The organism is Devosia lacusdianchii (assembly GCF_022429625.1).
In the GTDB taxonomy this organism is placed as follows: Bacteria; Pseudomonadota; Alphaproteobacteria; order Rhizobiales; family Devosiaceae; genus Devosia; species Devosia lacusdianchii.
In genome coordinates this window covers 4,156,867-4,265,804 of record NZ_CP092483.1, presented here as the reverse complement: position 1 = coordinate 4,265,804, position 108,938 = coordinate 4,156,867, and the positions used below count along the sequence as shown (strand labels likewise).

Genomic DNA, 108,938 nt, shown 5'->3' with positions numbered 1-108,938 from the left:
GACTACCAGGCACGCTTCGGGGGCCAGCCGCATGCGCTGGCCACCATTGCCTACACGGCGACGGTGCTTGCCAATGTGAATGCCCTGTCCATGGCCAACCCGCCCTACAATGCGGGGCTGCTGACGGCAGCAACGGGGTTCAACGGGCGCGATGGCGTGTTCCGGTTCCTCGGCAATGGCCGCAGCGAATACGCGCTGGCGATCAAGAAGATCGGGCAGGGTGGGGCGGTGCAGATCGAGGGTGCGAAGCTCTAGCTTTCTTACCTCTCCCTTTGGGGGAGAGGTAAAGAAGCCTTAAGCCGCCAGGTCGGCGACCACGGCGTCCAGCACCGGGAAGCCCTTGTCGGTTACGCGCAGATTGCCGTTGGGCAGGCTTTCGACGAAGCCATAGCCCTTGAGCGCTTCGATCTGGGTCTTGCTGATCTGCCGCCCGGAAATCGAGGTGAAGCGTGCCGGCGAAATGCCTTCCTTGAGGCGCAGGCCCATGACGAGGAACTCGTCGCCCTGCTCCTCCCAGGTCAACACATCGTCGACCACCATGCCGTGGCCTTTGGTCTTCACCAGCTTTTGCCAGTCGAAGGGCAGTTTTTCGGCGGCGGTGGCATGGCGCTGGTTGTTGATCATCAAGCGGCCATGGGCGCCCGGGCCGATGCCGGCATATTCGCCATAGCGCCAGTAGAGCATGTTGTGGGTGCTCTCCTGGCCGGGGCGGGCGTGGTTGGAAATCTCATAGGCCGGCAGCCCGGCCGACGCCGTCAGCTCCTGGGTCAGCTCATAGAAATCGGCCGCCAGGTCTTCGTTGGGCATGGCCAGTTTGCCAGCCTTATGCAGGTCGAAATAGCGCGTGCCCTGCTCGATGGTCAGCTGGTAGAGGCTGATATGGCCCCGCGCCATCCACAAAGCTTCCTTGAGCTCGTCTTCCCAATCCTCGAGTGTCTGCTTGGGGCGGGCGTAGATGAGATCGAAGCTGCTGCGATCGAAAACGCTCTGCGCGATGCGCACAGCGGCGATCGCCTCATCCACCGTATGGCGGCGGCCGAGTTCGGCCAGCGGCCCTTCGCGCAGGGATTGCACGCCCAGCGACACGCGGTTCACCCCGGCACTGCGGTAACCCTTGAAGCGATCGACCTCGACGCTGGTCGGGTTGGCCTCGAGCGTGATTTCGGCGTTCTTCTCTACCGTCCAGTGCTTGGCGATCGCATCGATGATACGGCCCGTCGATTGCGGGTTCATCAGCGAGGGCGTACCGCCGCCAAAGAAGATGGATTGCACCACGCGGCCCGGCGCCAATTGCGCGGCCGTGGCGATTTCGCGCTCATAGGCGGCGACATAGTCGATCTCGTCGAACGGGCCGCGATGGACATGGGAGTTGAAATCGCAATAGGGGCACTTGGCCGCGCAGAAGGGCCAGTGCACGTAAACCCCGAACATGTCGTTGGGGTTACTGCTCAATCTGGTTCTCCACGAACAGCGCAAAGGCGCGGGCGCGGTGGCTCAGTCCCTGTTCGCCGGGCGACCAGGAATGCTTCATCTCAGCCGGCATCTGGCCGAATGTGATGTCATAGCCATCGGGCATGAAGACCGGATCATAGCCATGGCCGCGATCGCCGCGCGGCGGCCAGACCAGCGTGCCATTACACTTGCCGGCATAGATCACGTCGCGCCCATCGGGATGGGCGAGGCAGAGCGTGGCGTTGAACGAGCCCTTGCGCTGGCCGGGCGAGGTCGCATTGGCAGCCTGCAGCGCATCTTCGAGGCGCTTCATGGCGTGGTTGAAATCGCGCGGCACCCCCGCCCAGTCGGCGGTGTAAACACCGGGCTCGCCATTAAGCGCGTCGACGCAGAGGCCGGAATCATCGCTCAGAGCCAGCATGCCGGAGCCCTGTGCCGCGGCATGCGCTTTGAGGCGGGCGTTTTCGGCAAAGGTAGTACCGGTCTCTTCGGGCTCGGGCAGGCCGAGTTCGCCAGCCGAAACCAGTTCGAGGCCAAACGGCTCGAACAGTTCCTGAAATTCCTTCAGCTTGCCCGCATTATGCGTGGCCAGCACCAGGCGATCGCCTTCGCGGAGCCGAGGGATGCTCATCGGGCCACGCCCTTGCTCTTGGTGCGCGCGGCAGCGCGGGACGATTGATCGAGGGCGCGCGCGACGTCATGCCAGAGGGCGCAGTTTTCGCCCGGGACCGAGCGCACGGGCTCTGCCGGCTTGGCGGCAGGCTGACGCGCGACTTTCTTGAGGAGCCAACCGATCATGCTTGCAGCGCCACCTGTTGCATCAGGGTCAATTCGCCAACGCCCTGTTCGGCCAATTCCATCAGCGCATTGAGCTCGTCGCGGCTGAACGGCGCCTGTTCGGCAGTGCCCTGGATTTCGACGAACTTGCCTGACCCGGTCATGACGAAGTTGGCGTCGGTATGGGCTTCGACGTCTTCGAGATAGTCGAGATCGAGCACCGGCGCCCCGCGATAGATGCCGCAGGATACGGCGGCGACCGAATCGCGCAGGGCCTTGCCCTTGGTCAGCTTGCGCTCATCCATCCAGGCGATCGCGTCGGCCAGCGCCACATAGGCGCCGGTGATTGAAGCGGTGCGGGTGCCGCCATCGGCTTCGAGCACGTCGCAATCGATGGTCACCTGGTTTTCGCCAAGCAGCTGCATATCGACCACGGCGCGGAGCGAGCGGCCGATGAGACGCTGGATTTCCTGGGTGCGTCCGGACTGCTTGCCTGCCGTGGCTTCACGACGGGTGCGCGAGCCGGTGGCGCGGGGCAGCATGCCATATTCGGCGGTGACCCAGCCCTGGCCCTTGCCGCGCAGCCAGCCCGGCAGGCTGGTTTCGACCGATGCGGTGACCAACACCTTGGTATTTCCGAACGAGACGAGGCAGGAGCCTTCGGCCTTCTGGGCCACGTTGCGCTCGATGGTCACTGATCGCATCTGGTTGGGTTCACGTCCGGAAGGGCGCATCAAGAATCCGCTTGGAAATTTCTATTAACCGCCTCTTAACCCTCCTCAGCCCCGCTCACAAGCGGCGGTGGCTTGGCGTAGGGGCGCAATGCGCTTAAATGAGACGCCAGGGTTAAAGTGGACGATTTTATCGAAACGGCATGAGCAAGCCTCCCGAAGATTTTTTGAGCGTGCTCAATGCCCGCAGCCAGGACATCTTTCGGCGGCTGGTGGAACGCTATCTCGATACCGGCACGCCGGTGGGCTCGCGCGACCTCAGCCGCATGCTGCAGACGGGGCTGTCGCCGGCTTCGGTGCGCAATGTCATGGCCGATCTCGAAGATCTGGGGCTCATCGCGGCACCGCATACTTCGGCGGGCCGGGCGCCGACGCAGGAGGGCTTGCGGTTTTTTGTCGACGCCATGCTGGAGGTCGGCGCGGTCAACGAAAGCGAACGCAGCCAGATCGCCAAATCGATCGAGGGCCAGCGCCAGGGGCAAGTCGAGGATGTGCTGACCGAGGCCAGCCAATTGCTCAGCGGCCTGAGCCAGGGCGCTGGCGTGGTGATCGCCACCAAGGCCGACATGATCCTGCGCCACATCGAATTCGTGCGGCTCGATTCGACCCGCGCCATGGCGATCATGGTCGGGCAGGACGGGCAGGTGGAAAACCGCATCATGGATACGCCGCCGGGACTAACGGCGAGTGCGCTGGCTCAGGCGGGCAATTACCTGGCCCATCATGTGGTGGGGCGCACCATAGCCGAAGCGCGCAAGGTGCTGGCCGAACAGCGCGCCGAGCAACGGGCCGAGCTCGACGAGCTGACGCAGAAGCTGGTGGATGCTGGGATCGCGACCCTCAGCCAGGCCTCGGCAACCAGCGCGCCGACAGTGATCGTGCGCGGCCGCGCCAACCTCATCAACGACACGATGGCATCGGACGAATTGCTGCGCATGCGGCAATTGTTCGACGAGCTCGAAAGCAAGGATGGCCTGCTGGAGCTGCTGGGCGATGCCGAGAAGGCGCAAGGCGTGCGCATCTTCATCGGTTCGGAGAACAAGCTGTTCTCGCTTTCGGGCTCCTCGGTCATCCTCTCGCCCTACAAGGATGCCAATGACAAGGTGGTGGGCGTGCTGGGCGTGATCGGGCCGACCCGACTCAATTACGCCCGCATCGTGCCGGTGGTGGACTATACCGCCAATGTGATCACGGCGATGATGGCGCGGAAGCGATGATGGCGCGGAAGCGATGATTTTGACCTTTGGCGCCGGTGGAGCAATGGCCTCGGCGTCACGGTGAGCGTTGCCGGTCCGGTGCACTATGACTTGAAAAGGACACTGGTTTGGCCGATATGCGGGGCAAATTCTTTGGTTTTTGCGGAATAGAACAATGATGAGCGACGAGAACGCCGCCTCGGGCGAGACGCCTGAAGTCGAAATCACCAGTGAGCAGCCGGCGGTTGACCCGGTCGAGGCGCTGCGCGTTGAGAATGCTGAGCTCAAGGACCGCGTGCTGCGGACCATTGCCGAGATGGAAAACTTGCGCAAGCGGACCGAGCGCGACGTCGCCGATACGCGCAGCTACGCCATTGCCGGCTTTGCCCGCGACATGCTCTCGGCCACCGACGCGCTGAGCCGCGCCCTGATGGTGCTGCCGGCGGAAGCGCGCGAAAATGGCGATGCGACCACCAAGAGCCTGATCGAAGGCATCGAGATGACCGAGCGCGAAATGCAGCGCCTCTTGGCCAAGCACGGCGTCAAGCCGATCGAGGCCGAGGGCCAGAAATTCGATCCGCACAAGCACCAGGCCATGTTCGAAGTCCCCGATCCGAGCCGGCCGGAAGGTACGGTGGTGCAGGTGGTGCAGGCCGGTTTCGCTATCGGCGACAGGGTTTTGCGCCCCGCCATGGTCGGCGTCGCCAAGGGCGGCCCGAGCCACGCTCCGGCGGACGAGGCAATCGACAAGAGCGTCTGAGACGCGACGAAGCGTTTCACGTGAATCCCCGCGCAAGCGGGGATTTTCGTTTGGGCTTGAGTTGCACGCCGTACACACTCGATCGTCACCCTCGGGTCAAGCCGAGGATGACGTGCAGTGGGCGGGGGAGGGGTGCCCGCCTACCCCAGAATTTGCTTGCTCATCACCCGCTCCACCCCAGCCTCGGCCATATCGGCCCAGGCCTTGGCGAGACTTCCCGCATTGTCGATGGCCCGCGTCGCATCCTCGATCACGGTCACGTCGAACCCGGCGGCCGCCGCATCGATGGCGGTCCAGCCGACGCAGAAATCGGTGGCGAGGCCCACCACATAGAGCCGACCGAGATCGCGCTCGTTGAGATAACCAGCCAGGCCGGTCAGCGTTTCGCGATCGGCTTCCTGGAAGCCGGAATAGGAATCGATCAACCGGTTGTACCCCTTACGGATAATGAGTTGCCCGTGGGGAATGTCGAGATCGGCTGACAGTGCCGCGCCTTGCGTGTTCCACACGCAGTGGTCGGGCCACAGCACCTGCGTGCCATAGGGCAGTTCCACGGTCTCGAACGGCGCCTTGCCGGGATGCTGGCTGGCAAAGGAAATGTGGTCGGCCGGATGCCAGTCCTGGGTGAACACGACATTGGTAAAATGGCGCGCCAGCGTGTTGATCAGCGGCACGATCTCATCGCCGCCGGCTACCGCAAGGTTGCCGCCGGGCAGGAAGTCGTACTGCATGTCGACGACGACCAGCACGTCCCGCGGGGTGATTTCGATCGTCATCGGCTTGTCTCCTAGGTCTTGATCCACTCGGCGCGCATCAGGCCGCGCACCGAATTGCCCAGCCAGATTGCCTCGGCGGTTTCGAGATCGGCAAGGGTCAAACGCTGCTCGACAGCCTTGCCGGTAGCGATGAGCTCGGCCCGCAGCGTGCCGGGCAGCAGACCGGCGGACAAAGGCGGGGTAAGCAGCATGCCGTCGCGTTCGACAAAGAGGTTGGTGATCGAACCTTCGGTGAGTTCGCCCCGCTCATTGCGGAACACCACCTCATCGACGCCAAGCTCGGCATGGGCGCGCTGGCGCGGCTCGTCGTAGAAGGCGCGATTGGTCGTCTTGTGCGCCAGCCAGCGGCTTTGCGAATCGAGCGGTTCGGCGGCGATGGCGAAGCGGAACACCGCCGGATTGGCCGGCAGCGGCACGGCGGAGACGGCGGGGCCGGATGCGTCAAGAGTCAGCCGCACGCGCATGCGATCGGCCGTCATGGTGACGCCGCGAAGCGTTGCGGTGATGGCTTCCCGGTCGCAGGGCAATTCGAAATAGCGCGCGGACAGCTCCAGCCGTGCCATGTGCCGGTCAAGCAGCCAATAGCCCTTGTCCCGTTCCCAGAGCAGGGTTTCGATCAGCGTGACCGGAGCAGCCGGTTCGGTGAAGAACGCCATCTTGAGCAGCGCCTCGCGATACTCGTCCTCGGCGACACTGTCGGCCACGATACCGCCGCCGATACCAATCTGGCCGTGACCATCGCTGTCGATAACCGCAGTGCGAATGGCGACGTTGAGGGCCAGGTCGCCATTGGGGGCAAAATAGCCGATCGAGCCGGTATAAAGCCCGCGCGGCCCGGTCTCGACTTCGTCGATGATTTCCATGGCGCGCAGTTTCGGGGCGCCGGTGATTGAACCACAGGGGAAGAGATTGGCAAGCAGGCCGGTCGTGGTCACCCCCGGGCGGCGTTGGGCTGTTATGCCCGAGGTCATGGTGTGGAGCGTCTTGTAGGTCTCGACGGTGAAGAGGTCTGTGACCTTGACCGAGCCGATTTCGGAGATGCGACCCAGATCGTTGCGCAGCAGGTCGACGATCATCAGGTTTTCGGCGCGGTTCTTTTCGTCCGCCGCCAGGGCGGCACGGCCGGCTTCGTCCTCGGCCAGCGTCCGCCCGCGCGGGGCCGTGCCCTTCATCGGCCGGGCCGACAGCGTACCGGCGTCATTGCTGACGAACAGCTCGGGCGAGCGCGATAGCACCCAATGCTCGCCGGTATTGATCAGCGCGCCATAGGCCACGGGCTGCTTGCGCACCAGCTCGCGGTAGAGCGCCACCGGATCGCCTTCGAGACGAAAGCGCGCCTTGAAGGTGAGGTTGACCTGATAGGTATCGCCAGCGGCGATCAGCGCTTTGACCTGGTCAAAGGCAGTGCCATAGCTGGCGAAGTCGCGGCTCGGCACGATATCGACGGCGCGGCCTTCCAAGCCCGCGGCTGCGGCTGTCAGGCGGTGATCGACCTCGGCAGTGTCCAGCCGCTCGGGGGCGTCGTAAAGGCCGAGCCAGAGCAGGGGCGTTGCGCCGGGCGCGGGCAGCCGGGACAGCAGCCGCTCCTCGAATACGAAGCCCAGCTCGTAGGCCAGATATCCGGCCGCCCACAGGCCGCGCTCGGCCGCCGTTTCCAGCCGGGACAGTGCAGCAGTTGCCTCGGCGGCATTATGGGCGACCAGGATTTCGCGCGGGCCAGTGAACAGCAGGTTCTGCCCCCCGGGGTCGAGGGTATCGTGAAGCAGCACTGTGCCGGGGGCGAACATGGCAGCTTTCTAGGGCGGCGGCGCGACAAAGGAAAGTCGCAACCTAGCTGAGATTGATCGCGACCACTGGCCGTCGCTGCCGGCCAGAATTCCCCGATGTACCGGTATCTCGAAACCCCGTGAAGCGGGGTCGGATACGTTCTATGTCGGAAAGCCGCAATCCCGCAGGCGCGGGGCCATCGGCATCGGGACCCAAGAGCAATGAACATCATTATCAAAAGCGGTATTGCCGTCCTGGCAGTGGCGGGCACGACGCTGCCCACCATGGCTGAAGACATCTATTTTACCCTGATCAACTCGGCGTCTCGCTCGTTGCAGTATTTTTACGTCGCGCCAGTCAATGACCGTTATTGGAGCCACGACCTGCTCGGGTCCGACCAGACCCTGGCGCCGGGCTATCAGAGCACGGTGATCATCGCCGACGGCTCGACCGCGTGCCTCTATGACTTCAAGATGATAATGACCGGCGGCACTGAGATCGTGGTCAGCAACATCAACATCTGCGACCTCAACAGCTACACGCTGTACTAGCTCGAATCTCGATCCCTGCCATTTCGCATACGGCGCCATTGCAACAGTGGCGCCGCTATCACTTTTGGCTTTCGTCAGCTGAATGACCCAAACCCGCGGCAAATGTGCCTTTTGCGCGCTTGAAGCCTTAGGGCCACCCCCCTATATACGCCGCAGGCCCAGCGATGGGCACATTTGAGTTGCAAGGAACCCGGCCCGTGTCAGGCCACGGGGCTGCCTCGCGAGAGGGGTCTCATCATGGGTTTGCTGAAAGAGAGGCTAGTATAATGGCAAAAGTCATCGGTATCGACCTGGGCACCACCAATAGCTGCGTTGCAGTCATGGACGGTGCGAATCCGAAGGTCATCGAAAACGCGGAAGGGGCGCGTACCACCCCCTCGATGGTCGCTTTCTCCAAGGATGGCGAACGTCTCGTCGGCCAGCCGGCCAAGCGCCAGGCGGTCACCAATCCCGAAAATACCCTGTTTGCCGTCAAGCGCCTGATCGGGCGCCGGTTTGATGATGCCGTCGTCGCCAAGGACAAGAACCTGGTGCCGTTCAAGATCGTCAAGGCCGACAATGGCGATGCATGGGTGGAAGCCTCGGGCGACAAGTATTCACCCTCGCAGGTTTCGGCCATGATCCTGCAGAAGATGAAGGAAACCGCCGAGTCCTATCTCGGCGAAACCGTCACGCAGGCCGTCATCACGGTTCCCGCCTATTTCAACGACAGCCAGCGCCAGGCCACCAAGGATGCGGGCAAGATTGCCGGCCTTGAAGTGCTGCGCATCATCAACGAGCCGACCGCTGCGGCGCTCGCCTACGGCCTCGACAAGAAGGCCGCCGGTACGATCGCGGTCTATGACCTTGGCGGCGGCACCTTCGACGTGTCGATCCTGGAGATCGGCGATGGCGTGTTCGAAGTGAAGTCCACCAATGGCGACACGTTCCTGGGTGGCGAAGACTTCGACATGCGCCTGGTCGACTACCTGGCCGACGAGTTCAAGAAGGAACAGGGCATCGACCTGCGCGGCGACAAGCTCGCCTTGCAGCGCCTCAAGGAAGCGGCCGAAAAGGCCAAGATCGAACTGTCGAGCTCGACCCAGACCGAAATCAACCTGCCCTTCATCACCGCCGATGCCTCGGGCCCGAAGCACCTGACGCTCAAGCTCAGCCGCTCCAAGCTCGAAACTCTGGTCGACGACCTGATCCAGAAGACCATCGAGCCGTGCAAGCTGGCGATGAAGGATGCCGGCGTGACCGCAGCCCAGATCGACGAAGTCGTGCTGGTGGGCGGCATGAGCCGCATGCCCAAGGTGCAGGAAGTCGTCAAGCAGCTGTTCGGCAAGGAGCCGCACAAGGGCGTCAATCCGGACGAAGTCGTGGCGCTTGGCGCTGCGATCCAGGCCGGCGTGTTGCAGGGTGACGTCAAGGACGTGCTGCTGCTCGACGTGACCCCGCTTAGCCTGGGTATCGAAACCCTGGGTGGCGTGTTCACCCGCCTGATCGACCGCAACACCACGATCCCGACCAAAAAGAGCCAGACCTTCTCGACCGCCGAGGACAGCCAGAGCGCCGTGACCATCCGCGTGTTCCAGGGTGAACGCGAAATGGCCGCCAACAACAAGCTCTTGGGCAATTTCGACCTGACCGGCATTCCGCCCGCACCGCGCGGCGTGCCGCAGATCGAAGTGACCTTCGATATCGACGCCAACGGCATCGTGCAGGTTTCGGCCAAGGACAAGGGCACGGGCAAGGAGCAGCAGATCCGCATCCAGGCCTCGGGTGGTCTTTCGGACGCCGACATCGAGAAGATGGTCAAGGAAGCCGAGCAGAATGCCGAGGCCGACAAGGCCAAGCGCGAGGCCGTGGAAGCCAAGAACCAGGGCGAGAGCCTGATCCACTCGACCGAGAAATCGCTCAAGGAATATGGCGACAAGGTCACGGCGGAGGACAAGACCGCCATCGAAACCGCGATTGCCGACCTCAAGGCGGTGATCGAAGGCGACGACGGCGAGCTGATCAAGGAAAAGACCGGCGCCCTCGCCGAAGCTTCGATGAAGCTGGGCGAAGCCATGTACAAGGCCAGCCAGGCGGAAGCCGAGGCCAAGGCCAACGGCACCGCCGATGAGGATGAAGACGACGTCGTCGACGCCGACTTCGAAGAGGTCAAGGACGACGACGACAAGAAGTCGGCCTAAGTTTCGACCGAATGGAATTGAACGGGGTCCGGCGCGAGCCGGGCCCTTTTTGTTTGGTGCTTCTCCTCTCTCCCCTTGATGGAGAGGGACGACCTGACGCGCTCAGCGACAGGTCAGGGTGAGGGGTGCTGCGTTCGCCCATGCCAGACGCCAGGAAAAGACCCTCGTTCGCCCTTCGGGCACCTTCTCTCACGAGAGGAGCAGGGGACCACTACGAACGCCATCGCCAGCCACTCGCGCATAGCGCTCATGGCCTTCTCGCCTCAAATCGCTCCACTGGAGCGATTTGCCCTGCGGGGCGGCTCGAAGCATTCGCTATTTCCCGCCATATGGCCTATGGTGACGAATGAACATCCCAGACCCCCAGACCTTCACCGACCCCGAAAAGCTGCGCAAGCTCATGGCCAATGCCGTGCGCCTGGGCTATGACGACCTTGCTTTTGGGTGCCAGATGCGCATTGCCGAGATTGCCGGATCGACCCATGAGGCGGGCGTCGAACGCCTGTTTTGGACCGGCCTCGTTGCCGCCGAAGAATTCCGCACGGCCGACAATGGCCGGGCGACCAAGCTGATCAAGATCCGTTCCAAGCACAAGCGCGTCGGCGCCATCAAGGTGCTGTCCGACCAGATGATGGAAGCCGATATCAGCGACGGCTTTGCCAAGCTGGTGGCCCATGGCCGTACCGACCTGACCGGCGAAGCGATCGTGTTGAACCACGAAGACGAGTTCAGCGTCGACGTCGTCAACGCTGCCCGCAAGAAGCTGATGGAGCACGGCGTCTCGATGACCGAGGCGGCGTAAGCCGGCTCGAAGTTTCACGTGAATCCCTGTTTGCGGCCCTGGAGCGATCCGGGGCCTTTCCTTTGCCTGCCCCAAAATGCCCATGATTGAGCCAAACTGCCGGCCGGTTTTCGCGATCCAACGGGATCACGGAAAAGCGAGGGCCACTCCATGACCGATACCAGCAGCGACGCACAGCCGAACCCGGCGCAGATCGATTCGATCGGTCGTTTGGGTGAACTGATCTCTGGTAATCCAATGGCCCGGATCGACGCCGACATGAAGCATGTGCTCGATACGCTGGGCGAGCTGGGCGCCCGCCCGCTAGAGCATTGCTCGCCGCAGGCGGCCCGCCGTCAGCCCAAGGCCAGCGACGCCATAGTCGCGATCCTGGCGCGGCAGAACCGGCCGACCGGCGATGACGGCGTCGAGGTCGAGGACATCACCATCGCCAATGGTGACAACGAAGCGCTGCCGGCGCGGGTCTATCGACCGATGGGCCTGCTGAGCCGGCTCAATCCGCTGGCACTCTACTTCCATGGCGGCGGTTTCGTCACCGGCGACCTCGGTAGCCATGACGCTTCCGCCCGCGCCATTGCCCGGCGAAGCGGCGCTATCGTCGTGTCGGTCGCCTACCGGCTGGCGCCCGAGCATCGCTTTCCGGCGGCCCATGACGATGCCTGGACGGCATGGAAATGGCTGGCCGAGCGGATCGGCGAGTTCGGTGGCGATCCGCGCCGGCTGGTCGTTGCCGGCGAGGATGCCGGGGCCAATCTCGCCGCGCATGTGGCGCTGCGGGCTCGCGATGAGCACGTGACCCGCCCGGTTCACCAATTGCTGATCCACCCGATCGCGGGCAGCGATCTGGCGACGCCGTCCTACGGCGAAACGTTGCGGGCCAGGCCGATCGGATTGCCAGCCATGCGCTGGCGCTTTCGGCAATTGCTGGAAGACGAGGCCGCGATTAGCGATCCCCGCATCGATCTTGTGTCGCGCCACGATCTGGCCGGCGCTGCCCCGGCGACCATAATTCTTGCCGGCATCGACCCGCTGCGTTCCGAGGGCGAAGCCCTGGCGGAGGCTTTCGAGCAGGCTGGCGTTCCGGTCAATTGCTGGACCTATCAAGGTGTGACGCAAGGCTTTTTCGGGCTTGGGGTGATCGTCACCAAGGCCCTGTTCGCGCAGAGCGACGCCGCCGATGCCTTGGCCAAGGCCTTTGCGCCGGGACGGCAGAGCTAGACGGCGGCGGCACTTGCCGATCAGCAATATTGAAGCACGTGCCCGCTCTTGCTACATGAGCGGGCAATTGGTTTGCCTTGTCGGCCCCAGACCCCTTGCGGGGCGTGGGGTCGATTGCCATTTAGAACTGGCTCGGGGCTTGGAATTTGCGGGGCGCGCGCGACGCGACCGGCAGCGCATGGAGACTTAGTTTTTGGCCAAACGGGATTTCTACGAGGTGCTCGGCGTACAAAAGGGCGCCGACGATGCGGCGCTCAAGGGCGCCTATCGCAAGCTCGCCATGGTGCATCACCCCGACCGTAACCCGGGCAATGCCGAGGCGGAGGCCAAGTTCAAGGAAATCAACGAAGCCTACGATACGCTCAAGGACGGCCAGAAGCGCGCCGCCTATGACCGGTTTGGCCATGCCGCCTTCGAAAATGGCGGCGGCCGCGGACCGGGCGGTGGCTTTGGTCCCGAATTCACCTCGTCCATGTCCGATATCTTCGACGACATTTTTGGCGACTTCATGGGTGGACGCCGGGGCGGCGGTGGCGGCGGGGCCGCCAAGCTGCGCGGTTCGGACCTGCGCTACAATCTGGAGATCAGTCTCGAGGAGAGTTTTGAGGGTCGCACGGTCGAGATCGACGTGCCGACCCTGGTGGGCTGCACCACCTGTGATGGCTCCGGCGCCAAGCCGGGCACCGGTACTCATACCTGCCGGCAGTGCAATGGCCATGGCAAGGTGCGTGCCGCACAGGGCTTCTTCACCATCGAACGCACCTGCCCGGTCTGCCAGGGCCGGGGCCAGATGATGGACCAGCCCTGCACCGATTGCGGTGGCCAGGGTCGCCGGCAGGAAAACCGCAAGCTCTCCGTCGATATCCCCAAGGGCATTGAAGACGGCACCCGCATCCGCCTCGCCAATGAGGGTGAGGCCGGCCTTCGCGGCGGACCACCGGGCGATCTCTACATCTTCATTTCCATCCGCCCGCATGATCTGTTCCAGCGCGACGGTGCCGATCTTTATGCGCGCGTGCCGATCGCCATGACCACCGCCGCTCTGGGCGGCGAGTTCGAAGTGCCGACGCTCGACAGCGCCCGCGCCAAGGTCAAGGTGGCGGCTGGTACCCAGCCCGGCCAGCGCGTCCGCCTCAAGGGCAAGGGCATGCCAGTGCTGCGCAGCAAGGATGTCGGCGACCTCTATGTGCAGCTCGACATCGAGACGCCGCAGGCCCTGAGCCGCCGGCAGCGCGAATTGCTCGAAGAGTTCGCCAAGCTCGAAACCGAGGAAACCAACCCAACCTCAGGCGGCTTCTTCGCCAAGATCAAGAAGATGTTCGAGGCTTAAGGCGGAAAAGAAGTCGCTCCGGTGGAGCGATTTCCCGCCGAAAAGCCATGAGAGCTACGCTCGAATGGCGCGAACGCTCGGTGCCCAATTCCTTGCGCGGTGTCACCCCGGCGCAGGACTTCGCGATTGACGCAACAGGCCAACGCTCCGGGGCAAAACAAAGATCGCCAGTCCCTTGCGCCGCCGCAGCGTCACGGGCACAGTCGCCTGATCCAAAACGGACTTTTCTCATGACCACCGCGCTCACTCTTTCCGGTTCCATTCGCAAGGGATCGTATAACCGGATGCTGCAGGCGCATGTTGGCCGCAAGCTCGAAGCGGCCGGCGTCACGGTCAATGCCATCGACCTCAGCGATTTCGAGATGCCGATCTTCAACGAGGACCTGGAGCCGGACAACGTGCCCGAGGCCGCGGGACGCCTGGCCGAGCTGTGGCGGACGCACGACATCGTCTTCATCGCCACGCCCGAATATAATGGTGGACTGCCACCGCTGCTGGTCAATGTCCTTGCCTGGCTCAGCCGGCAGAAGCCGAGCCCGTTCCGCCAGGCGGTATTCGGCATTGGCGGCGTGAGCTCGGGCAAGTACGGCACCATCTGGGCGCTGAGCCACCTGCGCGACAGCCTCAGCAAAGTGGGGGGCCTGGTGGCGCCGGGCCTGCTTGGCATCGGCCCCGATAGCGAGGTGTTCGACGCCAATGGCGATTTCGTCGAGCCGGCCATCATCCGCAAGGTCGATAGCCTCGTGCACGACCTCACCCACATGAGCCGGGGATAGCCGCCGATGCGCGCCCTCTATGTGACGCATCCGCAGGTGCAGATCGATGCCAATGTGCCCGTGCCGCTCTGGGGGTTGAGCCAGGATGGGCGGCTGCGGGCCGAAGCATTTGCCGCGCGCTGCGTGGTGCCTGATGGCGCCATGATCTTTTCCAGCAGCGAGACCAAGGCGATGCAGCTCGCAACTATCCTGGCCGAGCCAATCGGGGCCACAGTGGTGAGCACGCATACGATGGGCGAGAACGACCGCAGCGCGACCGGCTTTTTGCCCCCGACGCAATTCGAGGAGATGGCGGATCGGTTCTTCGCCCGGCCCGAAGTCAGCGCTCAGGGTTGGGAGCGGGCCATCGACGCCCAGGCCCGCATCGTTGCCGCGGTCCAGGCGGCGCTCGAAACCGTGCCGGCGGGTGTTCCGGCCGTATTCTGCGGTCACGGCGCCGTTGGCACCTTGCTCAAATGCCATGTCGGCCGCCGGGCCATTGCCCGTAGCGAGGACCAGAGCCGTCACGCCCATCGCGGCGGCGGCAATTGCTTCGCCTTCGATCTCGACGCCATGAAACTGGGCGGCGAGTGGGCAGCGATGGAAGATTTCGCTCCGGGCTGGTTCCGCTAGGCCGGGTTGCGGCGCGACCCGTTTTGGTCTAGGTCCACCAGAACATCGACATCGGAGGAAGACTCATGGCTGGCCAATTGATCGTGGGCCTCGACGTTTCGTCACGCGCACGCGCGGAAGAACTGGTGTCCCTGCTCGGCGATAGCGTCGAGTTCTACAAGATCGGCTACCAGTGTTTCTACGGCGCCGACGGTTTCGCGCTGGGCAAGGAGATGCTCAAAGCGGGCAAGAAGGTGTTCTTCGATCTCAAGCTGCTCGATATCGACAACACGGTCGAAAAGGGCGTCGCCGCCATCGCCGAAACCGGCGCGACCATGCTGACCGTGCATGCCTATCCCCAGTGCATGCGCGCCGCGGTGCGAGGTGCTGCCGGGTCAGACCTCTGCGTACTGGGCGTGTCTGTGTTGACGTCGATGGACGACGCCGACGTTGCCGAGGCTGGCTTTGCCCGCGACACCGCCGGCCTCGTGGCCCTACGCGCGCAGCAGGCGCGTGACGCTGGCATTGGCGGGGTCGTCGCTTCACCCCATGAAGCCGAAATGGTCCGCACCATTGTGGGCCCGAAGATGGCGATCGTGACGCCCGGCATCCGCCCCGCCGGCAGTGCGCTGGGCGACCAGAAGCGCGTCATGGGTCCGCGCGAGGCGCTATCCGCCGGCGCCAGCCATCTCGTCGTCGGCCGCCCGATTATCGACGCGGCCAATCCGGCGGCGGCGGCGCGCGCCATCCTGGCCGAAATGAACGCCGGATTGCGGGTCGCCTGATGCGCTACTCCGCCTGTGTCGACATGCTTTTCGTCCGCGAGACTATGGACGTGGCGCGGCGCATCCGGCTGGCCAAGGCGGCAGGCCTGGATGCGGTGGAGTTCTGGCTGTGGTCCAACAAGGACCTCGGCGCCATCGAGGATGCGCTGAACGAAACCGGCCTCACCCTGGCCGGCATCGTCGCCGAACCCTTCGCCGAACTGACCCGCAGCAGCGATCACGACCGCTTTCTCGACGGCCTCGCCAAAAGCCTCGAGGTCGCGCAGCGGCTGGGCACAAAAGTGATGATTGCGCAGGCCGGGCCGGAGCTGGCGGGCATTTCACGCCAACGGCAGCACGATGCCCTGGTCGAGGCCATGGCGCGGTCGGCCGATGTGCTCAGGGGTTCCGGCGTCCGGCTGGCGCTCGAACCGCTCAATACGCTGGTCGATCACCAGGGCTACTTCTTGCCATCGACAGCGGAAGGCCTCGACATCATCGACGCCGTCAACCGCCCGGAAATCGCCGTTCTCTACGACCTCTACCATTCCATGGTGATGGGCGAGGACACCGCCACCGTGCTAGCTGATCGCGTCGACCGCATCGCCCACATCCACGTCGCCGATCACCCCGGACGCAACCAGCCCGGCACCGGCCACTTGCCGCTCAAGACAAGCCTCGAATGGCTCTTCGCCAATGGCTATGATGGCTTCGTGGGCCTGGAGTTCAAGCCAACCGACGAAACAGCTCTGGCACTGGTCGAAACGCGGGCGGGGCTGGGGTAACCCAGTTGCACTGGGAGCGCCGTTGGTTCCCAAAGATGTTCGATGCCAAGCTCGCCCACCCGATCCTGCTCCCAGGTTCGCAGCAGGGCGCCGTCGGCCTTGCCCGATCAGGGGATCGCCATCCACATTTTTGATGGCGCATATCTGCTGCTGGAGACGCATTCCCCCGAATGCGCCTTGCTGATGGCTGACTTCGTCCGCAACGTCACTGTTGGTACCGGCGCCGGGTCCTAGCCGGCAAGACCATGCTGGCGGCTGAGGTCTTCGAGATCGAGCTGTGGGCGCGCGCCGATGTGGCTGATGACTTCGCTGGCCGCAAGACAGCCGGTCTTGAGCGCCGATTCCAGCGTCTGGCCACGGGCCATGCCGAGCAGGAAGCCCGAGGCGAACAGGTCGCCGGCGCCGGTGGCGTCGACCACCTTGTCGATCGGGAAGGCGGGCACTGAGGTCACTTCGCCATTGTATACGGCCATGGCGCCCTCGGCGCCCATGGTGATGGCGGCGAGTTCGGCATCCTTGGCGATTTCGCGCACGGCTTCGCCCAGATCATCGGTCTGGTAGAGCGACTTGAGCTCATGCACATTGGCGAAGACGTAGTCGATGGTCTTGCTGCGGATCAGGTCGAGGAATTCGGCGCGATAGCGATCGACGCAGAATGGGTCGCTGAGGGTGAACGCCGCCGCGCGCTCGTTCTTGTGGGCATAGTGGGCGGCCAGCACGAAGGCCTTCTTGGCCTCGACCGGGTCCCACAGGAAGCCTTCCATATAGGTGATGGCGGCGGCGCCGATCTCGTCGGGCTTGATATCCTGTTCGGTCAGCTGGTGGCAGGCGCCGAGATAGGTATTCATCGTCCGCTCGCCGTCCTCGCTGAGGAAGATCATCGAGCGGGCGGTGAGGGCGCCATTCTTGAGGCGGCTGGTGGCGTAGTGCACGCCGATGGCGTCGAGATCGGCCTCGAACACGTCGCCCAATGGATCATCGGCGACCTTGCCGACAAAGGCGGCGCGGCCGCCAAGCGAGGCAACGCCCGCAGCAGTATTGGCGGCGCTGCCGCCGGAAATCTGCTGCCGGCTGAGCGGCATCTTGCCATAGAGGTCCTCGGCCCGATCGGTATCGATCAGGTGCATGATGCCCTCGCTCATGCCTTCGCGCTCGATAAAGCCCGCCTCCACCGGTGCGATGATATCGACAATGGCGTTGCCGATGGTGAGGACGTCGAAGCGAGTATGGGTCATGGATGGGTCCGGCAGAGGAAAAAGCCGTGAGTCGGTTTAGAGGAATGGCTGGATCAGCGCAACCAAGGGCTAGTGTTTGCCGATGATCTCACTGATCAGCGCCTCGATATCCTCACCCGCCTGCACGGCGATCTGGCCATCGAGCAGCAACACCGCCAGCCCGTGCACCCGGGCCCAGGCGGCCAGCGCGGCCACGCGACCGGCCTTGGTATTGCCGCCGCTGACCTGGCGCAGCGTATCGAAGGCGGCATCGGCCGCCATGCGCAGGCCGGGCCGGTTGTCGCGCTTGACTTGCGGGGAAAACATCAGCCGGAACAGGCCCTTATTGTTGAGCGCAAACAGCACGTAGGTCTTGCCCATGGCCGCCAGCATGTCGGGCGGATTGGCGGCTGCCACATCCTCCATGGCCGTGGTGAAGCGCTGGAAGCCGGTCACCGCCAACGCCTCGAGCAGCGCAGCGCGGCTGTCGAAATGCCGGTAGGGCGCACCGGCCGAGACGCCGACGGCACGCGCCAGGTCGCGCAATTGCAGCCCGGCCTCGCCGTCGCGTTCCAGAATGAGCAGGGCCGCTTCGAGCAAAGCCCGCCGCAGATCGCCGTGATGGTAGGGAGAATTCGTCGATGTTGACATTGCTTACTTTAGATCAGATATATGTAAGCGTTGATAACATGGAGCGTTGAGGGCTCGCAAATGGATATCGATCTGCTTTTGGCCATTGCCCACCACTTGGCGGTGTTTACTCTGGTCGGCATCCTGGCTGCCGAGTTCGCGCTGTTGCGGCCCGGTTTGGCCGGCGGGCGCATCACCCAGTTGGCACGCATCGATGCCGCCTATGGTGGCGTCGCGACGCTGGTCATTCTTGTCGGCGTGCTGCGGGTCATATTTGGCGCCAGCGGCTGGGAGTACTACGTCGCCAATTATGCCTTCTGGGCCAAGATGGTGGCTTTCCTCGTCATGGGCCTGCTGACCATTCAGCCGACTATCGCGATCCGGCGGTGGGCCAAGGCCGGCAGGGGCGAAGCAGGCTATGCACCGCCCGCGGGGGAAATCGCGGCAAGCCGCCGGTTCATCCACCTGCAGGCCGGCATTCTAGTGCTGATCCCGATCTTCGCAGCGGCGATGGCACGCGGCTATGGCGTCAGCTAGGGCTAAATCCACGGTACAGGACGAGTATCTATCGATCGTCATTGCCCGGCCTGTCCGGGCAATCCATCTCCCACACGCACTAAACATGGATCACCCGGACAAGCCGGGTGATGACGGTAGAGTGGAGGTCGGTTCGGTCCCGATAACGGGTCCTGACCCTAGCTGCCCTTGGGCAGTGGTGTCTTCGGTTCGAAGCGACACCATTCGCGGATAGCGCAGCGCCAGCATTCCGGCTTGCGGGCCTTGCAGACATAGCGCCCGTGCAGGATCAGCCAGTGGTGTGCGTGCAGCATATATTGCGCGGGGATGATCTTGAGCAGCTTTTGCTCCACCGCCAGCGGCGTTGCGGCGACGGCCATGCCGGTGCGGTTGCCGACGCGGAACAGATGCGTATCGACCGCGATGGTGGGCTGCTTGAACCAGATATTGAGCACCACATTGGCGGTCTTGCGGCCAACGCCGGGCAGGGCTTCCAGCGCCTCGCGGTCGTTGGGCACGTCGCCGCCATGCTTGTCGAGCAATTGCTGGCTGAGCAGGAAGACGTTCTTGGCCTTATTGCGATAGAGGCCGATAGTCTTGATCTGGTTTTCGATTTCGGCCTGGCCCAGCGCCACCATGGCGGTGGGGGAGGGCGCCAGCTCGAACAGGCGCTTGGTCGCCTTGTTGACCCCGGCATCGGTCGCCTGGGCCGACAGCACCACGGCAACCAGCAGCGTGAAGACGTTGACGTAATCAAGCTCGCCTTTGGGCTCGGGTTCGATCTCATGGAAGCGGGCGAAAATGGATTCCACGTCCGCCGGCGGCAGCCCCTTCACTTTTTTCGTCGCGGCCATTCTCTCGCCTCTGATTCTGCGCCTATAGTGTCGGGGAGTTCACCATGCCCATGCAAGCCACAACCACCACGCCGTTGTTCGCGGCGGAACTGACACCAAACCGCTCGCTCGGTTCGCGGGGCGTCTGGGTGGTGGTTGGCCTCTGCGCGCTGTTCGCTGCGCTGCCGACCCTGATCTTCCTGTCGCTGGGCGCCTGGCCGATTGTCGGCTTCATGGCCCTCGACGTCGTCGCCATTGCGGTCGCGCTCTATGTGTCGCTGCGCCGAGGCAAAAGGCGCGAGCACGTGACCGTATGGGCCGACCAGCTCGAATGGGCCGCCATCGATGCCAAGGGCGGCAAGACGCTGCGCCGGTTCAATCCGAAGACCGTGCGACTGGTGCTGGATCGCGACGCCGACGAGAAGACCGTGGCCCTGCGCCTGCGTCACGGCAAGGACGAGCTCGAGGTGGGGAGCTTCCTTAATCCCGACGACAAGTCGAGCTTTGCCAAGGCCCTCGGCACGGCACTCCGCAAGGCCCGGCTAGCCTGAAGATTCCTCGTCAAAACCGGGTCGCATCCGCGTCTCGTCACGCCTAGATAAACATCCAAGACATGACGAACGAAATGGGTGTTCCGATGAACCAGATGATCCAGATGACCCCGGCCACCGATTACGACACTATCCAGGCCGCGATCCGCTATCTCAGCGAGAACGGTCCTGACGTCGCCGACCTGCCGCGCTTTGCGCGTGCCATCGGGCTTACCGAGCGGCAGTTGACCGACCTGTTCCGGCGCTGGTGCGGGCTCAGCCCCAAGAGTTTCGCGCAGGCGGTGGCGCTTGACCACGCAAAGTCGCTGCTCCGCGCCAAGGAAAGCGTACTCGATACCACCTACGAGGTGGGCCTCAGCTCGACCTCGCGCCTGCACGACTTGTTCGTGGCCTATGAAGCCATGCCGCCCGGCATTTTCCGCGCTGGCGGGGAGGGGCTCGACATGGTCTGGGGCGCTGCACCCTCGCCCTTCGGTACCGCCGTGGTCACGGCCACCGAATACGGCATGTCCGGCCTTGGCTTTGCCGACGAGAACACCACCATCGAGGAAGCCTTCCAGGACTTGGCCAACCGGTGGCCCAATGCCCGGTTCACGCGCGACGACGCCAAAGTGGCGCCGATGATCGCGCAGGCTTTCGATCCGGCCCGCTGGTCACCCGAGCACCCGGTTCGCGTCGTGCTGATCGGCACCGATTTCGAGGTCAAGGTGTGGGAGACGCTGCTCAAGATTCCCTGCGGCAAGGCCACGACCTACCAGACCGTCGCCAATCACATCGGCCGGCCGACGGCGTCACGCGCGGTCGGCGCGGCAGTGGGGAAAAACCCGATCTCGTTCGTCGTCCCCTGCCACCGCGTCGTCGGCAGCAGCGGCGCCCTGACCGGCTACCACTGGGGCGTGCCGCGCAAGCGGGCGATTTTGGGCTGGGAGGCCGGAGTGATTTCTGCGGCGCATTAGCCATTCGAGCGTAGCCCTCATGGCCTTCTCACCTAAAATCGCTCCACCGGAGCGATTTTGCCTGTGGCACGACTCGAAGTTTCACGTGAATCGGTCGGAAGCGAAGGCGCTCACGCCGCCACATCCTCCGCACGCCATCCTCGGGCTTGACCCGAGGGTTCTTTACTTACTGCGATCTCGAAAAGTGTAGGGCCCTCGGGTCAAGACCGAGGGTGACGATAGACCGCGGGACGGATGCGGAGTCTACCACCCCTAAATCTCCACCCGCTCCACCAACTTCCCATCGGTCCCAATCTTGTAGACCGTCGGCTGGCCCGTCGCGATTTCGCGCTTCAGAATCTGTTCCGGGGTTAGTCCTTCGATGGCCATGACCATGGCGCGCAGCGAATTGCCATGGGCGGCGACCAGCACCGTCTTGCCTGCCTTGAGCAGCGGTACGATCTCGGCATCGTAATAGGGCAGGGTGCGGGCGGCCGTGTCCTTCAGCGACTCCCCGCCCGGCGGCGGCACGTCGAAACTGCGGCGCCAGATCAGCACCTGTTCCTCGCCCCACTTGGCGCGCGCGTCATCCTTGTTGAGACCGCTGAGGTCGCCATAGTCGCGTTCGTTGAGCGCGATGTTCCTGGTGATGGTCACATTGAGAATGCCCATCTCTTCAAGCATCAGGTCCAGCGTGTGCTGGGCGCGGCGCAGGGCCGAGGTGTAATAGAGATCGGGCACGATGCCCTTGGCCTTGAGCGCCTTGCCGGTGGCGCGGGCCTCGCCGATACCCTTCTCGGTCAGGTCCGGATTGCGCCAGCCGGTGAAGAGGTTCTTGAGGTTCCACTCGCTTTCGCCATGGCGCACGAGGATCAGGGTGCCGGTCATCACTAGTCTCCGAGATTGAATTGCGGGCCGACACCCATGGCGTCGGCAATGCGGGAAAAGTCCGCGGCGCTGGTCTTGAACAGCGACTTGCGGAAATACATGCCCCAATGGGCCGGGTCAGTCACAAAATCGAACTGCGGCAGCAGGAGGTAAATGTCGGCCTCCTGCACATCCAGATAAGTTGCGCGCCGCATCCAGGCTTCGATCGTGCCGCCCATCATCTGCGTCGGCTCGGGTTCGCCCGGATCGATGGTGCCGATACCGACAAAGCGGCGGACGGTATCCTTGCCGCCTAGCGTCTCGGTCGGTGCGTAATAGGCAAACCAGTCCCCGGGCCGGAGTTGCTTGACCGCACTATGCTTGCCATGGGCGAACATGACGAAACCGTCGGCTTTGCCCACCATGACATGGGCACGGGCGGCAACGCCGATCCAGCAGGTCGGCGCGGTCATGGTCAGAGCCCCAAAACGTCGTTCATGGAATAAAGGCCCGGCTTCTGGCCGCTGGCCCACAGCGCGGCGCGTGCGGCGCCATTGGCGAAAATGCCACGATCCTCGGCGCGATGGTTGAGCTCGATCCGCTCGGACGGCCCGGCCATGATCACCGAGTGATCGCCGACCACCGTGCCGCCGCGCAGCGTGGCAAAGCCGATCGTGCCGGCTTCGCGCGGCCCGGTATGGCCATCGCGGACACGGACCGAATGCTCCCGAAGGGCAATGTCGCGACCAGCAGCCGCGGCCTGCCCGAGCAGCAGCGCGGTACCCGAGGGTGCGTCGACCTTCTTGTTGTGGTGCATTTCGAGGATTTCGATGTCGTAGTCGGCAAGGATGGCGGCGGCCTTCTTGACCAGGCTCGCCAGCACCACGACGCCCATGGAGAAATTGCCCGACTTGACCACGCGGGCGCCGTCCTTGCCCGCCTGGGCAATCGCCGCGTCGTCAGCTTCCGAACAGCCGGTCGTGCCGATAATGTGGACCAATCCGAGGGCGGCTGCTTTCTTGGCCAAGGCCACGCTGGCGCCGGGCGCGGTGAAGTCGATGATGGCGTCTGCGCCGACCAACGCCGCGTCCATGTCGTCAGTGATGACGACGCCCAGCGCCGCAATGCCGGCAAAAAGACCGGCATCCTGGCCGATGGCTGTGGTGCCTGGCCGATCGACTGCCGCATGCAGCTTCATGCCGGCGGCGTTGGCCACTGCGCCATGCAGGCTCAGCCCCGAAAGGGCGGCGACGGCCCGAATATTGGCGGCGCCCATGCGTCCGCCGGCCCCCGCCACCACGACCTTGAGTTCGCTCATGCGCTGCTCCCGAATTCGTTCCGCCTATAGCAGCGCCATGACGAAACGCCAACAGCCGTGCCCCAATGCGGTCACCATGCTAGGGTCTTGCTTGGTGTTCACAAGGGACTGCTGATTTGACTATCACCAACGCGCTGGCGGGGATCGCGGTGGACGATCTGGGCGAAGCGCTCGATTTCTACGAGAGGCTATTCGGTCGCAAGGCCGATGCGCGTCCGATGGGTGAGGTCGCCGAATGGAAGCTGCCGGGTGGTGGCTGGGTGCAGGTCTTCACCGATGCCGACCGCGCCGGCGCATCCTCGCTGACGCTGATTGTTGATGACCTCGGCGAGGAGCTGGGCCGGCTCAGCCTCTATGGCCTGATGCCGGTGTCCAAGGCGATGGGCGACTTCTTCAAGACCGCCAAATTCCGCGACGGCGACGGCAACCAGATCACCTTCAGCCAGCCACAGCCGGGGACGTATTGAGGTTTTTCTCTCCCTTTGGGGGAGAGGTCGATGCGAAGCAGCGGGTGAAGGGGGCCTTACTGGGATCAGGCGAACGGCAGGCCCCCTCGCCCGAAAAGGGAGAGGTGAAGACCTAAACCCGCCTGAGCTGCACCGTCTCGATCAGATGGCTCTTACCCTTTTTGAGGATCAGATCTGCCCGGCCGCGCGTTGGCAGCACGTTCTCGAGCAGGTTGGGCAAGTTGATGGTGCGCCAGACCATCTTGCCGTATTCGCCGGCCTCTTCCTGGCTCATTTCGGCGAAGCGGCGAAAGAACGAGGTCGGATCCTTGAACGCCGTCTCGCGCAGGCGGAAGAAGCGCTCCATGAACCAGCCTTCGAGATCGTCGGTGTCGGCGTCGATATAGACCGAGAAATCGAGGAAATCGGAGGCGAACAGGATAGGCTTGCCCGTCTTGGGCAGTTCGCCCGGCTGCAGGATGTTGAGCCCTTCGACGATGAGAATATCGGGGCGATCGATGATGACGTCGCCACCGGCAACCACGTCATAGACCAGGTGCGAATAGACCGGCACCTGCACCTTGCCCTTGCCCGATTTGATATCGGCCAGGAACTGCACGAAGCGCGGCCGGTCGTAGCTTTCGGGAAAACCCTTGCGCTGCATGATGCCGCGTTCCTGCAGCACGGCATTGGGATGGAGAAAGCCGTCCGTGGTCACCAGATCGACCTTGGGGCTCGATGGCCAGCGCTGCAGCAGCGCCTGCAGGATGCGCGCCGTGGTCGACTTGCCCACCGCCACCGAACCGGCGACGCCGATGATGAAGGGCACCTTCTGGTCGGGCGTTTCGAGGAAGCGGGTCGAGACGTTGTGCAGGCCCTGGATGGCCTCGACATAGAAAGACAACAGGCGCGTCAGCGGCAGGTAGATTTCCTCTGCCTCTTCGAGCGAGATCGGATCGCTCAGCGTGCGCAGCCGGGAGATGTCCTCGCGCGTCAGCGTCATCGGCTCGTCGGCGCGCAAGGCACTCCATTGCGCCTTGGTGAAATGGTGGTAGGGCGCGAGAACGGGTGGACGCTTGGCCATTAGTTTTGCTCCGTCCGCGAGGCCTTTTCCGCCAGGCCTGATTGCGCCGTACGGCTGTCGAGCTCGGCCATCACGTCAGCCAGCGATACATCGGCAGCGCGCAGCACCACCAGCAGGTGATAGAGCACGTCGGCTGATTCCTTGACCAGTTCCGGCTTGTTGCCCGTCACCGCAGCGATGACAGCCTCGGTGGCTTCCTCACCCAGCTTCTGCGCACATTTTTCTATGCCGCGGGCGATGAGCTTGGCGGTGTAGCTCTCGTCAGGCGAGGCGACGGCGCGCAAGGCAATGCGCGCATTGAGGTCTTCGAGGGTCATGGGCATGCAAGGTCCTTCCGCACCCGCGATGTCATTCCGGCAAAGCCGGAATCCTTTTGAGATCTCAGGATGGACCCCGGCCTGCGCCGGGGTGACATCGCTATTTGGGGCAGGCTTAGAGCAGAAAACCCGGGCTGGGTCACTACGACCTAGGCTGCACGGTCCATGCGAACCGGCACGCCATGGTCGCGCAGGTACTGCTTGGCCTGCGGGATGGTGAAGGTGCCGAAGTGGAAGATCGAGGCGGCCAGCACGGCGCTGGCGTGACCCTCGGTGACGCCGTCGACCAGGTCCTGCAGCTTGCCGACGCCGCCCGAGGCAATGACAGGGACTTCCACTTCATCGGCGATGGCACGGGTCAACTTGAGATCGAAGCCCGACTTGGTACCGTCGCGATCCATCGAGGTCACCAGCAGTTCGCCCGCGCCACGCTCGACCATCCGCGCGGCGAACTCCACCGCGTCGAGCCCGGAGGGCTTGCGGCCGCCATGGGTGAAGATTTCCCACTCGCTGCGGTTGTCGCCACCGACGCGCCGATCGAGCCGCTGCTTGGCATCGACCGAAACCACGATGCATTGATTGCCGAACTTGTCGGCGGCCCGCGAGATAAAATCGGGGTCGTTTACCGCCGCCGAATTGATGGCCACCTTGTCGGCCCCGGCCAGCAGGAGCTTCCTGATATCCTCGATAGTCCGGACACCGCCACCCACCGTCACCGGCATGAAGCAGTGTTCCGCGGTGCGCGCCACGACGTCGAAAATGGTGTCGCGGCCCTCGTGGCTGGCGGTGATATCGAGGAAGGTCAGCTCGTCGGCGCCAGCAGCGTCATAGGCGATGGCCGCCTCCACCGGATCACCGGCATCGCGCAGGTCGACGAATTGCACGCCCTTGACCACACGGCCGCCCATGACGTCGAGGCAAGGAATAAGACGAGTTTTCAGCGTCATTGACGGGGCTCCTTGGCCTTGCGCGTCAGCACCGCAAAAGCGGTGAACAGCAGCGAGAACAGCCACATGAAAAAGGCGAAGACGGCGACAAGCAGCGCCCAGGACGGCAGGGCATTGACCAGCGCGCCATAGCCAACCAGCAAGATGGGGAGGATGGGGGCGAGATACCACCACCAGTTGACCTTGCGGATCATGATGTGGCGCGGCGTGGCCATCAGGCGGCGGCTCTCAGCAAAGCCAGTGCTTCACGTGAATCAATCCGTCCGTCGTAAAGCGCACGGCCGGAAATCGCGCCCTCGAGCACGGCGGCATCAGGCTGGGTGAGCCGCTCGATGTCGGCCATCGAAGCCAGGCCGCCGGAAGCGATGACCGGGATCGCGGTCGAGCGGGCCAGCTCCAGCGTCGAGGTCCAGTTGATGCCGGCCAGAATGCCGTCGCGGTCTATGTCGGTATAGATGATCGCCGCGACGCCAGCGCCCTCGAAGCGCTTGGCCAGCTCGATGATCGACAGCTGCGAGGTCTCGGCCCAACCCTCCACCGCCACCATGCCGCCCTTGGCATCGGTGCCGACGGCGACCCGGCCGGGCCATTTTTTCGCGGCTTCCTTGACCAGTTCCGGATCGCGCACAGCCACGGTGCCGAGAATGACGCGGGCTAGGCCCTTGTCGAGCCAGCTTTCGATATGGGCCAGCGTGCGGATGCCGCCGCCGAGCTGCACGGGGAACTTCACCGTCTTGAGGATGGCCTCCACCGCCGCGCCATTGACGCTCTCGCCGGCAAAGGCGCCGTTGAGGTCGACGACATGCAGGTATTCGAAGCCCTGGTCCTCAAACGACTTGGCCTGCGCGGCCGGGTCGTCGTTGAACACGGTGGCCTGATCCATGTCGCCGAGTTTGAGGCGCACGCATTGACCATCCTTGAGGTCGATGGCGGGGAAAAGGATCACGGGGTCCACCTCAGGAAATTCTCGATCAGCTTCAGTCCCAGCGCCTGGCTTTTTTCCGGGTGGAACTGCGTGCCGAACATGTTATCGCGACCGACACAGGCGGTGACCTGCCCACCATAATCGGTGGTGGCCAGCAACGTGTCGGCGCTCTCGGTCACCAGGTGATAGGAGTGCACGAAATAGGCGTGCAGCCCATCGGGACCATCGGAAATGCCGGCGAAGAGCGGATGCGGCTTTGTCACCGAGATGGTGTTCCAGCCCATATGCGGAATCTTCAGTGCCGGATCGGCCGGCCTGATCTTTTCGACCGCGCCGGGGATCCAGCCGAGACCCGGCGTCACCACCTTCTCACGGCCCTCGGACGCCATCAACTGCATACCGACGCAAACGCCGAGAAAGGGCACACCGCCACGGATGACGCGCTCTTCAAGCACATCCACCATGCCCTCGACAGCATCGAGTCCCGCCTTGCAATCGGCGAAGGCGCCGACGCCGGGCAGCATGATGCGATCGGCGCGGCGCACCAGACCGGGGTCGGCGGTCACGACGATGTCGATGCCGCTGCCCGCGGCCACCCGGCGAAAGGCGTTGGCCGCCGAGGCCAGATTGCCAGCGCCGTAATCGATGATGGTGACGAGGCTCACTGCAGCGCCCCCAATTGTGCGAGGTCCGGGGTCGCGGCGACGCGTTCGCCGCGATGGGTCCAGCCGCGCCAGGCCAGTGCGTGACGGCGCAGGCCGGACGCGGCAAAGCCGAGCCAGATCGCCGCCAGCAGGTAGAGAGCGAAGGCCGCATCACCGCCGATAAATGCCGCGAGAACGATCAGCGCCACCACCTTCAGCAGCCACGCGACCAGCTCCAGCCAGAGCCCATGCGCCATCAGGAAGAATGGCGGCAGCAGCGCCGCGAACCAGGAGAATTTTTCCGGAATCGCAGCCGGCAGGTCGGGCCTGCCCGGCCTGGGGTCGAAAATGGCGTAGAGGGTCACCGGACGCTCCAAAAATACGCGATGTCATTCCGGCGCAGGCCGGAATCCATCTTGAGATCTCGGGATGGACCCCTGCTTGCGCCGGGGTGACACCGTGTCTGTGGCTGAATTAGTGCAAAAGGCCGGAAAACAAAAGCCTACAGCGTGCCCTTGGTACTCGGCACCCGGTCACCCACGCGCGGATCGATCTCCACCGCCACCCGCAAAGCCCGCGCGACAGCCTTGAATATCGACTCGGCCAGATGGTGGTTGTTGTCGGTGTAGAAGTTTTCGATGTGCAGCGTGATGCCGGCATTCATGGCGAAGGCCTGGAAGAATTCGCGGAACAGCTCGGTGTCCATCTCGCCGACCTTGTCGCGCGAGAACTCGGCCCGGAACACCAGGAACGGCCGGCCGGACACGTCCAGCGCCGCGCGGGTCAGCGTGCCATCCATGGGCAGGTCAGCCGAGCCATAGCGGCGGATGCCGCGTTTATCGCCAAGGGCCTTCGAAATGGCCTGGCCCAGCGCGATGCCGACGTCTTCGGCCGTGTGGTGGAAGTCGATGTGCAAGTCGCCCTTGCAGCTCACGTCCATATCGATGAGCGAGTGGCGGCTGAGCTGGTCGAGCATGTGATCGAGAAAGCCGATGCCGGTCGCCATGGCATGCGCACCCGACCCGTCGAGGTTTACCGAGACATTGATCTCGGTCTCGTTGGTCTTGCGGGCGATGGTGGCGGTGCGCATGGCGGTCTCCAGAATAGAGCGGCTCAGTAGCAGATAGGCACAACCTCGTGAAGATTGGGTTGAGGCGGACAAAACCCGCACGCATTGCATTCCTGGGCCGGTCTCCTAAATATCAGCCAACAGTTCGGAGTACCTTCCCAAAATGAGTGACAACAATTTCCCCGGCTGGCACGGGACGACGATCGTTTCCGTGCGCAAGGGCAATAAGGTCGTGGTGGCTGGCGATGGCCAGGTGTCCATGGGCCAGACGGTGATGAAGCATGGCGCCAAGAAAGTGCGGCGCCTGGCCGGTGGCAAGGTGATCGGCGGCTTTGCCGGCTCCACCGCCGATGCCTTCACTTTGTTCGAGCGCCTCGAGGCTCGTCTCGAGCAATATCCCGACCAGTTGATGCGCGCCGCCGTGGAACTGGCCAAGGACTGGCGCACCGATCGTTACCTGCGCAAGCTCGAAGCCATGATGATCGTGGCCGACAAGAAGGAAACCCTGGTGCTGACCGGTACCGGCGACGTGCTGACCCCTGATCATGGCGTCACCGCCATCGGTTCGGGCGGCAATTACGCCCTCAGCGCCGCGCTGGCCCTTCATCAGGCAACCGATATGGATGCCGAAGAAGTCGCCCGTCGCGCCATGAAGATCGCCGAGGAAATCTGCGTCTATACCAATGGCAATGTGACCCTCGAAGCTATCGAGCTCGACGCGTGAGCTATTCCATCCGACCCCTGACGCCGGAAGATGCCGAGGCCTATCGGGAGTTGCGGCTGGAAAGCCTTAGGCAGCATCCGGAGGCCTTTGCCTCCACCTATGAGAGTGCGGTGCAGCGGCCCGACAGCGCCTGGCGTACGACACTGGAACAGCTGACCTTCTTCGGCGCCTTTGCCGATGAGGGCCGGCCCGTAGGTCTGGTCGCGTTCGACCAGAGCGACGGCGACAAGGACAAACATCGCGGCTGGTTGCTGCAAATGTATGTCCGGCCCGAAATGCGGGGCACCGGTTGCGCCCAGGCGCTGGTCGAAACGCTGCTCGAGCATGCCCGTGGCAAGGTGCTGCAGGTGCATCTGGGGGTCTGGTCGGAAAACCAGCCGGCGATCCGGCTCTACGAAAAGACGGGGTTCGTGACCTACGCCACCGATCCCCGGGCCTTTTATGTCAACGGTCGATTTATCGATGACCACTTGATGGTGCGCTTCCTGGATAAGGCACCTGGAGACTACAAATGAGTGAAACCAATTTCTCCCCGCGCGAGATCGTCAGCGAGCTCGATCGCAATATCGTCGGCCAGAATGACGCCAAGCGCGCCGTGGCCGTGGCCCTGCGCAATCGCTGGCGCCGGCAGCAGCTCAGCCCCGAGCTGCGCCGCGAGGTAACGCCCAAGAATATCCTGATGATCGGGCCGACCGGCGTCGGCAAGACCGAGATTTCGCGCCGCCTGGCGCGTTTGGCGCAGGCTCCGTTCATCAAGGTGGAAGCCACCAAGTTCACCGAAGTGGGCTATGTCGGCCGCGATGTCGAACAGATCATCCGCGACCTGGTCGAAGCCGGCATCGCCGTTTTGCGCGACAAGCGCCGCGCCGATGTCCAGGCCCAGGCGCATCAGAATGCTGAAAACCGCGTGCTCGACGCGCTGGTCGGCAATTCGGCGGCACCTTCGACGCGCGATAGCTTCCGCAAGAAGCTGCGCAATAACGAGCTCGACGACAGCGAAATCGAGATCGAGATGACGCCGTCGACCAATACCGGCGGCTTTGAAATCCCTGGCATGCCCAATGGGGGCATCGGCATGATCAATCTTTCCGACATGTTCAAGTCGGCGATGGGCGGGCGCGGCGTCAAGCGCAAGATCAAGGTCAAGGATGCCTATGAGCCCCTGATCGCCGAAGAGGCTGACAAGCTGCTCGATCAGGAACAGCTCAAGAGCGAAGCCATCGAGCTGGTGGAAAACCACGGCATCGTCTTCATCGACGAGATCGACAAGGTTGCCGCCCGCGATGGCGGCGCGCAGGGCGGTCCGTCGCGCGAAGGGGTGCAGCGCGACCTGCTGCCGTTGATCGAAGGCACCACCGTTTCCACCAAATATGGTCCGGTCAAAACCGACCATATCCTGTTCATCGCTTCGGGCGCTTTCCATGTTTCCAAGCCCAGCGACCTGCTGCCGGAATTGCAGGGCCGCTTGCCGATCCGCGTCGAGCTCAAGGCACTGACGCGCGAGGATTTCATCCGCATCCTCAACGACACCGAGGCGAGCCTCATCAAGCAATATGTGGCGTTGATGGGCACCGAAGGCGTGACGCTGGACTTTACCCAGGACGCCATCGAGGCCATTGCCGATGCGGCGGTCAAGGTCAACAATTCGGTCGAGAATATCGGCGCCCGGCGCCTGCAGACGGTGATGGAGCGGCTGGTCGAAGACATCAGCTTCGAAGCCCCCGACAAGCAGGGCCAGACCATCACCATCAACGCGGCCTTCGTCGCCGAGAAAGTGGGCGTCCTGGCGGCCGATCAGGATTTGAGCAAGTTCGTGCTGTAGGCCATCGCACCGCTCCCTCTCCCCTTGAGGGAGAGGGACGACCTGACGCGTTCAGCGGAAGGTCAGGGTGAGGGGTGCTGCGTCCAGGCATGCCCAGAGACGCAGAAGAGACCCCTCATCCGCCCTTCGGGCACCTTCTCCCTCAAGGGGAGAAGGGAAGACCAGCTACAATCAGAGCAACGCCGAAATTCGTGCATCGCTCAGCGAATGCAGGCACGCATCGCGGGCCTGGCTCAATGCCGGGTCCATCACGGCGGCGACTTTCACCAAGGCCTGATCGATGAACTTCACCGCATCGGTCACCGACACCTCGACATCGTTGGCCGCGCAGATATCAGCGGCGGAATAGTGATCGTTGGTCAGCACGTTCAGCACGCCTTGGGGGTTGGCACGCAGCGCTCGCGAAAGCGCAATGCTAACGCCTTCGGCAGCATCGGCATCGGCGCCGGGCGCCAGCAGCGGCACGAGATCGATCCAGCCGCGGTCGCCGGCTTCGACATGGGCCAGGAACGCCGTCCAGGACGGCTCATCAAGCGATTGCACCACCGCCCTTGCGTCCTGCCCTTCAAGCAGGGCCAGAATAGCGCTGGGCGTCAGATCGGCGGATAGGGTGGGCATGGTCAACGCGGCAAGGATGGCCGCGACACTCAAAGTGCGCATGGGAACCTCCTCCAGCATAGGCGCCTAAAATACGCCTCCGCCCGAGGGTTTGCCAGCGTCTCCTAGGGTCGCGGCTTGCTGGAGCGGCGGACCAGTTCGGTGTGCAGAAACCTCAGATCCTCGGCGTCGAGCTTGCCGATATCGGCAGCCAGCCGATTGGTCAGCTCGGTCGCCTCGGGCACCAGGCCCCCGGTGTCGATGGTGACCTTAGGATCGCTCATCTCGGCCAGGCGCTGCAATTCTTCCGCCTCGTCCCAGATGACGTTGAAGAAGGCGATCATGCGATGGAGCAGAAATCCGGTCGGCCGGCCGCGGTGACCATGCTCCAGCGCCGACAGATAGGCGCTCGACACATTGAGCGCCGTGGCCATTTCCTTGAGAGAAATGCCGCGCGCCTCGCGCAGTTCACGGATCTTGGCGCCGAGCGGGGTCATAGGCGACGCAGGCGTACATACCACGCCCCCTCTCCGCCATGGCCGCGCGCGGCCACGCTCCAGCCCGACACCAGGGGCGCCAAACTCGGTTCGCTCAGCCAGATCGGCAGCATGGTGCGCAGGATGCCGCGCTCGCTCATGGCGGCGATGTAGTCATTGTCGGTCTTGAGGCCCTTGCCGGTGATGACGAGGATGGTGCGGTCACCGCGCCCGACGCGGGCATGGAGGTAGCGGTGCAGGGCACCGCGCGCCTCGTTCTGGGTCATGCCGTGCAGGTCGATGGTGCCATCGATCTCGATGCGGCCGCGCCCGAGCTTCCGGCGGATAGATGGATCGACTGCCTTTTCCGGCAGGGAAGCCGAGGGCAGGGGTGCCTGATAGGGCGGCAGGAAAGGTTTTCGCGGAGTCTGCCGGGCGGGCGGCGCCTTGATGACGGTCGCGGCCGGCTCGTCCACCGGCAGCGGCAGCGGCCCTAGTTTCAGCAGACCCTTGCGCCGCAGCGGATCGACCGTGGATGCCACGGCCGTCCACAGGTGGAAGTCGTGCGGCAGGCGCTTTGGGTCACGCTTGGACATTGCAATGAACCGGAAACCCGCCGCCTCAGATCAGTCGAGCTGGCTGGTGGTGACGACTTTCCAATTGGGGTCGCGCGACTTGGGGTTGCGCGCAAAGGTCCATTCGTCGGCGATGGTCTGCACCTGGTCGGCATTGCCATCGACCAGATTGCCGTCCTTGTCACGCGTGGCCGAAACCACTTCGGCATGGAAGCGGACGGTGATCAGCACGTTCTTCTTGTCGTATTCGGCGTCGGAGATTTCGATCTTAGGCAGGCCGACAAAGGTAAAGTCCACCTTCTGGCCGGCAGCCTCGCGATCAGCGATGGCGCGCTGGAAGCCCTCGAACACGTCCTTTTCGAGCAGGTTCCGGAGCATGGCCCGATCGCCGCTGGCATAGGCGGTGACGACCATCTCATAGGCCTGCTTGGCGCCATCGAGGAAGGATTTGGGGGTAAAGCTGGGGTCGGCCTCGGCGACAGAACGGAAGCCGGCGGCCAGTTCGTCATTGCCCTTGGCGAATTGCTCGATTTCGGCGTCGAGCTTGCGGCTGCGCCGTTCGTCATCGAGGTCAGGATTGCCGGCGCCGCGCGGACGCATCGGCACCACGGTTTCATCAGTGGGCGCCACGGCGTCGGCCGGCTTGCGCCGCTCGACCGGTGGGCGTTCATTGCCGGTCCGGGTGCCCAGCACCGACCGCAACCGAAACAGCACGAAAACCGCCACGGCGATCACGATGAGGGTGGGCAGATCGAAGAATTCGTCCATGGGCAATGCACCTTACCGTCGGCTGCGTCGATAAATGACGCGGGAACGCTCGCTGAGCGGAACAATTGACCTATATATAGGCAAAGGCTCACCCCAAAACCAGTTCACAAGGGGGCGAGTACCGTTTTGTCGCGCCAAACGCGAGAAGGAAATCCAGACCTTGGGACGATTTATTGCTCTTGGCCTGATCGCATTGCCGATCATCGAGATCGCTATCTTCATCAAGGTGGGCCAGACCATTGGTCTGTTGCCCACTTTGGCACTGGTCATCGGCGCGGCCATACTGGGCGGCGTGCTGCTGCGTTATCAGGGCCTGTCGGTGATCGGGCAGCTGCGCAGCAATGTTAATTCAGGCCGCTTGCCGGGCAAGACCATAGCCGACGCGATGATGATCGGGCTGGCGGCGCTGTTCCTGGTGCTGCCGGGTTTTCTCAGCGATGTGGTCGCGCTCGCCTTGCTGCTGCCGCCGGTGCGAAACTGGATCTATGCCGGTCTCGCCAGCCGGGTAACGGTGGTCAATACCAGCGGCTATGGCCCGGCGAACGATCCCTATGATCCCCGCATCAAGGGACCGGGCACGATCGATCTCGACGAGGACGATTACCGGCCGCAGTAATCGTCGGGTGGGCCTACTGCTTGTGAGCGCCCGGCAAAGATGCTAGCCAGCCGCAACGTTTTTTTCGGCAAAGGATCCGAATATGTCTGACGAGACCCAGGGCGGCGCAGCAGCAGCACCGGCCAATCCGCCCTCGATGAACATGGTTGGCCAGTATATTCGCGACCTCTCGTTCGAAAATCCGGGCGCGCCGGGCTCGATCATGGCCGGCGGCGGCAATCCGGCGTTCAACGTCTCGATTTCGGTGGCGGTCAAGAAGCAGGCCGACGACATCTATGCCGTCGAGCTGACGCTCAATGCCAAGGCCAACCGCGAAGCCACCGTGCTGTTCAACGTGGAACTGGTCTATGGCGGTGTGTTCCGCCTCAAGAATGTGCCGGAAGCGACGCTCAGCCAGTTGCTGATGATCGAATGCCCGCGCCTGATTTTCCCGTTTGCCCGCCAGGTCCTGGCCAGCGTCACCCAGCAGGGCGGTTTCCCGCCACTGATGATGGAGCCGGTCGACTTTGCCGCCATCTATCGCCAGAATCTGGCAGCCCTTGCCGCCAAGCAGGGTGCAGGCCCGCTGACGCCTCCGACCAATGGCAGCGGCCAGCCGAACTGATTTTCCGTCTATCGGAACGACAAAGCCCCGGACCAGCGCCGGGGCTTTTGTTATTCGGCGGCAGCCGTGTGGCCCTCACCGGCATATTGCGACCAGATGGCCTCGTCGCCCATCTTCGCGACTAAAGCGGCGTGGGCGGCCAGTTCCGCCTCGGTAACGCGCGGCGCCAGCGGTACCGGACGGCGGGCGGCGATGGTGCGGGTGGCAATGGCGTCGGCGCCCGAGACTCGGGTCTCGGCGATCAGGGCCAGGCTTACCTGCTTGCCACCGATCAGCTCGAGATAGACTTCAGCCAGGATCTCGCTGTCGAGCAGGGCGCCGTGGAGGGTCCGGCGGGAATTGTCGATGCCGTAATGCTTGCAGAGCGCATCCAAGCTGACGCGAGCACCGGGGTGCTTGTCGCGCGCCAGCATGACGGTATCGATCACCGTATTGGTCAGCCGACCCTGGCCGGCCCGCTCAAGCTCGGCATTGAGAAAGCCCATATCGAAGGGCGCATTGTGGATGATCAGGGTGGCGTCGCCGATAAAGGCGCGAAAATCCTCAGCCACGGCCTTGAAGACCGGCTTGTCAGCGAGGAATTCGTCGCTCAGTCCATGTACCCGGAAAGCCTCTTCGGGCATGGAGCGCAGCGGATTGATATAGACGTGATAGTGCCGGCCGGACGGGATGTGGTTGATCAGTTCGACGCAGCCGATTTCCACCAGCCGATCGCCGGTCGCCGGCGACAGGCCTGTGGTTTCGGTATCGAGCACGATCTCGCGATTCAAATTCCTGGCCCTTTGGCTCGAATGGCCGCCACCAGCGCAGCGACCATGTCGCGGGTCTTATCGACCGGTATGCTGGTATCGAACAGGTAGGTGGCACGTGCCTTCTTTTCGGCCTGCGACATCTGGCGGGCAAGGATGCTGTTGAGCTTTTCCCCGCTCATTCCGGGTCGCGCCAGGGCACGCTGCCGCTGGATCGCCTCGTCCACCCAGGTGACGCCGACGGCGTCGAAGCCATAGTCATAGCCGCTTTCGAACAGCAGCGGCACTTCCACCACCGCCAAGGCGTGGCCGTTCGCCTCGGCCTTATCCATGAACCGGGCGATACGAGCACGCACCAGCGGATGCACCACGGCCTCGAGCCGCTTGAACCCGGTGGGGTCGGCGGCCAGCTTTTGCGACAGCGCCGTCTTGTCGATGATGCCGTTCTTGGCGACACCGGGAAACAAAGCTTCGACAGGCGCCACGGCCTCGCCGGCATAGAGTTCGGCCACGGCCTCGTCGGCGGAAAACACCGGTACGCCAAGATCGGCAAAGGCTCGGAGCACGGTGGATTTGCCGGTAGCAATCGATCCGGTAATGCCGATGCGCCACATGCTCAATGCTCCAGCGTCGCTTCGATCCGAGCCTGCAGCGCCGTGTTGACCGAGGGGCGGATGCCGAACCAGGCTTCGAAGCCCGGCACTGCCTGATGCAGCAGCATGCCCAGCCCATCGACCGTTCGCAGTCCCAGCGCCCGCGCATCCGCCAGCAGCGGCGTTTCCAGCGGCACATAGACAATGTCAGTCACCAAGGCGTCGGGACGTAGCAAGCCCAGATTGATGCCGTCGAACCGGCTGCCATGCATGCCGATCGATGTCGTGTTGACGACAAGGCCCGCGGCCGGTGCGATATCGTTGAAGGCATCGAGCTCGGCCACGCTGATATTGCCCGGCAGTTCGGCCGCCAGGCGGTCTGCGGTGGCCCGCGTGCGATTGAGCAGGATGATCGAGCCTATGCCCCGGCTCTGTAGCGCCACCAGCACGGCGCGCGAGGCGCCACCGGCGCCCAGGACAATTGCGGTTTCGAGGCCATCGGACCAACCTGGGGCCCCGGCATCGAGATTGCCCAGGAAGCCCAGATAGTCGGTATTGGTGCCGTGCACCTTGCCGCGTTCGACGATCAGCGTGTTAACGGCACCAATCGTGGTGGCCAGCGGATCGACGCTGTCGCACAGCGCGAACACCGCTTCCTTATGGGGAATTGTTACATTGCCCCCGGCAAATTCCCCCGAGCGAAGGCGCTCGAAAAAGCCTGACAGGGCCTCGGGCGCGACGTCGATGGCATCATAGCGGCCATCAATCCCGTGTTCCGCCAGCCAGGTACCGTGGATCAGCGGTGAGCGGGAATGGGCGATGGGGTGGCCGATGACGAAGGCTTTACGGGTCACGTCAGGGTCTCGGGGGCGAAGCTGCGCAATGCCGCCAGCAACGGCAGCAAGGGCAGGCCCAATATGGTGAAGTAGTCGCCGGTGACGGTTTCGAAGAGGCGGATGGATGGGCCCTCGAGCCGATAGCCGCCCACCGAAGACAATATCGCCGCGCCCTCGCGATCGAGCACGTCGTCGCGCTCGGTATCGGAAAAATCGCGCATGGTCAGCTCGGCGGTCTGCACATCGGCCCACAGAATCTCGCCACCGCGCGCTAGGCTCACTGCCGCATGCAGGCGATGCGTCTTGCCCTTGAGGCGATCAAGCTGCATGACCGCGGCCGACCGATCCTCCGGCTTGTGCAAAAGCTCGGTGCCCAGGCTCAGGGTCTGGTCGGCGCCAATGACAAAGGCACCCTTATGGGCAGCGGCAACGTTCGCCGCTTTCTTCTGCGCCAGCAGCAAAGCGACGTCGCGACCATCGCCGCCAGCCTCGATTGCGGCTGTTTCGATGGCCCGCTCGTCGATGTCAGCCGGTACACTGGAAAAGTGCAATCCGGCCTGCTGCAGCAAGGCTTTGCGGGTCTGACTCTGCGACGCAAGGATCAACATGGATCAGATGTTTTCCACACTGTCATCCCCAGCTCAAGCCCGCGCTGTGACAATGACTCATGACTTTGGCGAAGCCGCCAACTTGTTCGACTTGGTTACCAAAACATTAACAGGCCGACTTCTGTGGTCTCGTGACCAGGGCTATGGATAGGTCTGGGGAAAAGCTCGAAGGAGGCAATACCCGCCGCCAAGCGCTTTTGCACAGCGGCACACGAATCATTGACTCCGGACTCGGCCAGTTAACGCCTCGTTAACTATTGTCGGGCATGCGCCGTGGCAAATCACTCACAGACCCCGTTAACACCACGTTTACCATAAGCCTGCGCGCTTGTGCCGCCACCATGCCGATTGTGGAGAGCGCTGAATTGGCCCAAAACACCGCCATGATGATACAAATACTAAGTCAGAAAGACTCTTTTGGGGTTTGGAAGGGAAGGACGTGGTGACCCACAAACCTCTGCTGGCAACCGTTTTAGGAGAACGTCAGGAACGGCCGCCGATCTGGATCATGCGCCAGGCTGGCCGCTATCTGCCCGAGTATCGAGAGATCCGGACCAAGGCGAAGAACTTCCTCGAACTCTGCTACACGCCGGACCTTGCAACCGAGGTGACGCTGCAGCCACTGCGGCGCTTCGATCTCGATGCTGCGATCCTCTTCTCCGACATTCTGGTGGTACCCGATGCACTGGGACAGTCGGTTCGCTTCGAGCAGGGCGAAGGACCGGTTCTCGATCCAGTTTCTGCCGAAAGCATTGGGGCACTCAAGCCGGAACGGGCTTTGGACCATCTGGCGCCGGTGCTGGAGACCGTGCGGCGGCTACGTGCAGCGCTGACCCCGGAGAAGACGCTGATCGGCTTCTGCGGCTCTCCCTGGACGGTCGCGACCTATATGATCGGCGGACGCGGTTCGACCGATCAGGCCGCCGCGCGTCTTTTTGCCTTGCGTCATCCGGACGCCTTCGCCGCGCTGATCGATATCCTTGTCGCCACCAGCATCGATTATCTGGTGGCGCAGCTCGAAGCGGGCGCCGATGTGGTGCAGCTGTTCGAAAGCTGGGCGCTGAACCTTGATGACCAGGCTTTTGAAGCGCGGGTGATCGAACCCAATCGCCGGATCGTCGACGGTGTGCGGGCGCGCGTGCCCAATGCGCCGATTATCGGCTTTCCGCGCGGTGCTGCCGGCAATCTGGCCAACTATGCCGCGCGAACGGGTGTCAACGCGCTGGGTCTCGACTACGCGACACCGCTCGATTTTGCCGCAAGGCACCTGCCTGCCGATTTGCCGGTACAGGGCAATCTCGATCCACTTCGGCTCGTGGCCGGCGGTGCACAGCTCGATGAGCGGATCGACGCCATCCTCGCTGCCTTCCAGGGCCGCCCGCATATCTTCAATCTGGGCCACGGCATCGTTCCGGAAACGCCGATCGAGCACGTGGCCGGGCTGGTGGAGCGGGTCAAGAATGGCTAGTGCCGGATTGAACTGTTGAGGAGTTCAAAGAATGTACGAATGGGTCAAGGCCCTGCACGTTATCTCGGTTATCGCCTGGATGAGTGGCATGATGTATCTGCCGCGCCTGTTTGTTTATCACGCCCAGTCCGAAGTCGGTTCCGACAAGTCAGAGACGTTCAAGGTCATGGAGCGGCGGCTCTATCGCGGCATCATCACGCCGGCGATGATCGCCACCTGGGTCTTCGGCCTGTGGCTGGCCTTCGGCTTCGGCATTGTCGATTTTTCGATGGGCTGGATGTGGCTCAAGGCGGCGCTGGTTATCGCGCTGAGTGGGATTCACGGGTGGTACGGCTCGCTGCTGCGGTCTTTCCAGCAGGACAAGAATACCAGGCCGCATACCTTCTTCCGGGCGATCAACGAAATCCCGTTCGTCATCGCCATCATCATCGTCATCGCCGTGATCGTTAAGCCGTTCTGAAACCACTATCCACTGCGCGTCACCCTCGGGCTTGACCCGAGGGTTCCGTATGTTGTGACTGCCATTGATCCGAGTTGCCACTCGAGCATAGCTCCCATGGCCTTCTCGCCTCAAATCGCTCCACCGGAGCGATTTGCCCTGCGGGACGGGCTCGAAGTTTCACGTGAATCGCCCGGCACTGCGCGGTTTCAATCTTGAAACTGGCCCCGGATCACGCTACATCAGCGTCAACGCATCCCAAAAATGAGCGGACCTCCCCGGTCGCTGCGCGGTGCCTACCCCTCCCAAATACGACTAGCCTCCAGATTTCCCTCAAGGGTTTATCCGCTACATGCAGAATATGAAGCTCAGCGAGCTCAAGGCCAAATCCCCGGCCGAACTTTTGGTGTTCGCCGAAGAACACGAGGTCGAGAACGCCTCGACCATGCGCAAACAGGAATTGATGTTTGCGATCCTCAAGGAACTGGCCGCCCAGGAAGTGGACATCACCGGCGAAGGCGTCGTTGAAGTTCTACCCGACGGTTTCGGTTTCCTGCGTTCCCCGGACGCAAACTATCTCCCGGGTCCCGATGATATCTATGTCAGCCCATCCCAGATTCGCCGTTTTGGTCTACGGACCGGCGATACGGTCGAAGGCCAGATCCGGTCTCCCAAGGATGGCGAGCGCTACTTCGCGCTGCTCAAGGTCAATACCATCAATTTCGAAGACCCCGAGGCGGTCCGCCACAAGGTCAACTTCGACAACCTCACCCCGCTTTACCCCGAAGAACGGCTCCGCATGGAGCTGCCCGATCCAACCCTCAAGGATCGCTCGGCCCGCCTGCTCGACCTGGTGGCGCCGCTCGGCAAGGGTCAGCGCGCGCTGATTGTTGCGCCGCCGCGTACCGGTAAAACTGTACTGTTGCAGAATATTGCACAGTCGATCGCGACCAATCACCCGGAATGCTATCTGATCGTGCTGCTCATCGACGAGCGGCCGGAAGAAGTGACCGATATGCAGCGCTCGGTGCGCGGCGAAGTCATCTCCTCGACCTTCGATGAGCCAGCATCGCGCCACGTCCAGGTCGCCGAAATGGTGATCGAAAAGGCCAAGCGCCTGGTCGAACACAAGCGCGACGTGGTTATCCTGCTTGACTCGATCACCCGCCTTGGCCGCGCCTACAACACCGTCGTGCCAAGCTCCGGCAAGGTGCTCACCGGCGGTGTGGATGCCAATGCCTTGCAGCGCCCGAAGCGCTTCTTCGGCGCCGCCCGCAATATCGAGGATGGCGGTTCGCTGACCATCATTTCCACGGCGCTGATCGATACCGGCTCGCGCATGGACGAAGTGATCTTCGAAGAATTCAAGGGTACGGGCAACTCCGAAATCATCCTGGATCGAAAGGTCGCCGACAAGCGCATCTTCCCGGCGCTCGACATCACCAAGTCGGGCACCCGCAAGGAAGAGCTGCTGGTCGAGCCGGATATCCTCAAGAAGATGTATGTCCTGCGCCGCATCCTCAATCCAATGGGGACGATTGACGCCATGGAATTCCTGATGGACAAGGTCCGCCAGACCAAGACCAATTCAGACTTCTTCGACTCGATGAACACCTAACAGGCGTAGCCTGTTGTATTTAAAGGGCGGCCGGCGCAAGCAGGCCGCTTTTTGCTTTACTCGCCGGGGGGTATGTTGGCGCGCCGCTGTTTGATTACCTCCTGGTAGCTCGATGACCCATACCGACACCATCGTTGCCCTTTCCTCCGGTGCCCCGCCATCCGGCGTTGCGGTTATTCGATTGTCCGGCCCCCGCACACGCGAGCTGCTTGAGAATGTAAGCGGTGCTATTCCCACCCCTCGAAACCTGTCACTCCGCCCGATAGGCCGTGAATCACTTCTCGACCGTGGTCTTGTTGCCTGGTTCCCGGCGCCACACAGTTTCACCGGCGAAGACTGCGGCGAACTGCAGGTCCATGGCTCTCCTGCTGGCGTCCGCGCCATCCTCAACCTGCTGACATCGATGGGCGCGCGCTTAGCCGAAGCCGGCGAGTTCACGCGTCGCGCCTTTGAAAATGGCAAGCTGGATCTCGTCGAGATCGAAGGGCTGGGCGACCTGCTGGAGGCAGAAACAGAAAACCAGCGCCGGCAGGCCCTTGCGCGGTTCGAGGGTGGTCTGTCGCAGCGGATCGATGGCTGGCGCGATCAGTTGCTCGATCTACGGGCGGAAATTGAGGCGCGGCTGGATTTCTCCGATGAAGGCGACGTTGCCGATGCCCTGCCGGCCACATTCGGTGACAGCATCACGGCATTGCGGACCGACATTGGTGCCGCGCTCGCGTCGATCGAACATGGGCGTATCGTCCGCGAGGGCATAAGAGTGGCGCTGGCCGGTGCACCCAATGTTGGAAAATCCAGCCTGCTCAACGCCTTGGCCAAATCAGACATTGCAATCGTGACCGATGAGGCGGGCACGACGCGCGATGTGCGCGAGGTGCCGCTCGATATTGGCGGGCAGCTCTATCTGTTGCTCGACCTTGCGGGTCTTCGTGACACCGATAGCAAGGCCGAAGCCGAAGGCGTCCGGCGCGCGAGACTGGCGATTGACCAGGCGGATATCGTACTTTGGCTGGTGGCGCCCGATATCGCGGGCGCTATTCCGACCACGCCATCTCAGAAACACATTCGCGTCGGCACCAAGCGCGACCTTGCAGAGGTAAGCGACGTGGATGTCTCGGTGTCGGCATCCTCGGGCGAAGGGCTCGCGGAACTGCTGGCCCGGATCGAGTCTATCGGTGGCACTCTGGCGACGGGCGAACCGGCCCTGCTTAGTCGTGAGCGTGACCGCGTCGCCCTCAGTGAGGCCGTTGGCGCCCTCGACGCTGCGAGCCGACAGCTCGCCATGCCCGAACTCGCGGCCGAGAGCCTGCGAATAGCGTCACAAGCCCTCGAACGACTGGTTGGGCGGCTCGATGCCGAACGCGTGCTCGATCGCCTGTTTGCGAGCTTCTGCATCGGCAAATGATTCACGTGAAACACGCTGGACTGGTGGCTTGAAGCGAGCGGCCAGCACCGTGGAATTGATTCACGTGAAACATTGGCCTATTGAGCCGTCCTGGAGAGACTTACCATGACCGACTATGCCGTCATCGTTGTAGGGGGTGGTCACGCCGGCTGTGAGGCTGCCGCGGCCTCCGCGCGTCTGGGCGCTGCAACGGCACTGGTGACTCACAAGTTCGCCACGATAGGCGAAATGAGCTGCAATCCGGCCATTGGCGGGCTGGGCAAGGGCCATCTGGTTCGCGAGATCGATGCGCTCGACGGTCTCATGGGCCGTGTTGCTGACCAGGCCGGCATCCAGTTTCGCGTCCTCAACCGACGCAAAGGGCCGGCCGTGCGCGGGCCCCGTGCTCAGGCCGACCGCAAGCTCTATCGTCAAGCCATGCAAGCGGCGATCAGCGCTCAGCCCAATCTCGACGTCATCGAGGGTGAGGTCGACGATATCGAGGTCACTAACGGCGTGGTGTCCGGGGTTATCCTGCTCGACGGCCGTCGCATCGGCACCAAGGCGGTGGTACTGACCACTGGCACTTTCCTGCGCGGCCTTATCCATCGCGGGGAGGAAACGACGCCGGCAGGGCGGGTTGGCGAGAAGCCGGTCCTGGGTCTCTCCACTCGACTTGAAGCGTTGGGCCTGCAACTCGGTCGGCTGAAGACTGGTACACCGGCCCGTCTCGACGCCACCACCATCAACTTTTCTGTGCTCGAGGAGCAGCCTGGAGACACGCCGCCCGAGGCCTTCTCCTCGCTGACGCGCGCCATTACCACGCCGCAGGTTTCCTGCCATATTACGCGGACGACGGCCGAAACACATCGGATCATCTCGGAAAACCTGCATCGTTCCGCCATGTATTCCGGCCGCATCCAGAGCCGCGGCCCGCGCTATTGCCCGTCGATCGAGGATAAGGTGGTCCGCTTCGCCGATCGCGACAGCCACCAGATTTTCCTTGAGCCTGAAGGACTTGATGATCCGACCATCTATCCAAATGGTCTGTCCACCTCGCTCCCGGCGGACGTACAGGAGGCGTTCCTGCGCTCCATGCCGGGGCTGGAAAATGTGCGTATTGTTCGCCCCGGCTACGCGATCGAGTATGACTATGTCGATCCCCGCGAACTGCGTGCCACGCTCGAGGTGAAGCGCCAGCCCGGGCTCTATCTTGCCGGCCAGATCAACGGCACCACCGGGTACGAAGAGGCCGGCGCGCAGGGGCTACTGGCCGGCGCCAATGCCGCACTGGCCGCCGCCGGTCGTGGGCCTATGATCTTATCTCGCACCGAGAGCTATCTTGGCGTCATGGTGGACGACCTGGTGACCCGCGGCGTGTCCGAGCCTTATCGCATGTTTACCTCCCGGGCCGAGTTCCGGCTCCATCTGCGCGCCGACAATGCGGATCAGAGGCTCACGCCGCTTGGCGTCAGCAACGGCCTGGTGCAGGAAGAGCGGCGTGAAATGTTCGGTCGCAAGGCCATAGCGCTTGAACATGGGCGCGCACTGCTGACGACGCTCAAAACCTCGCCAAACGCGGCACGCAAGGCCGGCATTGCGGTCAACGAGGACGGAAAATCCCGTTCGGCGTTCGACCTGCTTTCTTATCCCGACGTCAATCCGGATGACGTGATCCGGCTGTGGCCAGAAATTGGCGCCATCGATAGCGGGGTCATCGAGCAGCTCGTGGTCGACGCGCAGTATGCTGTATATCTCGACCGCCAGCGCGACGACATCGATGCGGTGCGACGGGACGAGCAACGACCGATCCCCGAAACGATCGACTATGCGGCGATTCCGAGCCTATCGATGGAGTTGCGGCAGAAGCTGGCGCAGCACCGGCCACAGACCATCGCGCAGGCCCAGGCCATGGACGGCATGACGCCGGCCGCCATCACACTGCTCCTGGCAGTGATTCGGCGCGGCGAACTCCGCAAGGCGAGTTGATGCTGGATCCAGTCGAACGTTATGCCAGGTATTTCACCCGGCCGCTCGCCAGTGTGGCTGCGGATTTGGAATCCTATGCCCAGTTGCTGCGCAAATGGCAGGCGGTGCAGAATCTTGTTTCACGTGAAACACTGGATGAGGTTTGGACGCGGCATTTTGCCGACAGCCTGCAAGTTCTCGCGCTGCTTAAGGCCGAGGATCAGACGTTTCTGGACCTGGGCAGCGGCGGAGGATTTCCTGCACTGCCGCTGGCTATCGCTTTCAAAGGCAGCAACCGCCATTTCACGCTTGTCGAACCGAATGGGCGAAAGGTCAGCTTTCTGCGGACAGTGGCCCGAGAACTTGGCCTGCTGGTCGTCGTTGAAGGCGCGCGCAGCGACCAGATTGATTCACGTGAAACACCGGCGCCGGATGTCATCACGTCGCGCGCGCTGGCCTCGCTCCCGCAATTGTGTAGCTGGATGAGCCCGTTCTTCGCCCCGCAAACGCGGGCGATCCTGCACAAAGGCAGGGAACATGTTGAAGAACTCACGGAAACGGCTACGCGCTGGGACTCCGACGTGCTAATAACACCAAGTGATGCCGATCCAAGCGGTGTCCTGCTCACGCTCTCGAATTTGCGTGCGAAAACAGTTAGTTAGCGGCGAACGAGCTGGAGGCCTGTTGTGGCGCCCCGTATCCTGACACTGGCCAATCAAAAGGGTGGCGTGGGCAAGACCACGACCGCCATCAACCTCGCAACGGCGCTTGCCGCCATTGGCGAGCGCGTGCTCATCGTCGATCTCGACCCTCAAGGGAACGCCTCGACGGGCTTGGGCATCTCGCGCACTGATCGCGAAGTGTCATCCTACGATTTGCTGGTGGGTGAGGCCACTGTTGCGCAGTCGGCCATCATGACTAGCGTGCCAAACGTTGCCATCGTGCCGTCGACCATGGACCTGCTGGGCGTCGAACTGACCATTGCCGGCCAGGCCGACCGCGCCTTCAAGCTGCGCAACGCCTTCAAGCAGCTCGGCGATTTGACTATCAACGACAAGCCGGTGAGCTACATCCTCATCGATTGCCCGCCGTCGCTGAATCTGCTGACCGTCAATTCTCTGGTTGCTGCCGACGCGGTACTGGTGCCGTTGCAATGCGAGTTCTTCGCGCTGGAAGGCCTTAGCCAACTCCTTCAAACCATTGAACAAATTCGATCCACGCTCAATCCGCGCCTGTCCATCCAGGGCGTGGTCATGACGATGTTCGACAAGCGCAACAACCTCTCCGAGCAGGTTCTGCAGGATGTGCGTAACGAAATGGGCGCGCTGGTCTACGATACCGTCATTCCGCGCAACGTCCGCCTGAGCGAGGCGCCGTCCTACGGCAAGCCGGCTCTGCTCTATGATTTGAAATGTGCCGGCAGCCAGGCCTATCTGCGACTGGCGACCGAAGTGATCCGCCGCGAGCGGCAGCTCAACGCGGCATAGGAGGCCGTCCATGAACGATAGACCCACACGACTCGGCCGCGGGCTGGCAGCCCTGATCGGCGACATGGCGACCATCGAGGGCGCCCGGGTCACCGAATCGGGCGGCGTCAAGCGCTTGCCGGTCGAGTTCATCATTGCCAACCGGGCCAATCCCCGGCGCACGTTCGATAGCGAGCAGCTCGAAGAGCTGACCAATTCGATTCGCGAAAAGGGTGTGATGCAGCCCCTGCTGGTCCGTCCCAGCAATGATCCCAACATCTTCGAGCTGATCGCCGGCGAACGCCGCTGGCGCGCGGCGCAGAAGGCTGGCCTGCACGACGTGCCGGTCATCGTGCGCGATGTCGGCGACAAGGAAGCGCTTGAACTCGCCATCATCGAGAACGTTCAGCGTGCCGACCTCAATCCGCTTGAAGAAGCAATGGGTTATGGGCAGCTGATCGAACAGTTTGATTATACCCAGCAGGATCTGGCCCAGGTGATTGGCAAGAGCCGGTCGCATGTCGCCAATACGCTGCGGCTGTTGCGCCTGCCCGAGGACGTGCGCGACATGGTGGCGAGCGGTACCCTGACCGCCGGCCATGCCCGCACGCTGATTACCGCCGAGGACCCGGCTACGCTGGCCCGGCAGATCGTGTCGGGTGGTTTGTCGGTGCGAGAGGCGGAAGCGCTGAGCCAGCAGCGCGATGTGGCTGGTAAGAAGCCGGCTGCTTCGAGCCAGCCCGATCGCGATCCCGATACGCTGGCGCTGGAGCGCCGCTTGTCGGACGCGCTTGGTCTGTCGGTATCCCTGGCCCATGGCGAGCGCGGTGGCAAGCTTGAGATTCGCTACAAGACGCTGGAGCAACTCGACGGCATCTGCCTCAAGCTCACCGGGTCAAGTTAGCGTTTCACGTGAAACGCCGGGCGGGCCGGCTGTTAGTGCGCCGCCGCCATCATGCAGATGGCCAATAGCGTGCGACGCAGGCCGGCTTCGGCCAACGCGGGGCGGCGTCGGCTGTCGGCTGTTGCCTGGTAGATTCGCTCCGAAGCCGTCGCCAGAGCGCTATCCGACCATAAGCGCAATTGCTGTTCCAAGGCCGAGGCGCGCGAAAAGTGTGGCTTGGGCCGCAGATTGTCGAGCACCATGCGCGGGCTTTTGCCAGTATCGACCTCGGTGCGCCAGCGTCGCAGATTGGCGAAGTGGATCGTGCACATGGCCAGGAGGCGCTGCGGATCAACCGCCGACGACAGCGCGCGGTTGAGCGCCATTTCGAGCTTTTCGGCGTGACCGCTGCCGGTGGCATCCAATATGGCATCGATGACCAGCATGCCGTTATCGGCACACAGCAACAGCACGTCCTCGCGAGTCAGCGTCTTGCTGTTGGCCGCGTAGAGGCTGAGCTTTTCGAGCTCGCGGCGCGTGATCTCGCGGTCATTGCCCAGGATTTCGCGCAGGGTGGTGACAACGTCGGCATCGACCCGGATACCGTTCTGATTGAAGGTCTCGCGAATCAGCGCCTGCAGCGTCTCGTCGCTATCGGGATAGCAGGGCAGGGCCCGGCCGAGCTTGGCGGCTTCTACCAGCGCCCGTAAGGCGTCCTTGGGGGCAAGATTGCCGGCCTCGAGGATGATCGCAGCGCCGCCGGGGTCGTCGCGTAGCTCAGTAAGGGTCATGACCAGCGATTTGCTGGCGCCGCGTACGCGCACGATGCGCTTGCCGCCGAAGAGCGACATGGTCTTGGCTTCGACCGCCAGTATGGACGGGTCGGCGTCCACATCGGCGCCTTCCAGGCTCACCACGCTGGCCGATTCGGGGTCGTCGCCACTGAGCTGGCGCACCAGGCGTTGCGCCGTTTCACGCACCAGGCCCGCATCGGGACCATAGGCGAGGAAAATGCCTTCGCTCAGGTCGGGCCGGGCCAGAAAGCGGGCCACTTCATGGGCCTTGAGCGCGGTCATCCGCGGCTGAGCGCAGCCAGAACTGCCAAGCGCAGAGACTCGGCGGCCACCTTGGCCGCCCGTTCGCTAGCCTCGGCGGCGGCGGTGTTGTCCGCCAGAACCTGGCCGCTGCGGGTATAGTTGGCGGTGGCCTTGCGGGTGAAGGTCATGGGCGGCGTCGTGCTGCCATCGCGGCGGGCGATGGTGAGCGTTGCGGTTACCGTGACTTCCATGGGCTTGCTGGGATTGGCGGTCGCCGCCATGGTCATATCGGCAGCGCTGGAGCCCACGGACACGGTGGCCAGCGGCGCGGTCTCAGCCTCCGAGGAGGGGCCGAAGCGCAGCGCCAGCTCCTGGTAGACCACCTGTTCCAGCCGGCTATTGGGCTTGCCATAGGCAAGGTTGAGATCGGGCTGGCTGGCCAGCGCGCCGCTATAGACCGGCGTGAAGCTGCAGGCGCCCAGCACCGGGCCAAGGCCCAGCGCGAGGCCGATGACAGCAGTCCGGCGGAGGGTCTTAGACCACGACATTGACGATCCTGTCCGGGACGATGACGATCTTCTTGGGTGCCTTGCCGTCGAGAATGCGGACAATCTCGTCCAAAGACAAGACGAGCTTTTCGACTTCCGCCGCAGGCATGCCCTTGGCGACCGTAATCTCGCCGCGCCGCTTGCCGTTGACCTGAATTGGCAGGGTGACGCTGTCATCGACCAGCAGAGCCGGATCGACTTCGGGCCATAGGGCATCGGCGACGAGCCCGGGCTTGCCAAGGGCCTCCCAGCAGGTTTCGGCCAAGTGGGGCATCATTGGCGCCACGAGTTGGATCAGGTACTCCACGCCCTGCTGCAAGGCGCTGAGGCGGCCTGCAGGGCCAGCCGAGACGAGCCCGGCCGAACGAACCAGGGCATTGGTCAGTTCGTAAATCTGGGCAACGGCGCGGTTGAAGCGCAGGCCTTCAATGTCGGCGCCGACATTGTGGACGGCGCGATGCACAATCTTGCGCAAAGCCAAGCCTTCATCGTCGTCGGAAACGTGAACGATGTCCAACGACTGTTTCGTCAACTCGATCGTTTCGCTGACCAGGCGCCAGATGCGCTGCTGGAAGCGGCTGGCGCCTTCAACGCCGGCCTCGGTCCATTGCACATCGCGTTCCGGCGGCGAGTCCGACAGCATGAACCAGCGCGCCGTGTCGGCACCGTAGGTGGCGACGATTTCGTCGGGATCGACCACGTTCTTCTTGGATTTGCTCATCTTTTCGACTGAACCGATCGAAATCGGCTGGCCGGTCGAGGCCTGAAAATAGCGCTTCATGCCAACGACTTCTCTGACGTCGTCGGCAGCGATCGCCGTGCCGTCCTCGGTGACGACGCGCAGTTCGGACGGGTCGACCCAGTCGCCATCGGCGTTCTTGTAGGTCTCGTGGGTCACCATGCCCTGGGTGAACAGGCCCTTGAACGGCTCATCCAGCCCGATATGGCCGGTGGCCTTCATGGCGCGGGTGAAGAAGCGCGAATAGAGCAGGTGCAGAATCGCGTGCTCGACGCCGCCGATATACTGATCGACCGGCAGCCAGCGATTGACGACATCGGGAATAGTCGGCGTTTCCGCCTGTGGCGCGGTGAATCGGGCGAAATACCACGACGAATCGACGAAGGTGTCCATGGTGTCGGTTTCACGGCGCGCCGCTGCTCCGCATTGCGGGCAGTTGACGTGCTTCCACGTCGGATGGTGATCCAAGGCGTTGCCGGGACGATCAAAGGTCACGTCTGTGGGCAGCACCACTGGCAGGTCCTTCTTGGGTACCGGAATGGTGCCGCAGACCTCGCAATGGATGATCGGGATCGGCGCGCCCCAATAACGCTGGCGCGACAGGCCCCAGTCGCGCAGGCGATAATTGACCTCAACCTCACCTTGCGGGTGGCCGTCAATCTGGCGGGCGGCAAAGTGAGCGGTCGCCGCCTTTTTGGCGTCTTCGATGCTCAAGCCGTCGAGGAAACCGGAGTTGAAGATGGTCCCAGCATCGGTATAGGCGATGTCAGCCACGGAAAATGCCGAGGCGTCGCCGCCCTGTGGCAGCACCACCGGCAAGACCGGCAGGTCGTATTTGCGGGCAAAGTCCAGGTCGCGCTGGTCATGCGCCGGGCAGCCAAAAATGGCGCCGCTGCCATAGTCCATCAGCACGAAATTGGCGACGTAGACGGGCAGCACCGCACCTTCGACGGCCGGATGCTTCACGCTGAGTGCAGTGCGATAGCCGCGCTTCTCGGCGGTTTCGATCGCCTCGGTGGCGGTGCCCATGCGGCGGCATTCGGCAACGAATTCAGCCAGTTCGGGGTTGTTCGCGGCCAGTTCGGCGGTCAGCGGGTGATCGGGCGACAGGGCGACAAACGATGCGCCGAAAATCGTATCGGGACGGGTGGTGAACACCTCGATGCTGCGGGCGGCGGTGGCATTGCCTGGCACCAGTTCGAAGCGCAGGCGCAGGCCTTCGGACTTGCCGATCCAGTTGCGCTGCATGGTGCGCACTTTCTCGGGCCACTCGGTCAGCCCGTCCAGGGCTTCCAGCAGTTCCTCGGCAAAATCGGAAATCTTGAAGAACCACTGCGTCAGCTCGCGCTGCTCGACCACAGCGCCCGAGCGCCAGCCCTTGCCGTCAATGACCTGCTCGTTGGCCAGTACGGTCATATCCACCGGATCCCAGTTGACCTTGGACTTCTTGCGGGTAATCAGCCCGGCGGCCAGCATGTCGATGAACATCGATTGCTGATGCTGGTAATATTCGGGCTCGCAGGTGGCAATCTCGCGCGTCCAGTCGATGGCCAGGCCCATGGATTTGAGCTGGGCCTTCATCGAGGTGATGTTCTGGCGCGTCCAGACGCCGGGATTGAGCCCGCGCTCGATCGCGGCGTTCTCGGCGGGCAGGCCGAAGGCGTCCCAGCCCATGGGGTGCAGAACATTCTTACCCTTGGCGCGATGATAGCGCGCCACCACGTCGCCCATGGCGTAGTTGCGCACGTGGCCCATATGGATGCGGCCCGATGGGTAGGGGAACATCTCGAGGACGTAATAGGGTTCGCGCGGATCGTCATTGGAGCTGACAAAGCTCTGGGCGTCGGCCCAGACCTGCTGCCATTTGGGTTCCATTTCGCGCGGATTGTAGCGTTCGCCGCTCACTTATGTCGTCCTTGGGTGATTTGCCGGAAGCGGCGCCAAACTGGTCGCATCGCTTGCGTTTATGGGGGATTTTGGCTACCGGACCATCACCAGAAATCACCTCCAAGGTCAACAGGAACAGGGCGAAAGCATGGACGCAGATGCCGCGAGCCAACTTGCCGCCATCAAGGGGCGCATCCAGAAGGCCCAGGAGCGGTTCGGACCGCCGGCGCCTGATGTGACGCTGGTCGCCGTTTCCAAGACCTTCGCCGCCGATGCCGTCGAGCCGTTTCTCGCGGCCGGTCAGCGCATCTTCGGCGAGAACCGGGTGCAGGAAGCCAAGGACAAGTGGCCGGCCTTGCGCGAGCGCTACCCGGATGTGCAATTGCACCTGATCGGTCCGCTGCAAACCAACAAGGTGCGCGAGGCGGTGGCGCTGTTCGACGTCATCCAGACCGTCGATCGCGAGAAACTCGCCAGCATGCTGGCAGCAGAAATGCAGAAATCGGGCCGCAAGCTGCCATGCTTCGTCCAGGTCAATATTGGCGGCGAAGACCAGAAGGCGGGCATCGCCACGGACGAGGCCGTTGCCTTCGTGGCGCGTTGCCGCGACGTGCATGGGCTCGATATCGTCGGGCTGATGTGTATTCCGCCCGACGGCCAGCCGGCTGGTCCTTATTTTGCTCATCTGGCTACCCTGGCGCGCGACGCGGGCGTCACTGGCCTGTCCATGGGCATGAGCGGCGATTTCGAGACCGGCATTGCCATGGGCGCCACCCATGTTCGGGTCGGCTCGGCCCTGTTTGGCACGCGCCCGCCGATCGTCTAGGCCGCCGCGGCCGCCATGCCAGGCGCGGTACCGCTTTTACTGCAACTTGTTGCCGCTCTTCTTCGTTGCTCCTGCCTGTAACGCCCTTGTGATTAGCAGGCCAAAAACCGGTCGCAATACTGTGACCCATGGGCGGGCTGAGGTAAAAAGACCGGAGAAAACAATGAACAAGCGACGCATCCTGCTGGTGGACGATGATGCGGATCTGCGCAAGACCCTGGTCGAACAACTTGAGACGCATGAAGAATTCGAAATCCTGCAGGCCGGAACGGCCAATGATGCGCTCAAGGCAACTCGCCAGAACAATATTGACCTGATGATCCTGGATGTCGGCCTGCCCGATATGGATGGTCGCGAGGCGGTCAAGATTTTGCGCACCGAGGGCTACAAGAGCCCGATCCTGATGCTTACCGGGCACGACACGGATGCCGACCAGATCCGGGGGCTCGACTCGGGGGCCAATGACTACCTGACCAAACCCTTCCGCTTTCCGGTGCTGCTGGCGCGTATCAACGCCGCCCTGCGCCAGCATGATCAGAGCGAGGACGTGGTTTTTACCATCGGTCAATACAGCTTCCAGCCATCGGCCAAGCTCCTTGAGGCCAATGACGGCGGCAAGGTTCGCCTGACCGACAAGGAAACTTCCATCCTGAAGTATCTCTATCGCCAGGGCCCCAAGACTATCACCCGCGATGTGCTGCTCAAGGAAGTGTGGGGCTACAATAACCGCGTCACCACCCACACGCTCGAGACCCATATCTATCGCTTGCGCCAGAAGATCGAGCGGGATCCGTCCAATGCCCGCCTGCTCGTGACAGAAGATGGCGGCTATCGCCTCGTCCCCTAAAAGCGGTGGATGGCGGGACCGCTCGGTTCCGCCACAGCAAAATCCGGTACAAAGCGACGCAAAATGCCCTATAGGATGATGCGGCTCCGCTCCCGCGGGGCCGATCGTGTTTGTCGCAAGCCGCGTTGAAGGCCGCCATCGGACCTTTAGGGCTTGCCGTGGCGCATCCGGATTGGGGCTTATGATCAGGGACGATGCGGCCGAGGCGCTGGCGCAGGCCGAATTCTTCGATATCTGCGATGACGAGCAGCGGCGCATGCTGGCCTTTGCCGGCGACCAGCAGCATTTCGACTCCGACGCGGTGCTCTACAAGGCTGGCGACGTGCCCGCCGGCGCGTTCGTGCTGATGTCGGGCACCCTCAGGGCCAAGCCGGAGGGGCCGGGAGCCGGCAAGCCCTATGCGATTTCCGAGCCGGGCAGCGTGGTGTCTGCCATGGCGCTGATTCTGGCAAAGCCGCGACCGGTGACCATCACTGCTGTCACCGATTGCGAGACTCTGTTCGTGCCGCGGCATGCCTTCATGAAGCTGGTGCAGCAATCGCCCGAGCTGGCGCAGCGCGCCGTGGCGCGGATCGAGCGCGATCTGGGCAATTATCTTGGCGCACTTGAGCCGGCGCGGCGCAAGATGAAGGGCGACTAAGCCGGGGCCCGCAAAGAGCCTTAAACGCCGCGAATGGTTCTGCGCGCGATGGACCAGCCAGAGATCATCACAAGTTCAGTCCGTTGGACATTGCCGCTGTCGCTGGCCGTGCATGGCTTTGTCTTATTCATCCTGGTTTGGGGTGCCATGCCACGCCAGTTGCAGGCGCCCGTATTGCGCGCCATTACCGTCGACCTGGTCAGTCCTAAACAGCTCGCTGCCATGGTTGCCCCGACGCCTGAGCCTGAGGAGCCGCCAGTCCCGGCCCAGGTGACACCCATTGCGCCGCCGGTAATGCCACCGCCATTGGACGAGATGGTGCGCGCGACGGATTTCTTTGCCGCGGACATCCTCGCCGATCCTGATAATGCCGAGGTGCGGGACAATTTTCCAATGCTCGCCGGCAGCGAGCAGGTGGTGCAATTGTGCAATATGGAGGCGTTGGAGCAGCTTCGCCTGGCTGACGCGAACCTCGTTCCAGACGCCCTGGTCGGCTACGCCTTCGACGACCTTTCGGTCAGCGGCCATACCCTTACGGCCGAGGGCGGCGCCTTTCGCAGCCAGGGCCGCTGGTTTCACTTGCGCTATCGCTGCACCGTCTCGCCCGATGTGAGGGCGGTGGCGGCATTCGAATATGCCATTGGCGATCCCGTGCCCGAGAGCCAATGGGAGGAGCATTTTCTCAACAGCGATGACGACTGGCTCGACTAGACCCCGGCAAAGCGCGCGATGACCGGCACGTGGTCGCTGGGCTGCTTGGCGTAGCCGCGGAATGACTTGACGATCTCGGTGCCAATGCAGTGCTCGGCCACATCAGCGGTGGACCAGATATGGTCGAGGCGGCGGCCCTTGTTGGCGTTTTCCCAATCGGCGCTGCGATAGCTCCACCACGAATAGAGCTTCTGGTCATGCGGCACATGCTTGCGCACCAGGTCGGTCCAGCCATGACCGCCATTGAGGATGGCGTTGAGCGCTTCGGTCTCGACCGGGGTGTGGCTGACCACCTTGAGCAATTGCTTGTGGCTCCAGACGTCGTTCTCGTGCGGAGCAATGTTGAAATCGCCCGCAATGAGGTGGCCGCGCTGGAATGCCGGTTCGTTGAACCAGCTCGTCAACTCGCTGAGGAAACCCAGCTTGTGCTTGAATTTGGGGTTGATCTCGGGATCGGCCTCGTCGCCGCCGGCCGGAATATAGAAATTGTGCACGGTCAGCGGGCCGCGACCAAAATCCAGCAGGGCGGAGACGTGGCGCGATTCGGGAATCTCGCAGAAGACGCGGCTCGAAATGTCGGTCAGCGGGAACTTCGAGACGATGGCGACGCCGTGATAGCCCTTCTGCCCATGTACCGCCTGGTGCGGATAGCCGGCCTCGATGAAGGCATTGGTGGGGAACTGGTCGTTGGTGCATTTGATTTCCTGCAGCATCAGCACGTCGGGCTGATACTGGGCGATGAAATCAAGGACCATGGGCAAGCGCAGCCGAACCGAATTGATGTTCCAGGTGACGATCGAGACGGACATGATGGAGACTCAGCAAGGGTAGGCGGGGCTTCTTATCGCGGAGCGCGTTGGTATGGTAAAGCCGGATTCTACCGTGGCTCTGCCTTCCAGGCCTCTAGCTCGGCAAGCGTCGCGCCGGCGCGGGACAGCACGAACTGGTAGATGTCCCAGCTGCCGGCAATGATGCCGTAATAATCCGGACGTGCCCGCGCCTCGGTCTTGAGCCGCAGGATGAGATCGCGATCGGCATTGGCCAGTTGGGCGATGAGTTCGGCGTCGCGGGCTTGGCGTCTGGCATAGTCGTCGGGCTCCCAGCCCCAGATGTCGGATTTCCACGCCGTGCCATCGGCCTCGACGAACTGGATGCCCCAATAGAGCCCCGCGCCGAGCGGATGAGGATCGACATAATCGTCCCACATCTGCGCCTTGTGCAGCCGCAATCCGGCTTGTTCCAGCCCAGCATTGAGTGCAGGCAGCATGGCGGCCCATTCGATGCGGTAGCTGGCCGGTACCGGCATGTGGATGTCGATATCAGGCCAGACCATCAAGTCATAGCGAGCGCTGCCGGTCAGCGCGTGCTCGCCGAAACGCGCCGTGAAGAGGTTTGGCCAGCCGGTGGCGTCGAGAATGGCCTGGGCCTTGTGGCGCAGCAGTACGGACGTTTCACGTGAATCCATGGGAGTATCCTCCTTCCTCGGTCGACGAAAAAGCCCGGCTCCTTGCGGGGCCGGGCTCTGATATTTGATCAGGCAAGGGCGGGTATGAAACCCGGTCTTACTCTGCCTTGGGCTCTTCGCTGGCGGCAGCTTCTGCAGCAGCGGCGGCTTCGGCTGCCTTGGCAGCGGCTGCGGCCTCAGCGTCCTTGGCGGCCTGCTCGGCGGCAAAAGCCTCGGCAGCGGCGACCTTCTCGGCTTCGCGTGCTTCACGGGCAGCCTGGGCGGCAGTGCGCTCGGTAGCCTCGATCTTCTTGGTGCGCGAGTTGGTCGATTCGAAAATACGAGCCGACTTACCGCGACGGTCGCGCAGGTAGTACAGCTTGGCGCGACGGACCTTACCGCGCTTGAGGACTTCGACCGAAGCCACGTTGGGGGAATAGAGCGGGAACACGCGTTCCACGCCTTCGCCATACGAAATCTTGCGAACGGTGAAGGAGGCGGTGATGCCGCCGCCATTGAGGGCGATCACGACGCCTTCATAGGCCTGGAGGCGCTCTTTTTCGCCTTCGCGGATCTTGACCCACACCTTGATGGTATCGCCGTGGGTAAAGTCGGGAAGTTCGCGCTTGGCGGCGAGGGCCGCAACCTGCTCGGCTTCAAGCTGTTCGATAATATTGGTCATGTCGATTCCGTTCTGAATCTTTTCATAGGAGCGTTTGCGGGCCTTTCGGCTCGTTCGCCCGGTCTTGGTTGGTAACGGAGGTGGTCGTCTTTTTATTGGTGCGCGGCGGGTCCGATTAGCCCGGCCACGCGGATAGTGGCGCGGCTATAGGGGAAAAACGCCCAAGAGTCTAGGCTTTGAGTATCAGCAAACTATCAAAGACGTCATTCCGGTCACTACAGTGCTTGCGGCCTACCCCCACCCTTGATCCTTCCCCCACAAGGGGGAGGGAGACGACTGCACCACCGGAGCCTAAGCCTGCGCCTCCCTCCCCTTGATGGGGAGGGACCGAGGGTGGGGTGGGGCAACGCGCGCCGCGCTTTGTTATCAGCTCCGCTGCTTCAGCAAATCCGGCCGCCGCGCCGCGGTGAGGGCCCGGCTCTGTTCGGAACGCCATCTGGCGATCTTGCCATGGTCGCCCGAGGTCAGCACCTGGGGAATGTCGAGGCCTTCAAAGTTCTGGGGTCTTGTGTATTGCGGATATTCCAACAGGCCGTTCTCGAAGCTCTCGTCGGCATGGCTTTCGGCACCACCCAGTACGCCAGGAATGAGCCGCACGACGGCTTCCAGCAGCACCATGGCGGCGACTTCGCCGCCGGCCAGCACATAGTCGCCGATCGAGATTTCCTCGAGCCCCCTGTTGTCGATGACGCGCTGGTCGATGCCCTCGAAGCGCCCGCAGACGATGACCGCGCCGGGACCCAGCGCCAGGTCGCGCGCCCGCTTCTGCGTCAACGGGGCGCCGCGCGGCGACATCAGGATGCGGGGGCGGGTGTCGCCTTGCGGGGAAACCGCATCGATCGCTTTGGCCAGGATATCGGGCTTGAGCACCATGCCGGCGCCGCCGCCCGATGGGGTGTCATCGACGGTGCGGTGGCGATCGGTGGCGAAGTCGCGCAGATGCGTCGCCTCGAGCGACCACAGGCCATCGGCCATGCCGCGTCCGAGCACCGAGGCGCCCAGGGGGCCGGGAAACAGCTCGGGAAACAGGGTGATGATCGCAGCGGAAAAACTCAATCGGGCTCTTCCTCGCCTTCGGGGGCATCGAGCGGCACGACGATGGTGAGGTAGCCCTCGGCGATATTGATGGTGGGCACTACCGCCTTGGTGAAGGGGTAGAGGAAGGTGTCGCCGGTGCGCGGGTCGCGCACTTCGATCAGGTCGCCGGCGCCGAAATTGGGCAGGGCCGAGACCTGGCCGATGACCACGCCCGATTCAAGCCGTGCATCGAGGCCGAGCAGGTCGGCGTGGTAGAAGTCGTCCTCGTCATCGGGCGCGGGCAACTTCGAGCGATCGACAAAAAGGTTCACGCCATTGAGCTTTTCGGCGGCCGTACGGTCGCTGACGCCCTTGATGTGAGCGATGACAACATTCTTTTGCAGGCGGGCTTTGGTGATGGTCACGGTCAGGCCGGGCCGGTCGGTTTCGAGCGGACCATAGGTGGCGATCGCTTCCGGATCCTGGGTATGGGCGGCGATGCGGACCGCGCCCTTGATGCCATGGGCGGCCCCGATCTGGCCCATCAGAATGCGGTTGGTCTTGGTGGTCATGCTTGCTCCGGCGTGTCAGCCGGTCTTAGCAGGCAGTGGCCGGCTTGGGAATTCCAAGCGAACGGAACCAAGCGCCTCGCGCACGCTTATCCGAGCAGCCAATGTAAGGAGCAGACCATGGCCAAGACCCTCACTAATCGCGATGAAATCCGCCAATGGGCGGAGGCACGCGGCGGCAATCCCATGCTGATGGATACGCCCGACGGCACCGGCATTCGCACCCTGCTGCAACTGACCTTCGGCCAGCACGCCATCAACACCGATGGCAATGAGGGCCCCGATCGCATCGGCGGCTTTCATCTGGTCAGCTGGGAAGAATGGTTCGCGGCTCTCGAGGAGGGCAATCTGGCAGTCAGAGTGTCGGATGACCTGGCCGGAGGCAACGAGGCGGAGTTCGAGTTCGTCGAGCGGGGCTAGGCCCCGCGGGCGGTTTCCGTCGGGTTGCCCCCGGCAGGGGGCGGACGCTCACTGTGCCGGAGCCGGCAGCGAGTTCAGGCCACCTTCGTAGAGCCGCATGGTCGCTTCGATATCCTCGATATGCATGGTCAGGCCCTGTTCCACGGCCTCGGCCTGCCGACGCAGCAGGTCGCGACGCGAGATCAGGTCGAAACGCTCGCTTTCCAGTTCCTTGACGGCCAGGTCGATCCGGTCGCGATGCGCCGCGAGGCGCTGCACCATTGGAGCGGCTTGCTTGGCCGCATCCTGCATCACGGCCTCCATCTGCTCGATTTCGGGTTGTACAATCTTCAGCGCGGTCTTTGAGCGCATGGTCATTTCTTACCTCACACCAACTGATCAAGAGCTGCTCCAAACCGATCACCTTCGGCGAGGATCTGAGCATTGATGTGAATTAGTAGACGGTTAAGTAGATTTCCAAAGATTTACCCGAAATTTACCTTAACGGCGTGGCCGTCTACCAAGCCAACTTGAGTATCAACTGGGGTTTACTGCTCGTCTGCAGCAGCTTCGATGGCGTCCATGTCTTCGTCGGAAAAGCCGAAATGGTGGCCCAGTTCGTGGATCAGCACGTGGGTCACGACTTCGCCCAGCGTGTTGTCGTCATTCTCGGCCCAGTAGTCGAGAATGGCTCGGCGATAAAGAAAGACAGTATTGGGCAGTTGACCGGTCTGCGGCACAGCGCCGTCCTCGGTCATACCGACGCCGGAGAACAGGCCCATGAGCTCGAACGGGCTCTCCATGCCGAAGCCTTCGAGGACGTCGTCTTCGGCGAATTCGGCAACGGAACAGGTGACGTCCGATGCCAGCGAGCGGAACGGTTCGGGCAGCTCCTTGAGAGCCTGACTGGCCAGAGCCTCGAGGTCGTCGAGGGTGGGCGCGAACCGCGCCCCCCAGTCGGAATGGCTTACTGCCACTCGCGGATATCGACGAAATGGCCGGCAATGGCGGCGGCAGCGGCCATGGCAGGCGACACGAGGTGGGTGCGACCCTTGAAGCCCTGACGACCCTCGAAATTGCGATTGCTGGTCGAAGCGCAGCGCTCTTGCGGCTTGAGCTTGTCGGGGTTCATGGCCAGGCACATGGAACAGCCCGGTTCGCGCCATTCGAAGCCGGCATCGAGGAAGATGGTGTGCAGGCCTTCAGCCTCGGCCTGATCCTTGACCAGGCCCGAGCCGGGCACGACCATGGCGCTGACCGTGGAAGCGACTTTGCGACCGCCGATCACCGCGGCAGCAGCGCGGAGGTCTTCGATGCGGCCATTGGTGCATGAGCCGATGAAGACGCGGTCGATGCCGATCTCGGTGATCGGGGTGCCGGGCTTGAGGCCCATATAGTCCAGCGCCCGCCACTTGGAGGCGCGCTTGTTTTCGTCGGCGATATCGTCTGGATTGGGGACAGCGCCGGTGACGGTGATGACGTCCTCGGGCGAGGAGCCCCAGGAGACGATCGGCGGCAGCTTGGCGGCGTCGAGCACAACGACCTTGTCGAAATGGGCGCCTTCGTCGGAATAGAGTGTCTTCCAGTAATCGAGCGCCATGTCCCAGGCCTTGCCCTTGGGGGCACGGTTGCGGCCGTTGACGTAGTTGAACGTCGTCTCGTCGGGGGCGATCAGGCCGGCGCGGGCGCCGCCCTCGATGGTCATGTTGCAGACCGTCATGCGGCCTTCCATGCTGAGCGAGCGGATGGCTTCGCCGGCAAATTCGATGACGTGGCCATTGCCGCCGGCGGTGCCGATCTCGCCGATAATGGCGAGGATGATGTCCTTGGCGGTGACATGGGGCGGCAGCTTGCCATCGACCCGCACCAGCATGTTCTTGGCCTTTTGCTGGATCAGTGTCTGGGTCGCGAGAACGTGTTCCACTTCCGAGGTGCCGATACCATGCGCCAGCGCGCCAAAGGCGCCATGGGTGGAGGTGTGGCTATCGCCACAGACAATGGTCATGCCGGGCAGGGTAAAGCCCTGCTCGGGGCCGACGATGTGGACGATGCCCTGGCGCTTGTCGAAGGGGTCGAAATATTCGATGCCGAAATCCTTGGTGTTCTCGGCGAGAGCCGCGATCTGGATCGCGCTTTCCGGATCAGGATTGGGCAGTGAACGGTCGGTGGTGGGCACGTTATGGTCAACCACGGCCAGCGTGCGTTCGGGGTGGCGCACCTTGCGGTTGTTCATGCGCAGGCCTTCGAAAGCCTGGGGGCTCGTAACTTCGTGGACCAGGTGCCTGTCGATATAGAGCAGGCTCGTACCGTCTTCGTTGTTCTGGACCAGATGGTCGTCCCAGATCTTGTCGTAGAGCGTGCGGGCCTTGGTCATGACGATGTTCCAGCAGGGAAGTTTGGAGTGGTTCTAAGCCCGGAAGGGGGAGGGGTCAAGCACAACCGTACTCGGCGGTACGGTTGTAGTGGGCGGCTATTGCGAGCTCTGGAGCTGCCGGCCCATGCCGCGTAGGCGCAGGACACCGAATATGGTGGGATCCACCCCCACCTTTGCGATGCACCAGAAGGCCATGAAGACCTGTGACACGAGCCGGGCGATCATGTTCACCGCGGCGACGCCCACCAGGCCATAGGTCGGCAGGACGAGCGCCTGTATCACAAGGCTTACCAGGGTCACGGCGCCCAGCGAGTAGGCGAAGACGCGTTCCTGGCCAGTGGTGGTCATCAGGGTGAGGGTAGGGCCGGTCGCGGCGTCCACCAGCAGACCGGCTGACAGCAGCACCAGGACCAGATGGGCATCGCCGTAGACGGGGCCAAACAGGGAGAGGATGGGCTCCCCAAACAGGACAAAAAGTCCGAAGGTGCAGACAGCGAAGGCGAAGCCGGCCCATGCGCCGGCAGCGGTCACCAGTTGGGTCTGGAAACGGTCGCCCGCATAGTAATGCCGGGTAATGACCGGCGCCATCACCAGCACGATAGCGTAGCTGATCAGCGTCATCAGTCCGGCGGTGCGCATGGCGTTGAAGTAAAGGGCCGAGCTCTCAAGGCCGGCCATCAGACCGACCAAGACCACATCGGCGTTCAGGGCAGCCGATTCGATCAGGGCGCCCAGCAACAGCCACGCGCCGATGCTGCCCCGCTCGCGCAAGTATTGGGCCGTGCCGCCCCAGCCGGCCCGCAGTTCATAACCCTGCTGGTGCGCCACCCAATACTGCAGGACCAGCGAGCCGACCAGCAGTGCGGAGTAGAGGGCCAGCGCATCCGCGCCACTCAGGATGACGCCAGCAGCGAACAGCGCAACGGTAGCGGCCGGCATGGCCAGCCGCCACAGGATGTCGCGCGGCAGCAGCGCCGTCCACAGCGAGCCCTGGGCTCGCAGGGCCGACGAATTGTATTCGGCCAGTGCCATCGGCAAAATAAGAAACGCGGCACCATAGAAATGGGTTGTCGTATCGGACAGGGTCACGGTGCCTGTCACCGCGAAGACGCCGACGCAGAGGACAATAGAGATGGCCACTGCAGCAAGCGCGATTAGCGTGGTTCCCGATCGTACGGCCTGCGTGGCCTCCTGCGCCGCAGCCTTCGGTCAACCCAATGCGATCCTGCGCTTCTGGTCCGAGTCGCAGGCCGCAGGCAAACCGACAGCAAGCACGGTCGCCAAAGCCAGACCAAAGGCAAAATGGCCGTACTCGACCTGCGTCATGGTTCGAGCCAGCACAACGAAGGTCAGGTAGGTCAGACCGGCTGTCGCCACCTTGATGCCGAGCGAGCCGACAGCGCGCCATGCGCCTTTCCGGAGCAGGGTCGACAGGTCGGAGGAAATGGAAACTCGCATTGAGCCGTCCCGAGGCTGCAGAGACTGCCCGCAACCCATCCAATCTGTCATTGACCGGTCAAAAAGATATTAACCTTCCGATCCGGGCCCTTATCAACTTTTTGTAAGCGGCGAAGCTAGTGCCGGAAATGGCGCATGCCGGTCATTACCATGGCGATGCCGGCGGCGTCGGCGGCGGCGATAACTTCGTCGTCGCGCATCGAGCCGCCCGGCTGGATGACGGCGGTGGCGCCGGCCGCGACCAGAGCCTCAAGGCCATCGGCAAAGGGGAAAAAGGCGTCGGAGGCAACAACCGACCCCTGGGCCAGGGCACCCTCGATGCCCGCCGCCTTTGCCGCGTCGATCGACTTGCGATGACCGGTCAGCGCGGAATCCACCCGGCTCATCTGGCCCGCACCAATGCCGACCGTGGCGCCGTCCTTGACGTAGACGATGGCGTTGGATTTGACGTGCTTGGCTACCTTGGCGGCGAGGCGCAGGTCGGCCATTTCCTTGTCCGATGGGGCCTTCTTGGTCACCACCTTGAGATCGCAGTCGTCGACATTTCTGTTATCGCGCGACTGGACCAGCAGGCCACCCGCCACTGACTTGACCACGAGGCCATCGGCCTTGGGGTCAGCAATGCCGCCGGTCAGCAACAGGCGCAGGTTCTTCTTGGCCGCAATGATGTCCTGGGCTTCCTGGGTTGCCGACGGCGCCACGATCACCTCGGTGAAGACCTTGACGATCTCGGTGGCGGTGGTGGCGTCGATCTCGCGATTGGTGGCAACGATGCCGCCAAAGGCCGAGACGGGGTCGGTGCGCAGGGCGTTCTGGTAGGCCGTCAGCAGGTTGTCGGCCACGGCAACGCCGCAGGGATTGGCGTGCTTGATGATGGCAACGGCGGCGACCTGCGCCGGGTCGAACTCGGAGACCAGCTCGAAGGCGGCGTCAGTGTCGTTGATATTGTTGTAGCTCAGCGTCTTACCCTGCACCTGCTGCGCAGTGGCGACGCCGGCGCGGCTTTCGCCATTTGCATAGAAGCCGGCCCATTGATGGGGGTTTTCGCCATAGCGCATAACCTCGCGCAGGGTGCCGGCAAAGCTGCGATAGGGAATTTCGGGGTAGTCGATCGCCTTGGCGAACCACGTGGAGATAGCGCTGTCATAGGCGGCGGTGCGGGCATAGGCCTTGGCGGCCAGCCTCTGGCGCAGCTCGAATGGCACGCCGCCAGTGGTGCTGATGGCGTCGAGGATGGCGGGATAGTCGGCGGGGTCGACGACCACGGTGACATAGGCGTGGTTCTTGGCCGCCGACCGCACCATGGCCGGGCCGCCAATGTCGATATTCTCGATGATGTCGTCATAGCTGGCGCCCGATGCGACGGTCTTCTCGAACGGGTAGAGGTTGACTGCGACCAGGTCGATGGCGCCGATCTGATGTTCGTCCATGGAGGCGGCGTGGGATGGGTTGTCCCGTACCGAAAGAAGTCCGCCATGCACCTTGGGATGCAGCGTCTTGACGCGGCCATCCATCATTTCGGGGAAGCCGGTGAGGTCGGAAATCTCGCGGACCGGGAGACCGGCATCCCTGATCAGCTTGTGCGTACCGCCCGTCGAAACCAGCTCGACACCGGCCGCGCTGAGCCCCCTGGCGAAGTCGGCCATGCCAGACTTGTCGAATACCGAAAGCAGCGCCCGCCCGACCTTGACCGTCTTGCCCATGAGGATGTGTCGCCCTGTGATGTGGTTTGCGCGCTCGCTAGCACGAAGTGAGCGGGGGGCCAACTGGGTATCACAGTTTAGAGCACGGAACCTGCTAGCGCCTGTGGAGGGGCAGATGGAGGAGCGCTGCGCTAGTTCTGTTCGAGCGTAAAGATCCAGGCGATCTCGGCATTGGCTGCGACCTCGGTTTCCAGCACCAGTTGCCGCGTCTTGTGCAGACCGACATAGGCCGATTGGCGGACGCTTTCCTCCTCGTGGAACTCGGCGCCTTCCCAGAGGAAGCTCCAGACCGCGCCATTGGGCAGGACCAGCCGCACGATGCCCTCGCCGCGATTGCGCCGCACCATCACGCCAGGCGCCAGGTGGAAGCGCACCGAAAGGTGGCCGGACGGGGTCCCATGGCCGATCAGGCGGTCCTGCCCGACCAGGGTCGTGCCGCCCGACAGCAGGGTGATCCGCCGCTCGATATCGACGCCGAAGCGCTTGGCATAGCCTGACGTGGTGAGGCTGAGCAGGTGATCGGCGGTGTCGAGCGTCATGATCGGGCTGGTGACACCGGGCGCATTTTCCGCGTCGATGGTCGGGGCCGAATGGGCCACACCCTGGCGAAACAGCGCCTTGCTCTCAGGCAGGTCGGAGGGCGCGGGGCCACAGGAGCCCAGGATCAGTTCGCTGCCATGGGAGAATTCGAAGGCCAGCGCGCTGGCATGGCTGTCGCCATCGAGACCGGCAGGCGGCAGCAGGCCGGAATCGGCGACCACCACCGCATCGCCGTCACGCAGGATGCCATAGCCGCCCAGGAGCATGGAGCGCCGGCGGCGGCTGGGTCCGTTGGACTGGATGGCGATCAAGACGTCATGGGGCAGGTGCCCGGCGCCATTGAAATAGACCGGTTCGCCGCTGGAAAGCGTGAGGGCGTCGAGGCTTTCATGCATACGGTCGATCTGGGCGCCCAGCTCGTTGGCGGCCTCGGATTTGATCGAGCCGGCAACGCGACGGACGCTGACGAGTTCGACGAGCAGTTGCAACTGCATTTTGGGGCTGCGCGAGCGATGGAGGCCATCGGCATCCAATTGCTGGGCCAGCAAGGCGTTGAGCTTCTCCACCCGCGCTGGAATGTCGGTCTGGTCGCCTTGTTCGCAATATTCGGCGCCGAGCAGGGCAATGGCGGCGAACAGGGCTTCGCTGGGATCGCTGGACAATGGTCCGCGCACCTTGAGGCTCTGGATTTGGGCGCCGAGCACACGCTGGATGGTCTTGGCCTGCTCGGGTGTGGCGCTATCGAGCAGCAAGGGCAAATGGCGCAGCCAGTTGAGCACGCGCTGGGCGGTGACCGCTGGGGCCCAGGTATCGCGTTCGAATTGGCCCTCGCGGCCGATCCAGTCAAGCACCAGGGTACGAGCAAAGCGGCGCTCGCCATTGTCGCGCACGTCGCGGAAATGGCGCAGCCAGGAGAAGCTGTGGAGGTTGAGCCACCAATCAAGATGGTAGACATCGAGGCCGAACGGCGAGGTGCCGCCGGTTTCGACCAGTTTGCTGGCCAGCAAGTAGCGGCCAGCCATCATGTCGCGCACGGCTTCGCGGTCGGCCGGGCGGAACTCGGGCAATTCACCGGCAAAGGCGTCGTCGGCCAGCCCGCGCCAGGTCCAGCGCAGGATGGGCAGTGTCACCATGGTATCGGCAAAACCATAGGCAAGGCGGCGCAGCGCGTGGCCGGGACGCGTCACCATCGGGCCGCTTCCGCTCGCCATGCGGCCAAAGCCGGCGTGGTTTCATCTCTGCCCGTCAACGACCCAATTCCTCGTTTGGCACCCTTCCCCATGGCGCCCAATCGACATTGCTCTTAGCGGCGACGGAACCGCGCCACAAAAAATCCGTCCATGCCCCCATCGCGTCCGCCCGGCGCCAGGCCCGGATGGGTGCGTACCAGGCCGGTCGCCGAAACGGCCGACTCAAGGCCCGCAAGCTCGTCCTTGTCCACCGGCCAGAGCTCCAGACCCGGCAACGAATCAAGGGCCCAAGCGACCTGATCCTCGCCCTCGGCGGGCTCGAGCGAACAGACGCAATAGATCAGGACTCCGCCCGTATCAAGGCAACGGAAGGCATTGGTGAGCAGGGCCCGCTGCAGACGCACACGTCCGGCGACATCGTTGACCGAGCGGTGCCAGATCACTTCGGGGTGGCGGCGGAAGGTGCCGGTAGCCGAGCAGGGCGCATCGAGCAGCACGCCCTGATAGGGCGAATTGGGCGCGAACGTACCGGCATCGCCGACGATGATCTCGGCGGTGTAGTCGAGGCGTGCGAGGTTTTCCTTGAGCCGCTCCATGCGCTTGGCGTCGCTGTCGAGCGCCGTCACCAGATGGCCGGCCTTGATCAGTTGCGCGGTCTTGCCACCGGGGGCGGCGCAGAGGTCGAGCACGCGGGCGCCAGCCGGCAGACCCAGCAGTCGCGCCGGAATGGCTGATGCGGCGTCCTGCACCCACCAGCGGCCCTCGGCATAGCCGGGCAGGGCTTCCACGGGCCGGTCGCGCTGGTCGATGCGCACGGTGTCGGCAATGACCCGCTCGGCGCCCAGAGAATCGATCAGGTCCTGATCATCATCCTTAAGCGTCAGGTCGAGTGGCGCGCCTGATAGCAGGGCGTCGGAGAAAGCATCGATGGCGTCCTCGCCATAGGCTTCGAGCCAGGTGTCGCCAAAGGTGTCGGGAATCAGCAGGTCATCGCTCAGCATGCTGAACTTGGCCGAATTGGCCTGCGCATTGCGCAGCACCGCATTCATCAGGCCGCTGAGATGGCGGGCCTTGGGGTCGCGCTTGGTGGCTTCGACGGCGAGGAACAGGGCGCTGTGGGCGCCAAGATCGGGCAAAAATACCAGTTGCGCCAGCGACAGCCGCAGCACGGCTTCGAACGTGCCGGACTTGCCGGGCATGCCCTTGTCGAGCAAAGCGTGGATAATGAAATTGAGCTGGCCCTGACGGCGCAAGGCAGTGGTGATCAGCCGATTGGCCAGGGCGCGATCCCGCCCATCGGCCAGGTCGCTGGCGGTCAGGGGCGAGAAGTTATCGCCCGCCAGTACGGATTTCAGCCGCTGTGCAGCAACGAGGCGAAGCTTGAGCCCCGCCGGATCAGGTTTGTTATGCGCCACGCTTTTATTCTATCCCCAGGGACCGCGTTGTCCGCCGTCCTCGTCGGTCCGTCCGACGGTCGGCACGCGCCAGCCACCGCCGATGTCGCGACCGGTACTGGTCGGGGCTGGGCGAGGCTGAGGCCTGCGGCCCTTATCGTCCACCTGCATCTCGGCTGCAAGCTTGCGCAAAGCTTCGATGCGGTTGCCGGTATCGGGATGGGTGGAAAAGAGGTTGTCCATCCGCTGCCCGGATAGGGGGTTGATGATGTACATATGGGCCATGGCCGGGTTGCGCTCGGCCGCGATATTGACCTGCCGGCCGGCCAGGGTCGCGATCTTCTGCAGCGCCGAAGCGAGCGCCAGCGGGTCGCCGGAAATCTCGGCGCCGTCGCGGTCGGCTTCGTATTCGCGGGTGCGGCTCACCGCCATTTGCACCAGCATGGCCGCGACCGGCGCGAGGAAAACCATCAGCAGCGCGCCGACACCGCCCAGCGGATTGTCGCGATTATTGCCGCCACCAAAGAACAGGCCGAACTGCGCCAGGGCCGAAATGGCGCCGGCAAAGGTGGCGGTAATGGTCATGGTCAGCGTGTCGCGGCTGCGGATATGGGCCAGTTCATGCGCGACCACGGCCGCGACTTCACGGGTTTCGAGATGCTTGAGCAGGCCGGCAGACACGGCGACGGCGGCGTTTTGCGGGTTACGGCCGGTGGCGAATGCGTTGGGCTGCTCGGACTGGATGACATAGACCTTGGGCGTGGGTATGCCGGCCTTGCGCGACAGGATGTCGACCATGTCGTAAAGCTCGGGCACGCGGGAGCGTTCGACCGGCACGGCATTCTGCATGCGCAGTACCAGCTTGTCGGAATTCCAGTAGCCGAAGAGATTGGTCACCAGTGCAAAGACGAAGGCGATCATCATGCCGGATGTGCCGCCGATGAAATAGCCGACAGCCATGAACAGCGCGGTCAGCGCTGCAAGCAGGACAGTGGTGCGAAACGCATTGAACACGGGGAGACCTTGGGTTCGAGTTCTCGACTAATTATGTTGTGCACCCAGAGGTTCCATGCAAGCGGCATGACCAAATCGTAACCTGGACCAGACAATGAGCGACGAAGATATCCCAGAGGAAACGCCACGGCCGCCCCTAAGCGACGCCGCCAAGCGCGCGCTGGCCGAAGCCGAGGCGCGCCGCCGGGCGATCGATGCGAAGGGAGCCTTTGCCCCCAAGGAGAAAGGCGGTCGCGGCGGATTGGAGCCCGGGCGCTATGGCGATTGGGAAATCAAGGGCCTGACCAGCGACTTCTGAGCGAGGGCCCTTGGGTCAAGCTCGAGCGAACGGCGGTGGGCTTATTGAATACGCCAATAGCGGGTCAGCGATCACCACCGCCAACAATGTCTGTGAGACTGAAGCCTGCGGCCGACACTGCGACCGTCGTCGCCACCATGATAATCGCTGCGATCAAGCCGTATTCGACAGGGGTCACGCCGGCTTCATCGTGGGCGAAATTTATCAGGGTACGCAACATACAAAATACTTCCGGCACTTGGACTGCGGGCGATACTGCCAATCGCAGCCTGAACATAATCTGAATGAATATGGTAAATCAGCGCGTTAAGGCCGCTGGCCGATCACATCTTAGCCGCGGGCCATCTCGATTGCCGGCAGCAGCTCGGTCTCGATGTCCCTTGGTGTCAGGGGGCCGACATGCTTGAAGGTGATGATGCCCTTGGCATCGACCACGAAGGTTTCCGGCACGCCATAGACGCCCCAGTCGATTGAGACGCGGCGGTCACGATCGGCGCCGACAGCATCATAGGGATTGCCCAGCTCGGCGAGAAACGCGCGGGCGTTTTCCGGCGCGTCACTCTGGTTGATGCCGAACAGCCTGACGCCGCTGACCTCCTTGAGCGCCACCAGCAGTGGATGCTCGTCGCGGCAGGGGATGCACCAGCTGGCAAAGACGTTGACCACTGTTACCTCGCCCATCAGCGCGGCGGTATCGAAGCCGGGCACACCCAGTTCGGGGACTGCGGGCATGGCGAAGGTCGGGACGGGCTTATCGATCAAGACCGAGCGCACGAGGCCAGGATCGCGGTCAATGGAGAAGGCGAAAACCGCCACCAGCGCCACCAGCGCGATCAGCGGCAGGCCGAAAAGGGCGTAGCGCATCAATTGGCCGGCCGCCCGCGCGGGTTGCGCGCTTCGAGTTCGGCCAGTTTGCGCGCCGTACGGCGCCCGTCATAAAGCGTCCAGGTAATCAGGCCGCCAACCGCGATGGCGACACCCAGATAGGCCGAGATGATGAAAACGGCATGGGGTCCCAGCTCGATCATGCTCCGGCTCCCTGTGCGGCCTTGCGCTGCAGTGTCGCGACGCGCCGGCGCTTGACCTCGGTATGCATGGCCTTGAGATGCAAAACCAGGAACAGGAATGTAAACGCGAAGAACATGACAAAAAGCGGCGTCAGGATCGAGCCGGGCATGCGCGGACCGTCGGCACGGAAGACACTGGCCGGTTGGTGCAGGGTGCTCCACCAGTCGACCGAGAATTTGATGATGGGGATGTTGACCGCGCCGACCAGCGTGAAGACGGCAATGACGCGCGCGGCGCGCAACTGATCGTCGAAAGCGCGCCATAGCGCGATGATGCCGAGATAGATGAACAGCAACACCAGGGTGGAGGTCATGCGCCCGTCCCATTCCCAGAACGTGCCCCAGGTCGGGCGGCCCCAAAGCGAGCCGGTGAACAGAGCAAGGGTGGTGAAAAGCGCACCCAAGGGCGCAGCGGCCTTCATCGACACGTCGGCCATGGGGTGGCGCCAGACCAGCGTACCAAGGGCCGAAACCGCCATGACGCCATAGACGAACTGGCTGAGCCAGGCATTGGGTACGTGGACATACATGATGCGCACGGTATCGCCCATCTGGTAGTCCTCGGGCGAATTGAAGAAGGCAAAATACAGCCCGACGACGAACAGCAAAGCCGTCACGATCGTCAACGGCCACAGCAGTGGCGTCGTCCAGGCGACGAACTGCCCGGGATGGGCGATGCGGTTCCACCAGCTTTGCTTGGGTGTGGTGTCTATGCTCATGGGCTCATGGCTCTAGTCTTCGGCCGAACTTATCGCAAGGGCGGCGGCAAAGGGAGCCAGCGCCACCGCCATGAGGCTCAATGCCGCAAGAAACAGCATGGCGGCACCGGACTGCGTATTGGTGATGGAGCCGACGCCGAAGATCAGCACAGGAATGGATAAAGGTGCGATGAGAATGGGCGCAATCAGCCCGCCGCGCCGGATCGCCACGGTTACCGCCGCGCCGATCGCCGCGAAAGCGGCCAGGGCCGGAGTGCCGACGAGCAGTGAAATCAGCGTCCGCCAGAAGGCGTCAGGCTCCATGGCCAGCAGCACCGCAAGCAGGGGGCTGGCGACGATCAATGGCAGGGCCGAGACCAGCCAGTGCGCGATCAATTTTGCGGCAATGACGGCGCTGAGCGGCAATTCGGCCTGGCGCAGCAGAACCAGCGAGCCATCCTCGTGATCGGCGCGGAACAGTCGCTCGATGCCCAACAGCATGGCGAGAAAGGCCGCGACCCACACGATGCCGGGCGCGATCCGGGCCAGCAGCACCCGGTCGGGCCCCACGGCGAAGGGTACAATGGCGCCTGTTATGACGAAGAACAGCACCAGCGTCAGCACATCGCCGCCGCCGCGCAGCGATAGCCGCAGTTCGCGCTGGATCATGGCCCTGAAGCTGGTCATAGGCGCGCACCCAGGGCCAGAGTTTCCATCCGCCCGGCATCGGGCAGGGTGATGGGGTCGTGCGTTGCCGCGATCGCCAGCCCGCCCATGTCGAGGTGCCGGTCGATCAGTCGCGTCACCAGTTCGTGCCCTTCGACGTCAAGCGCCGCTGTTGGTTCGTCGAGCAACCACACCGGTCGATGGCTGACCAGCAGGCGCGCCAGCGCCAGACGCCGCGACTGTCCGGCCGAAAGATAGCCGGCATCGAGCGTTTCCAGCCCGCCGAGCCCTATTTCGTCCAGCGCCGCGGCCGGCGGTATGCCCGTCGGGCCGTTGAGCGCCGCCCAGAAGGCCAGGTTTTCGATCACGCTCAGGCGGGGCTTGATGGCGTTGCGATGGCCGCAATAATGCAGGTTCCGAGCCTCATCGTCGGCGCCCTCGAGGTCAAACCGTCCCTCCATGGGCGCGATAATGCCGGCCAGGGTCAGCAGCAGCGTGGTTTTGCCTGATCCATTGGGGCCACGCAGCAGCAGGCAGTGCCCCGCGCCGACCGAAAAATCGAGACTGTCTGCCAGCGCCATGCCGCCGCGACCGCAGGTGAGGCCTTGCGCGCGCAGCACCAGCGGGGGGAACACTTGCCTTGTCGTCATGACCCCTTCTCGTATTGAACCATGGGCAAGGCTGGCAAGCCCAATCGTCTTTCTCTATAAGTCCTTATAGATTAGAGTCATTCCAGGAAAGGCAGCGCCGTTGAGCGGTTTTCGGACGGTCTCGTCCGGGCCGGCGCGCCTGCCGCAACCCATAAGATTAGGGCCGAACACCATGACCTCGGTAAACAGCTTCAAGTCGAAATCAAAACTCACGGTCGGCGGCAAGACCTACACCTATTATTCCATCGCCGAAGCCGAAAAGAACGGCCTCAAGGGTGTCTCGGCACTGCCCGGCTCGATGAAAGTGGTGCTCGAAAACCTGCTGCGCTTCGAGGATAACCGCACCGTTACCAAGGCCGATATCGAGGCTGTGGCCACCTGGCTGGTTACCCGCACCAGCGAGCACGAAATCTCCTACCGCCCGGCCCGTGTGCTGATGCAGGACTTTACCGGCGTACCCGCCGTGGTCGATCTGGCCGCCATGCGTGACGCCACCGCCAAGCTCGGCGCAGATCCGCAGAAGATCAACCCGCTGGTGCCGGTCGATCTGGTCATCGATCACTCGGTCATGGTGGACAGTTTCGGCACGCCGCTGGCCTTTGCGCAAAATGTTGAGCTCGAATACGAGCGCAATGGCGAACGCTACGAGTTCCTGCGCTGGGGCCAGTCGGCCTTCGACAATTTCCGCGTGGTACCGCCGGGCACCGGCATCTGCCATCAGGTGAACCTCGAATACTTGGCCCAGACGGTCTGGACCAAGGACGAGGACGGCGAAACAATCGCCTATCCCGATACGCTTGTCGGCACCGACTCGCACACGACCATGGTCAACGGCTTGGCCGTGCTCGGCTGGGGCGTGGGCGGTATCGAGGCCGAGGCCGCCATGCTCGGCCAGCCGATCACCATGCTGATCCCCGAGGTCGTCGGCTTCAAACTGACCGGCAAGATCAATGAGGGCATTACCGCCACCGACCTGGTGCTGACGGTCACCGAAATGCTGCGCAAGAAGGGCGTCGTCGGCAAGTTCGTGGAATTCTACGGCCCGGGCCTCGATTATCTCAGCCTTGAGGACCAGGCGACTATCGCCAACATGGCCCCTGAATACGGCGCCACCTGCGGCTACTTCCCCGTAGATGCCGATACACTCAAATACCTTATCACTTCCGGCCGTGATGCCGATCGCGTGGCGCTGGTCGAAGCCTATTCCAAGGCACAGGGCATGTTCCGCGAAACCAATTCGCCGGACCCGGTCTTCACCTCGACGCTCGAACTCGATCTCACCACTGTCGTGCCCTCGATCTCGGGCCCCAAGCGCCCGCAGGATCGTATCGCGCTCGACAATGCCAAGGCCGCTTTCGCTGCCGCCCTGCCCAAGGAATTCGGCAAGAGTGACGATCCGAAGGTTCCGGTCGAAGGCACGGACTATGCAATCGGCCACGGCGATGTCGTGATTGCCGCCATCACCTCGTGCACCAATACCTCGAACCCGTCGGTGCTGGTCGCGGCCGGCCTCGTCGCCCGCAAGGCGCGGGCGCTGGGCCTTGATTCCAAACCCTGGGTCAAGACCTCGCTGGCCCCCGGCTCGCAGGTGGTCACCGACTATCTCGATAGCGCCGGGCTCTCGGAAGACCTCGATGCCATCGGCTTCAACCTGGTCGGCTATGGCTGCACCACCTGCATCGGCAATTCCGGCCCGCTGCCGGTGGAGATTTCCAAGGCCGTGCATTCAGGCGACCTGGTCGCCGCCTCGGTGCTATCAGGCAACCGCAATTTCGAAGGCCGCGTGAACCCGGATGTGAAGGCGAACTTCCTGGCATCCCCGCCGCTTGTGGTTGCTTACGCGATCGCGGGCTCGATGAAGATCGATATCACCAAGGATCCGATCGGCACCTCCAAGGACGGCAAGCCGGTTTACCTGAAAGATATCTGGCCCTCGAACCATGAGGTCGCCGAGATCGTGCGCAAGCACGTGACCAAGGAAATGTTCCAGGGGCGTTATTCGGACGTCTTCAAGGGCGACACCAATTGGCAGGGCATCCAGATCGAAGGTGGCGAAACCTATGGCTGGAACGCATCGTCGACCTATGTGCAGAACCCGCCCTATTTCGAAGGCATGACGATGACGCCCAAGCCCATCACCAATGTCGAGAAGGCCAAGGTGCTGGCGCTGTTCCTCGACTCGATCACTACCGACCACATCTCTCCGGCCGGTTCGTTCAAGGCGACCACGCCTGCCGGCAAGTATCTCGAAGAGCGGCAGGTCGCGCCGCGCGATTTCAACTCCTATGGCGCTCGCCGCGGTAATCATGAAGTGATGATGCGCGGCACCTTCGCCAATATCCGCATCAAGAACCAGATGCTCCCGGGCGTCGAGGGTGGCTATACCAAGGGTCCCGATGGCTCGCAGATGGCCATTTACGACGCCGCCATGGCCTATCAGGCCGCCGGCACGCCGCTGGTGATCTTTGCCGGCAAGGAATATGGCACCGGTTCCTCGCGTGACTGGGCCGCCAAGGGCACGAACCTGCTGGGCGTGCGCGCCGTGATCGCTCAGTCCTTCGAGCGCATCCATCGCTCGAACCTGGTCGGCATGGGCGTCATCCCGCTGCAGTTCAAAGACGGCGAGAGCTGGCAGACGCTGGGCCTCGATGGCAGCGAGACCGTGGACATCGAAGGCGTCACCGAGATCGCGCCGCGCGCCATGGTTACCGTCAAGATCACCCGTGCCGATGGCTCGGTGCTCAACGTCGAAACCCGCTGCCGCATCGATACGGCCAACGAGCTCGATTACTACAAGAATGGCGGCATCCTGCACTACGTGCTGCGCAGCCTCGTCGCCGCGTAAGCTACGGCGTTTCCCGATACAGAATGGCGGCCTACTCAGGCATGTCGGGGTGTCGGTGGCCGGCGCTGATCTCGAGCGCCAACCCAAACTCGATGTCACCCCGGCCTTGAGGCGGGGCCCATCCTGGGATGCCGGTTGCCGAGCCGAGGGCGGCATGCTTGGCTGCATCTATGGAGTGCTCTTACTACGTCTACATCCTCGCAAACCGAAAACGCGGAACGCTCTATGTGGGCGTGACCAACGATTTGGTGCGAAGGACGCATGAGCACCGCGAAGGCGTGGCCGCCGGATTCACGAAACGGCACGGCTGCAAGCACCTCGTGTGGTTTGAAACACATACCGACATTGAGGCGGCAATTCTGCGTGAAAAGCGCGTGAAGACGTGGCTGAGACCGTGGAAGGAGGAGCTCGTCGAGGCGAGCAATCCGGATTGGCGGGACTTGTGGTGGGATATCATCGGGCCTCAGCCACCAGATCTCGGGATGGGCCCCGGCTCAAGGCCGGGGTGACATCCGGGGTGGTGTGAGGCCAGTGGCACGCCTCCGCTCCACGCCCCCCGAGAATCTCCGCCTCTCACCCTCTTTTGACTGGCGGGCGTCGTCGGGGGCGGCTTACAACCGTGCCCATGACTTTCCGACCCTTTTCCAGCACCATTCTCGGCGTCATTGCGCTCGCGTTCCTGGTCCATCCGGCTAGCGCCGACAGCACGCGGGTGCGGCCCAAGGCGGTGGTGGAGTTGTTTACCAGCCAGGGCTGCGCATCATGCCCGCCGGCCGATGCATTGCTCACCAGCCTAGCCGAGGATGAGGATGTGGTGGCGCTCGCCTATCACGTCGATTACTGGGACTATGTCGGCTGGCAGGATACGTTCGGCAATGCCGATTACTCCGATCGCCAGCGGGCTTACGCCGAAAGCTGGGGCTCGTCGCGCATCTATACGCCGCAAATGGTGGTCAATGGCGCCAAGGGCGTCGTCGGCTCGCGCCGGGGCGAGGTGCATGGCGCTCTTGCCGAAGCGAGCCTGCCACTATCGGTTGATGTCGTGCGCGACGGCGACATGCTCAAGATCGCCATTCCGCCCAATACCACGCTGGAGAATGCGGTGGTGTGGATGGTCACCTATCTCGACCGCGCCGATGTCAACATCGATACCGGTGATAATGCCGGCAAGTCCATGGTCTACACGCAGGTGGTAACCAACCGCCAGGTGCTGGGCATGTGGGAAGCCACGACCGGCGCCACTATCAAGCTGCCTATTCCCGAAGTGTTGGCCGATACCAGCACCGGCATCGCCGTTATCGTGCAGCAGGAGCGCGACGGGCTGCCAGGCCCGATTCTGGGCGCGGCGGCCTTTGAGCGCTAGGCAGAAAAAATCCCGTCCTTGGGGGCAAGGACGGGATAGAGACTGACTGGTCAACTAACTAATAGGGGCGGCTGACACCCGGGCGTCAAGGTTTGGGGGCTCGGTCGGCCCGGATGCCAGCCACTGGAGGCAATGGCTGTACCCTGGCGGACCAATCTGGCGCGTTCAGGGACAAAGTGTGACCGAAATGGGGAATTTCACCCCAGCGCATTTGCCTGCTCGACGCCCTTGCATCGCATCGCGAATGCCGCAATCATGACATAGCGTTGACAAGTGGAGTTCATCGGAACGGTGCAGGGTCGCACGCCGAACGACAGAAGCGTTCCGCTCTCGCTGGTGCATGCCGGCGAGCCCTCGGCAAATGCCGCATCCAGCAAAATCCCTGCTATCGTCGCCTTCGACCGCAAGGAGCTGGCGCTGATCCTCAACGTCTATGGCCGCAAGGTCGGGCTGGGCGAATGGCGCGACTACGCCATGGACTTTTTGCGCGATCGCGCGGTGTTTTCGATCTATGCGCGTGTGTCGGAACGCCCGCTGTTCATCGTCGAAAAGTCACCGCGCCTGCGCAACAGGCAGGGGCAATACTCAGTCACCAACCAGCAGGGACGCATTCTCAAGCGCGGCCATGAGCTGGGCCAGGTGCTCCGCGTCCTCGATCCGCAACTGGCGGTAGTGGGATAGTATGACCCTGGCAATCCGCCGGGCCATTCCCTCGGACGTGCCCGCCATGAGCGCGGTGCTGACCGCCTCGATCACCGAACTCTGCGCCGCCGACCATCATGGCGGAGCCGACGCCATTGCCGCCTGGACGCGGAACAAGACCGAGGCGGGCGTCGCCGCGACGCTGGCCAATCCGGACCAGCAGATCTATGTGGCCGAGCGACACGGTCAGGTTGTGGCGGTCGGGGCGGTAACGTCAGGCGGCGCGATCAGCCTCAACTATGTCGCGCCTTCCGCCCGCTTCACCGGCGTCAGCAGCGCCATGCTGGAGCGGCTTGAAGCGGCGATCGTTGCGATGGGGCACAGGGAAGGGCGATTGGAAAGCACCATCACAGCCAGAGCATTCTATGAAAACCGGGGCTGGCTGGTCTATGGCCCGCAGGCCACTGGCCGCATGGTCAATGGCTATCCTATGCGCAGCCATTGCTGCCCTAGCCGCTGGCAGGCTCAGCGCTTTGCTCCGTACTATCCATGCCACGGCCTAGAGCGCCAGCTGCAGATGGACGATGTCGAGCCAGCGATCGAACTTGAAGCCCACCGCGTCATAGCGGCCGACATGGCGGAAGCCGAATTTTTCGTGGATGGCGATCGAATTGGCCGTTTCCGCGGTGATGACGGCGATCATCTGCCTGAAGCCGAAGGCGCGCGACTGGGCGATGAGCTCGGTCAGCATGATCCGGCCCAGGCCCTGGCCGGTGGCGGCGGGGTCGAGATAGATCGAGTCCTCGCAGGTGAAACGGTAAGCCGGTCGCGGGCGATAGGTCGAGGCATAGGCATAGCCCAGCACCTGTCCAGCCCGTTCGGCGATGATCAGCGGATGGCCGAGTGCTACCAGGTGGCCGAATTTTTCGGCCATGGCCGGTTCGCCCGGCGCCTCGGTATCGAAGGTGATCGCGGTCGTATCGACGTAGTGCTTGTAAATCGCGGTGATGGCGGTCACGTCAGACCAGCGGAACGGGCGCAATTGGATATCGGACACGGCAGGCTCGGCAAAAAGAAAGGACCGCAGCCTTTGTAGGCTGCGGTCCGAATTGTCGTCCAACCAAATTCCTTGATTCTGCGATCAAGGGACCCGGTGCTTACTCGCGATTGCCGAACAGGCGGAGCAGCATCATGAACAGGTTGATGAAGTCGAGGTAGAGGCTCAGCGCGCCCATGATGGCGCCCTTGGCCAGAACTTCGTGGCCGTGAGACTCGTCGTAGCCTTCCTTGATCTTCTGCGTATCGTAGGCGGTGAGGCCCACGAAGATCAGCACGCCGACCGCCGAGATGGCGAATTCGAGCATGGACGACTGCATGAAGATGTTGACCACCGAGGCGATGATCAGGCCGATCAGGCCCATCATCAGGAACGAACCCATCTGGGTCAGGTCACGCTTGGTGGTGTAGCCGTAAAGGCTCATGGCACCAAAGGTCGCGGCGGTGATGAAGAACACCTTGGCGATCGACGCGTCGGTATAGACCAGGAAGATCGAGCTCAGCGACACGCCCATAATGGCCGCGAAGGCCCAGAACACGGCCTGTGCAGCCGGCACCGAGAGCTTGTTGATGCCGAAGCTCAGCACCAGCACGAAGGCCAGGGGAGCGAGCATCACGACCCATTGCAGCGGGCTTGCATAGAGCAGGGCGCCCCACTGGGTCACCAGCTGGCCATTGGCGAGCTGGCCGACGGCGGCGTCAGGATTGGTGGTGACGGCGGCAGCGGCGGCAAACCACGCAGCCAGGCCGGTCACGACCAGGCCAACGCCCATGTAATTGTAAACGCGCAGCATGTAGCTGCGGAGGCCCTCGTCGATGGCCAAGGCCGAGCCGGCCCGCGCACCGAGGGTCTGACGGTCATATTCAGCCATAGTCGGTTTCCTTTCCCAATTAAGAAGCGGCTATTGCACCGCCGGTGGGCATTGGTTGCCACTTGCCGGACAATATGGATGCAGGCCCAAATGTTTACAAGACTTGATGGGGGCGTGCGACGAATCGACTGGCCGTCGGGAGCGCTTGTGCTACGGTCGAGGTCGAATCGCGTAGTGATCCTTAGGAAGAGGAGGGCCTCATGCCCCGGCTCTTTACCGGCCTCGAAATCCCGGCCGACGTGGGATTTGCGCTTTCTTTGAAGCGCGGCGGGCTCACCGGCGCCCGCTGGATCGATGCCGAGAATTATCACATTACGTTGAGATTCATCGGCGATGTCGATCATCAGACCGCCGATGAAGTGGCCGATAGTCTCGACCGGCTGGCCAATTCCATGCGGTTTTCGATCCGGCTGACCCATCTGGGCACGTTTGGCGGTGATAAGCCGCGCGCGCTTTATGCCGGCGTCGAGTCCAGCGACATGCTGACCCGGCTGCAGGCGGCGCAGGAGCGGGTGCTGCAACGGGCCGGGTTGCCGCCCGATGGCCGCAAGTTCGTGCCGCATGTTTCACTGGCCCGGCTGCGCGGCGCCAGCGCCATGGAAGTGGCCCGGTTCATCGCCGAGGCAGGCCGGTTCGAGCCGCTGACCTTCCCGGTCGGCCGCTTCGTTTTGTTTTCAAGCAAGGATTCGGTCGGCGGCGGGCCCTATGTGGTCGAGCAGTCCTATCCGCTGGCGGCCTGATCTCGATTGCGCCAGCGCGATCACGGTCACGCAACTGTTAGCACAATCTTAACCCTGGCGGCGCAAACCGGAACGAACCTGGCTCCGCACGTCAAATTGCCGCCGCGATTGGCTCGCAATTGAAGCAAATACGGTTGGACGCGGCGGCGTTTGACACCTTGGTAACCATGCTTGGGGCAGACTTCGCGGGCAGCTCCCCAGAATCGGGACCTTCAAGATGAGGAAGATTTGGCGATGACGACGAAAACCGGTGGCCTTGTCCTTGGGCTCGCGGTCGGCGCGATCATGGCTCTGGCTCCTGCCGCACAGGCGCAGCAGGCGACCGAGCTCGGCACCTTCAATGCCTGGACCGCCTGGCAGGCGACCGATGCGAGCGGAGTGATCTGCTATGTCTCGGCGACGCCGGGCAAGAGTGAGCCGGCAGGCGCCAACCGCGACCCGATCCACTTCATGATCATTCACCGCAAGGGGATGGGCACCAAGAACGAAGTGCAGACCATTATCGGCTACCCGTTCAACGCCACCAATGCCGGCGCCAGCGCCGCCATCGATGGCAAGGCCTATCCGATGGTCACCGAAGGGTCGGCTGCCTGGCTCGCCTCGACCGGCGACGAGAGCGGGTTCGTGCAAGCCTTCAAGGCCGGCAGCAACCTGGTCATCAAGGGCACCAGCCAGCGTGGCACCAACACCACCGATACCTATTCGCTGAGCGGGGCCACGGCGGCGATGAACGCCATCGACGCGGCCTGCAAGTAGTCATTTTCAGGGTTGCCCCTAGCGGGCGATCCTTCATAACTGGGCGGGGGCCGCAAGGCTCCTCGCCCTTCGTCTTTTGAGGCCCCGATGATCAAACCCGCCGTGGCGATTGCCCTGCTCACTTCCCTGGCCCTGACCAGCGCCGCCAGCGCGCAGCAGGTGCGGCTGCTCGGCGAACACCGCGCCTGGTCAAGCTATGCCGCCAGCGATGCATCGGGCGATGTGTGCTTTGCCATGACCAAGCCGGAAAGCGTCACCCCGACGCCCGATGGCTATACCCAGGCCTATGTCTACATTACCGACCGGCCGGGCGAGAGCGTCGCCGGCGAGTTCAACCTGGTTGCCGGCTTCGCCTTCCAGCCCGATAGCGTCGCCACCGTCAATGTCGGTGGGCAGAGCTTCAACCTCTTCACCCAGAACGACGCCGCCTGGCTTGACGATGCCGGCCAGTCCGCGGCACTCGCCAGCGCCATCCGTGCCGGCTCGTCCATGGTGATCGAAGGCACGACCGCTGCCGGCATCAAGGTGACGCAGAACTATTCGTTGTCCGGCGCGACAGCGGCGCAGCAATCGGTCGGCTCGGGCTGCTGACGCTTGCCACAGCCACGAAGCGTCATCCTCGGGCTTGACCCGAGGACACTGCACTTAGCGATGGTTCGGTAGGTGTAGAGCCCTCGGGTCAAGCCCGAGGGTGACGATCGAGCATGCGGTGCGCCTGCGCAAAGCTCCCTCCCGGCACGGTGACTTTGCGTTAATCCTGCCCATATGCTATTGGCCGCGCCAATCCCACACGTCCGGACCCTTTTGCCACGCCATGAGCATTGCGCTGAACCTCGACCATTCGACCGCGACCCGCCCCGCCGCGGCCAGCCGTCCGTCGCTGATCGGTCTCAGCAAGCCGCAGCTGGCCGAGGCGCTGACTACGGCCGGCATTGCCGCCGACAAGGAAGCGCGCATGCGCGCCAGCCAGCTGTGGAACTGGCTCTATGTCAACGGCACCACCGATTTCGACCGCATGACCAATGTGGCCAAGCCGGTGCGGCAGAAGCTGGCCGATACCTTCATCCTCGATCGCCCCGAGATCGTCACCGAGCAGGTGTCATCCGATGGCACGCGCAAGTGGCTGTTCCGCTTCCGCGATCCGGCCAATCCGAACTATCCGCCGGTCGAGGTTGAAACCGTCTATATCCCAGAGCAGGATCGCGGGACGCTGTGCGTCTCTTCACAGGTTGGCTGCACGCTCACCTGCTCGTTCTGCCATACCGGCACGCAGAAGCTGGTGCGCAATCTCACGGCGGGCGAAATCCTCGGCCAGATCCTGATGGCGCGCGAGCGTCTCGGCGATTTCCCTGGCGGTTCGCGTCCCGATGACGGCGGGCTCGTGCCCTCGGGCGAGACCCGCGCCATCACCAATATCGTGATGATGGGCATGGGCGAGCCGCTCTACAATTACGACAACGTCAAGCAGGCGCTGCTGATCGCCTCGGCTGGCGACGGCATGAGCCTTAGTAAGCGCCGCATCACGCTCTCGACCTCGGGCGTCGTGCCCTATATCGAACCGACCGGGCGCGAGATCGACGTCATGCTGGCCATTTCGCTGCATGCTACCAACAATGATCTGCGCGACGTGCTGGTGCCGATCAACAAGAAGTGGCCGCTCGAAGAGCTCCTGGAAGCCTGCCGCAACTATCCCGGCCTTTCCAATGCCCGCCGCATCACCTTCGAATATGTGATGCTCGACGGCATCAATGACAGCGACGCCGAAGCCCGCGAACTGGTGCGCCTCTTGGCCGGCATCCCGGCCAAGATCAACCTGATCCCGTTCAACCCGTGGCCGGGCGCGAACTACGGCACCTCGCCCTCGTCGCGCATCGAGCGCTTCGCCGATATCGTCAACAAAGCCGGCTATGCCAGCCCCGTCCGCACCCCGCGCGGCCGCGATATCTTCGCGGCATGCGGCCAGCTCAAGAGCGAAACCGAGCGCCTGAGCAAGAAGGACCGCGAGGCGCTGGCGGGGTAGCCTACTTCTTTGCCTCAGCAAACAGGATGGTCGCGGCGAAGGCCGTGAACACCGCCGCAAAGCTCCAGTTCAATGCGCGTTGCACCCAGACGCTGCGCACCAGCAGGGCGGCTAGGCGTTCGGCTGCAAAAACGGTCAACACGGCGAGCGGGATCGACACCACGATGAACTCCGCGCCGAGGAAGAATAGTTTCTGTCCTGCCGCCGGGTCGTGACGATCAACGAATTGCGGCAGGAAGGTCATGAAGAACAGCACAACCTTGGGGTTGAGCAGGTTGATACCGACCCCTGTCAGGTAGCTCTGCGCTACGGTCGGCGCTTTCGCGGCTTTCTGCGCGATGCGCAAGCCGCCGCCTTGGGTGATAGCCTGCCAGGCCAGCCACAGCAGATAGAGCGCCCCGGCGACCTTGAGCACGAGGAAAGCGGCTGGCGCCGCAACGATCAGCACCGATATGCCAAGCGCCACAAGGCAGGTATGGACCAGAATGCCGGTCATGGCGCCTGCGGCGGTGGCGAAGCCGTGGCTGCGGCCATAGTTGATGGCGCGCGACATTTGCAGCGCCATGTCGGGTCCCGGGGTGATCGCCAGTACAATGGTCGCTACGGCAAAGGCGAGAATGACGGATAGATCGGGCACAAAGTTCATCAGAATTTCGACTTCTCACATTCGCGCAGGCCATCGTCGCCTGACAGGACCAGGTTGCCGCCGGACATTTCGATCAGGCTGTCGATCTTCCAGTCGTCGAGCAAGGGACCGGAAGTGACGTCAATGGCCACGCCCATGCCACGGCTGATATTGCCTTCGCCGCTCAGCGTTTCATAGGATTCGGGCAGAGTCTCGACGGTGTAGCCGCTCTCACCGACCACCAGCCGGAATGGATTGCCACCCATGATATTGGTGCAGGCATAGGTCCGGCCTTCCAGTGCCGCCGCCGGGGCGGTCAGCGCCGGAATGCAGATGAGAATGGCGGCGCGGGTAAGCCAAGTCATGGCGTGCTGACCGGGGTCAAAAGTCCTGACCCGACAATTGCACGGCGGCGATGGCTTGAACAGGGTGGCGCCGCGGCAGTAACGGCGAGGCGGGCGCTGCATTATGCGGCGTCCGCCTCCGTCGCGTCTTGCTCTTAGATCTGGCTGACCTGCTGGCGGAAAGCCTCATTCAGTTGCGCAAGGGCCTGCTCGGCCTCCTGGCGGCGCGTGTCGAGCTCGGCGATGCGGTCTTCGTCGGCTTCGAGCGCTTCGAGATAGCGCTTGGCGAGGCTGCTGTCGGGCGGGACGGCAGAGAGATTGTCGCGAATGCGCGACTGGCCATCGACAAGAATGTCGAGCTCCTGCACCAGGTCAGCCAGCGCGATCTCGGCGCGGGAGATGTCCTGGCGGGCTTCGGCCAGTTGGGTCAGCGCCGTGGCCGTGTCCGTGTCGCCGAGCTGGTCCACCCAATAGAACAGCGTATCGGCGTCGGTATCGATGAGGGCGATGCTCTGCAGGTCCGTGCGCTCCATGGTGGCAACGACCTTGGCCGTGCCGCCGGCCTCAAGCTTGGCCTCGAGCCGGTAGTGGGTCGGGGTGGTCGTCTCGAGGGCGTCGGACGACAGGGTCCAGCCCGACTGGCGCGGCTGCTCGATCACGACGGTGCGCGGTGCATCTGTGGCGCCTGATATGGCATAGGTCGTGTTGGCGCGGGTCGTGCTGGTCACGCGCAGCAGGCCATCGGCGAGCGTGGCGCGATAGGCGGTTTGCTCGCCGCCATACTCGGTGGTGACTTCCACCTTGCGGTCGGCGGCGAAGCTGATCATGCGGGTTTCGCCCTGGGGCACATTGGCCAGTTGGGCATCGCCGGCATAGCCTTCCTCCTGCGGGGCATAGACGGTGACGATGCCGGGCGGCAGGCTGGCGCCGGTGGTGTTTTCCAGCCGCAGGGTGGCGATCGGGTGCACCTCGCCGCGCTCCGGCTGGAACAGGGAGATGCGCTCGGCGGTGAGTTGCGCGTCGATGAACGGCACCGACATGGTCTGGCCAGCGGGCAGGTCGATGGGCATGGGGAGGACGTAAGTCGCCGCAGCGACGCCCTCGCCGGCTTGGGCCACCGCTACCGGTGCCGACGGCGCCATGGCAATGGGTGCCGGGACGGCCGCGGACCCCGCAATCATGCGCAGGGAGTCCGACATTTCAGCGCTTCCCAACGCGTAGAGCTGCTCGGCATCGGCCTCGCGATAGACGTCCGGGTCGGTCGGGGCGATGGTCTGGGCGAAAACCGGCACTTCGGGCCGCTGATGCCAGTAGCGCTGGTAGAGCCGCTGGGCCAGCGTCACCGGGGCGCCGGAGGAGAGCGTCACCTCGACATCGGACCAATCGTCGCCGGACGCATTTTCGATGACAGCCCAGGCCTGGAGGCGCGCCACGCCATCCGCATCGAGAACCAGCCGATAGGCGGTCTTCCACACCGGAGCGGGCACGACATAGTCGAGCTCGACCTCGCGCGGGCCGGTGCCGTCAAGCCCGACCATGATGGTGCGCATGCCGGCCACGCGACCCTGGCCGCTGACCAAAGCGGCCTGGCGCAGGCTGTCGCGCACGGCTTCGTCGAGAATGTCGAGTTCGGTATCGGCACGGAGGCGGATGGTCAGCAGCTGGCCGGCTTCGGTGATGACGGAAAGCAGCGGGGCAGGCTCTTCGCCTTCGGTTTCGACGCTGGCCGTCGTCTCGACGCCCAGCACCATGCCTTCGACCGTCCGTCCACCCGACGATACCTTCACCGGCACACCCTGGAGCGTGCCCAGCAGGCGCGGCAGCGCGGTCAGGTCATCGGGAGTGAAGGGCAGGCCGCGGAAGGTCTCCTCGATCGGGGTCGGACCATCGAGGGTAATGGCCGCGACGCCGCCGGCCGGATCGTAGACCAGGAGGCTCTTGAGGATGTCGTCGATCTGGTCGAGCGGCACGTCGAAACCGAGCGCGGCGGCGTCGTCCAGCATGATGCTGCGGCGCACTTCGGCCAGACCACCGGAGGAAAGCGTCACCGCTTCGATGCGATAGGCCTCGCCTTCCTGTGCCTGAACCAGTCCGACGGGAATGGTGACCGCGACGCAGATGCCGGATAGCAGCAGCCGAAGCTGGGGCGCCGCCTTGCTGCGCGCCTTGATTTTCTGCCGATGCCCGGTGCGGCCCGATTTGCGATTGCTCATGATGTGATCCCTCACGTGTTTTCGAAAGCTCAGACCTTAAGACGCCGCCCGATCTGTGTTCCTTGGGTGGCGAGCGGAAGAAAGTTTGAAGAATTGTCGGGGCGCTCCATAACGTGTCGGGATTCAGGTCTGGAACGGGCTCAAAAACGAAACGCCACGACTGTGGAACGGGCTAGACCAAACGATCTCAACAGACTCTAGAGCGGCAGTTGATGGCTGCGTTTGATGGTTTCCATCGGCACGTCGGTCTTGACGCTCTGCACGCTGGGGATGCGCATCAGGTGGTCGGACTGGAACCGCCAATAGGCATGAAGGTCTGCCGTCACGATGCGCATGATCGCATCACATTCACCGGTCGTGAGATAGCATTCGACCACTTCGGGGTATTTGCGGACCGTCTCGGCGAACTGGTTGGTGGTCTCGGCGTCCTGTGTCTTGAACCAGATGCGGGCGAACACCGTCAGGCCGAGGCCCAGGGCGGGTCCGTTCAGCACCGCGGTATACTGGTCGATGATGCCGCGATCCTCGAGGAGCTTGACCCGGCGCAGGCAGGGAGAGGGTGACAGGCCAACCTCATTGGCCAGCTCGACATTGGACATGCGGGCATTGCGCTGCAATGCTCGCAGGATCCGACGGTCGATGGTGTCGAGCATTTCTGGCACGATAAGCCGCCTTGATCATAATAGTTGGTAGAATATGCCAAAGACTGCGCCAGAAGAGCGATAATCGCAAGTTCATTGCGCAATGACTGGTCTATCTTGTCGCCAATCCAGAACCGGGAGCGGATTTCCAATGGCAAAAGACATCAAGAAGGTCGTGCTGGCCTATTCGGGCGGCCTCGATACCTCGATCATCCTCAAATGGCTGCAAGAGACTTATAATTGCGAGGTGGTGACCTTCACCGCCGATCTGGGTCAGGGCGAAGAGCTCGAGCCGGCGCGCAAGAAGGCCGAAATGTTCGGCATCAAGGATATCCGCATCGAGGATCTGCGCGAGGAATTCGTGCGCGACTTCGTGTTCCCGATGTTCCGCGCCAATGCGGTCTATGAGGGCGTCTACCTGCTCGGCACCTCGATCGCCCGCCCGCTGATCGCCAAGCGCCTGGTGGAAATTGCGCAGGAAACCGGCGCCGATGCCATTTCCCATGGTGCCACCGGCAAGGGCAATGACCAGGTGCGGTTCGAACTAACGGCAAATGCGCTTGATCCCTCGATCAAGGTGATCGCGCCGTGGCGCGAATGGGACCTGCGCAGCCGCACGGCCCTCCTGGCCTATGCCGAAGCCAACCAGATCCCGATTGCCAAGGACAAGCGCGGCGAGGCCCCGTTTTCGGTTGACGCCAACCTGCTGCACACCTCCTCCGAAGGCATGGTGCTGGAAGACCCGGCGGTGCCGGCGCCCGACTATGTCGCCCAGCGCACCGTCGATCCGGAAAAGGCCCCCGATCAGGCCGAGATCATCACCATCGGCTACGAAAAGGGCGATCCGGTTTCGGTCAATGGCGTCAAGCTCAGCCCCGCCGCTTTGCTCACCAAGCTCAATGAGCTGGGCGGCAAGCATGGCGTTGGCCGGCTGGATCTGGTGGAAAACCGCTTTGTCGGCATGAAGTCGCGCGGCCTCTACGAGACTCCCGGCGGCACCATCATGCTGGTGGCGCATCGCGGCATCGAATCCATCACGCTCGATCGTGGTGAGGCCCATCTCAAGGATGAGCTGATGCCCAAATATGCCGAGCTGATCTACAATGGCTTCTGGTTTGCGCCCGAGCGCGAAATGCTGCAGGCGCTGATCGACAAGAGCCAGCAATTCGTCACCGGCGAGGTCACGGTCAAGCTCTACAAGGGCCAGGCCAGCGTCATCGCCCGCACCTCGCCCTATTCGCTCTATTCGATGGATCTGGTGACCTTCGAAGAGGGTGCCGTGGCCTATGATCACAAGGACGCGGAGGGCTTCATCCGCCTCAATGGCCTGCGTCTCAAGACCTATGCGGCGCGGAACAAGAAGGCCGGCAAGTAGCCTTGCTAAAGAGTTGGCTCGCGGGATTCTCCCGCGGCCAACCAGCTACGAGTTAATCGCTCCTTAACGTGAACGAATTAGCGTTCCCGCCAGCGTCATGCAGAAAGCATTGGGACGGGAGAAACGGCTGGTGCGAGCAGAAGACGCTGGCAGCTTGAGCGAGATGGCTGAGGCTTTGTTGCTCGATGCCGCGCTCGAGAACATCCCCTACGGCTTTTGCGTATGGTCGCCCCAGTTCCGCCTCGTCATGTGGAACAAGAACTGGCGCGATATCTACGGCTTTGCCTCCGACGCGGTTTATCGCGGCATGAGCCTCGAAGAGGTGGTGCAGCTCTCGGCCCAGATGGGCAACCACCCCGATCAGAGCGCGGCCGAGTTCTACGAAAGCTATACCGCCGACCTGCTCGCCAATCGCAGCGGGGCGCGTACCAAGAGCCAGGAAGTGGTGCATGGCGGCCGAACCATCGAGACGGCGCATGTCTATTCGACAGCGCTGGGCTGGGTGGTGACGCATGAGGATATCACCGACGAGATCGCCCGCACCGAAGTGGTGCAAAAGCGCAAGCTGGAGCTGGAACGCCAGAATATAAGGCTCGATGCGGCGGTCAATAATATCAGCCAGGGCCTGTGCATGATGGACGCCAAGGGGCGGCTGGTCATCTGCAACGAGCCCTATGCGCGCATCTATGACCTCCCAGACAAGCTGCTCAGGCCGGGCACGCATCTCGAAGATATTCTCAGCCACCTGTTCGATGTGGGCATGAGTGCCGGCGGCACGCGGGAAGAGTATATCGCCTGGCGCCGCGACGTCATCAATCGGCGCGAATACGGCAAGAACATCCACGAACTCAATAACCGCACCATCATGATGCAGCACCATCCGATGAAGGATGGCGGCTGGGTCAGTACGCACGAAGACATTACCGAGCAGCGGCAGAACGAGGCGCGCATCCGCCACCTGGCGCGGCATGACGCCCTGACCGACCTGCCCAACCGCATCGAATTCCTCGAGCAGATGGCCAAGACCGAGACCGGCCTCAGCCGGGGCGAAATGGCCGCCGTGCTCTATATCGACCTCGACCATTTCAAGGCGGTCAACGATACGCTGGGCCACGCCGTCGGTGACGAGGTCATCAAGCAGGCTTCGGCACGGCTTTGGGGCACGACGCGCGAAACCGATGTCCTGGCGCGCCTTGGCGGCGACGAGTTCGCGCTATTGATGCGGCCGGTCGAAAACGTGGCCGACGCCGCCAAGGTGGCTGACCGCATCATCAAGGCGATCGGCGCCCCCATGCATATCGGGGGCCAGCAGATCGAGATCGGCGCCAGCGTCGGCATTGCGGTGGGCCCCGGCGACGGCATCAAGACCGATACCCTGGTCAAGAATGCCGATCTTGCGCTCTACAAGGCCAAGAGCGAGGGGCGTTCGACCTACCACTTCTTCGAAGCCGGCATGGATGCCGACCTCCAGCAGCGCCGCTCGATCGAGGCGGGCCTGCGCCTGGCCTTGCAGCGCAACGAGCTGCGCCTGGTGTTCCAGCCGCTGCTGGGGCTTGAGGAAAACCGGGTGACCTGCGTCGAGGCCCTGTTGCGCTGGGACCACGAGGACCGGACCATTTCGCCGGTCGAATTCATTCCCATTGCCGAGGAAACCGGGCTCATCGTCGCTATTGGCGAGTGGGTTTTGCGCGAGGCGCTGAAGACCGCCGCGACCTGGCCGGGCGATGTGCGCGTCGCGGTCAACCTGTCGCCGATGCAGTTCAAACATCGCGACCTGGTCGCCACGGTCAAATCGGCGCTGGCCGAGGCCCGCGTTTCCGCCACACGGCTGGAGCTCGAAATCACCGAGTCGCTGCTGCTGTCGGAAAACGAAACCACGCTCAAGGCGCTGCACGAGCTGCGGGCGATGGGCGTGCGCATTTCGATGGACGATTTCGGCACGGGCTATTCGTCGCTGAGCTATCTGAGCTCCTTCCCGTTCGACAAGATCAAGATCGACCGCTCCTTCATGCGCGATCTGACCAGCCGCAAGGACAGCCAGGCGATCATCCAGGCGGTGATCGGGCTCGGCCGCAGCCTGGGCATGACGACCACGACCGAAGGCGTCGAAACCGAGGAACAGCTCGAACTGGTGCGGGCGCATGGCGCTACCGAGGTACAGGGCTTCCTGTTCTCGCCGCCCCTGCCGCCGGCGGCTTTGGCCAACCTGCTGCATTCCGACATGGTCAAGCTGCAGGTGGAGCGCAAGCGGGCCTCCTGACGCCGTTGCGTTTGCTTGGTGGCTTTGCGAGATTTGCCGTATGCGCCAACGCCTTTACGCCCAACTTTGCGCCGTGGCTCGCCGCCAGGGCACCGATGCCAGCGCCGTCGAAGACGTGGTGCAGGAGGCGCTGGTCATCGCCATAGAAGCGGGCCGGCAGGACCTGGCCGATCCCGAAAACGGGCGCTGGCTGACCGGCGTGGTGCGCAACCGGGCTCGCATGGCCAGCCGTTCGGCCCGACGCCGCCGGTTTCGCGACCATGATTGGCAAGCCAGCCGCGATGCCGACCCGCAAGAGGCCGGATCTCTGTCCGAAACGCTGGCCGGGCTGCCGCCGGCGCTCAAGACATTCGCTGCCTTGGTGCTTACCGGCCATAACCGGCGTGAAATCGCCTATCTGCTCGATCTGCCGGATACCGCCCTGCGCCAGCGCGTTAGCGCGCTGAAGCGGCATTTGCGGGCCCGTGGCCTGGTCGCGCCGGATGGGCTTCCCGGCCTCAACCTCGATCTGGCCTATGGCCGCATCCGCGATGCGCTGCTGCCGGCACTGGTCCGTCACGGCGGGATGTTTGCAAGCCACGATCCGGACGGACATCTTTTTCTCGTGCGGCGCTCACAAACGCCGTGAGCCCGGCAACAGGGTGATGCGTCCAGACAAGGACGGCATCAAAAGGGACTGCCATGCTCGCCAAACCATCGGAGACCTGCCCGGTCTATCACTGCAGCGATCTCGATCGCACTGAACGCTTCTATCGCGATGCGTTCGGCTTCGTCTTTGAGCACCGCGGGGCGGGGGAGGGCCGCCTGCTCTTTCTTCGTCTCCGCCCCGATTTCAGCATGAGCTTCATGCGGGGCACGCCGCGTCCCGGCACCAGTCCGCTGGTGACCTTCACCCTCGCCGAGGGTGGCATAGCCGACGTGGTAGCGGGACTTGCCGGCCAGGGCGTGACCATCGTCTCCCCGGTGGGCGAGGCGCCCGGGGGCAAAGGCGCCGTCCTCCTCGATCCGGACGCACATATGCTGGGTCTCTATCAACCCGCCAGCAAACCCCTGTCGCTCAAGGAGAGCACACCATGACCTTCAAGCCAAAAAGCGCCAGCATCGTCTTCTACGTGGCCGACATCGCCCGCACCGAGACCTTCTACAACGAAACGCTCAACCTTGGCCTTGAGCGCATGGAGGGCATGGAGCCCTTCTGGCTGCAGGGCCGGCTGGAAGGCGGGCCGGACATGGTCTTCTTCCAGCTCGAAGGTGTGCGCGGCAACACGCCGGCCGTGATCTTCGAGGTGAGCGATGGCGGCATAGACGACGTCGTCGCCGACCTCGTCAGCAAGGGCGTCACCATCGTCACCCCGGTCTCGGAGGCTCCCGGCGGCTGGAGCGCCGACTTTCTGGACCCGGATGGCTTTGGCCTTGGGCTCTACCAGTCGGAAGACAAGCCGCGGTCGCTGAAGTAGGCGAGGCAATCGCTCACACCAGGCGTCACCCTCGGGTCAAGCCCGAGGGTGACGATCGAGCGAGCGGACACATCGCGGCCCCGCCATTCGAGCATAGCTCTCATGGCCTTCTCGCCTCAAATCGCTCCACTGGAGCGATTTGCCCTGCGGGACGGCTCGAAGCCCGCAAACCACCCTTGCGTGCCCCGCGCTTGTGGGAAACGTCATCTTCCTGTATGGCAGCCGTCAAATGCGCCACTTCGGTTCCGGCCGAGGGTTGGCGCGTGTTTGTTTCCCGCATGGTTCGTTCCGCTGCAGTCCGCTTCAATCAGATGCGGAGCCGGTTCTGGGATCATGCCAAAGAGGCTGATCTCTATGTCCCTGCGCAATATCGCCATCATCGCCCACGTTGACCACGGCAAGACCACGCTGATCGACGTCCTGCTCAAGCAGTCCGGTTCGTTCCGCGAGAACGAGCGCGTCGAAGAACGCGCCATGGACAGCAATGACATCGAGCGCGAGCGCGGCATCACCATCCTGGCCAAGGTGACCTCCCTGCTGTGGAAGGACACCCGCATCAATATCGTCGACACCCCCGGCCACGCCGACTTTGGCGGTGAAGTCGAGCGCATCCTCAGCATGGTCGATGGTGTGGTGATCCTGGTCGACGCGGCCGAAGGCCCGATGCCGCAGACCAAGTTCGTGCTCGGCAAGGCTTTGGCGCAGGGCCTGCGTCCAATCGTGGCGATCAACAAGATCGACAAGGCCGATGAACGGCACCTGGAAGTGCTCGAAGAAATCTTCGACCTGTTCATCGCCCTCGACGCCTCGCCCGAGCAGCTCGATTTCCCGGTACTCTACGGTTCGGCCAAGCAGGGCTGGATGGCGCTGGAGCCGGAAGGCCCCAAGAATGACCTCGGCCCGCTGCTCGACAAGGTCATCGAACACGTGCCGGAGCCTGCCGTCGAAGAAGGCGCCTTCCGCATGCTGGTCACCACCATCGAGCGCAACCCGTTCCTGGGTCGTATCCTCACCGGCCGCATCACGTCGGGTTCGGTCAAGTCGAACGACCCCATCCACACGCTCAATCGTGAAGGCAAGGAAGTCGAAAAGGGCCGCGTCTCCAAGGTTCTGGCCTTCCGTGGCCTCGAGCGCACCCCTGTTGATATCGGCGAAGCCGGTGACATCGTCGCCATTGCCGGTCTCGTGACTTCGACCGTGGCCGACACGCTCTGCGCGACCTCGGTCACCAAGCCGATCGAATCCAAGCCGATCGATCCGCCGACCCTGTCGGTGACCTTCCGCATCAATGATGGCCCACTGGCCGGTCGTGAAGGCGACAAGGTGCAGTCGCGCGTCATCCGCGAGCGCCTGTTCCGCGAAGCCGAAGGCAATGTGGCGATCCGCGTCACCCCCGGCGACGACAACGATTCCTATGACGTAGCCGGTCGTGGCGAATTGCAGCTCGCCGTGCTGATCGAAAACATGCGCCGCGAAGGGTTTGAGCTGACCATCGGTCGCCCCAAGGTGCTGTTCAAGGAAGAGAATGGCGAAAAGCTGGAGCCGGTCGAGGAAGTCATCATCGACGTCGATGACGAGTTCACCGGCACGGTCGTGCAGAAGCTCACCGAGCGCAAGGGCGAGCTGACCGACATGCGTCCGTCCGGCGTCGGCCGCACCCGCATCCAGCTGCTGGTGCCCACTCGCTCGCTGATCGGCTACCAGCCGGAACTGCTGAGCGATACCCGCGGCACCGCCATCTTCAACCGCCTGTTCCACTCCTTCGTGCCGTTCAAGGGCGATCTGCCAGGCCGCCGCACCGGCGTCTTGATCTCCAACGGCACCGGCCAGTCCGTGGCCTTCGCGCTGTGGAACCTTGAAGACCGCGGCCCGATCATGATCGACGCCGGCGTCGACATCTACGAAGGCATGATCATCGGCGAGCATAGCCGCGATAACGACCTGGAAGTGAACGCGCTCAAGGGCAAGCAGCTCACCAATATCCGCACCACGTCCAAGGACGAAGCGGTGCGCCTGACCACGCCCAAGAAGCTGACGCTGGAACAGAGCCTCGGTTACATCGCCGAAGACGAGTATGTGGAAGTGACCCCCAAGTCGATCCGCCTGCGCAAGATCTGGCTCGACCCCAATGACCGCAAGCGCATGAGCCGCGCCGCCAAGTCGGCTTGAGCATTGGCGACGGTTGTCGTTCACCTCGAGGGACAACCGGACGCCTATGGGCCGCTTACGCACCAGTTTCGCAATTTTGGCGAGACAGTCTTCGGGTGGGTGCGGGACAACAAGCTGGGATCGGTCGATATCGACGAAGTTGACCGATCGACCAACCGCTTCAGCATCAGGGATGTGAAGGCGGCCAAGCTGCGGCATCTGACCCGCTGGGTTGAAGAGGAAGCAGCCCGCCAATTTCTGACCATCACTACGGAAACGAGCGCATGACCGACTGGATCATCCAGATCATCACCGACCTCGGCTATGTCGGCATTTTCCTGGTCATGCTGGCTGAATCGATCTTTCCGCCGATCCCGTCCGAACTGATCATCCCATTTGCCGGCTTTGCCGCCGCCAATGGCGACCTCAACCTCTATGGCGTCATCGCCACGGCAACCTTCGGCGCGGTCGTTGGCATGCTGCCCTGGTATTTTGCCGGGCGGCTGTTCGGCCTTAAGCGTGTGCGCTGGCTGGCTGACCGTTTCGGCCGCATCATGGCCTTCAATGCCGACGAGATCGACTTGGCCGTCAGCTGGTTCACCCGTTTCGGCCCGATCATCGTACTGTTCGGCCGGCTGATGCCGATCATCCGCACGCTGATTTCCATCCCGGCCGGGCTTGCTCGCATGAGCCTGCCCATGTTCCTCGCCGCCTCGACCGTGGGCGCGCTGATCTGGAACACCTTCCTCACCCTGGCCGGCTATATCCTGCACGAGCATTACGAGACGATCGAAGTGGTGCTCGACCCGCTGACCTACATCGTCCTGGCACTGGTCGTGGTGTTGTACCTGCTCAAGGTTGCCACCTGGAAGCCGAGCAAGGCGCCCTCGTAACTCAAGGCCATCAGTCGTCCACCCTCCCCCTTGTGGGGAGGGCAGCGAGATAGGACTTAGCGTTTGCTAAGTCCGTTAAATCGAGCAGGGTGGGGGTATCTCTCCGAGAACTCAGTGTGTGTGACTCACCCCCACCCTTGATTCCTCCCCACAAGGGGGAGGGTGTCGACTGAGATTTCTCGCAAAATGCGATTCCCCTCGCATTTTGCGAGGCAGCATCACCAGCAAAATGCGAATGTTCACAACACTTTAATCTCTGGTGCCCGGTTTCCGGACCGCGCCGACTTGGCACGCTTCGTGCAATGAAGTGCGTGTCCGGAATTTGTGTTGCGTACCGGATGTCAGTCATTGGGGCCTCGTTCCGTGCGACCGGAGCGAGGCTCTCATGCTTTTGTGCCTGCCCTTGTCGCAAGGCCTGCTACCCATTAGATAATTCGCGATCCTTTTCCGGAGACGCAAATGCGCGCCGTGCTCGACATCATCCTTCTGATCCTCCAGCTCTATTGGTGGGTCGTGCTTGCCATGATCGTCATGAGCTGGCTGATCTCGTTCAACGTGATCAATACCCGCAACCAATTCGTCGCCGGCCTGTGGCGTGTGCTCAATCAGCTGACCGAACCGGTGCTGCGACCGATCCGCAAGATCATGCCCAACCTGTCGGGCCTCGATCTCAGCCCGATTATCCTGTTCATCATCATCTTCTTCATCGAGCGGGTGATTATCTATTACATCTATCCCAACGTGTTCTAAGCGCCGATGCCGCTGCCTGAGGGCTACGAGGTTTCGGCCGATCCGGATCGGATCGACGTCGATTACGTCCATCGCTATCTGAGCGAGGTGAGCTATTGGGCCGCCGGCATCCCACGCGATATCGTCGCCCGCTCGATCGCCAATTCGATCCCGTTCGGGGTGTACGGACCTGACGGCGCCCAGGTCGGTTTTGCCCGCGTCATTACCGATCGGGCGACCTTCGCCTACCTGGCCGATGTGTTCATCGACCCCGGTCAACAGCGTCGCGGTTTGGGCAAGGCACTGCTAGAGACGATCTTCGCGCATCCAGACCTGCAGACGCTGCGCCGCTTCCTGCTGGTGACGCTCGACGCGCACGCCCTCTATGCGCAATATGGCTTCGTGCCGCTGCCCTATCCCGATCGGACCATGGCGATCATCAAGGCCGACCTCTACCGCAAGCAGTAACCGCGACAAATCATCGCAATATCCATTGCTTAAGCGATCAATCTGGCTAAGCTCCGTCCCCGGAAGGGGCTCGTAGGAGGGCAGGCTTTTGCGCGGTTGGAGGACCGGCAAGGGCAAGCAGTCGAGTCCCTGGAGGAAATCTAGAGGGACTTTCTATGACTTTGGCACTCTGGCTGATCGTCGTATGCGGCGCTCTGTCCATCGTCTACGGGGTGATCACCACCCAGCAATTGCTTGCCGCCGATAGCGGATCGGCCCGCATGCAGGAAATCTCGGCAGCCGTCCGGGAAGGGGCATCGGCCTATCTCAAGCGGCAATACACCACGATCGGCATTGTCGGCGTGGTCATCCTGATCGCCGCCTTCTTCCTGCTGGGCATTTACGCCGCCATCGGCTTTCTGCTCGGCGCCGTGCTCTCGGGTGCCGCCGGCTTCATCGGCATGAACGTCTCGGTGCGCGCCAACGTGCGCGTCGCCCAGGCGGCGACGAGCTCGCTGGCCAAGGGGCTCGACCTGGCCTTCAAGTCGGGCGCGGTGACGGGCATGCTGGTGGCGGGGCTCGGCCTCCTCGGCGTTACCCTCTATTTCATCGTGCTGACCCAGATGCTGGGCTTTGCGCCCACCAGCCGCACCGTCATCGATGCGCTGGTTGCGCTCTCCTTCGGCGCTTCGCTGATTTCCATCTTTGCGCGTCTGGGCGGCGGCATCTTCACCAAGGGTGCCGACGTTGGCGGCGACATGGTGGGCAAGGTCGAGGCCGGCATTCCCGAAGACGATCCGCGCAACCCGGCCACCATTGCCGATAACGTCGGCGACAATGTCGGCGACTGCGCCGGCATGGCGGCCGACCTGTTCGAAACCTATGTGGTGACCATCGTCGCCACCATGGTGCTGGCCGCCATCATCCTGCCCGACGCCTTCAAGCTGATGGGCATGGTGCTGCCGCTGGCCATTGGCGGCGCCTGCGTCGTCACCTCGATCATCGGGACATACTTCGTCAAGCTCGGCGCCTCCAACAATATTATGGGCGCGCTCTACAAGGGCATCATCGCCACCGGCGTGCTGTCGCTGATCGTGCTGCTGCCGGTGCTGTGGTTCGTTTTCGGCGACCTCAATGTCGAGATTGCCGCCAATGACAAGACCTTTACGCCCATGAGCCTCTTCTGGTGCGGCGTGGTCGGCCTGGTCATTACCGGCCTCATCATCGTCATCACCGAATACTACACCGGCACGGGCCGCCGTCCCGTCAACTCCATCGCCGAAGCCTCGGTCACCGGCCATGGCACCAACGTCATCCAGGGCCTCGCGGTTTCGCTGGAATCGACGGCGCTGCCGGCCCTGGTGATCATCGCCGGCATCATCGTCACCTACTCGATTGCGGGCCTGTTCGGCATCGCCTTCGCCGTGGCGACCATGCTGGCTTTGGCCGGTATCGTCGTGGCGCTCGACGCCTTCGGCCCGGTCACCGACAATGCCGGCGGCATCGCGGAAATGGCCGGTCTCGACAAGGAAGTGCGCCACAATACCGACGCGCTCGATGCCGTCGGCAACACCACCAAGGCCGTCACCAAGGGCTATGCCATCGGCTCGGCGGGCCTCGGCGCCCTGGTGCTGTTCGCCGCCTATACGCAGGACCTGATCTACTTCTCGTCGCTGCCCGATGCCCCCGCCATCTTCCAGGGCATGGGCACGCTCACCTTCTCGCTGGCCGATCCCTATGTCGTGGTTGGCCTGTTGTTCGGTGGCCTCTTGCCCTTCCTCTTCGGCGGCATGAGCATGACCGCCGTGGGCCGCGCTGCGCAATCGGTGGTGGTGGAAGTGCGCCGCCAGTTCAAGGAACGCCCGGGCATCATGGCCGGCACCGAAAAGCCCGATTACGGCCGGGCCGTCGACATGCTGACCAAGGCCGCGATCAAGGAAATGATCGTGCCGAGCCTGCTGCCGGTGCTCTCGCCGATCGTGGTGTTCTTCGTGATCAACTGGATCGCCGGCCCCGCCGCCGGCTTCTCGGCCCTTGGCGCCATGCTCATGGGCGTCATCGTCACCGGCCTCTTCGTCGCCATCTCCATGACCGCCGGCGGTGGCGCCTGGGACAATGCCAAGAAGAGCTTCGAGGACGGTTTCACCGACAGCCACGGCGTCACCCACCACAAGGGGTCAGACGCCCACAAGGCTTCGGTCACCGGCGACACCGTCGGCGACCCCTATAAGGACACGGCCGGCCCGGCCGTGAACCCTATGATCAAGATCACCAATATTGTGGCGTTGCTACTGTTGGCGGTGCTGGCGCATCTGGGGTAGCGAGGCATCTGCCTCGACTGAAACTGAAGAAGGTCCGGGAGTGATCCTGGGCCTTTATCCAAAACTACTCAACTCGCCCTCCGACTCGCTGTATTTGCGGAAGGACCCAAGAAGGGGCGACGCATTGAACGACACAGACGAGTCAGAAATCTTCAGTAGAAGCAGGGCGGACAAAACCTATGTAGGTCCAGCCTTTCCTGATTTTGTAGGTCGCAACCTTAGGATCGCCAACAAATACATTGATGCTGCCTCAGGATACGCGTTCGCCAACGTCAAGGACGAGATAGTCCTTCGTGAGACCCCGGCCGGGCGATTTCAGATAAAAGTGACGTTTCTCGAAGATGACCGGTCCTTTCAAACAGTGACTTTGCAACGCTTCTCTAGCGCCAGTGGTGCTAAGGAGCATTTCACCTTTATGCCGGCAGAGGTGGCCACCTTGTTGGCCTTCCTGTCGAATTTGAAGCGGATACATTTTCCGAATGCCGGCAAGGTCAACGTTACCGACTCCGATCTTGAGCAACTTCTGCTTCAGCCAGCCCAGGTGCTTCGACTCGCGGCGGACAATCAGCAGCTTTTGGCGGACATTGCTCGAAACGAGATAACAATCGAAGATGTAGTGTCGTTGGGCTATCGAAAGAAGCAACTCAGGGTGTTTGAGCGGCTTCTCAGCGACGAGGGCTACTTTGCTGGCGTGCTAGCTAAACATGCGAAGGGTCCAGAAGAGGTATGGCAACGTTTCTTCGAACTGAATCCGTGGATATTTGGCGCCAGCCTATCTCTCATCAATTTCGGTCCTCTGGACAACCGGAAGATGGAACAGGCTGTTAGAGGCTTTTCGATCTCAGGTCCCGGTAAGCGAGTTGATGCATTGCTCAAGTCACATGCATTGATCTCGACGACGTGCTTCGTCGAGATCAAGAGGCACGACACTCCGCTACTGGCCTCTAGCGAGTATCGATCTGGCATTTGGCAGCCATCAAGTGAGCTGAGTGGAGCTGTTGCCCAAGTCCAAGGAACCGTGTCCGCTGCGCTAGAAGCATGGCGAGCGCGCGAAGAAATAACAGACTCTAGCGGCGAACCTTCCGGTGAGACGCTGTTTACGACAGAGCCCCGGTCTTACGTTATCTGTGGCCGGCTTTCAGAGTTCCACGGTGAGCACGGTGTCAACGAGCGACGTTTTAGGAGCTTTGAACTCTTCAGAAGGAATCTGAACAGGCCCGAGGTCGTGACTTTTGATGAATTGTACGAGCGCGCCTGCTTCATCGTAAGTTCCCGGGCATATTGTGCATGTCCCCGACCTGCTCGATGGCAAGCTGTTCGACTCCATCCCATCAGGCGCTGCCTACGTGCAGACGCCCGGCTTCTCGACCATCATCGCGCGTGGCCGGGCGGCTGCTGAAGGCTTCCCCGACGACCTCGTCTATATCGGCATGTCGCTGGGCGTGATGCCGGCGCAGGCTTTGGCGCAGACACGGCCGGGGGTGCGCGGTGCCGTCTTTCTCCATGGTGCGGTGCCGGTCAGCGAGTTCGGGGAATGGCCGGCCCGGCTGCCGGTGCAGATTCACGCCATGGATGCCGATCCCGAATTCGTCGATTCGGGTGATATCGACGCGGCGCGGGCGCTGATCGCTGAGGCCGAGGACGGGGCGATGTTCCTCTATCCCGGCAACGGGCATCTCTTCACCGATGCGTCGCTGCCCGATTACGACAAGGCAGCGGCCGATCTGGTGATGCAGCGTGTGCTGGAATTTCTGGGTCGGCTCTGAGATCACCCAACCCACGAGGCGTCACCCTCGGGCTCGACCCGAGGGCTCTGTACTTGCCGAGTCAGTGTAACGCCCTCGGGTCAGGCCCGACGGTGACGGCGGCGAATGGTCCAGCATGGGCGGCAAACTGTCCTCACCCTCGATGTCATCCCGGCGCAGGCCGGGATCCATATCCGGGGCAACCCGCCTCATCCAGCGTCTGGATAGCCCACCGCATGGATTCCGGCCTGCGCCGGAATGACACCGCCGAGTGGGGCATTTATCGCTCCTATCCGTCTTATCCCCGCTCCAAAAACCTCCCGCATACTCTCCCCATCCCTCCGCATGAGCGGCCTGCAGGCGAACAGTGGCGGAGGGCGCCGTGCCGGCTTCGCTGCCGCGCAGGTTCAGATACTGGCCGGCTGGGGCGAGCGTCCCCACACCGCGATCCCCGAGTATCGTTCCAAAACCGGCGCCCCGAGGCGGTTTCCGTCTCACTAAACAAAACTCGGGGGCGGCCATCGCCTCGGGGCCCGCTCATTTCATGAAACCGGAGGTAATCGCCGACCGGCGCTTTCGCATGTACGAAGAAAACTTCGCGCAAAATGTCGAAGTTTTCTCACCCGACTCGTCGCGGTGTCAGATGGCAGCCAAGACGGTCGCCAGATCCACGGGAGAAACCAATGCGTAAAGTTACAGCCGGCCTATTCTACTCTGTCGATGGCGTTGCCGAAGCCCCCGATCAGTGGCAGTTCGATAGCTTCGATGATGAGCTGGGCCAGTTGCTCGGCGCCGTGATGGCCGATGTCGATACGGTGCTGCTGGGTCGCCAGGGCTACCAGGAATGGGCCGGCTACTGGCCCTCTGCCGAGCAGGACCAGGATTTCGGCAGCTTCATCAACACTGTCCCCAAATTCGTTGCCTCGCGCACGCTCAAGCCGACCGATCTCAGCTGGAGCAATTCCACGCTGATCGAGGGCGATCTCGAAGCTTTCGTGCGCGATCTCAAGAGCCAGAAGGGCGGCACGATCGCGGCCATGGCCGGCATGTCGCTGGTGCGCCAGTTGCTGCTGGCAGGCCTCATCGACGAACTGACCCTCATCATCCACCCGGTCGTCGCCGGCAAAGGCCGTCGCCTGTTCGAAGACGGCACCGCCACGACGCGCCTCGAACTCAAGTCGAGCCAGGTGACATCCAAAGGCAACGTGGTGCTGACCTACGCCAAGCGGGCCGATTGAATTGGGTGGGCGGCGGAAATTTCTGCCGCCCATGTCACACCCGTCGCGGCCATCTCGTCCTGATTTCATGGGACCACCCAGCAACAGGAGAAAATGCCGTGAGCAATCGTCCAAACCCCTATGCCGTCGCTTATCCGCTGGTGCAGCCGCTGATCGATTTCAGTACCACCGTCGCCGAAATGGGGCTTGAGCCCAGCCTGGTCGAACTCATCAAGATTCGCGCCAGCCAGATCAATGGCTGCGCCATGTGCCTGCACATGCATACGCGTGACGCAATCAAGGCGGGCGAAAGCGAGATGCGGATTTTCCTCCTCGACGCGTGGCGGGAATCCCCGCTCTATAGCGAGCGTGAACGGGCCGCCATGGGCTGGACCGAAGTGCTCTCCGTGCTCGGCGACGAGGCGGCGCGCGAGCGGGCCTATGAAGCCGTGGCGGCCCAGTTTACGCCCGAAGAACAGGTCAAACTCACCTTGATGATCTCCGCCATCAACGCCTTCAACCGGCTCAACCTGGCCTTCAGGGTCAAGCATCCGGCCGCCGCATCGCGGGTCGCCGCCTGATGGAGGCGTCGGGGCAGGGCGCCGCCACCACGTTCGAACCGATCCGGCCGCGCCTCCTGCGCGTCGCCTATCGCATGCTCGGCTCGCGTGCCGATGCCGAGGATGTGGTGCAGGAGGCGTTCATCCGCTGGCTCAAGGCCGAGCGCGATGATGTACGCGAGCCCGAGGGCTTCCTGATGCGTACGGTGACGCGGCTTTGCCTCGACGTGCTCAAATCGGCGCGGCGGCGGCGCGAGACTTATGTCGGGCCGTGGCTGCCCGAGCCGGTGGTCGAGCCGGAGGTCGATAGCATAGACGACGACGTGACATTGCCTTTGCTGCTGGCGCTGGAACGGCTGTCGCCGCTGGAGCGGGCGGCGTTCCTGCTGCACGACGTGTTCGGCGTCGGCTTTGCCGAAATCGGGGAAACCATCGGCAAGGACCCGGCCGCCTGTCGGCAGTTGGCCAGCCGGGCCCGCACCCATGTGCGCGAGGCGCGGCCGCGCTTTCCGCTGTCGCAGGACCGCAGCCTCGCCATTGCCGAAGCGTTCTTCGCCGCAACGCGCCATGGCGATATGGGGCAATTGCAGGCGCTCTTGGCCGAAGACGTGGTGCTGGTCACCGATGGCGGCGGCAAGCGTCCGGCGCTGAGCCAGGCGGTGATCGGTCTCGATCCGGTGCTGGCGCTGCATGCGGGGCTGGCAAGCGTGTTTGCCGAGCGCGGCTCGCGGCTGGTGCGCCTGGCCATGATCAACGGGCTGCCCGGCTTCGTCACCGAAGAGAGCGATGGGTTGCAAACCACCGCTCTGCTGGTCGAGGGCGGGCGGGTCAAGGGGATCTATGTGGTGCGCAATCCCGAAAAGCTCGGACATCTGGAGGCGCACTAGCGCTTCCGGGGCAGGGGGCAAGTCCCGCTTTATCCCCCCGACTCGCATTGCGGTCATAATCTGCGGGTTCAATTGCGGGCAGTGTTTGGGGGTATCAAGAAAAGCATGCGCAGGATTACTCGTTTCGTCGGCTTGGCCGCTCTTGTTCTGGCCGTGATGCCCGTCAGCGCCGAGGATAGCGTCGTCGAGTTTTCCACCGAGGACCCGGAAATGAACGCCGCCATCGCCAAGGCGCGGGACGGGTTGCCGGAATTCTGGGAGCGGTTCGCCGACCCGGCCGATAACGAGGCGGATTTCTCGCTCAAGCTGGGCATTTCCGATGGCAGAGAGACCGAGCATTTTTGGTGCGGGGAAATCGCCGGCACCGCCCGGTCGGCGACCTGCGTCATTTCCAACGAGCCGGTCAATGTCTTCACCGTCGCCTATGGCGAGCGCGTGTCGGTCGACCCCGAGGTGATTTCCGACTGGCTGTTCTACCGCGACGACAAGATCGTGGGTGCCGAAACGCTGCGGGTGATGTTGCCGCATCTGGAAAAGAAGGAAGCCGCGGCCCTGCGCGCTCTGCTCGCCGAGCCCTAGGGCCGGCTCTCGCCATCCCCCAGGGCGGGCCCTTGCCCGTCCCCCAGGGGGGGCTCTTGCCCGTCGCGCTCCTCCAGCGCCCCGACGATACGGTGCATCAGCGCCAGAAACAGTTCACGCTCGGCTCCGTCCAGTGGCGCCAAGGCCACGGCATTGATCCGGGTGACCACTGTCTCGACGGTCTCGATCAAGGCGGCCGCCTTTGGTGTCAGCGAGACCAGGGCGCTGCGTTTGTCATCGGGATCCGGGCGGCGCACGGCAAAGCCATCGCGTTCCATGCGCTTGAGTGTCTGCGCCATGGTCGGCTGTTCCACCGCCGCGCGCTGGGCCAGCGCTTTCTGGGTCATGACCCTTCCCCCCGCCAGGGCGAACAGGATGGGCATATAGGCCGGGGCAATGCCTGTGGGTGCGAGCTGCCGCTCCAGTTCGCGGGTAAACAGGCGCGCCGCCCAGTTGGTCATGTAGCCGGCGGAGGTCTCGCGAGTGAGGGTCATTTACATAGCTTGCTATCTAAATACATAGTGTGCTATCTATATTGCGTTGCCATCCACAACGCAAGGAGCCCGCCATGTCGCTCAAGAGCAGTCCAACCCGCTATGGCGGCGTGGCCGTCGCCATCCACTGGCTGACCGCCCTGGCCATCTTCGGCATGCTGATCAGCGGCTTGAGCGCGGCCAATACGCTGGACGAGGCCACCCGGCTCACCCTGCTGCGCGGCCATGCCGTCATGGGCACAATGATCGGCGTACTGACCGTACTGCGCATTGTCTGGTGGGTGTTCTTTGACAAGCGCCCCCGCGAGGTCGGCGGCATGTCGCGCGCTCAGGCGCTGGCGGCCCGTTCGGTTCATTACGGGCTCTATGCCGTCATCCTGGTGATGGTGGCGAGCGGCCTCGGCACCATCCTGCTCACCGGCGCCAATCTGCAACTCGTGGGCACGGCACCGCTGCCGCTGCCCGATTTCACGCTGGCGCCGCCCCGCACGCTGCATGGAATCCTGGCCCGCGTCCTGTTGGTTCTGATGGCGGGCCATATCGGGGCCGCGCTCTACCACCAGTTCGTCAGGCGGGACCGGCTGCTGGCGCGGATGGGCTTAGGGCGATAGCGGCCAGTTTCTCAAAGGCCCTTGGTCTGGGCGCTGTTTTGAGCGCCTCGGCGATCAGCGGTACGCAGGCCTCCGGCGCCAGAGTTCCGGTATCAAGTTCAAGGTCATAGATACCTGGGACGTGTACGGCATCCTGCCAGCGCTGCACGGGGGCGGGGATCCCATCGCCGCCGACATAGAATCCGCTCTGGGGATCGGCATTGCGGCGGCGCATGATTTCGTCGATCGGGCAGCGCACGCCGACAAACAGCACGTCGAGCCCCGCCATCCGCCGCGCGCAGGCGGGCAGAATGCCCAGGGGCCGCGAATAGCTGTCGTGGTGACCAAGGTCGGCCACGACGTCAAAACCCAGCCGGGCATGGGCCGCGATCGTGTCGTAGAGCGCAAAGTAGAGGTCGGGAATCACCGCCTCGAGGTGGGGGCGTTCGCCACCCGGGCGCAAACCGATCCCCGGTATTAGACCTGCGGGCAGGGTGCGGTTCTGGGCGTCGACGCCCAGGTTGATCCAGTTGCCCGGCAAGGTGTCCTGCATGGCTTTGGCGATGGAGGATTTACCGGCGCGCGGTGTGCCGTTGAGAATGACGATGCGGCCGGTCACTGCTTGCTGCCCGCTGTGCTCTGGCCGTTCTGGTGCAGCACTAGGTCCGTGGCCTTGCCGTCGGCGCCGAGCTCGAAGCTGATCTGCGCGTCGACAACCCTGAGGAAGAAGTCCGTCTCGGTCTCGGCGAAGGCCTCAAGGCGATCCTGGCCGCTGGCCTGGATGAAAAGGCGCGGCCCCTCGGCGGTAACGGCTATGGAGAATTCGGGACCAAGCTCGTAGGTGCCGATATAGTTTTCCAGCACGGCGGGATCGAGTGTGATGGCCTCGCGCGGTTTGGGCTGCGGGGCCAATGGGGCAGTGGCATCGATGAGGTGGAAGCCGATATCCTCGATGCCCGTTGCGGTCGCCGCATTCGCCAGCACGACCGCAGCCCGACCGCTGGCGGGATCAAAACCGAGGAAGGCGTTGAACCCGCCGGTCATGCCATTGTGCCAGACAATGCTTGCACCCTCGTGGTCGAGCACGATCCAGGCCAGGCCAATGGTCATGTTGGGCGAGCCGGCGGGCCTCGTCTCCTTGAGCATCAGGGCGACAGCATCCTTGAGTGGCGTCTCGGTCTGATCGCTGACTGCGGCAGCGAATTTGGCGAGATCGGCAGCGGTCGATCGCCAGCCGCCGGCCGGCGCGAAGACCTCGAAGTCCCAATGCGATACCGGCTGGCCTTCGGTGTCATGGCCGGTGGCAAAGCGGTCGGCCAGGGCATCGGGCACCACCAGCATGGTGTCGGTCATGCCCAGCGGATCGAGGATGCGCTTTTGCACCAGCTCGCCATAGGGCAGGCCGCTCACATGGCTCACGGCTTCGCCGAGCAGCGTCGCGCCGATGTTGGAATATTCATACTCGGTGCCCGGGGCCCGCGGCAGCGGGTAGGCCGCGAGAAAGCCGTAGAGAAGCTCGGCATTGTAGTGCTTGTAAGGGTTGGCGGGATCGGCAAAGGCCAGTTCGGGTGGCACCGAGGGTAGGCCCGAGCTATGCGTCGCCAGGTCGAACAGGGTAATGGTCTTGCCTTCAAAGGCGGGAATCTTGGTTCCCTCGGGCAGGTAGTCGGTGACCGGCGCATCGAGCACCATCTTGCCGTCCAGCACCAGCTGGGCAACCAGCAGGTTAGTGAAGACCTTTGCAAGGGACCCGGCCTCGAACAGCGTCGCTTCGGAGACGGGCGTGTCGCCGTCTTTGGCGAATGTGCCGTGATTGAAAAAGCGCGGTGTGCCGTTTTCGATCACGGCGGCGGCGATGCCGACGCCCTGGCCGTCGCGGTCGATGCGATCGGCGAGAATCTGGGCAACCGCTTCGTCAGAGACCACCGGCGCCTCCTGAGCCAGAACAGGGGTGGCGATCAGCGCGGCAAAGGCCAGCGCGGCGAGGACGAGTTGCATCGGAGCCTCCGGAGGTGTGCATGATCGGTAGATCGGCATGCACACCCGGTGTGGCAAGGATGCGGCGCTGGCCTATTTTGCGTTTTTGGCCATTTCGATGGATTCGAGAATGACGCGCTTGGCGTCCTCATAGCCGCCGACATGGGAAATCTTGGCCCATTTGCCGGGCTCGAGATCCTTGTAGTGGGTGAAGAAGTGCTTCACGCGCTCGACCTGGATGGGCTGCATGTCGGCGATGTCCTTGATGCTGTCATACATCTTGGTGAGCTTGGAAACCGGTACGGCGAGGATCTTCTCGTCCTGGCCGCCATCGTCTTCCATGAACAGCACGCCGAAGGGGCGGCAGCGCACGACAGCGCCGGGCACCAGGGGACGCGAGTTCATGACGATGACGTCGAGCGGGTCGCCGTCGCCGCACAAAGTGTGGGGCACGAAGCCGTAATTGCCGGGATAGCGCATCGGCGTATAGAGGAACCGGTCAACGAACAGCGCGCCCGAAGCCTTGTCGATTTCGTACTTGATCGGCTCGCCGCCCATGGGGACTTCGATGATCACGTTGAGGTCGTCGGGCGGGTTCTTGCCGGTCGGGATGGCGTCGATGTTCATTTTTGCTTCAGGTCTCGTTCATCGGGGAGGCGACAAAGTGGTTGCGTTGTGCCCAGAACAGGCCGCAAAGGCAAGCCAGTTTGGCGCAATGCTGCTGCCCCACCCTATCCCCGCGCGGAGTTCGTGATGAAACAGATCCTTGCCAGTGCTCTCCTGACGCTCGTCCTGGCGGTTCCGGCCCACGCCGCGTTCAACAGCGCCTATACCGACATCAATCTCGATCAGTGCCTCGTGCTCGATGCCGACGATTTCGGCGCCAGCTGGGCCTGCCCGGGCTACAAGGGCTATCCCTTGATGGTGACCGAAGGCGATCTGCGCTTCTCGCTGATCTACGGCTTTGGCGCCAAGATGGCGGACGGGCAGACGCTGCCGCCGTTCAACGAGCTGGGGGCCAAGCTCGAATGGCGGCTGAGCAATGAGCTGGGCCGCTGGATGCCCATCGCCACCATCGTGCGCTACCACACGGCCGATCCGGAAACCGGTGAAAACAAGGGCCAGGTGCTGGTGGTGACGCAATTGGTCGAGGGCAATAGCTGCCACGTCGCCTATATCGATGCGATCGCCAACAAGGACGCCAACGAGCTGGCGCGCGAGGCGGCCGATGCTTCAGGCGATTTCGATTGCGCCAGTGACGAGATCGAGATCATCGGCAAGTTCGAGGCTTACTAGAGCGGCGGGTATTCAGGCGGGATCACGTTCTCCGCCATCGTCACCACCCGGCTTGTCCGGGTGGTCCATACGATGTCGCGCCATCGCTGGATTGCCCGGGCAAGCCGGGCAATGACGACAAATGCTGAATGCACTTGAAGCACACCGATCTAGGACTTGCTGATCTGGTTGCGCAGGATGGTGCGGTCGCGGCTGGAAACGCCAATCAGCTCGGCGATACGCCAGACCATGTTGTCTTCGAGCTCGTGGTTCTTCTTGTCGGCAAAGACCACCGTCCACATCATGCGCACGATCTCGATGCGGTCTTCCATCTCGAGCTGGGTAATGCCTTGGGTGAACTTGTAGAAATCCACGGCTTCGGCGTCGCGGAGCGCGGCTTCCTTGATCAGCCGGTCCACCGCAGCTTCGTCCATGTCGTAATGGTCCTGCAGCGCACCGCGGATCGCCTTGCGCTCCTCGTCCTTCATCTGTCCGTCCACGGCCGCCAGATGCACGAGCAGCACGGCCACGGCCAGTTTTGGATCGTGGAGTGAGTGGGCGGTCTCGGGTTTGTTGAACAGGCGGGTAATGGCCTCGAACATGGCGTGAGCCTCCTTCGGGGAGCGGCGGGAAACAGCGAAAAGGGTTTGCGCGCCGGGAGGCAGGCTTGAACCAAGAGTTAGCAGCCCTTGCGATTTCCTCAATGGGTCAGGCGGCCTGTCACGCGGTCTTGACCGAGGTTGATGCGGAAGAGCCACACCGGCGCTGAATGAAAAAGGACTCGACTCCGCGCGGATTCGGAGTCTAAATGTTCTGGTTTTGTTCACTAAGGAAGGTGGCTCCGATGAGCGCCCCCGATCGCCAACAGCGCATCGCTGCGCTGCGGGACAGCATTGCCGATATCGAGCGCAAGCCGGCTCTGGCCGAGGCGCGGACGATGGTCGAGAAGAATGCGCAGGGGTTTCCGGTGCTGGCCGGAGGGCTGCTGCAGGAGGTGTTCACTGCTGAACGCCGCAATGCCGGCGCGGTTCTGGGCTTTGCCCTGGCCCAGGCACGAGGCCTCATCACCGAGCAGCGGCTTGCCGTCATTTACCTGCAATTGGCCGATGAAGCCCAGAAATTGGGAATGCCCTACGGTCCGGGCCTCGTGAGCTTCGGCTTTGATCCCGAGGCGCTCATCCTGGTGCGGCCGGCCAATATGGCCGAACTGCTCTGGGCGGTCGAGGAAGCGATTGCCTGCCGCGCCGTGGCGGCTGTGGTGGCCGATATCGGCGGGCATTCCAAGCTGCTCGATTTCACCGCCAGCCGGCGGCTGAGCATGCGGGCTGCCAGCACGGGCGGGTCGATCTTCATGTTGCGCTATGGCGAGGACCGCGAGGCGAGCGCGGCGCATCTGCGCTGGTGCCTGTCGCCAGCGCCCAGCGCGCAACGGCGTTATGACGCCAAGGCGCCGGGGCCGCTGCGATGGCGGGCGCAATTGGAGAGGGGAACACTCATCAAACAGACCGAATGGCTGCTGGGTTGGACGGAAAATGGATTTTCAGCAATCGCTGCTCGCGGCCGCACAGACCGGTTCGTTTCCGGCACGCCGCTTCCTCGCGCTCTTCCTGCCCACCTGGCCGACCGATTACCTGAAACGGCATGATCTCCAGCTCAAGGCGCCGCTGGCGCTCTATGAGCGGATCAAGGGCGGGTTGCGGCTGGCGGCCATCGATGCCGAGGCGGCCGCCAGGGGACTTCGTGTCGGGCAGAACCTGGCCGATGCCCGCGCCATGGTGCCCGAACTCACGGTGCGCGAGATCGACCGGCCGCTGCTCGAAGCCGTCTTCGCCGATTTTGCCGATTGGCACTCCAATGCCAGCCCGCTGGTTTCGGTGATGCAGAATGTCGCCGGTTTCGGCGACCTCGTGCTCGACATTACCGGGGTCGCGCACCTGTTCGGCGGCGAACGTGCCATGCTGCGCCTGCTGCTGACCCGGCTGCGCGAACTCGGCTATACCGTTTCGGGCGCTATTGCGCCCACCATTGGCGCGGCCTGGGGAGTCAGCCATTTTGCCCGCAGCCAGGTGGTCGAGCCGGCCGAGCTCGAGACCATTCTCGATGCGTTGCCGGTCAATGCGTTGCGCCTCAGCGAAGCGCAGGTCGCCGGCCTGTCCCAGATGGGTCTCAAGACCATCGGCCAGTTGCGCCCGCGCGAGCGTAAACCCTTGCAGGCGCGGTTCGGCATCTCGCTGCTCGACCGTCTCGATCAGGCCTATGGCCAGATCGAGGAGCGGATGTCACCGCGCCTGCCGGTGGCCGAACGCTATGCCGAGCGACGCTTTGCCGATCCGATCGGGCTGATGGACGATGTGTTGATGACGACGCATGACCTGGCTATCCAGCTTGGCATCCGGCTCGAAGCCGAGGGGCTGGGCGGGCAGGCCTTCCACCTTTTCCTCTATCGCGTCGATCACAAGGTCATGGCCCTCTCGGTCAATTCCGCCCGGCTGACGCGCGACCCCGAGCATATTACCAAGCTGT

General features: G+C 63.1%; 127 protein-coding genes and 1 pseudogene (2 of these 128 only partly in view). 66 read left to right on the top strand and 62 right to left on the bottom strand.

Going from position 1 to position 108,938, the window contains the following annotated elements:
- Positions 1–255, top strand: the 3' end of a protein-coding gene (locus MF606_RS21135) for a type 1 periplasmic-binding domain-containing protein (protein ID WP_240231296.1). It extends 987 nt beyond the left edge of the window; 255 of the gene's 1,242 nt are visible here — the last part of the coding sequence; its start codon lies beyond the left edge, outside the window; its stop codon occupies positions 253–255.
- Positions 256–294: 39 nt separating this feature from the next.
- Here the strand turns inward: MF606_RS21135 and hemW are convergent, their stop codons facing one another.
- Genes hemW through rph form a run of 4 tightly spaced genes read right to left on the bottom strand, consistent with a single transcriptional unit; the run spans position 295 to position 2,963 of the window.
- Positions 295–1,452 carry a radical SAM family heme chaperone HemW gene (hemW, locus tag MF606_RS21130; RefSeq protein ID WP_240231295.1) on the bottom strand — a complete coding sequence of 386 codons (1,158 nt, stop codon included), beginning with the start codon at positions 1,450–1,452 and terminating at the stop codon, positions 295–297.
- Positions 1,442–2,083, bottom strand: a complete 642-nt coding sequence (locus MF606_RS21125) for a non-canonical purine NTP pyrophosphatase (RefSeq protein ID WP_240231294.1) — start codon at positions 2,081–2,083, stop codon at positions 1,442–1,444. The genes hemW and MF606_RS21125 overlap by 11 nt, the downstream gene beginning before the upstream one ends.
- Positions 2,080–2,250, bottom strand: coding sequence for a hypothetical protein (locus MF606_RS21120; protein WP_240231293.1), 171 nt, complete (start codon positions 2,248–2,250; stop codon positions 2,080–2,082). Before MF606_RS21120 ends, MF606_RS21125 begins: the two co-directional genes overlap by 4 nt.
- Positions 2,247–2,963 carry a ribonuclease PH gene (rph, locus tag MF606_RS21115; RefSeq protein ID WP_240231292.1) on the bottom strand — a complete coding sequence of 239 codons (717 nt, stop codon included), beginning with the start codon at positions 2,961–2,963 and terminating at the stop codon, positions 2,247–2,249. Before rph ends, MF606_RS21120 begins: the two co-directional genes overlap by 4 nt.
- A 140-nt stretch (positions 2,964–3,103) precedes the next feature.
- Here rph and hrcA point away from each other — a divergent pair, with 140 nt between their 5' ends.
- Complete coding sequence (gene hrcA / locus MF606_RS21110; RefSeq protein ID WP_240231291.1) at positions 3,104–4,177, top strand: heat-inducible transcriptional repressor HrcA; 1,074 nt, start codon at positions 3,104–3,106, stop codon at positions 4,175–4,177.
- A gap of 157 nt (positions 4,178–4,334) precedes the next feature.
- Positions 4,335–4,916, top strand: a complete 582-nt coding sequence (gene grpE / locus MF606_RS21105; protein WP_240231290.1) for a nucleotide exchange factor GrpE — start codon at positions 4,335–4,337, stop codon at positions 4,914–4,916.
- Positions 4,917–5,056: 140 nt separating this feature from the next.
- Here the strand turns inward: grpE and pncA are convergent, their stop codons facing one another.
- Together pncA and pabB are read right to left on the bottom strand one after the other, a co-directional pair.
- Positions 5,057–5,692 (bottom strand): bifunctional nicotinamidase/pyrazinamidase, encoded by a 636-nt coding sequence (gene pncA / locus MF606_RS21100; RefSeq protein WP_240231289.1) that lies wholly within the window; start codon positions 5,690–5,692, stop codon positions 5,057–5,059.
- A gap of 11 nt (positions 5,693–5,703) precedes the next feature.
- Complete coding sequence (pabB, locus tag MF606_RS21095; protein WP_240231288.1) at positions 5,704–7,479, bottom strand: aminodeoxychorismate synthase component I; 1,776 nt, start codon at positions 7,477–7,479, stop codon at positions 5,704–5,706.
- 201 nt (positions 7,480–7,680) lie between these two features.
- Here pabB and MF606_RS21090 point away from each other — a divergent pair, with 201 nt between their 5' ends.
- The 10 genes from MF606_RS21090 (at position 7,681) to MF606_RS21045 (ending at position 16,690) form a co-directional block, all read left to right on the top strand.
- On the top strand, positions 7,681–8,010 hold the full coding sequence (locus tag MF606_RS21090; protein ID WP_240231287.1) for a hypothetical protein: 330 nt from the start codon (positions 7,681–7,683) through the stop codon (positions 8,008–8,010).
- 266 nt (positions 8,011–8,276) lie between these two features.
- Positions 8,277–10,190, top strand: coding sequence for a molecular chaperone DnaK (dnaK, locus tag MF606_RS21085; protein WP_240231286.1), 1,914 nt, complete (start codon positions 8,277–8,279; stop codon positions 10,188–10,190).
- A 346-nt stretch (positions 10,191–10,536) separates the two neighbouring features.
- Entirely contained in the window at positions 10,537–10,992 is a 456-nt protein-coding gene (locus MF606_RS21080; RefSeq protein ID WP_240231285.1) for a hypothetical protein, read from the top strand.
- A 150-nt stretch (positions 10,993–11,142) separates the two neighbouring features.
- The gene (locus tag MF606_RS21075) at positions 11,143–12,210 is read left to right on the top strand and encodes an alpha/beta hydrolase (RefSeq protein WP_240231284.1); all 1,068 of its coding nucleotides are present in this window, start codon (positions 11,143–11,145) and stop codon (positions 12,208–12,210) included.
- A gap of 193 nt (positions 12,211–12,403) precedes the next feature.
- On the top strand, positions 12,404–13,540 hold the full coding sequence (gene dnaJ / locus MF606_RS21070; protein WP_240231283.1) for a molecular chaperone DnaJ: 1,137 nt from the start codon (positions 12,404–12,406) through the stop codon (positions 13,538–13,540).
- 230 nt (positions 13,541–13,770) lie between these two features.
- Positions 13,771–14,316, top strand: coding sequence for an NADPH-dependent FMN reductase (locus MF606_RS21065; RefSeq protein WP_240231282.1), 546 nt, complete (start codon positions 13,771–13,773; stop codon positions 14,314–14,316).
- A 6-nt stretch (positions 14,317–14,322) separates the two neighbouring features.
- A complete protein-coding gene (locus MF606_RS21060) occupies positions 14,323–14,928 on the top strand; it encodes a histidine phosphatase family protein (protein ID WP_240231281.1) in 606 nt (201 codons plus the stop codon).
- A 65-nt stretch (positions 14,929–14,993) separates the two neighbouring features.
- Positions 14,994–15,692, top strand: coding sequence for an orotidine-5'-phosphate decarboxylase (gene pyrF, locus MF606_RS21055; protein ID WP_240231280.1), 699 nt, complete (start codon positions 14,994–14,996; stop codon positions 15,690–15,692).
- Entirely contained in the window at positions 15,692–16,456 is a 765-nt protein-coding gene (locus tag MF606_RS21050) for a TIM barrel protein (RefSeq protein WP_240231279.1), read from the top strand. The genes pyrF and MF606_RS21050 overlap by 1 nt, the downstream gene beginning before the upstream one ends.
- Positions 16,457–16,498: 42 nt before the next feature.
- Positions 16,499–16,690 (top strand): hypothetical protein, encoded by a 192-nt coding sequence (locus MF606_RS21045; protein WP_240231278.1) that lies wholly within the window; start codon positions 16,499–16,501, stop codon positions 16,688–16,690.
- Here the strand turns inward: MF606_RS21045 and MF606_RS21040 are convergent.
- Together MF606_RS21040 and MF606_RS21035 are read right to left on the bottom strand one after the other, a co-directional pair.
- Complete coding sequence (locus MF606_RS21040; protein ID WP_240231277.1) at positions 16,687–17,691, bottom strand: adenosine kinase; 1,005 nt, start codon at positions 17,689–17,691, stop codon at positions 16,687–16,689. The genes MF606_RS21045 and MF606_RS21040 overlap by 4 nt on opposite strands.
- A gap of 69 nt (positions 17,692–17,760) precedes the next feature.
- The gene (locus tag MF606_RS21035; RefSeq protein ID WP_240231276.1) at positions 17,761–18,321 is read right to left on the bottom strand and encodes a TetR/AcrR family transcriptional regulator; all 561 of its coding nucleotides are present in this window, start codon (positions 18,319–18,321) and stop codon (positions 17,761–17,763) included.
- A gap of 60 nt (positions 18,322–18,381) precedes the next feature.
- Here MF606_RS21035 and MF606_RS21030 point away from each other — a divergent pair, with 60 nt between their 5' ends.
- On the top strand, positions 18,382–18,837 hold the full coding sequence (locus tag MF606_RS21030) for a DUF2214 family protein (protein ID WP_240231275.1): 456 nt from the start codon (positions 18,382–18,384) through the stop codon (positions 18,835–18,837).
- A gap of 158 nt (positions 18,838–18,995) precedes the next feature.
- Here MF606_RS21030 and nth read toward each other — a convergent pair whose 3' ends face one another.
- The gene (gene nth, locus MF606_RS21025) at positions 18,996–19,670 is read right to left on the bottom strand and encodes an endonuclease III (RefSeq protein ID WP_240231274.1); all 675 of its coding nucleotides are present in this window, start codon (positions 19,668–19,670) and stop codon (positions 18,996–18,998) included.
- 44 nt (positions 19,671–19,714) lie between these two features.
- Between nth and MF606_RS21020 the strand changes: the two genes are divergently transcribed.
- Together MF606_RS21020 and MF606_RS21015 are read left to right on the top strand one after the other, a co-directional pair.
- Complete coding sequence (locus tag MF606_RS21020) at positions 19,715–20,200, top strand: DUF2244 domain-containing protein (protein ID WP_240231273.1); 486 nt, start codon at positions 19,715–19,717, stop codon at positions 20,198–20,200.
- Positions 20,201–20,274: 74 nt separating this feature from the next.
- Entirely contained in the window at positions 20,275–21,156 is an 882-nt protein-coding gene (locus MF606_RS21015; protein WP_420842226.1) for a methylated-DNA--[protein]-cysteine S-methyltransferase, read from the top strand.
- Between the two features lie 252 nt (positions 21,157–21,408).
- Here MF606_RS21015 and MF606_RS21010 read toward each other — a convergent pair whose 3' ends face one another.
- From MF606_RS21010 to dapB, 3 genes are read right to left on the bottom strand one after another with little or no spacing between them, the layout of a single operon-like run.
- Positions 21,409–22,023 carry a 2,3-bisphosphoglycerate-dependent phosphoglycerate mutase gene (locus MF606_RS21010; RefSeq protein WP_240231271.1) on the bottom strand — a complete coding sequence of 205 codons (615 nt, stop codon included), beginning with the start codon at positions 22,021–22,023 and terminating at the stop codon, positions 21,409–21,411.
- A 2-nt stretch (positions 22,024–22,025) separates the two neighbouring features.
- The gene (locus tag MF606_RS21005) at positions 22,026–22,475 is read right to left on the bottom strand and encodes an EVE domain-containing protein (protein ID WP_240231270.1); all 450 of its coding nucleotides are present in this window, start codon (positions 22,473–22,475) and stop codon (positions 22,026–22,028) included.
- Positions 22,476–22,477: 2 nt separating this feature from the next.
- A complete protein-coding gene (dapB, locus tag MF606_RS21000) occupies positions 22,478–23,320 on the bottom strand; it encodes a 4-hydroxy-tetrahydrodipicolinate reductase (RefSeq protein WP_240231269.1) in 843 nt (280 codons plus the stop codon).
- Positions 23,321–23,436: 116 nt separating this feature from the next.
- Between dapB and MF606_RS20995 the strand changes: the two genes are divergently transcribed.
- Complete coding sequence (locus tag MF606_RS20995; protein ID WP_240231268.1) at positions 23,437–23,787, top strand: VOC family protein; 351 nt, start codon at positions 23,437–23,439, stop codon at positions 23,785–23,787.
- Positions 23,788–23,899: 112 nt separating this feature from the next.
- Here the strand turns inward: MF606_RS20995 and coaA are convergent, their stop codons facing one another.
- From coaA to hisB, 8 genes are all read right to left on the bottom strand, one after another.
- Complete coding sequence (gene coaA / locus MF606_RS20990; RefSeq protein ID WP_240231267.1) at positions 23,900–24,850, bottom strand: type I pantothenate kinase; 951 nt, start codon at positions 24,848–24,850, stop codon at positions 23,900–23,902.
- The gene (locus MF606_RS20985) at positions 24,850–25,173 is read right to left on the bottom strand and encodes a phosphoribosyl-ATP diphosphatase (protein ID WP_240231266.1); all 324 of its coding nucleotides are present in this window, start codon (positions 25,171–25,173) and stop codon (positions 24,850–24,852) included. Before MF606_RS20985 ends, coaA begins: the two co-directional genes overlap by 1 nt.
- A gap of 143 nt (positions 25,174–25,316) precedes the next feature.
- Entirely contained in the window at positions 25,317–26,114 is a 798-nt protein-coding gene (hisF, locus tag MF606_RS20980) for an imidazole glycerol phosphate synthase subunit HisF (protein ID WP_240231265.1), read from the bottom strand.
- On the bottom strand, positions 26,111–26,329 hold the full coding sequence (locus MF606_RS20975) for a hypothetical protein (protein WP_240231264.1): 219 nt from the start codon (positions 26,327–26,329) through the stop codon (positions 26,111–26,113). Before MF606_RS20975 ends, hisF begins: the two co-directional genes overlap by 4 nt.
- A complete protein-coding gene (hisA, locus tag MF606_RS20970; protein ID WP_240231263.1) occupies positions 26,329–27,060 on the bottom strand; it encodes a 1-(5-phosphoribosyl)-5-[(5-phosphoribosylamino)methylideneamino]imidazole-4-carboxamide isomerase in 732 nt (243 codons plus the stop codon). The genes MF606_RS20975 and hisA overlap by 1 nt, the downstream gene beginning before the upstream one ends.
- The gene (gene hisH, locus MF606_RS20965) at positions 27,057–27,704 is read right to left on the bottom strand and encodes an imidazole glycerol phosphate synthase subunit HisH (protein WP_240231262.1); all 648 of its coding nucleotides are present in this window, start codon (positions 27,702–27,704) and stop codon (positions 27,057–27,059) included. The genes hisA and hisH overlap by 4 nt, the downstream gene beginning before the upstream one ends.
- Positions 27,701–28,048, bottom strand: a complete 348-nt coding sequence (locus MF606_RS20960) for a DUF2628 domain-containing protein (RefSeq protein WP_240231261.1) — start codon at positions 28,046–28,048, stop codon at positions 27,701–27,703. Before MF606_RS20960 ends, hisH begins: the two co-directional genes overlap by 4 nt.
- 137 nt (positions 28,049–28,185) lie before the next feature.
- Positions 28,186–28,788, bottom strand: a complete 603-nt coding sequence (hisB, locus tag MF606_RS20955; protein WP_240233908.1) for an imidazoleglycerol-phosphate dehydratase HisB — start codon at positions 28,786–28,788, stop codon at positions 28,186–28,188.
- 127 nt (positions 28,789–28,915) lie between these two features.
- On the opposite strand from hisB, the gene hslV reads away from it, so the two are divergent.
- Genes hslV through hslU form a run of 3 tightly spaced genes read left to right on the top strand, consistent with a single transcriptional unit; the run spans position 28,916 to position 31,298 of the window.
- Complete coding sequence (gene hslV, locus MF606_RS20950) at positions 28,916–29,476, top strand: ATP-dependent protease subunit HslV (protein WP_240231260.1); 561 nt, start codon at positions 28,916–28,918, stop codon at positions 29,474–29,476.
- Complete coding sequence (locus MF606_RS20945; protein WP_240231259.1) at positions 29,473–29,991, top strand: GNAT family N-acetyltransferase; 519 nt, start codon at positions 29,473–29,475, stop codon at positions 29,989–29,991. The genes hslV and MF606_RS20945 overlap by 4 nt, the downstream gene beginning before the upstream one ends.
- Positions 29,988–31,298 carry an ATP-dependent protease ATPase subunit HslU gene (gene hslU / locus MF606_RS20940; RefSeq protein WP_240231258.1) on the top strand — a complete coding sequence of 437 codons (1,311 nt, stop codon included), beginning with the start codon at positions 29,988–29,990 and terminating at the stop codon, positions 31,296–31,298. Before MF606_RS20945 ends, hslU begins: the two co-directional genes overlap by 4 nt.
- Before the next feature lie 171 nt (positions 31,299–31,469).
- Here the strand turns inward: hslU and MF606_RS20935 are convergent, their stop codons facing one another.
- From MF606_RS20935 to MF606_RS20920, 4 genes are all read right to left on the bottom strand, one after another.
- The gene (locus MF606_RS20935; protein ID WP_240231257.1) at positions 31,470–31,958 is read right to left on the bottom strand and encodes a hypothetical protein; all 489 of its coding nucleotides are present in this window, start codon (positions 31,956–31,958) and stop codon (positions 31,470–31,472) included.
- A gap of 62 nt (positions 31,959–32,020) precedes the next feature.
- Positions 32,021–32,392 carry a helix-turn-helix domain-containing protein gene (locus tag MF606_RS20930; protein WP_240231256.1) on the bottom strand — a complete coding sequence of 124 codons (372 nt, stop codon included), beginning with the start codon at positions 32,390–32,392 and terminating at the stop codon, positions 32,021–32,023.
- Entirely contained in the window at positions 32,389–32,967 is a 579-nt protein-coding gene (locus MF606_RS20925; RefSeq protein ID WP_240231255.1) for a Smr/MutS family protein, read from the bottom strand. The genes MF606_RS20930 and MF606_RS20925 overlap by 4 nt, the downstream gene beginning before the upstream one ends.
- A 30-nt stretch (positions 32,968–32,997) precedes the next feature.
- Positions 32,998–33,714: a Tim44/TimA family putative adaptor protein gene (locus MF606_RS20920; protein WP_240231254.1), complete on the bottom strand. Its 717-nt coding sequence runs from the start codon at positions 33,712–33,714 to the stop codon at positions 32,998–33,000.
- A gap of 160 nt (positions 33,715–33,874) precedes the next feature.
- Here MF606_RS20920 and MF606_RS20915 point away from each other — a divergent pair, with 160 nt between their 5' ends.
- Both MF606_RS20915 and secB read left to right on the top strand, forming a co-directional pair.
- Positions 33,875–34,330, top strand: coding sequence for an FxsA family protein (locus MF606_RS20915; protein WP_240231253.1), 456 nt, complete (start codon positions 33,875–33,877; stop codon positions 34,328–34,330).
- Positions 34,331–34,412: 82 nt separating this feature from the next.
- Entirely contained in the window at positions 34,413–34,934 is a 522-nt protein-coding gene (gene secB / locus MF606_RS20910; protein WP_240231252.1) for a protein-export chaperone SecB, read from the top strand.
- A gap of 50 nt (positions 34,935–34,984) precedes the next feature.
- Here secB and dnaQ read toward each other — a convergent pair whose 3' ends face one another.
- Genes dnaQ through MF606_RS20890 form a run of 4 tightly spaced genes read right to left on the bottom strand, consistent with a single transcriptional unit; the run spans position 34,985 to position 37,720 of the window.
- The gene (dnaQ, locus tag MF606_RS20905; RefSeq protein ID WP_240231251.1) at positions 34,985–35,704 is read right to left on the bottom strand and encodes a DNA polymerase III subunit epsilon; all 720 of its coding nucleotides are present in this window, start codon (positions 35,702–35,704) and stop codon (positions 34,985–34,987) included.
- On the bottom strand, positions 35,701–36,297 hold the full coding sequence (gene coaE / locus MF606_RS20900; RefSeq protein WP_240231250.1) for a dephospho-CoA kinase: 597 nt from the start codon (positions 36,295–36,297) through the stop codon (positions 35,701–35,703). The genes dnaQ and coaE overlap by 4 nt, the downstream gene beginning before the upstream one ends.
- Positions 36,298–36,299: 2 nt before the next feature.
- Positions 36,300–37,130, bottom strand: a complete 831-nt coding sequence (locus tag MF606_RS20895) for a shikimate dehydrogenase (RefSeq protein ID WP_240231249.1) — start codon at positions 37,128–37,130, stop codon at positions 36,300–36,302.
- On the bottom strand, positions 37,127–37,720 hold the full coding sequence (locus MF606_RS20890) for a Maf family protein (protein ID WP_240231248.1): 594 nt from the start codon (positions 37,718–37,720) through the stop codon (positions 37,127–37,129). The genes MF606_RS20895 and MF606_RS20890 overlap by 4 nt, the downstream gene beginning before the upstream one ends.
- A gap of 442 nt (positions 37,721–38,162) precedes the next feature.
- Here MF606_RS20890 and hemE point away from each other — a divergent pair, with 442 nt between their 5' ends.
- From hemE to MF606_RS20850, 8 genes are all read left to right on the top strand, one after another.
- The gene (gene hemE, locus MF606_RS20885; RefSeq protein ID WP_240231247.1) at positions 38,163–39,188 is read left to right on the top strand and encodes a uroporphyrinogen decarboxylase; all 1,026 of its coding nucleotides are present in this window, start codon (positions 38,163–38,165) and stop codon (positions 39,186–39,188) included.
- A gap of 31 nt (positions 39,189–39,219) precedes the next feature.
- The gene (gene hemJ / locus MF606_RS20880) at positions 39,220–39,648 is read left to right on the top strand and encodes a protoporphyrinogen oxidase HemJ (RefSeq protein ID WP_240231246.1); all 429 of its coding nucleotides are present in this window, start codon (positions 39,220–39,222) and stop codon (positions 39,646–39,648) included.
- Positions 39,649–39,979: 331 nt separating this feature from the next.
- A complete protein-coding gene (rho, locus tag MF606_RS20875; protein ID WP_108461779.1) occupies positions 39,980–41,245 on the top strand; it encodes a transcription termination factor Rho in 1,266 nt (421 codons plus the stop codon).
- A 112-nt stretch (positions 41,246–41,357) separates the two neighbouring features.
- The gene (gene mnmE, locus MF606_RS20870; RefSeq protein ID WP_240231245.1) at positions 41,358–42,650 is read left to right on the top strand and encodes a tRNA uridine-5-carboxymethylaminomethyl(34) synthesis GTPase MnmE; all 1,293 of its coding nucleotides are present in this window, start codon (positions 41,358–41,360) and stop codon (positions 42,648–42,650) included.
- Positions 42,651–42,755: 105 nt separating this feature from the next.
- Positions 42,756–44,618: a tRNA uridine-5-carboxymethylaminomethyl(34) synthesis enzyme MnmG gene (gene mnmG / locus MF606_RS20865; RefSeq protein ID WP_240231244.1), complete on the top strand. Its 1,863-nt coding sequence runs from the start codon at positions 42,756–42,758 to the stop codon at positions 44,616–44,618.
- Entirely contained in the window at positions 44,618–45,259 is a 642-nt protein-coding gene (gene rsmG / locus MF606_RS20860) for a 16S rRNA (guanine(527)-N(7))-methyltransferase RsmG (protein ID WP_240231243.1), read from the top strand. The genes mnmG and rsmG overlap by 1 nt, the downstream gene beginning before the upstream one ends.
- 24 nt (positions 45,260–45,283) lie before the next feature.
- Positions 45,284–46,084: a ParA family protein gene (locus MF606_RS20855; protein ID WP_240231242.1), complete on the top strand. Its 801-nt coding sequence runs from the start codon at positions 45,284–45,286 to the stop codon at positions 46,082–46,084.
- Between the two features lie 10 nt (positions 46,085–46,094).
- The gene (locus MF606_RS20850) at positions 46,095–46,967 is read left to right on the top strand and encodes a ParB/RepB/Spo0J family partition protein (RefSeq protein WP_240231241.1); all 873 of its coding nucleotides are present in this window, start codon (positions 46,095–46,097) and stop codon (positions 46,965–46,967) included.
- A gap of 32 nt (positions 46,968–46,999) precedes the next feature.
- On the opposite strand, the gene holA is transcribed toward MF606_RS20850, so the two are convergent.
- From holA to leuS, 3 genes are read right to left on the bottom strand one after another with little or no spacing between them, the layout of a single operon-like run.
- Positions 47,000–48,022, bottom strand: coding sequence for a DNA polymerase III subunit delta (holA, locus tag MF606_RS20845; protein ID WP_240231240.1), 1,023 nt, complete (start codon positions 48,020–48,022; stop codon positions 47,000–47,002).
- Positions 48,019–48,531, bottom strand: coding sequence for a hypothetical protein (locus MF606_RS20840; protein ID WP_240231239.1), 513 nt, complete (start codon positions 48,529–48,531; stop codon positions 48,019–48,021). The genes holA and MF606_RS20840 overlap by 4 nt, the downstream gene beginning before the upstream one ends.
- A complete protein-coding gene (gene leuS / locus MF606_RS20835) occupies positions 48,518–51,175 on the bottom strand; it encodes a leucine--tRNA ligase (RefSeq protein WP_240231238.1) in 2,658 nt (885 codons plus the stop codon). Before leuS ends, MF606_RS20840 begins: the two co-directional genes overlap by 14 nt.
- A gap of 130 nt (positions 51,176–51,305) precedes the next feature.
- On the opposite strand from leuS, the gene MF606_RS20830 reads away from it, so the two are divergent.
- The 4 genes from MF606_RS20830 (at position 51,306) to MF606_RS20815 (ending at position 54,181) form a co-directional block, all read left to right on the top strand.
- Positions 51,306–51,983, top strand: coding sequence for a YggS family pyridoxal phosphate-dependent enzyme (locus MF606_RS20830; RefSeq protein ID WP_240231237.1), 678 nt, complete (start codon positions 51,306–51,308; stop codon positions 51,981–51,983).
- A gap of 163 nt (positions 51,984–52,146) precedes the next feature.
- Positions 52,147–52,830, top strand: coding sequence for a response regulator transcription factor (locus MF606_RS20825; protein WP_240231236.1), 684 nt, complete (start codon positions 52,147–52,149; stop codon positions 52,828–52,830).
- A gap of 181 nt (positions 52,831–53,011) precedes the next feature.
- Entirely contained in the window at positions 53,012–53,470 is a 459-nt protein-coding gene (locus tag MF606_RS20820; RefSeq protein WP_240231235.1) for a Crp/Fnr family transcriptional regulator, read from the top strand.
- Between the two features lie 33 nt (positions 53,471–53,503).
- Positions 53,504–54,181: a DUF930 domain-containing protein gene (locus MF606_RS20815; protein ID WP_240231234.1), complete on the top strand. Its 678-nt coding sequence runs from the start codon at positions 53,504–53,506 to the stop codon at positions 54,179–54,181.
- On the opposite strand, the gene MF606_RS20810 is transcribed toward MF606_RS20815, so the two are convergent.
- From MF606_RS20810 to rimM, 5 genes are all read right to left on the bottom strand, one after another.
- Positions 54,178–54,990, bottom strand: a complete 813-nt coding sequence (locus MF606_RS20810) for an exodeoxyribonuclease III (protein WP_240231233.1) — start codon at positions 54,988–54,990, stop codon at positions 54,178–54,180. The two genes, MF606_RS20815 and MF606_RS20810, sit on opposite strands and share 4 nt — an antisense overlap.
- Before the next feature lie 68 nt (positions 54,991–55,058).
- Entirely contained in the window at positions 55,059–55,646 is a 588-nt protein-coding gene (locus MF606_RS20805; RefSeq protein WP_240231232.1) for a hypothetical protein, read from the bottom strand.
- 97 nt (positions 55,647–55,743) lie between these two features.
- Complete coding sequence (gene rplS, locus MF606_RS20800; RefSeq protein ID WP_240231231.1) at positions 55,744–56,307, bottom strand: 50S ribosomal protein L19; 564 nt, start codon at positions 56,305–56,307, stop codon at positions 55,744–55,746.
- Between the two features lie 366 nt (positions 56,308–56,673).
- Positions 56,674–57,363 carry a tRNA (guanosine(37)-N1)-methyltransferase TrmD gene (gene trmD / locus MF606_RS20795; RefSeq protein ID WP_240231230.1) on the bottom strand — a complete coding sequence of 230 codons (690 nt, stop codon included), beginning with the start codon at positions 57,361–57,363 and terminating at the stop codon, positions 56,674–56,676.
- Positions 57,360–57,896 (bottom strand): ribosome maturation factor RimM, encoded by a 537-nt coding sequence (rimM, locus tag MF606_RS20790; protein ID WP_240231229.1) that lies wholly within the window; start codon positions 57,894–57,896, stop codon positions 57,360–57,362. The genes trmD and rimM overlap by 4 nt, the downstream gene beginning before the upstream one ends.
- Before the next feature lie 117 nt (positions 57,897–58,013).
- On the opposite strand from rimM, the gene MF606_RS20785 reads away from it, so the two are divergent.
- Positions 58,014–58,313 carry a hypothetical protein gene (locus MF606_RS20785; protein ID WP_240231228.1) on the top strand — a complete coding sequence of 100 codons (300 nt, stop codon included), beginning with the start codon at positions 58,014–58,016 and terminating at the stop codon, positions 58,311–58,313.
- 48 nt (positions 58,314–58,361) lie between these two features.
- Here MF606_RS20785 and MF606_RS20780 read toward each other — a convergent pair whose 3' ends face one another.
- The 9 genes from MF606_RS20780 to htpX form a co-directional block, all read right to left on the bottom strand.
- Complete coding sequence (locus MF606_RS20780) at positions 58,362–58,664, bottom strand: hypothetical protein (protein WP_240231227.1); 303 nt, start codon at positions 58,662–58,664, stop codon at positions 58,362–58,364.
- A gap of 176 nt (positions 58,665–58,840) precedes the next feature.
- Complete coding sequence (locus tag MF606_RS20775) at positions 58,841–59,269, bottom strand: metallopeptidase family protein (RefSeq protein WP_240231226.1); 429 nt, start codon at positions 59,267–59,269, stop codon at positions 58,841–58,843.
- Positions 59,260–60,666, bottom strand: a complete 1,407-nt coding sequence (gene leuC / locus MF606_RS20770) for a 3-isopropylmalate dehydratase large subunit (RefSeq protein ID WP_240231225.1) — start codon at positions 60,664–60,666, stop codon at positions 59,260–59,262. Before leuC ends, MF606_RS20775 begins: the two co-directional genes overlap by 10 nt.
- A gap of 96 nt (positions 60,667–60,762) precedes the next feature.
- Entirely contained in the window at positions 60,763–61,806 is a 1,044-nt protein-coding gene (locus MF606_RS20765; RefSeq protein ID WP_240231224.1) for an oligosaccharide flippase family protein, read from the bottom strand.
- 69 nt (positions 61,807–61,875) lie between these two features.
- Positions 61,876–62,124 carry a hypothetical protein gene (locus tag MF606_RS20760; RefSeq protein WP_240231223.1) on the bottom strand — a complete coding sequence of 83 codons (249 nt, stop codon included), beginning with the start codon at positions 62,122–62,124 and terminating at the stop codon, positions 61,876–61,878.
- A 116-nt stretch (positions 62,125–62,240) separates the two neighbouring features.
- Positions 62,241–63,827 carry a bifunctional phosphoribosylaminoimidazolecarboxamide formyltransferase/IMP cyclohydrolase gene (gene purH, locus MF606_RS20755; RefSeq protein WP_240231222.1) on the bottom strand — a complete coding sequence of 529 codons (1,587 nt, stop codon included), beginning with the start codon at positions 63,825–63,827 and terminating at the stop codon, positions 62,241–62,243.
- Positions 63,828–63,958: 131 nt separating this feature from the next.
- Complete coding sequence (locus MF606_RS20750; RefSeq protein ID WP_240231221.1) at positions 63,959–65,557, bottom strand: heparinase II/III family protein; 1,599 nt, start codon at positions 65,555–65,557, stop codon at positions 63,959–63,961.
- A gap of 113 nt (positions 65,558–65,670) precedes the next feature.
- The gene (locus MF606_RS20745; RefSeq protein WP_240231220.1) at positions 65,671–66,972 is read right to left on the bottom strand and encodes an RsmB/NOP family class I SAM-dependent RNA methyltransferase; all 1,302 of its coding nucleotides are present in this window, start codon (positions 66,970–66,972) and stop codon (positions 65,671–65,673) included.
- Positions 66,973–66,981: 9 nt separating this feature from the next.
- A complete protein-coding gene (gene htpX, locus MF606_RS20740; protein ID WP_275693104.1) occupies positions 66,982–67,965 on the bottom strand; it encodes a zinc metalloprotease HtpX in 984 nt (327 codons plus the stop codon).
- Positions 67,966–68,059: 94 nt separating this feature from the next.
- Here htpX and MF606_RS20735 point away from each other — a divergent pair, with 94 nt between their 5' ends.
- Positions 68,060–68,263, top strand: a complete 204-nt coding sequence (locus MF606_RS20735) for a DUF1674 domain-containing protein (protein WP_240231219.1) — start codon at positions 68,060–68,062, stop codon at positions 68,261–68,263.
- 64 nt (positions 68,264–68,327) lie between these two features.
- On the opposite strand, the gene MF606_RS20730 is transcribed toward MF606_RS20735, so the two are convergent.
- From MF606_RS20730 to ccmA, 6 genes are all read right to left on the bottom strand, one after another.
- Positions 68,328–68,483, bottom strand: coding sequence for a Flp family type IVb pilin (locus MF606_RS20730; RefSeq protein WP_240231218.1), 156 nt, complete (start codon positions 68,481–68,483; stop codon positions 68,328–68,330).
- Between the two features lie 110 nt (positions 68,484–68,593).
- On the bottom strand, positions 68,594–69,127 hold the full coding sequence (locus tag MF606_RS20725) for a DsbE family thiol:disulfide interchange protein (protein ID WP_240231217.1): 534 nt from the start codon (positions 69,125–69,127) through the stop codon (positions 68,594–68,596).
- A complete protein-coding gene (gene ccmD / locus MF606_RS20720) occupies positions 69,127–69,291 on the bottom strand; it encodes a heme exporter protein CcmD (RefSeq protein ID WP_240231216.1) in 165 nt (54 codons plus the stop codon). Before ccmD ends, MF606_RS20725 begins: the two co-directional genes overlap by 1 nt.
- Positions 69,288–70,049, bottom strand: a complete 762-nt coding sequence (locus tag MF606_RS20715) for a heme ABC transporter permease (protein WP_240231215.1) — start codon at positions 70,047–70,049, stop codon at positions 69,288–69,290. Before MF606_RS20715 ends, ccmD begins: the two co-directional genes overlap by 4 nt.
- Positions 70,050–70,061: 12 nt before the next feature.
- Entirely contained in the window at positions 70,062–70,715 is a 654-nt protein-coding gene (ccmB, locus tag MF606_RS20710) for a heme exporter protein CcmB (protein WP_240231214.1), read from the bottom strand.
- Positions 70,712–71,344 (bottom strand): heme ABC exporter ATP-binding protein CcmA, encoded by a 633-nt coding sequence (gene ccmA, locus MF606_RS20705; protein ID WP_240231213.1) that lies wholly within the window; start codon positions 71,342–71,344, stop codon positions 70,712–70,714. Before ccmA ends, ccmB begins: the two co-directional genes overlap by 4 nt.
- A 172-nt stretch (positions 71,345–71,516) precedes the next feature.
- Here ccmA and acnA point away from each other — a divergent pair, with 172 nt between their 5' ends.
- The 5 genes and pseudogenes from acnA to MF606_RS21735 form a co-directional block, all read left to right on the top strand.
- Positions 71,517–74,189: an aconitate hydratase AcnA gene (gene acnA / locus MF606_RS20700; RefSeq protein ID WP_240231212.1), complete on the top strand. Its 2,673-nt coding sequence runs from the start codon at positions 71,517–71,519 to the stop codon at positions 74,187–74,189.
- Positions 74,190–74,359: 170 nt separating this feature from the next.
- Positions 74,360–74,698, top strand: coding sequence for a GIY-YIG nuclease family protein (locus tag MF606_RS20695; protein ID WP_240233906.1), 339 nt, complete (start codon positions 74,360–74,362; stop codon positions 74,696–74,698).
- A gap of 116 nt (positions 74,699–74,814) precedes the next feature.
- Positions 74,815–75,552: a DUF1223 domain-containing protein gene (locus MF606_RS20690; protein ID WP_240231211.1), complete on the top strand. Its 738-nt coding sequence runs from the start codon at positions 74,815–74,817 to the stop codon at positions 75,550–75,552.
- A gap of 333 nt (positions 75,553–75,885) precedes the next feature.
- Positions 75,886–76,233, top strand: a complete 348-nt coding sequence (locus MF606_RS20685) for a DUF2794 domain-containing protein (protein WP_240233905.1) — start codon at positions 75,886–75,888, stop codon at positions 76,231–76,233.
- A gap of 1 nt (position 76,234) precedes the next feature.
- Positions 76,235–76,678: pseudogene (locus MF606_RS21735) on the top strand (GNAT family N-acetyltransferase); the annotation flags it as partial.
- Between the two features lie 75 nt (positions 76,679–76,753).
- On the opposite strand, the gene MF606_RS20680 reads toward MF606_RS21735, so the two are convergent.
- Together MF606_RS20680 and MF606_RS20675 are read right to left on the bottom strand one after the other, a co-directional pair.
- Positions 76,754–77,251, bottom strand: coding sequence for a GNAT family N-acetyltransferase (locus MF606_RS20680; protein ID WP_240231210.1), 498 nt, complete (start codon positions 77,249–77,251; stop codon positions 76,754–76,756).
- A 100-nt stretch (positions 77,252–77,351) separates the two neighbouring features.
- Complete coding sequence (locus tag MF606_RS20675) at positions 77,352–78,122, bottom strand: Bax inhibitor-1/YccA family protein (protein ID WP_240231209.1); 771 nt, start codon at positions 78,120–78,122, stop codon at positions 77,352–77,354.
- Between the two features lie 200 nt (positions 78,123–78,322).
- Here MF606_RS20675 and thpR point away from each other — a divergent pair, with 200 nt between their 5' ends.
- The 4 genes from thpR to rlmN all read left to right on the top strand — a co-directional run bounded on the left by thpR (position 78,323) and on the right by rlmN (position 81,638).
- Positions 78,323–78,862, top strand: coding sequence for an RNA 2',3'-cyclic phosphodiesterase (gene thpR, locus MF606_RS20670; protein WP_240231208.1), 540 nt, complete (start codon positions 78,323–78,325; stop codon positions 78,860–78,862).
- A 234-nt stretch (positions 78,863–79,096) separates the two neighbouring features.
- Positions 79,097–79,618: an invasion associated locus B family protein gene (locus MF606_RS20665; protein WP_240231207.1), complete on the top strand. Its 522-nt coding sequence runs from the start codon at positions 79,097–79,099 to the stop codon at positions 79,616–79,618.
- A gap of 87 nt (positions 79,619–79,705) precedes the next feature.
- Positions 79,706–80,209: an invasion associated locus B family protein gene (locus MF606_RS20660; protein ID WP_240231206.1), complete on the top strand. Its 504-nt coding sequence runs from the start codon at positions 79,706–79,708 to the stop codon at positions 80,207–80,209.
- 223 nt (positions 80,210–80,432) lie between these two features.
- Positions 80,433–81,638, top strand: a complete 1,206-nt coding sequence (rlmN, locus tag MF606_RS20655; RefSeq protein ID WP_240231205.1) for a dual-specificity RNA methyltransferase RlmN — start codon at positions 80,433–80,435, stop codon at positions 81,636–81,638.
- Position 81,639: 1 nt separating this feature from the next.
- Here rlmN and MF606_RS20650 read toward each other — a convergent pair whose 3' ends face one another.
- The 4 genes from MF606_RS20650 to MF606_RS20635 all read right to left on the bottom strand — a co-directional run bounded on the left by MF606_RS20650 (position 81,640) and on the right by MF606_RS20635 (position 85,482).
- Positions 81,640–82,284 carry a LysE family translocator gene (locus MF606_RS20650; protein WP_240231204.1) on the bottom strand — a complete coding sequence of 215 codons (645 nt, stop codon included), beginning with the start codon at positions 82,282–82,284 and terminating at the stop codon, positions 81,640–81,642.
- Positions 82,284–82,628 carry a hypothetical protein gene (locus MF606_RS20645; protein ID WP_240231203.1) on the bottom strand — a complete coding sequence of 115 codons (345 nt, stop codon included), beginning with the start codon at positions 82,626–82,628 and terminating at the stop codon, positions 82,284–82,286. Before MF606_RS20645 ends, MF606_RS20650 begins: the two co-directional genes overlap by 1 nt.
- 134 nt (positions 82,629–82,762) lie before the next feature.
- Positions 82,763–84,820, bottom strand: a complete 2,058-nt coding sequence (locus MF606_RS20640; protein ID WP_240231202.1) for a DUF4139 domain-containing protein — start codon at positions 84,818–84,820, stop codon at positions 82,763–82,765.
- A 197-nt stretch (positions 84,821–85,017) separates the two neighbouring features.
- On the bottom strand, positions 85,018–85,482 hold the full coding sequence (locus MF606_RS20635) for an Lrp/AsnC family transcriptional regulator (RefSeq protein WP_240231201.1): 465 nt from the start codon (positions 85,480–85,482) through the stop codon (positions 85,018–85,020).
- A 130-nt stretch (positions 85,483–85,612) separates the two neighbouring features.
- Between MF606_RS20635 and MF606_RS20630 the strand changes: the two genes are divergently transcribed.
- The 17 genes from MF606_RS20630 (at position 85,613) to MF606_RS20550 (ending at position 102,079) form a co-directional block, all read left to right on the top strand.
- Positions 85,613–86,836 carry an argininosuccinate synthase gene (locus MF606_RS20630; RefSeq protein WP_240231200.1) on the top strand — a complete coding sequence of 408 codons (1,224 nt, stop codon included), beginning with the start codon at positions 85,613–85,615 and terminating at the stop codon, positions 86,834–86,836.
- Between the two features lie 130 nt (positions 86,837–86,966).
- On the top strand, positions 86,967–89,096 hold the full coding sequence (locus tag MF606_RS20625; protein ID WP_240231199.1) for a putative bifunctional diguanylate cyclase/phosphodiesterase: 2,130 nt from the start codon (positions 86,967–86,969) through the stop codon (positions 89,094–89,096).
- Positions 89,097–89,136: 40 nt separating this feature from the next.
- A complete protein-coding gene (locus MF606_RS20620) occupies positions 89,137–89,724 on the top strand; it encodes an RNA polymerase sigma factor (protein ID WP_240231198.1) in 588 nt (195 codons plus the stop codon).
- A gap of 53 nt (positions 89,725–89,777) precedes the next feature.
- Positions 89,778–90,173 (top strand): VOC family protein, encoded by a 396-nt coding sequence (locus MF606_RS20615; protein ID WP_240231197.1) that lies wholly within the window; start codon positions 89,778–89,780, stop codon positions 90,171–90,173.
- Positions 90,170–90,553 (top strand): VOC family protein, encoded by a 384-nt coding sequence (locus MF606_RS20610; RefSeq protein ID WP_240231196.1) that lies wholly within the window; start codon positions 90,170–90,172, stop codon positions 90,551–90,553. The genes MF606_RS20615 and MF606_RS20610 overlap by 4 nt, the downstream gene beginning before the upstream one ends.
- A gap of 354 nt (positions 90,554–90,907) precedes the next feature.
- On the top strand, positions 90,908–92,722 hold the full coding sequence (typA, locus tag MF606_RS20605; RefSeq protein ID WP_240231195.1) for a translational GTPase TypA: 1,815 nt from the start codon (positions 90,908–90,910) through the stop codon (positions 92,720–92,722).
- Between the two features lie 3 nt (positions 92,723–92,725).
- Positions 92,726–92,989, top strand: a complete 264-nt coding sequence (locus MF606_RS20600; protein ID WP_240231194.1) for a hypothetical protein — start codon at positions 92,726–92,728, stop codon at positions 92,987–92,989.
- On the top strand, positions 92,986–93,594 hold the full coding sequence (locus tag MF606_RS20595; RefSeq protein ID WP_240231193.1) for a DedA family protein: 609 nt from the start codon (positions 92,986–92,988) through the stop codon (positions 93,592–93,594). Before MF606_RS20600 ends, MF606_RS20595 begins: the two co-directional genes overlap by 4 nt.
- Positions 93,595–94,053: 459 nt before the next feature.
- The gene (locus MF606_RS20590; RefSeq protein WP_240231192.1) at positions 94,054–94,344 is read left to right on the top strand and encodes a YggT family protein; all 291 of its coding nucleotides are present in this window, start codon (positions 94,054–94,056) and stop codon (positions 94,342–94,344) included.
- Between the two features lie 6 nt (positions 94,345–94,350).
- Positions 94,351–94,791, top strand: a complete 441-nt coding sequence (locus MF606_RS20585) for a GNAT family N-acetyltransferase (protein ID WP_240231191.1) — start codon at positions 94,351–94,353, stop codon at positions 94,789–94,791.
- 155 nt (positions 94,792–94,946) lie between these two features.
- Positions 94,947–97,091: a sodium-translocating pyrophosphatase gene (locus MF606_RS20580; RefSeq protein ID WP_240231190.1), complete on the top strand. Its 2,145-nt coding sequence runs from the start codon at positions 94,947–94,949 to the stop codon at positions 97,089–97,091.
- 124 nt (positions 97,092–97,215) lie between these two features.
- On the top strand, positions 97,216–98,490 hold the full coding sequence (locus MF606_RS20575) for a Shedu immune nuclease family protein (protein WP_240231189.1): 1,275 nt from the start codon (positions 97,216–97,218) through the stop codon (positions 98,488–98,490).
- Positions 98,438–98,857 (top strand): dienelactone hydrolase family protein, encoded by a 420-nt coding sequence (locus tag MF606_RS20570; RefSeq protein ID WP_240231188.1) that lies wholly within the window; start codon positions 98,438–98,440, stop codon positions 98,855–98,857. Before MF606_RS20575 ends, MF606_RS20570 begins: the two co-directional genes overlap by 53 nt.
- A gap of 662 nt (positions 98,858–99,519) precedes the next feature.
- Positions 99,520–100,074: a dihydrofolate reductase family protein gene (locus tag MF606_RS20565; protein ID WP_240231187.1), complete on the top strand. Its 555-nt coding sequence runs from the start codon at positions 99,520–99,522 to the stop codon at positions 100,072–100,074.
- Positions 100,075–100,172: 98 nt separating this feature from the next.
- On the top strand, positions 100,173–100,634 hold the full coding sequence (locus tag MF606_RS20560) for a carboxymuconolactone decarboxylase family protein (protein ID WP_240231186.1): 462 nt from the start codon (positions 100,173–100,175) through the stop codon (positions 100,632–100,634).
- The gene (locus MF606_RS20555) at positions 100,631–101,500 is read left to right on the top strand and encodes a sigma-70 family RNA polymerase sigma factor (RefSeq protein ID WP_240233904.1); all 870 of its coding nucleotides are present in this window, start codon (positions 100,631–100,633) and stop codon (positions 101,498–101,500) included. The genes MF606_RS20560 and MF606_RS20555 overlap by 4 nt, the downstream gene beginning before the upstream one ends.
- A 105-nt stretch (positions 101,501–101,605) precedes the next feature.
- Positions 101,606–102,079 (top strand): YegJ family protein, encoded by a 474-nt coding sequence (locus MF606_RS20550; RefSeq protein WP_240231185.1) that lies wholly within the window; start codon positions 101,606–101,608, stop codon positions 102,077–102,079.
- On the opposite strand, the gene MF606_RS20545 is transcribed toward MF606_RS20550, so the two are convergent.
- Entirely contained in the window at positions 102,076–102,573 is a 498-nt protein-coding gene (locus MF606_RS20545; RefSeq protein WP_240231184.1) for a MarR family winged helix-turn-helix transcriptional regulator, read from the bottom strand. The two genes, MF606_RS20550 and MF606_RS20545, sit on opposite strands and share 4 nt — an antisense overlap.
- A 74-nt stretch (positions 102,574–102,647) precedes the next feature.
- Between MF606_RS20545 and MF606_RS20540 the strand changes: the two genes are divergently transcribed.
- Positions 102,648–103,184, top strand: coding sequence for a cytochrome b (locus tag MF606_RS20540; protein ID WP_240231183.1), 537 nt, complete (start codon positions 102,648–102,650; stop codon positions 103,182–103,184).
- On the opposite strand, the gene MF606_RS20535 is transcribed toward MF606_RS20540, so the two are convergent.
- The 3 genes from MF606_RS20535 to ppa all read right to left on the bottom strand — a co-directional run bounded on the left by MF606_RS20535 (position 103,141) and on the right by ppa (position 105,767).
- Positions 103,141–103,782, bottom strand: a complete 642-nt coding sequence (locus MF606_RS20535; protein ID WP_240231182.1) for a chloramphenicol phosphotransferase CPT family protein — start codon at positions 103,780–103,782, stop codon at positions 103,141–103,143. The genes MF606_RS20540 and MF606_RS20535 overlap by 44 nt on opposite strands.
- On the bottom strand, positions 103,779–105,161 hold the full coding sequence (locus tag MF606_RS20530) for a serine hydrolase (protein ID WP_240231181.1): 1,383 nt from the start codon (positions 105,159–105,161) through the stop codon (positions 103,779–103,781). Before MF606_RS20530 ends, MF606_RS20535 begins: the two co-directional genes overlap by 4 nt.
- Positions 105,162–105,233: 72 nt before the next feature.
- Positions 105,234–105,767 carry an inorganic diphosphatase gene (gene ppa / locus MF606_RS20525; protein WP_240231180.1) on the bottom strand — a complete coding sequence of 178 codons (534 nt, stop codon included), beginning with the start codon at positions 105,765–105,767 and terminating at the stop codon, positions 105,234–105,236.
- Positions 105,768–105,893: 126 nt separating this feature from the next.
- On the opposite strand from ppa, the gene MF606_RS20520 reads away from it, so the two are divergent.
- Positions 105,894–106,436, top strand: a complete 543-nt coding sequence (locus tag MF606_RS20520; RefSeq protein WP_240231179.1) for a hypothetical protein — start codon at positions 105,894–105,896, stop codon at positions 106,434–106,436.
- A gap of 149 nt (positions 106,437–106,585) precedes the next feature.
- Here MF606_RS20520 and MF606_RS20515 read toward each other — a convergent pair whose 3' ends face one another.
- Entirely contained in the window at positions 106,586–107,017 is a 432-nt protein-coding gene (locus tag MF606_RS20515; protein ID WP_240231178.1) for a tellurite resistance TerB family protein, read from the bottom strand.
- 242 nt (positions 107,018–107,259) lie between these two features.
- Between MF606_RS20515 and MF606_RS20510 the strand changes: the two genes are divergently transcribed.
- Both MF606_RS20510 and MF606_RS20505 read left to right on the top strand, forming a co-directional pair.
- Entirely contained in the window at positions 107,260–108,060 is an 801-nt protein-coding gene (locus MF606_RS20510; protein ID WP_240231177.1) for a hypothetical protein, read from the top strand.
- Positions 107,948–108,938, top strand: the 5' portion of a protein-coding gene (locus tag MF606_RS20505) for a Y-family DNA polymerase (RefSeq protein WP_240231176.1). The gene runs 665 nt beyond the window's last position; 991 of the gene's 1,656 nt are visible here — the first part of the coding sequence; it begins with the start codon at positions 107,948–107,950; its stop codon lies beyond the right edge, outside the window. Before MF606_RS20510 ends, MF606_RS20505 begins: the two co-directional genes overlap by 113 nt.

Excerpts from the sequence above, each read along its gene's own strand:
- MF606_RS21125 (WP_240231294.1), bottom strand. The coding sequence starts at position 2,083 with ATGAGCATCCCTCGGCTCCGCGAAGGCGATCGCCTGGTGCTGGCCACG.
- MF606_RS21120 (WP_240231293.1), bottom strand. The coding sequence starts at position 2,250 with ATGATCGGTTGGCTCCTCAAGAAAGTCGCGCGTCAGCCTGCCGCCAAG.
- rph (WP_240231292.1), bottom strand. The coding sequence starts at position 2,963 with ATGCGCCCTTCCGGACGTGAACCCAACCAGATGCGATCAGTGACCATC.
- hrcA (WP_240231291.1), top strand. The coding sequence starts at position 3,104 with ATGAGCAAGCCTCCCGAAGATTTTTTGAGCGTGCTCAATGCCCGCAGC.
- grpE (WP_240231290.1), top strand. The coding sequence starts at position 4,335 with ATGAGCGACGAGAACGCCGCCTCGGGCGAGACGCCTGAAGTCGAAATC.
- pncA (WP_240231289.1), bottom strand. The coding sequence starts at position 5,692 with ATGACGATCGAAATCACCCCGCGGGACGTGCTGGTCGTCGTCGACATG.
- pabB (WP_240231288.1), bottom strand. The coding sequence starts at position 7,479 with ATGTTCGCCCCCGGCACAGTGCTGCTTCACGATACCCTCGACCCCGGG.
- MF606_RS21090 (WP_240231287.1), top strand. The coding sequence starts at position 7,681 with ATGAACATCATTATCAAAAGCGGTATTGCCGTCCTGGCAGTGGCGGGC.
- dnaK (WP_240231286.1), top strand. The coding sequence starts at position 8,277 with ATGGCAAAAGTCATCGGTATCGACCTGGGCACCACCAATAGCTGCGTT.
- MF606_RS21080 (WP_240231285.1), top strand. The coding sequence starts at position 10,537 with ATGAACATCCCAGACCCCCAGACCTTCACCGACCCCGAAAAGCTGCGC.
- MF606_RS21075 (WP_240231284.1), top strand. The coding sequence starts at position 11,143 with ATGACCGATACCAGCAGCGACGCACAGCCGAACCCGGCGCAGATCGAT.
- MF606_RS21065 (WP_240231282.1), top strand. The coding sequence starts at position 13,771 with ATGACCACCGCGCTCACTCTTTCCGGTTCCATTCGCAAGGGATCGTAT.
- MF606_RS21060 (WP_240231281.1), top strand. The coding sequence starts at position 14,323 with ATGCGCGCCCTCTATGTGACGCATCCGCAGGTGCAGATCGATGCCAAT.
- pyrF (WP_240231280.1), top strand. The coding sequence starts at position 14,994 with ATGGCTGGCCAATTGATCGTGGGCCTCGACGTTTCGTCACGCGCACGC.
- MF606_RS21050 (WP_240231279.1), top strand. The coding sequence starts at position 15,692 with ATGCGCTACTCCGCCTGTGTCGACATGCTTTTCGTCCGCGAGACTATG.
- MF606_RS21045 (WP_240231278.1), top strand. The coding sequence starts at position 16,499 with ATGCCAAGCTCGCCCACCCGATCCTGCTCCCAGGTTCGCAGCAGGGCG.
- MF606_RS21040 (WP_240231277.1), bottom strand. The coding sequence starts at position 17,691 with ATGACCCATACTCGCTTCGACGTCCTCACCATCGGCAACGCCATTGTC.
- MF606_RS21035 (WP_240231276.1), bottom strand. The coding sequence starts at position 18,321 with ATGTCAACATCGACGAATTCTCCCTACCATCACGGCGATCTGCGGCGG.
- MF606_RS21030 (WP_240231275.1), top strand. The coding sequence starts at position 18,382 with ATGGATATCGATCTGCTTTTGGCCATTGCCCACCACTTGGCGGTGTTT.
- nth (WP_240231274.1), bottom strand. The coding sequence starts at position 19,670 with ATGGCCGCGACGAAAAAAGTGAAGGGGCTGCCGCCGGCGGACGTGGAA.
- MF606_RS21020 (WP_240231273.1), top strand. The coding sequence starts at position 19,715 with ATGCCCATGCAAGCCACAACCACCACGCCGTTGTTCGCGGCGGAACTG.
- MF606_RS21015 (WP_420842226.1), top strand. The coding sequence starts at position 20,275 with ATGGGTGTTCCGATGAACCAGATGATCCAGATGACCCCGGCCACCGAT.
- MF606_RS21010 (WP_240231271.1), bottom strand. The coding sequence starts at position 22,023 with ATGACCGGCACCCTGATCCTCGTGCGCCATGGCGAAAGCGAGTGGAAC.
- MF606_RS21005 (WP_240231270.1), bottom strand. The coding sequence starts at position 22,475 with ATGACCGCGCCGACCTGCTGGATCGGCGTTGCCGCCCGTGCCCATGTC.
- dapB (WP_240231269.1), bottom strand. The coding sequence starts at position 23,320 with ATGAGCGAACTCAAGGTCGTGGTGGCGGGGGCCGGCGGACGCATGGGC.
- coaA (WP_240231267.1), bottom strand. The coding sequence starts at position 24,850 with ATGGCCAAGCGTCCACCCGTTCTCGCGCCCTACCACCATTTCACCAAG.
- MF606_RS20985 (WP_240231266.1), bottom strand. The coding sequence starts at position 25,173 with ATGCCCATGACCCTCGAAGACCTCAATGCGCGCATTGCCTTGCGCGCC.
- hisF (WP_240231265.1), bottom strand. The coding sequence starts at position 26,114 with ATGACGCTGAAAACTCGTCTTATTCCTTGCCTCGACGTCATGGGCGGC.
- MF606_RS20975 (WP_240231264.1), bottom strand. The coding sequence starts at position 26,329 with ATGGCCACGCCGCGCCACATCATGATCCGCAAGGTCAACTGGTGGTGG.
- hslV (WP_240231260.1), top strand. The coding sequence starts at position 28,916 with ATGAGTGACAACAATTTCCCCGGCTGGCACGGGACGACGATCGTTTCC.
- hslU (WP_240231258.1), top strand. The coding sequence starts at position 29,988 with ATGAGTGAAACCAATTTCTCCCCGCGCGAGATCGTCAGCGAGCTCGAT.
- MF606_RS20935 (WP_240231257.1), bottom strand. The coding sequence starts at position 31,958 with ATGCGCACTTTGAGTGTCGCGGCCATCCTTGCCGCGTTGACCATGCCC.
- MF606_RS20930 (WP_240231256.1), bottom strand. The coding sequence starts at position 32,392 with ATGACCCCGCTCGGCGCCAAGATCCGTGAACTGCGCGAGGCGCGCGGC.
- MF606_RS20925 (WP_240231255.1), bottom strand. The coding sequence starts at position 32,967 with ATGTCCAAGCGTGACCCAAAGCGCCTGCCGCACGACTTCCACCTGTGG.
- MF606_RS20920 (WP_240231254.1), bottom strand. The coding sequence starts at position 33,714 with ATGGACGAATTCTTCGATCTGCCCACCCTCATCGTGATCGCCGTGGCG.
- secB (WP_240231252.1), top strand. The coding sequence starts at position 34,413 with ATGTCTGACGAGACCCAGGGCGGCGCAGCAGCAGCACCGGCCAATCCG.
- coaE (WP_240231250.1), bottom strand. The coding sequence starts at position 36,297 with ATGTGGCGCATCGGCATTACCGGATCGATTGCTACCGGCAAATCCACC.
- MF606_RS20890 (WP_240231248.1), bottom strand. The coding sequence starts at position 37,720 with ATGTTGATCCTTGCGTCGCAGAGTCAGACCCGCAAAGCCTTGCTGCAG.
- hemJ (WP_240231246.1), top strand. The coding sequence starts at position 39,220 with ATGTACGAATGGGTCAAGGCCCTGCACGTTATCTCGGTTATCGCCTGG.
- rho (WP_108461779.1), top strand. The coding sequence starts at position 39,980 with ATGCAGAATATGAAGCTCAGCGAGCTCAAGGCCAAATCCCCGGCCGAA.
- mnmE (WP_240231245.1), top strand. The coding sequence starts at position 41,358 with ATGACCCATACCGACACCATCGTTGCCCTTTCCTCCGGTGCCCCGCCA.
- mnmG (WP_240231244.1), top strand. The coding sequence starts at position 42,756 with ATGACCGACTATGCCGTCATCGTTGTAGGGGGTGGTCACGCCGGCTGT.
- rsmG (WP_240231243.1), top strand. The coding sequence starts at position 44,618 with ATGCTGGATCCAGTCGAACGTTATGCCAGGTATTTCACCCGGCCGCTC.
- MF606_RS20850 (WP_240231241.1), top strand. The coding sequence starts at position 46,095 with ATGAACGATAGACCCACACGACTCGGCCGCGGGCTGGCAGCCCTGATC.
- holA (WP_240231240.1), bottom strand. The coding sequence starts at position 48,022 with ATGACCGCGCTCAAGGCCCATGAAGTGGCCCGCTTTCTGGCCCGGCCC.
- MF606_RS20840 (WP_240231239.1), bottom strand. The coding sequence starts at position 48,531 with ATGTCGTGGTCTAAGACCCTCCGCCGGACTGCTGTCATCGGCCTCGCG.
- MF606_RS20830 (WP_240231237.1), top strand. The coding sequence starts at position 51,306 with ATGGACGCAGATGCCGCGAGCCAACTTGCCGCCATCAAGGGGCGCATC.
- MF606_RS20825 (WP_240231236.1), top strand. The coding sequence starts at position 52,147 with ATGAACAAGCGACGCATCCTGCTGGTGGACGATGATGCGGATCTGCGC.
- MF606_RS20820 (WP_240231235.1), top strand. The coding sequence starts at position 53,012 with ATGATCAGGGACGATGCGGCCGAGGCGCTGGCGCAGGCCGAATTCTTC.
- MF606_RS20815 (WP_240231234.1), top strand. The coding sequence starts at position 53,504 with ATGGTTCTGCGCGCGATGGACCAGCCAGAGATCATCACAAGTTCAGTC.
- MF606_RS20810 (WP_240231233.1), bottom strand. The coding sequence starts at position 54,990 with ATGTCCGTCTCGATCGTCACCTGGAACATCAATTCGGTTCGGCTGCGC.
- MF606_RS20805 (WP_240231232.1), bottom strand. The coding sequence starts at position 55,646 with ATGGATTCACGTGAAACGTCCGTACTGCTGCGCCACAAGGCCCAGGCC.
- rplS (WP_240231231.1), bottom strand. The coding sequence starts at position 56,307 with ATGACCAATATTATCGAACAGCTTGAAGCCGAGCAGGTTGCGGCCCTC.
- rimM (WP_240231229.1), bottom strand. The coding sequence starts at position 57,896 with ATGACCACCAAGACCAACCGCATTCTGATGGGCCAGATCGGGGCCGCC.
- MF606_RS20785 (WP_240231228.1), top strand. The coding sequence starts at position 58,014 with ATGGCCAAGACCCTCACTAATCGCGATGAAATCCGCCAATGGGCGGAG.
- MF606_RS20780 (WP_240231227.1), bottom strand. The coding sequence starts at position 58,664 with ATGCGCTCAAAGACCGCGCTGAAGATTGTACAACCCGAAATCGAGCAG.
- leuC (WP_240231225.1), bottom strand. The coding sequence starts at position 60,666 with ATGACCAAGGCCCGCACGCTCTACGACAAGATCTGGGACGACCATCTG.
- MF606_RS20760 (WP_240231223.1), bottom strand. The coding sequence starts at position 62,124 with ATGCGAGTTTCCATTTCCTCCGACCTGTCGACCCTGCTCCGGAAAGGC.
- purH (WP_240231222.1), bottom strand. The coding sequence starts at position 63,827 with ATGGGCAAGACGGTCAAGGTCGGGCGGGCGCTGCTTTCGGTATTCGAC.
- MF606_RS20750 (WP_240231221.1), bottom strand. The coding sequence starts at position 65,557 with ATGGTGACGCGTCCCGGCCACGCGCTGCGCCGCCTTGCCTATGGTTTT.
- MF606_RS20735 (WP_240231219.1), top strand. The coding sequence starts at position 68,060 with ATGAGCGACGAAGATATCCCAGAGGAAACGCCACGGCCGCCCCTAAGC.
- MF606_RS20730 (WP_240231218.1), bottom strand. The coding sequence starts at position 68,483 with ATGTTGCGTACCCTGATAAATTTCGCCCACGATGAAGCCGGCGTGACC.
- MF606_RS20725 (WP_240231217.1), bottom strand. The coding sequence starts at position 69,127 with ATGCGCTACGCCCTTTTCGGCCTGCCGCTGATCGCGCTGGTGGCGCTG.
- ccmD (WP_240231216.1), bottom strand. The coding sequence starts at position 69,291 with ATGATCGAGCTGGGACCCCATGCCGTTTTCATCATCTCGGCCTATCTG.
- MF606_RS20715 (WP_240231215.1), bottom strand. The coding sequence starts at position 70,049 with ATGAGCATAGACACCACACCCAAGCAAAGCTGGTGGAACCGCATCGCC.
- ccmB (WP_240231214.1), bottom strand. The coding sequence starts at position 70,715 with ATGACCAGCTTCAGGGCCATGATCCAGCGCGAACTGCGGCTATCGCTG.
- ccmA (WP_240231213.1), bottom strand. The coding sequence starts at position 71,344 with ATGACGACAAGGCAAGTGTTCCCCCCGCTGGTGCTGCGCGCGCAAGGC.
- acnA (WP_240231212.1), top strand. The coding sequence starts at position 71,517 with ATGACCTCGGTAAACAGCTTCAAGTCGAAATCAAAACTCACGGTCGGC.
- MF606_RS20695 (WP_240233906.1), top strand. The coding sequence starts at position 74,360 with ATGGAGTGCTCTTACTACGTCTACATCCTCGCAAACCGAAAACGCGGA.
- MF606_RS20690 (WP_240231211.1), top strand. The coding sequence starts at position 74,815 with ATGACTTTCCGACCCTTTTCCAGCACCATTCTCGGCGTCATTGCGCTC.
- MF606_RS20675 (WP_240231209.1), bottom strand. The coding sequence starts at position 78,122 with ATGGCTGAATATGACCGTCAGACCCTCGGTGCGCGGGCCGGCTCGGCC.
- thpR (WP_240231208.1), top strand. The coding sequence starts at position 78,323 with ATGCCCCGGCTCTTTACCGGCCTCGAAATCCCGGCCGACGTGGGATTT.
- MF606_RS20665 (WP_240231207.1), top strand. The coding sequence starts at position 79,097 with ATGACGACGAAAACCGGTGGCCTTGTCCTTGGGCTCGCGGTCGGCGCG.
- MF606_RS20660 (WP_240231206.1), top strand. The coding sequence starts at position 79,706 with ATGATCAAACCCGCCGTGGCGATTGCCCTGCTCACTTCCCTGGCCCTG.
- rlmN (WP_240231205.1), top strand. The coding sequence starts at position 80,433 with ATGAGCATTGCGCTGAACCTCGACCATTCGACCGCGACCCGCCCCGCC.
- MF606_RS20650 (WP_240231204.1), bottom strand. The coding sequence starts at position 82,284 with ATGAACTTTGTGCCCGATCTATCCGTCATTCTCGCCTTTGCCGTAGCG.
- MF606_RS20645 (WP_240231203.1), bottom strand. The coding sequence starts at position 82,628 with ATGACTTGGCTTACCCGCGCCGCCATTCTCATCTGCATTCCGGCGCTG.
- MF606_RS20640 (WP_240231202.1), bottom strand. The coding sequence starts at position 84,820 with ATGAGCAATCGCAAATCGGGCCGCACCGGGCATCGGCAGAAAATCAAG.
- MF606_RS20630 (WP_240231200.1), top strand. The coding sequence starts at position 85,613 with ATGGCAAAAGACATCAAGAAGGTCGTGCTGGCCTATTCGGGCGGCCTC.
- MF606_RS20620 (WP_240231198.1), top strand. The coding sequence starts at position 89,137 with ATGCGCCAACGCCTTTACGCCCAACTTTGCGCCGTGGCTCGCCGCCAG.
- MF606_RS20615 (WP_240231197.1), top strand. The coding sequence starts at position 89,778 with ATGCTCGCCAAACCATCGGAGACCTGCCCGGTCTATCACTGCAGCGAT.
- MF606_RS20610 (WP_240231196.1), top strand. The coding sequence starts at position 90,170 with ATGACCTTCAAGCCAAAAAGCGCCAGCATCGTCTTCTACGTGGCCGAC.
- typA (WP_240231195.1), top strand. The coding sequence starts at position 90,908 with ATGTCCCTGCGCAATATCGCCATCATCGCCCACGTTGACCACGGCAAG.
- MF606_RS20595 (WP_240231193.1), top strand. The coding sequence starts at position 92,986 with ATGACCGACTGGATCATCCAGATCATCACCGACCTCGGCTATGTCGGC.
- MF606_RS20590 (WP_240231192.1), top strand. The coding sequence starts at position 94,054 with ATGCGCGCCGTGCTCGACATCATCCTTCTGATCCTCCAGCTCTATTGG.
- MF606_RS20585 (WP_240231191.1), top strand. The coding sequence starts at position 94,351 with ATGCCGCTGCCTGAGGGCTACGAGGTTTCGGCCGATCCGGATCGGATC.
- MF606_RS20580 (WP_240231190.1), top strand. The coding sequence starts at position 94,947 with ATGACTTTGGCACTCTGGCTGATCGTCGTATGCGGCGCTCTGTCCATC.
- MF606_RS20565 (WP_240231187.1), top strand. The coding sequence starts at position 99,520 with ATGCGTAAAGTTACAGCCGGCCTATTCTACTCTGTCGATGGCGTTGCC.
- MF606_RS20550 (WP_240231185.1), top strand. The coding sequence starts at position 101,606 with ATGCGCAGGATTACTCGTTTCGTCGGCTTGGCCGCTCTTGTTCTGGCC.
- MF606_RS20545 (WP_240231184.1), bottom strand. The coding sequence starts at position 102,573 with ATGACCCTCACTCGCGAGACCTCCGCCGGCTACATGACCAACTGGGCG.
- MF606_RS20540 (WP_240231183.1), top strand. The coding sequence starts at position 102,648 with ATGTCGCTCAAGAGCAGTCCAACCCGCTATGGCGGCGTGGCCGTCGCC.
- MF606_RS20530 (WP_240231181.1), bottom strand. The coding sequence starts at position 105,161 with ATGCAACTCGTCCTCGCCGCGCTGGCCTTTGCCGCGCTGATCGCCACC.
- ppa (WP_240231180.1), bottom strand. The coding sequence starts at position 105,767 with ATGAACATCGACGCCATCCCGACCGGCAAGAACCCGCCCGACGACCTC.
- MF606_RS20520 (WP_240231179.1), top strand. The coding sequence starts at position 105,894 with ATGAAACAGATCCTTGCCAGTGCTCTCCTGACGCTCGTCCTGGCGGTT.
- MF606_RS20515 (WP_240231178.1), bottom strand. The coding sequence starts at position 107,017 with ATGTTCGAGGCCATTACCCGCCTGTTCAACAAACCCGAGACCGCCCAC.
- MF606_RS20510 (WP_240231177.1), top strand. The coding sequence starts at position 107,260 with ATGAGCGCCCCCGATCGCCAACAGCGCATCGCTGCGCTGCGGGACAGC.